This is a genomic window from Affinirhizobium lemnae (assembly GCF_022968395.1).
Taxonomy (GTDB): domain Bacteria; phylum Pseudomonadota; class Alphaproteobacteria; order Rhizobiales; family Rhizobiaceae; genus Neorhizobium; species Neorhizobium lemnae.
Genome location: NZ_JALJQZ010000001.1, coordinates 1 through 115,343, shown reverse-complemented (window position 1 = coordinate 115,343; position 115,343 = coordinate 1). Strand labels below are relative to the sequence as shown.

Genomic DNA, 115,343 nt, shown 5'->3' with positions numbered 1-115,343 from the left:
GGACATGCTGTATGTGGCCGCCACGAAGATGATGGTGGTAATCCTCCTCTCGACCGGAATTCTTGCGGCAGCCGACTTCTTCTGGACGCGGCACCACTGGTACAGCGAACTGAAGATGTCGCAACAGGAAATCAAGGACGAGCACAAGCAATCTCAGGGTGACCCGATGGTCAAGGGACGTCAGCGCGCCGTCATGCGCAGCCGCGCCCGCCAGCGCATGATCAACAATGTGCCGCGCGCAACCCTCGTGATTGCAAACCCGACGCATTACGCTGTGGCACTACGATATGTTCGCGAGGAGAATGATGCGCCGGTGGTTGTTGCGAAGGGAAGCGATCTCATTGCCCTGAAGATCCGCGAAATCGCAGAGCAGAATAACATTCCCGTTTTTGAGGATCCACCGCTCGCTCGCTCCATGTTTGCGCAAGTCTCGGTAGATAGTGTCATTCCACCAGCCTTTTACAAGGCAGTGGCCGAACTGATTCATCGAGTCTATGCCTCGCGATCGCCTCAAAAACGGATACGCTGAAAGCCATGAAAAAATGCAACTATTCGCTTGAACGTGAAAAAATTCTGGCTCAGGCGATCAGCCCAGTTGCAACAGAGTTACGAATGCTGGATGCGGCAGACCTGATTGCGCTGCTCCGCCTTGAATGCTACGGCAGCATCGCCGATCTCGTTTCTTCGGCTGCCGAACTGTACTTCCATCCTGGCACCGTCAGTTTCGGTTCCGGGGGCGACTACAAGTTGGAATGGGACGGTCGACCGGAAGTCATCCTGGATCTCGAAATCAAGCCCCAGGGCCTTTCCGTCTATGCAAGACTGATGCTGACGGACAAGACGGCCGGAATCGAGATCGACCACATTTCCTTCCAGAACCCTTCGGACGATCCGGAGGAAAATACGCGTTTCCTATCGCGCAGCCTGCATGCGGCGCGGTTTGTCAGAACGCCGACCGCCTTGGCTGGCTGAACCCTCGTTCCCGGCATATCTCAGTGGATGAAGCCAAGGCGAATGGCCTTGGCGATGGCCTGTATCCGGTTCACCGCATCTAGCTTGATTGTAGCAGAACCGAGATAGGCGTTAACCGTGTGAACGGAGAGACCAAGCCTCTCGGCAATTTCTTCGCTGATCTGCCCATCGCCTGCGAGTTGGAGGCAGGCCACCTCTCTTTCACTCAGTGATTCGGCAGGGATGGACCGCCGCTCATCCATGGCCAGCAGATCCATCATGACATGGCAACTGCGCACATGTTGGTCAATGACAAGGTCGTTGGACAGATCCATTGCCGATCCGGCAAAGGCGACATAACCATTGCCTATTGCGCCCAGCCGAACCGGGAAGGCGATCCCTTCGAAGGAAAGCTGCTGGCCGTCCAGCATGACGGTCATGCCAGAACCCTTGACCGACAATATGGTCTCTGCGTGCCCTCTGGACTTCCACACCATGGGGAGAAGTGACAACTCAATGTGATTCAGCAGACGTTCGCTATAGGCTTGCAGAAACGCGCCGCAATGCTCAGCGGCGGAGACGCCCCAGTTCTCCATCTCGCATACCAGCTTGCGCTTGTTGGGCAGGCCGGAGCCGGAAACGCGAAACACGGCAAAGTTCCGGGCATTCAGCGCCCGCTGCATGTTGATGAGCTTTGGGAAAATATCCGAGCGGCTCGATACGCGCTGACCGATTGTCAAGAGAACTCCCGTTTTTATTCCGCCCGATAACGTACTGAGGATCTTTCGTGCTTCCTAAACCAGATTATTGCGAACAGCGTAAGCGATCGCCTCCGATCTGGTTTTGGTTGCCGTCTTGCGCATCACGCTCGTGATGTAGTTATTGATGGTGTTGCGGGATATGCCGAGAATGACGGCAATCTCGTCGCTGGTCTTGCCCTCAGCGATCCAGAAAAGGCATTCGAGTTCCCGGTCGGTCAATTCGAAGTCTCGCTCCGTCCGCAGTTCTCGCGTGTCGCCTAGGCTCAGGACGTAGGCAGCAAGAAGCGCTACCTCACGTAGACGATCCTGCGATAGGATGAGCCCTTCGGAAAACAGGAGCATAACAGAAAAACGAGTTCGCCCGACACAGAATGTTAGTGAGCAGTATTGCTGGCTGACAGGCCTTGGCAGGCTCAAATCGTCGGGAAGAAGTGCGAACTGCGGCGTCAGCAGGCTCAGACACTTCTCGATCTCCGTCGACCGACCGTAGCTACGCGCCAGGTCTGCCCCAATGCGCCGGACGAGATCGAAGGGCCAATTGGAGGCGACGATGAAATCGAGGCCATTTTCCTGAATCAAGTCATAGCGAGCCAAGAGGTAATGCGAAGCGCCGACATATTCCGTCAAAAGCGCCATCGCGCTCTGAATCTGGCCGGATGAACCGCTGGCTGAGAGCTTCGCGAGAAATTGCTCACGGCTAAAGGTTGTGGAGGTCAGCACATCGGGCTGCACCATATTACCCGCAAACTGTTCCGGGACTCGCAACTCCATTCCGCCTTTCTCCTTCCGGAAAGATCATCTCTCCGGTCAACAGTGGTCGATCAGTCGTCGGTCGGGGCGATCTCCTTATCCGTTTCCCGCATCGGCATGTCGAATCATCTACATTGTAGGCGGGGATCGTAGAATTGCCATAACCTTGAGCACATTTCGAATTCCCTTTTTCTTATACACATAAGTCCTGACGCCTGACAGAAGTATATTGTGGACCCGTAAGTATGGAACACGAGGCAGGAGGAATGTTTCGGAATAGGGCTTTTGGTATGATTCCAAATGTCGACGATAGGAGTCTAAAGAAGAGAGGAGATTGCGAAAGGGCCGATATTTTCCGACCCTTTCGCAATTTGGTTTATCGTGATCCCTGGATCAGGCTGCACGATCCACGGCCCATTTGCGCAGGATCTTGGCAGCGCGTTCTTCGCTTATTTCCACCATGCGGGCCAGGCGTTTTTCCGGGCCTTCCTTGACACGTCGGTTGAAGCCGCCGTTCGGATCGTCTTCGGCACCGAAGAGATCGTTCGAGCTGTCGAACCCGAAATCCGAACCGAAATCCGCCCCGAAGCCTTCTGCAAGTGCGGGGTTGGCACCGGCAGGTGAAAAGTCAGGCAGTTCCAGGCCTGCAGCTTCGCCAGCTGTCTCTGTGCTAACAGCGGTGCCGGTGACGCTACGGACGACGGGGCGCAAGCCAAACCAAACGACCAGGAAGGCGACCAGAACGAAAGCCGCGGAGTTGATGATGCCGCCCATGTTTCGCGTTAACATTTCAGCAAAACCCGGACCACTTGCAGCAGACTGATCAAGCAATTGGTTTTCCAGGAAATCCATTGCCGTGACCGTGACGATATCGCCCCTATCGGCACTGATACCAGCAGCCGTCGAAACGATCTGCTTCATCTTTTCCAGATAGGCATCGATCTTCTGCTGGTCGACCGGCTCGCCAACCATCTGTGCAATCCGGCCCCGATTGACAACGACCGCGATAGAAAGTTTTTCGAGACGATAACCGTTCCTTGTCGTTGCGGTCGTCTTCGAATTAATTTCGTAGTTGGTCTGCTCCTCCTTTTTGTCCGACTGGTCAGACGATTCAGGGCCACCTGCACCACCAGGCTGGGGCGCGGCTTGTGGAATATTCTGCTCGACAGTTGTCGCAGAGTCGGATTGCTTCTGCTGGGATTTCTGCGCTTCCTTTGTGATCTTCACCGAGCGTTCGACACGCGATTCAGGATCGAATACGGTTTCCTGGATCTGCTGAGTATCTGTATTCAGGACGACAGTCGCGCTGGAACGGAAATTATCCATACCGAGGAAGGGTGCAAGCGCCTTGTCGATGTTGCTCTCAAGTTCCTGCTGGACCGACTGGACGGCGTTCATGGAGCGAGACAGACTGCTATTGCCACTTTCGTCGCCAGAGGCCAACAACTGGCCGGTCGAATCAAGAATTGTCACGTCATCGACTTCCAGCCCGGGAACGGCAGAGGCGACAAGGTGGCGAATGGAGGAAGCGGCCTTGCGACCAGCTTCGGTGCTGGCGCGGATCATGACGGAGGCGGTCGGCTTTTGGCCGGCGCGGCGGAAGTTGCCGACGTCGGGCATGACAATGTGCACGCGCGCAGCAGCGACGCCACTGATCTGCTGAATCGAGCGGGCGATCTCCCCCTCGAGCGCCCGTACCCGGGTGACTTCCTGCATGAAGGAGGTCAGGCCGAGTGAACCGACCTTGTCGAACAGTTCATACCCAGCGTTGCTGCTGTTTGGCAGTCCACGCTCTGCAAGCAGGAGACGCGCACGGCTGGTCATTCCAACCGGAACCTGGATACTGGAACCGTCCTGGCCGACTGCAAAGTTGATGCCTGCTTCGGCCAGCGCAACGCTGACCTTGTTCAGGTCTGCCTGCTCCAGTCCCACATAAAGTGTTTCGAAGGCCGGTTTATTAACATAGAGGGCGGCAGCGATGACGATCGCCATGGATACGAGACCAACCCCTGCCAATGTCAGCAGTTTTGTTTGGCCTAACGACCCGAAATTCTTCATTATTTGATTGAATTGAGCTAACAGATTCATTCTGTTCCCGCACCGTCTAATAGGTCATGGAGGCCTTTGCCCTCACACAACCTACGCGGCGAAGCTTGTGCGAGCGTTTCGCAAAGCCCCATCAAGACGGTGGAGACGCGTATAAATTAGAAGAAATCAAAATCTCCTGCTGCCTTGGAAAGAGGCTGTGAATGACCATGACGCATGCCGCTGCTCAACGCCTTGTGCATTTCCGCCAGCTTGACGAGACTCAAGGCAGTCGTGAGGTCGACTGTCCATGTGTCAGGAATATCCGCCGTGATCGTGTCGATGAACTCGGCAAGTCCTCGTGCTTTCTGAACAGCCAGATCAATCCCCTGCAGCACCTTCATACTATCGGGTGACTGCAGGACGGATGCGCCACCAAGCTCAAGGAGTTGAGGCTCGATACGCTCGATAAGGTAGGCAACGTCGTGCAGTTCGGTTACGACGCGCATCAGAACATCCGGGAGCTTCTCGTCCTCGGAGAGCGATGGCTGAATATGAATATCGGTCATTGCTTCTCCGATCAGAAGAATTCGATTGAACTTTCCACTGGCTTTGCGGGGCGCGCTGGGCGCTGTTCCTGGGCCACGGTTTTCTGTGTTTCCGCGCCGGTCAGAGGGTAGGTTCGAGCGCGACCGCTGACAGGCCAGTACTCGAGCTTACGCCCGAATTCTCCGCCTGTTGACGACCCCACGATCGCTATGCCTTCATCGCGCAGGAATTGTGTAGCGAAGGTCGCATTCTGCTCTCCGACGTTGGAGAAGCTCGCTATCGTCTTGGCACCACCAAAGATCTTGGCTTCCAGCCTGTCGCGCCGCCCGCCGCGCTTCAGGATGCCGTTGATCAACAACTCCATGAGATGAACGCCGTAGCGAGACATATCCCCCCCGGACATGCCTCCCGGACCGTTTCCTGGAAGAAGAAAGTGATTCATTCCCCCTACTCCGGCCACGGGGTCCCTGAGGCACGCAGCCACGCAAGAACCCAGGATCGTCGTGATTACGGCGTTGGGGTCATCCGTCACTTTGAATTCGCCTTGGATGATATTCATCCGCTTGGCTGCGGCCAGTTGGTTCATTTAAGGGCTCCGAATACCGCCTCGATGGCAGCTTTCATTTTTTCGATTGTAAATGGCTTTGCGAGTACGTTATTGGCACCCAGCTGGGCAGCCTTCTGGACCAGCGCGCGGTCGCCCTGCGCGGTCAGAATTATGAATGCCGCCTTCTTGGTGTTTGGGTTGGTCCGCACGGCCTGCAGCAGACCAAGACCATCCATCTTCGGCATGTTGAAATCCGAAATGACGAGATGGTGTGGCTGCTCGGACATGATCTTCATGCCTTGCTCGCCATCGCCGGCTGCAGTGATCTGCTTGAAGCCAAGCTGTGTCAGGGCGTCGCTGAGAAGCAAACGGCTCGTTACCTGATCATCGACGATCAGAACTTTGATTTTTTCAGCGAGAGACATTTATTCGGTACCTTCTTTTCGGGCAGCAGTTAATTTCAGAATTTCCTCACCGATAGCGCCGAGCGGCAATTGCTGCTCAACGGCACCGATGTCGTGCGCAACACGAGGCATGCCGTAAACGACACAGGTTCTCTCGTTCTGCCCAAGAGTGCGTGCGCCAGCATTGCGCATCTTGAGCAGGCCAGAAGCTCCATCCCTTCCCATTCCGGTGAGGATGACGCCAACGGCATTACGCCCCGCCAGCTCAGCTACCGAATCGAAGAGAACATCCACCGAAGGCCTATGGCCATTGACCGGTTCGCGTTCGACGAGACGACAGCTCGGGGCTGACGGATTGACGACCTGCAAATGCCGGTCACCACCGGGAGCCAGATAGATCTTGCCGATCTCCAATCTCGCACCGTCGGTAGCTTCCTGCACAACAGGGGCACAGATACGATTAAGCCGTTCTGCAAAACTTTTGGTAAACGTCGGCGGCATATGCTGCGTTATTACCGTCGGCGGGCAATTTTGCGGGAATTTTTGCAACACCGTGATCAGCGCCTCGACCCCACCAGTCGACGAACCTATTGCTACGATCTTGCGCCCTACCCTGTACTCTGCAGCCGGAGACACGGGAGGTGCTGCCATGGTCTGCACCCGCCCGCGATTGGAGCGAGCCGCTGCCTTGACCTTTTCGGCCAGATCGCCAAACGGACGGACGTCTCCGGGTACCGGTTTGGAGACACAATCGAAAGCCCCGATTTCCAGCGCCGCCAGCGTTGCATTCGCACCCTGATGGGTCATGGTCGATACCATGATCACAGGCATCGGACGCAGACGCATTATCTTTTCAAGAAACTCCAGCCCATTCATGTTGGGCATCTCGATATCCAGCGTCACGACGTCCGGATTCAGTTGCTTGATTGCAGCGCGTGCCTCATGCGCATCACCAGCCTGACCGATGACGCTTACGTCCGGGTCCTTGTTCAGCACGGCCGTGATGAGACCGCGCATCGTGGGACTATCGTCAACGACAAGAACTCTTGCTGGCATGCTCATCCTTTTCTACCCCCGCTTTTGCCAGTGTAGCGGTAGGTGGTTATTCCAATGTTATCGAAGAGATTTTTTGCATCTCCCGTCACACGCTCTGAATGTCCGATGTAAAGATGGCCGCCAACGGGCAGGAGTTCGGAGAAGCGCGACCAGATTTTCATCTGGGTTGGCTCATCGAAATAGATCACGACGTTCCGGCAGAAGATCACATCGAACTGCCCCTTGAATGGCCACTGCGCCATCAGGTTCAATTCATTATAGGTAATGAGTTTCTTGACCTTGTCGTCGATCTGGAATTTGCGTCGGCCATCAATGGTGACTTCACGGAAATACTGCTTGCGCATGGCAGGCGTAACAGTTTCCAGTGAGTTTTCATCGTAGGCACCGGCGCGGGCCAATGCCAGAATCTTCGGGTCGATATCGGTTGCCAGAATTCGAAAATCGTAGTCGGCCGCATTCGGTAGGAGCGACATCACTGTCAGAGCGATCGAATACGGCTCCTGGCCGTCAGATGATGCTGCCGACCATATGCGGACACGGCCGCCGCTTTTCGCACGAGCAATCAAGCCGGGAAGCACTTCGTCACGAAGGTGTTCGAAATGATGGTTTTCGCGGAAGAACCGGGTGAAGTTCGTTGTCAGATGCGACAGCATTTCGCGCCTAACCGGCGCTCCCTCCGGTGAAGCCACAAGCGCACAGTACTCCGGAAAGCCGCTCAGGCCGAGATTCCGGATGTGCTTGGACAGACGCGAATAGACGAGCGAGGCCTTCGTGTCGTTCAGGAAGATTCCTGCATCCGCATAAATCATGGCCGCGATGTCGGACAAGTCCCGGCGTGTCAGCGGATATTCTCCGCTTGCCAGAACTTCATCCGGCGATTGCCGGCTATCGCTGAGACCAGTGGCTCTCATGCAGCTTCGCTTTCAGTATCAGGGAAAAGGGCATCGAGTTCGATAAGACAGATCATTCGCTTGTCGATCGCCAGGATGCCTCTGGCATACTGCTTTTCGAGATCGGACGAGACCTCAGGCACCGGTTGGATGTTCTCGTCCGTTACTGTCAGGATGTCCGAAACCGCCTCGACCAGCATGCCCACCACGCGGCTTTTTACCTGGGCGACAATAATGACATGACGAGGGGTCGGCTCTGCCCTGCGCATGCCCAGCCGCGCCGAGAGATCGACGATCGGCAGGACAGCGCCACGCAGATTGATAACACCCATGACGTAAGACGGGGAATGTGGAAGGGACGTTGCTTTCGTCCACCCGCGGATTTCCCGCACCGACATGATATTAACGCAAAATTCCTGATCGCCGATGCGGAAAGCGATCAGCTCCCGGTTACCTTGAACAAGATTTTTCACGGCGTACGACATACACTTAACCCGTTGCTGCCAAAGACATATCAGACTTCAGGGCACCATCGCCGCGCAGCGACTGGCCGCGGGAAGCCGCCACCACTGCATCAACGTCGAGAATGAGCGCCACGCGTCCGTCACCCAGAATGGTGGCGGCGGCGATGCCCGGAACATGGGTGTAGTTTGCTTCAAGGGACTTGATGACGACCTGGCGTTGACCCTGGATCGCATCCACCATCAGTGCCCGCTGGCCTCCGCCTTCGGACTCCACCAGAAGAGCGACGCCTTCAACAGGGTTTGCCTGCATCGAACGGAAGTTCAGGATCCGGCCCACATCCACCAACGGGCAGAAGGAGTTGCGGATCGAGATCAGACGCTGGTTCGCACCGAAGGAATGAATTGAAGCCGCTTCCGGCTGGAGCGTCTCTACAATGGCCGTTAGAGGCACGACGAGCGTCTGTCCTGCCACGGTGACGACCATGCCATCCAGAACAGCGAGGGTAAGCGGCAAGCTCATGGTAAAGGTCGAACCCTGACCTGGCCGTGAGCTGATGGAAATGCGCCCACCGAGAGCCTGAATGGACCGCTTGACCACGTCCATACCGACACCGCGGCCGGAAATGTCTGAGATCTTGTCGGCGGTGGAGAAGCCGGGCATAAAAATCAGGTTGTCGATTTCTTCGTCAGTCAGATTGGCATCTGCCGGAATGAGATCGTTGTCGATAGCCTTCTGGCGAACGCGCTCGCGATTGATACCTGCGCCGTCGTCCTGCAGTTCGATCAGGATGCGGCCGGACCGGTGTTTTGCAGTCAGCTTGACCGTGCCTTCTGGGTTCTTGCCCGCTGCTTCACGCTTTTCGGGTGTCTCAATACCATGATCGACTGCGTTACGGATCATGTGAGTCAGCGGCTCGGCCAGCTTGTCGATAACGGTCTTGTCGACTTCGGTGTTTTCACCTTCGGTGATAAGGCGGATGGACTTTCCGACCATATCGGCGACTTCGCGAACGATACGGGACATGCGCTGGAAGACCGGCTTCACCGGCTGTGCGCGGATCGCCATAACCGAATCCTGGATCTCGCGCGTAAGCTGCTGAAGCTCTTCCAGTCCCATGTTGATGGACGATGTTCCCGTCGTATCGTTTTCGATGACGCTCTGGGAAAGCATGGCTTGGTTGATGACAAGCTCGCCGACGAGGTTGATCAGGCGATCGACACGATCGAGATCAACGCGGATCGTCTGTCCGGCACCTGCGGCAGCGTTCGCGGCATTGGCGCTTGCTGCGGCGGCAGCTGCGGCTGCAGCGGACTGGCTTTCTTTTTTCTCCACGCGGGCGGCAGCGGCAGCCAACTTGCTGACATTGCTTGCCGTTTCGGCGGCTGCGACAGCAGCTGCCTGCTCGGAGGAGTGATTTTCGACGGCAGACTCGTCTTCGGCGCTATCGTCATTGAGAAAATCGAGATCGAACGGTACCGGGATCATCGGCAGGTCTTCGTCCGTGCTTTCGGCAAGCCTGACGTCGAGATCGCAATCCCATTCCGCGAATTCGAAGACAGAACGGATATCCTGCTCGGATTTCGTGGTCTTTACGTTGATGGTCCAGCTGAAATAGGCGGCTTCAGGATCCATCTTTTCGAAGAGGGGAAGGCTGTCGATATCGCAGTTGATGCTCATCTCACCAACGCGGGAGAGATCACGCAGAAGAAGGGCTGCTTCGTTGCCCTTGCTGTACAACTCGCGCCGCGGCTTGAAGATCACCTCGAACGAGGACGGCGCGATTGTCGCCTCTTCATCCCCGAATTCGTCGAATGTGAATGGGATGGGCTGGAAGCCGCTGTCATCTGTTGGGGCGGGCGCCGCGGTCGGAGCCACTGCTGCCGGGGCCGGGGCAGGTTTTGCCTGCGGCTTGGGTGCATCCGAAGCGCCGCCGCTTGGCAGTTCGCCTCGAGCCAGGGCTTCAAGTTCCTTGACAAGACCCCTGCTTCGTCCCTCGTCCACACCACCGCCATCGCGGGCGGCGGTCACAAGGTCTGCCAGCACATCGGCTGACTTCAGCATGACTTTCAAGACATCCTGCGATGGTTCGAGCTTGTTCGAACGAACGCAATCGAGCGTCGTTTCAAACACGTGTGCGAACGAAACCAGGTCATCAAGGCCAAACGCGCCTGCACCACCCTTGATCGAGTGAACCGCGCGGAAGACGGCATTTACCGTTTCCGGGTCTCGGTCGCCATCATTCAGCTTGAGAAGACCAGATTCCAGTTCGGCGAGCTGCTCCTCGCACTCCTGGAAGAAGATCTCTTTGATTTCGTTCATATCCATCGCAGGAATTCCCGGTTCAGGCGGTTACACGCTCAATCGCATCAATCAATTTCGCGGGATCAAAAGGCTTGACGATCCAGCCGGTCGCTCCGGCCTGTCGTGCACGGTTCTTCTTTTCCGCGTCACTTTCCGTGGTCAGCACCAGGATCGGCACCGCACGATAACGTTCGTTCCGGCGCACACCCTCGATGAAGCCGAAGCCATCCAGACGGGGCATGTTGATATCGGTGACGATGACGTCTGGATTGCATTCTTCAAGGACTTCAAGGCCTTCCACACCGTCTTCGGCCTGAATGGTTTCGAAGCCCGCATTGTTCAGAGTCACCAGAAGCATGTTCCGGATCGTCCGCGAGTCATCCACGGTAAGTACTTTCTTTTTCACTGCCGAATCTCCTTCGCGAGCAGGTGATCTATGTTGATGCCGATGAGTTGCATGGTCTTGCGAAAAGCATCGGAAACCTTGTCGATGACGAGGCTCTTGCTATCTCTTTCCCAGGCATTGGCCGCAGCCAGCAGGACCTGTACACATTGAACACCGACACGTTCGACGCCGGATGCGTCGATTGCGACATCTTTGCCGCGTAGGGAGATCAATGTACCGTGCAGATTGGACGCCTCATTGAGGTCCAGAACCTTTGCCAGCTTAAGCGTCTCGGCCGATTTGTTATTAACTGCCATTCCAGGACCCTCGTCTCTCGAAACTTCTTGCGGAGCGCGATTTCGCGCTGAAATTCTATTGTCCGGCCTGCGCCGGTCTCCTTTCAACCTGTCAATCCGATTGCCTGGGACGACAGGAATGCCATCATTCCGCCCGAAGAAATCTCGGTCTCATCGATCATCTCTTCCGTCGTCGGTACAGTTTTTCTGGCTTCCCAGATGCGGCTCTTGTCCGAACTGCGTTCAATCCGGAACTCCCGCACCGTCCGCCCCAGTTCCACGATGACCGTCTTGAGTTCATCGCCTTCCTGGCCCAGAGCGCGGGCACGCTCGGCGCTGCGGGCCAGACGCTGATCCAGCACCTCGACATCAAGGCTCATCTTCTCAAGCGCGCGAACCTGTTCGTCTGTTGCACGAGCAAGACCGGAAACCGTTTCGTTGATTCCGGAAACCTGCTGGACGAGACCACCAATCGCATTCTGCGTCTGGTGCACCATCTTCACGCCCGCCTCGACCTGAGATTTAGTACCGCTCACGAGCTGCTTGATTTCACGGGCCGCATCAGCGGAACGCTGCGCAAGAGCCCGAACTTCCTGAGCCACCACGGCAAAGCCTCGGCCAGAATCTCCGGCGCGAGCCGCTTCTATGCCGGCATTCAGCGCAAGAAGGTTCGTCTGGAACGCAATCTCATCGATCACGCCAATAATTTGCCCGATCTTTTCCGCCGACTGCTCGATATCCGACATGGCATTGATCGCCCGCCCGACAACCTTGCCGCTTTCTTCGGCCGCGCGGCGTGCCTCGGACGTCGCCTTTTCCGCCACCGCTGACTCAGCAGCGCTGTCGCGCACCTTCTGTGTCAGATGCGAGATTTCCTTAAACGCTGCAGAGAGCGCCCCAGCCTGCGCATCAACCTCTGTCGCGATTTCGAGCGTCTGGCCAGCAATTGATCCGGCAAGCGTTTCGGCCCGGAGCAGCTTGTCGGAGGCCAATTTTAGCGAGCTGCACATGGCATCCTGTGCCTGATCCAACAGCGAGGAAAGCTCGGCATAGATTTCAGGACGATCTTCAACGACCCGGATGGTCAGATCCTTGTTTGCAAGCGCGGTTGCAACAGGTCCGAACAAATCGTTTGCCTGTGCCTGGTCGCGTTCCCTCTGGTTTGCCAGGGCACGTTGGTGCTTCTGGCGGATTTCATTGATCCGGAGCGATACTGCAATCTCGACATCGACCATCACGACGCGGATAACCGCCTGAACGGCGTCAGTGATTTCTTTCTCGCGCCTACGGGCGGCGGAAAGTAAGGACTTTCCGACGACCTGTTCGAGCAGACCGCCAATCAGAGCCTCCAGCATCACGCCGTGCCCGGCAATATGCCAGCGAGGATCCAGACCCATCCGTCCCTCGGCATCGGAAAGCACCTTCACCCGCTCCGCATAGAGCGCATCGAAACGTGCATCCGTCAGAACGCTCCAGTGGGAAGCCTGCAGGTCATGCAATCTTTCCAGCTGCAGATCGCTCTCGAAATGACGCATCGCATCCGGCGAGGACTGCAGGCGTTGCAGGAAATCGCGAAGGCCTTGCTTCAGGCATCCTTCCAGCGTCGGACGGAACCGGCGCAGAAGCTCGCAGCTTTCTGCATCCAGGCCGGCAAAGGCAAGCCGTTCGCGCAAGCTGCCTGCTTGTGCCTTCCTTGCCTGATCCGTTGCCGTTTCCTGAGCCAAAGCCCGTCCCCAACTGCCGTCCAAAGAGGATCAGCGAAAATTGTTACCGAACCCTCTGCATACAGAGGTTAAAAACATTTTCTGCCCTTCTTGAAAAAGGATACAGACTTCCAGGTTCCATCCGATCGCTGATTTTCATGGGCCACGAACCGGGTTAGGCTCGCGGCGGTTGCCAGAGGGTCCTGGTGAAAATCACTGCTTGATGAAAAGGATACCGGACCAAAACCGGTACGTCGGCGCGGCATCATGCCAGGAAGGAGCGGGTATAGGCCCATCACACTTCGCCTTGTAGAACTAGTTGTATGGTTAATTCCTTGCCTGAAGGTTAATAGCCGAGAGCCTTCAAAGCTTTTCCAAAGTGCTGAAATAGCCTACGCCGTAAGGCTTTGGTGCCAAGTCGATGAAGAGGCGAGATAAAAACTGTTGCGCCTTACCGAATATAATAGTTTTCCAAGGTTCCTCGCGATTACCGTGCAACGGGCTTTGGCGACAATCAATGATAATGTCTTGGATTCTGGCTGCAGTGATCTACACCAATTGGAACAGTTTACTCGTATTTTAACTGATTAATTCATACAAATGCGTAGCCGGGGCGGATAAGGGCAGCGGAATGGAGACATGTCTTCGTACAATCTCAATCTGTGCCTGATAGATCGATCCGGCGCAAAGGCTGCGCGCTGTGTCCAGCGCCGCACTTTTGACCAAATTGACGCGAGAGGAATGTAGTTAAAGAAGCTCTAATTTGCACAAGGCTGAGGTTTCAGTCTCGAAACCTGGGTTCGGAGGTTCAGGCTCCGTCCGTGTGCGACAAGCGCTGCTGTGATCAAGAAACGCATTGCCAGGTATACCGATGGAAAGCCAGGACATACACAATCCCACTACACCACAAGGCAGCCGAATAACCGCCTTCTTTGCGCGTTTCCGGTTCTATCTCACCTGGTTGGCCATGCTCATCGTCTTCGCGATGATGGCCGTCGCTGTCTACAAACTGACAAATGAAGTTCGCTATGACGAAGTCGTTGATGCGCTGGCAGACACGGCCTGGTCGGACATCCTGCTTGCAGCAGTCTTCACGGCACTCAGTTTCGTCTCTCTGATCTATTACGACCTCAATGCACTGGAATACATCGGCAGGAAACTGCGGATCGCGCCCGTGGCTGCGACAGCGTTCACAGCCTATGCGATCGGTAACACAGCTGGCTTCGGGGCTTTGAGCGGCGGCGCAATTCGCTTCAGATCCTACAGCAGGCTCGGGCTGACACCAGAGGATGTGGCGCGGGTCATTGCCTTTGTGACCTTTGCATTCGGCCTTGGATTGCTGGCGGTCAGTTCGCTGACCGCATTGGTCACCGCACCTCGCCTGTCGGCAATCTTGGGCTTCGACCCTGTGTATGTCCGTGTAGGAGCCGTGATTGTTCTGCTGATGCTGGCGTCACTCTTGTTTGTCGGACGAAATGGTCGCCGCGTTCAAATCGTCGGCATCAGGCTTCGTCTGCCCGATACTCTGACCTCATCGCGACAATTCCTGATCACGGCTTTCGATCTCGCGGTATCCGCCTCTGCGCTCTATGTGTTGTTGCCGCCAACCACTATCGGCTGGCCATCCTTCTTTGCGATCTACTCCACGGCGGTTGGTCTTGGCGTTCTCAGCCACGTGCCGGCGGGTCTCGGTGTTTTCGAGGCGGTCATCATTGGAGCACTTGGAAGCTCCATCAGCCTAGATCAGTTGTTGGGGAGTCTTGTCCTCTATCGAATGGTCTATCACGTCCTGCCGTTGACGATCGCAATCGTGATGGTCGTCTTCTCGGAGGCTCGCGCATTCGCGAAGCATCCCGTAGCGGGAGAAATCGGCAATGTGGCCGCCCGACTATCGCCGCCTCTTCTGTCGGCATTCGCCCTGCTCCTGGGCACGATGCTGATCTTCTCCAGCGTCACGCCGACCCCCGATTCGGATCTGGAATTCCTGAAGAAACTGGTTCCTCTACCGGTGGTAGAGGCCGCGCACTTCATCTCGAGCTTGCTGGGCCTCGCCCTCGTCATCACATCCCGTGGACTTGCGCAGAGGCTGGATGGCGCCTGGTGGGTCGCGCTGGTGGCGGGAACGATCGCCTTCCTGTTCTCCTTCGTCCGGGCTCTGGCCTTAGGAGAAGCAACATTTCTCGCGATCTTCATCATCGCAATGCTTCTGAACGGAAAGCGCTTTACGCGGCCCGCATCACTATTCAATCAGGTTCTGAGTACGCCCTGGATCGTGACGCTCGGCATCATTCTGGCCGGTGCGACGACAATTCTGTTCTTCGTTTATCGAGACGTGGATTACAGCAACCAGCTATGGTGGCAGTTCGAATTCTTCAGCGAGGCGCCGCGTGGTCTGCGCGCGCTTCTCGGCGTCAGTATCCTTTCCGGTGCAATTGCCATTTTCAGCCTTCTGCGACCCGCATTCGACAGGCCGGACGAAGTCACCGCGGACGAAATCAGCAAGGCGGTCAGCATTGTTCAGGCACAGGACAGTGCCGATGCGAACCTTGTGCGCATGGGCGACAAGCACGTGATGTTCTCGGAGAGCGGGCGCAGCTTCATCATGTACGGCATCCAGGGCCGATCTTGGATAGCCTTGGGTGACCCGGTTGGAGACAAGGAAGAAACCGCCGAAATGATCTGGCGTTTCGTTGAGCGCGCACGCGATGCGGGCGGACGGGCTGTTCTTTATCAGGTATCGCCAACTCTGCTTTCCTTTTGCGCCGATGCGGGTCTGCGCGCTTTCAAGCTCGGTGAGATGGCATTAGTCAACATGTCCGCCTTTGACCTCAAGGGAGGTCGGCTTGCGGGCCTCAGACAGGCTCTGAACAAAGGCAAGCGCGAGGGCATGGAATTCTCAATCGTCGAGGTCGAGGGTGTGGCCGCACTCATGCCGGAGCTGAGAGCCGTTTCGGACTCCTGGCTGTCGCACCATCAAACGCGCGAAAAGGGCTTCTCTCTCGGTGCGTTTGACGAGGACTACGTCTCCTCAATGCCCGTCGCCATCATTCGCATGAACGACAAGATCATAGCCTTTGCGACCGTATTTCTCACCCAGACGAAATCGGAAGCGAGCGTCGATCTCATGCGGTTCGCGCCCGAGGCTCCTAGAGGCGCCATGGACTTTTTGTTTGTCAGCTTGATCGAGCATCTGAAAATTGCCGAATATCAGTGGTTCAATCTTGGTATGGCGCCGCTGTCTGGCATGTCGCGACGAGAAGTCGCTCCGGTTTGGGACCGGATTGGCAGTACGCTTTTTGAACACGGTGAACGTTTCTACAACTTCAAAGGGTTGAGGGCTTTCAAATCGAAATTTCATCCCCGTTGGGAGCCTCGCTATTTCGCTGTGGCTGGGGGCACGGGAGCCGTACTGGCTCTGATGGACGTTACGCTGCTCATCAGCGGGGGAGTAAGAGGCGTGGTCGGAAAATGAGATCTATCCTGAAGACGGTTGCCATGGGCACTTTCCTCTTGGCACAGGGACTAGCCGTCCCCGCAATGGCACAAAGGTTTGATGTCAACAAGTTCGATACCGGTATGATTCCCTCCCCTCACATTCTGATGCCCCAGGGAGAGGTGAAGGCCAGCATCTTTCTGCTGTCGGATGAGAATGGCTGGAATGCCGACGAAGACAAGCAGGCGGAAGCCCTCACCGAAAAGGGCGCCATCGTCATCGGGATCGATCTTCCGACCTACATCACATCCCTGGGACAGGATCCGGAAGATTGCATCTACATGATCTCCGACATCGAATCGCTGGCACAGCAGGTGCAGCGCTCGCTGGGGAATGGCAGCTACAAGACGCCCATCATTGCCGGCATTGGCACCGGCGCAACCTATGTTCTGGGAATGATGTCGCAGAGCCCTCCGGCCACGATCGGTGAGGCCGTTGCCGTCGATCCGGGTTCTGCGATTGCGCTGCCCAAGGTTCTCTGCACGCCAGCGGAGAAGACAACCATGGCGGGCGGCATCCAGTATGGAATGTCGGATGGAGCCCTCCCCGCACCGACAAGCATATTCCTCACCAAATCGGCGACAGCAGACGGGACGGCCCATGCGCAGTCGCTGAAGAAAGAACAACCGGATATCGATATCGAGCAATCCGACCGATCTGCACAAGAGACTTTGATCCAGGCGCTTTCGGACCGGATCGATGCAGCAAGCCAGGATAATTCTCCGCTCGGATTGCCGCTCACGATCCTCGATACGAAACCGACACTCAATACGATGGCCATCATCATATCAGGAGACGGCGGATGGCGCGACATCGACGCCGATCTTGGCGATGCCCTTCAGGAAGATGGAATTCCAGTCGTTGGCCTTGATTCTCTGCGTTACTTCTGGAGCAAGAAGGATGCGGCCTCTACCGCTGCGGACCTGAGCCGGATTATCCGCGCCTATCGGAAGCAGTGGGGGGTTCAGAACGTCCTCTTGATTGGATATTCCTTCGGGGCAGATCTTTTGCCTTCGACCTACAACCAGCTTCCTGAAGCAGACCGCAGCCGTGTAGTCATGCTGAGCCTGCTTGCCCTTTCCAATTCAGCGGAATTCGAAATCTCCGTTTCAGGCTGGCTTGGGGCATCAGGCAGTGGCGAGGGCGGAAACCCGACGGTTGACCTTGAGAAGATTGATCCCAAGAAGGTTCAGTGCGTCTATGGCACGGAGGATGACGAAGATGCCTGCAAGGCTCTTGCCTCGCGTGGCATCGAAACCATTGGCATTGCAGGCGGTCATCACTTCGACGAGGATTATGAAGCGCTCGCCAAGAAGATTGTGGCATCCCTCAAGAAACGCATCAATTCATGATGAGAACGCATCTTCCCCGCTGATTTTCATGCCGCGCGGCAGTTAACACTTGCCTTGCGGCGGAAAATCTTATGTAGCCAATCATCAAGAGTGATTAGGCGCGCACGCCGGGGGGCAGGTGCGCGATAAGGGACAAAGCGTCATGGAAATCTTTACCGCCGCTGGCCTGGCTGCCTTATTCCAGGTCATTGCGATCGATCTGGTGCTTGCGGGCGACAATGCTATCGTCATCGGGCTGGCTGCTGCTGGACTTCCGACCCACCAGCGCAACAAGGCCATTCTGGTCGGCATCATCGCGGCAACCGTGCTGCGTATCGGCTTCGCAACCATCACGGCCTACCTGCTGGGAATCGTTGGTCTTCAACTGCTGGGTGGGCTGCTGCTCGCCTGGGTCTGCTGGAAAATGTGGGTTGAGCTACGCTCTGCCGATCACAATGCCGAAGACGCAATGACGGATGCGGATGCCGAGAAGACGAAGGTCGACAAGACGTTCGCGCAGGCAGCGACCCAGATCGTTATCGCCGATGTTTCCATGTCGCTGGACAACGTGCTTGCCGTTGCAGGCGCGGCCCAGGACCACACAACTGTTCTGATCATCGGCCTGGTGGTTTCCATTGCTCTCATGGGCCTGGCGGCAAATCTGGTCGCGCGCATTCTCCACCGCTATCGCTGGATCGCCTATCTTGGCCTTGCCGTCATTGTCTATGTCACGGCAAACATGATCTATCATGGCAGCGTCGAAGTCTGGCCCTACATCCAGCAGTGGCTTGCCTGACCAACCTTGAAAGCGGGAAGCTATACGGCTCCCCTCCAGGATGAGAATGTCAGAAACTGCGCGGCAAAGCGACGTCATCATCGTAGGCGGTGGCCCGGCAGGCCTCATGGCCGCGGAGGTACTCAGCCTCCGTGGCATCACTGTTTCGGTCTACGATTCCATGCCTACGTTTGCGCGCAAATTTCTGCTGGCAGGAAAATCCGGTCTCAACATCACGCATTCCGAGGACTACACCGTCTTCAGGCGCCGCTTCGGAACATCAACTGAACGCCTTTCCGCTGCACTCGACGCACTGACGCCGACAGATCTGAGAGCATGGTGCGACGGCCTAGGAACGAAGACTTTCGTGGGAAGCTCGGGCCGGGTCTTTCCGGTCGCGATGAAAGCTTCCCCCTTGCTCAGATCGTGGCTCGCACGCTTGCAGATGCAGGGCGTTCGCTTCCACAGCCGGCATAGATTGATATCACTTGAGGGGCGGACTGCAGTCTTCGATACGCCCAGCGGTGAAGTGCGAACATCCGGCCGCACAATGCTTCTTGCCATGGGCGGGGCAAGCTGGCCCAGGCTTGGATCGGATGCCGCCTGGGTGCCCATGCTTGCCTCTCTGGGCGTTGAAATTTCGAAACTGCGCCCGGCCAATTGCGGTTTCGACGTGGCGTTCTCCGATTTCTTCCTGGCCAAGTTCGCGGGAGAGCCACTCAAATCCGTCAGCATCACATCCCGTGCAGGCACGACGCAGGGTGAATTCGTGATTTCCCGCCATGGCGTGGAAGGAAGCCTTGTCTACGCCCATGCTCAGGCTCTGCGGGACGATTTCTTGTCCATCGATCGCGCGGCAATCGTTGTGGATCTCGCACCTGGCCGTAGCGAGGCGCAACTGACCACAGCCCTGGAGAGGCAGCCGACGACGCAGAGCCTTTCAAACCGGCTCAGAAAGGCGGCAGGACTGTCTCCGGTAAAGATCGCTCTGTTGAGAGAGTGTGCGTCCACCGATGCCTTCTCCAGCGCTGCGTCGCTGTCCCGGCAGATCAAAAGCCTGCATATTCCGCTTGTTCGCCCGCGCCCGATTGAAGAGGCGATCTCTTCGGCAGGCGGAATTTCCTGGGCGGAGCTGGACGAGAATTTCATGCTGACGAAACAGCCTGGCCTGTTTGCCGCTGGCGAGATGATCGACTGGGAGGCTCCGACAGGCGGTTATCTGCTCACGGCCTGCCTGGCGACGGGCAAAGCGGCGGCGAACGGAATTCTGGATTATCTGAAGCCGGTACTCTGAAGCCGATACTCTGGCCGGCGTCACATCTTGCAAATCTGTCGGTGTTACTGCCACAGCCAGATTGCCAGAACGAACGGTACGACTTCGCTTGCCAAAGCGGCAATCGTCAACAGGAACAGTCCTATGTTGGAAAGCCGTCGCTTTCGTTGCTGCGCGGGCGTTTCCTCGTCAGGCAGCGGCTCCACGTGACCGGGTGGATAAATCTCCACTTTTCCCCGTTCATCGTCCACCTGCATTCTCCAACCGCCGAATATATCCGCTACCTATCATGCCAGATCCGGCAGAACAACGAAGCGCGACGGGCATCGGCTACACGTACCAGATTCCGTCTTTGATATCTGCGCTGACATTGGCAACGTTTTCGACGCTCTCGGAGAAATCCGCCAGAACGGACGCCTTGGTCGTACCGGCTTGCAACTGACCAACCCAATAGGCCATGCCAGCCGCTTCGCCTGCCCGATGCAAAACATTCTGGTAGAGCTTGGCGATGTAATCATTGTTGGAAACGGTGCTGCCATAGACCGACGCAAACTCGGCCGATATCAGAAAGCCCACCGCCGCATCCTTCAAGGTCTTGCCGCCGTCCAGCAGTTGGATCCAATAACCTAGACCAGTCATATCCGGCTTTCGATCAAAGGCCGCCTGATAAAGCCGATAGGCCTGTCCGGCATTGCCTTCCGCATCCAGCGCAAGAGTGCCATCTGTGAAGGATAGACGCTCAACGGCGATCAACTGGTCACGCCCGGTGCCGCTGGCGCTCAGCATCCATGCGCCGCCATCCTGAACAAGAGACACATCAGCACGTTTCAGTGCATAAACGGTCGTATCGACGCCTGCTCCACCATTGAAGACGTCATTGCCACTACCGGCAACAAAGCGGTTCGCCTTGTCGAGGTTATCGACGAAGCTATCCGGCGTGTCGTATCCGGCGAACTGTCGAAGATAATCCACCAGTGTCGTCCCGTTTGCATCGCTGGAGGTAACAACGCCCCCGGACTTAACGAAATCGATAAGCTTCTGCGTGCCCAGAAGATGGGTTGCGGCAATCATCCCGGTTTTGGTCAGCGCAATACCGTTCAACGTCTGACCGGCGTAGAACTCTAGATCAAAATAGCGCACACGGCTCCAAAGCAGCGTGAACCAGGCACCTGCCGCCTTATCCTGCTCTGCAGGACTGCGCAGAAACTCGGTGAGCGAGTCGATGCCGTTCTTACCGAGGAAACCTTTGCTGTAGACGTTATCATAGACGTTTGAATCGCGGGGCGCGTAACCCAGGTCGATCAGCGCGGCCTCGCCGAATTGATAAGCACCTGCATATCCAAAACGGTTGACGACGGAATAGTCGCCGCCGGATTCCCGCGCGCGCAGAGCCGCAAAAAAATCGCTGTAGGAGCCTCTACTTGCCATGACTTCACTCTGGGACGGTACACTTGCCCGGAGAGTATCTGCAGGTCATCAACATGCAGTTAGCCGCGCAAAATAAAAGCGACCACTAGCCAACCATCTATCCAAATGATGAAAAAATGGTGCCCGGAGGCGGATTTGAACCACCGACACGCGGATTTTCAATCCGCTGCTCTACCAACTGAGCTATCCGGGCATCTTGGTTTTTTTACAAACCTTCAGGCTTCTCTTGAAGCCTCCGGGCGTTTCCCCCGGGAGCGAGCGGGGTTATAACATCTTGTTCGGACATGGCAAGCGGCTTTGCCAACTTTTTTGAACCTTCTGTGAAAAATAGTCCTTCGCCAGTTCAAGAAATTGATTTCACTGGGTAATTCTGCCGCAACTTCTCGCAGTCAGCGCTCTTCACCATCCGCCTTTGCTTCATCATCGGCCACAGGAATGGCATAGGAACCGTTCAGCCAACGCGAGAGGTCGAGCGTGCGGCAGCGGTCCGAGCAGAAGGGGTAATGATCGCGAACCGATGGCTTGCCGCATTCCGGACAAGGGCGCGCCTTGCGCAAGGGCTCAACCTTTGCGCCTGTCATTTTCGAGGTATCGGTCATTTCAGTTCTCCGGCCACAATCCAGCCAGTTCATAGCCTTCGCCATTCAGCAGCAAGGCTGTTTCGTAAAGCGGCAAGCCAACGACATTCGTATAGGAACCGACGAGTTTCTGGACAAAACTGCCGGCTATGCCCTGGATGGCATAGGCTCCAGCCTTGCCGCGCCACTGATCGGACGCGAGGTAGGCTTCAATTTCACGGGTCGACAACCGCTTGAAGCGCACCTTCGTCTCGACAACCTTTTGCCGGAACTGGCCACCGGGCGTCACCAGGCAAATGCCTGTGTAAACCCAGTGCCCGCGGCCAGAGAGAAGATGGAGAGCCGCAGAAGCCTCATCCATGTATTCTGTCTTGCCGAGAATGCGGCGGCCAACAGCCACGACCGTATCGGCTGATAGGATATAGCTTTGCCGCCAGGCCAGATCATCCTTCACGGCTGCAAATGCCGCCTCCGCTTTTTCCAGCGACAGGCGGCGAGCAAGCGAACGCGGATGCTCCGACTTCTTGGGCGTCTCATCAATATCCATCGGCATCAGCCGGGATGGCTTGATCCCCACCTGGTTGAGAAGATCAAGGCGCCTGGGAGAACCCGAGGCGAGAATGAACTTTTGATCCAGCGGCATGGAGATCCTCGGACTAGCCTTCCGGGTAGAGACCCAGAGGTTCGCTCTTTACTTGAAGCGATAGGTGATGCGACCCTTGGTCAGGTCGTAGGGGGTCATTTCCACCAGCACCTTGTCACCGGCCAGAACGCGGATACGGTTCTTGCGCATACGACCTGCCGTATGCGCGATGATCTCATGCTCGTTTTCCAGCTTCACGCGGAATGTCGCGTTCGGCAGCAATTCGGTTACGATGCCCGGAAATTCGAGAACTTCTTCTTTCGCCATGGAGAGCTTTTCTTCCTGTGTTGTCCTGGATGTGCAGCCACAGTTTGGCCGCAGCTTTAAAATTGCGCGGAAACTACACGTTCGCCGCACGTTTGTGAACCTCGAAGGTAGGCGAATCTCGCAGCTTGTAAGATCTTATGTCAGATGCCGTTCAGATTGTCTGGTGCCCCTGCAGCAGTGGCAGGGCGAAACGCGCCTCGATCCGTTTCAAAAGCTCATCGCGCACCCCGCGATAGGCATCCAGAATGCGCTCACGGGTGCCGGTCTCAAGCGTCGGATCCGCCGTCTGCCAATATTCAACATCAATTGCCTGGGCTCGTGTCGCTTCAAGGGCACGATGATGGGCTTCCGGTGACAGAGTCACGATGATGTCGAAATAATCGTCTTCAAGCTCATCCAGCGTCTGCGGCGGATGTTTGGGCCGCGATAGGCCAATCTCATCCAGAACGACATCGACGAACGGATCGGCCTCGCCTGCCTTTACGCCAGCCGATCTGACATAGATATCGGGAGGCAAGAGACGTTTTGCAATAGCCTCCGCCATGGGAGATCGGATCGCATTCATGCCGCACATGAACAGAATGGCGCCTGGACGTATGAGTTGGCTCGATCCTGCGGTGGTCTCCATGCTTACCCCCGCCAATAGAGTACACAGACCAGCGTGAACAGACGCCGCGACGTGTCGAAATCCAAGAGGATCTTACCCTTCAGTCTGTCCTGCAGGATTTCAGAGCCTTCGTTGTGAATGCCCCGTCTTCCCATATCGATGGCTTCGATCTGTGACGGCGTGGAGCTTCGGATGGCTTCATAATAGCTTTCGCAGATCATGAAGTAGTCCTTGATGATCCGTCGCAGCGGCGTCAGCGAAAGGATATGCGTGGCAACCGCCTCCCCGCTTTCAGTCGAGATTGAAAAAACCAGTTTGGAATCTACCAGCGAGAGTTGAAGGCGATAGGGCCCGCCAGCATGGCCTACGGGCTCGAAGCGGTTTTCCTCGATCAGGTCAAAGATGGCGACGGCTCGTTCATGTTCGACATCCGGCGTCGATCGGCCGATGCTGTCGTCCAGCACCACGTCGAACAGCCGAAAGTCCCCATTTGCCATCAATCATCACCCCTGGTTCAGGCGAATAGAAACCGAACGGGCGTGCGCATCAAGCCCCTCTGATTGAGCAAGCGTGATGGCGGCCGGTCCAAGCTCTCGCAACTGTTCGGGACCCAGCCGAAGGATGGAGGTCCTTTTCACGAAATCCAGGACGGACAGGCCGGAGGAAAAGCGCGCAGAACGCGCAGTCGGCAGAACATGGTTCGAGCCGCCCACATAGTCGCCAATGACTTCCGGCGTGTGGCGGCCGACGAAAATAGCGCCTGCATTGCGGATGCCGGCAAGCAGCCTGTCCGGATCGGCCACAGCTAGTTCCAGATGTTCAGCAGCGATGCGGTTGGCAAGCGGCAGCGCCACCTGAAGATCCGGCACGAGAATGATGGCGCCAAAATCGCGCCAGCTCAGGGCCGCTGTTTCGGAGCGGGAAAGCGTCTTCAACTGACGCTCGACGGCCTGCTCGACAGCAAGACCGAGCGACTTGTCATTGGTGATGAGAATCGCCTGAGCGCCCGCGTCATGCTCTGCCTGGGCCAGAAGATCGGCCGCCAGCCAGTCCGGATTGTTTTCGCCATCGGCAATCACCAGAACCTCCGAAGGTCCGGCAATCATATCGATACCGACCGTGCCGAAGACCTGCCGCTTTGCCGCAGCGACATAGGCATTGCCGGGACCGACGATCTTGTAGACCGGCGCGATGGATTGCGTTCCATAGGCAAGCGCTGCCACGGCCTGCGCACCGCCAATGCGATAGATCTCCGAGACACCGGCAATCCTGGCGGCCACCAGAACGGCAGGATTGATCTCTCCGCCGGAGGCAGGGCAGACCATGACGACACGCTCGACACCGGCCACGCGCGCGGGAACCGCATTCATGAGAACCGAACTCGGATAGCTTGCCGTACCACCTGGAACGTAGAGACCTACCGCTTCGATGGCGGTCCAGCGCGACCCCAGCCCAACGCCGAGAGCATCCTCGTAGATGTCGTCCTTCGGCATCTGGCGGGCGTGATGTTTCTCGATCCGATGGGCGGCAAGTTTCAGAGCCTCGATGACGGTATCATCGACTGCAGCGAAAGCGGCTTCAATCTCCGCGTCCGTTACCCGCAAGCCGACCTGCTTCAGATCGACGCGATCAAAGCGGGTGGAATAGTCGATCAGGGCCTCATCGCCACGAATGCGGACATCATCCACAATCGCGCGCACGGTCGCATTCACATCTTCCGAAACTTCGCGCTTCGTCGTCAAGAATGCCGCGAACCGCGCTTCAAAGTCCCCTGCCGTCTGATCCAGCCAGATTGCCACCGTTTCATCCCTCTATCATTCAGAACGAAAATGGCGAGGCTGCCGTCAGGCGTCGTGCTTCGGCCGGTTTTCCGTTCCCCAGACGCCACCGGTATCTGCCAGTTGCGCCTCAATACATTCCACATCCAGGCTGATCGCAGAGCCACCCGCCAAGGTCAACTCGATCGTGCCATCCGGCCCCTCATCCTTTCGAGAGAACCGTATCGCCAGAAGGGAGTAGACAGCCTGGTCGTCCCGCCGATCAATACCCAAAGTGCGCACCGCTTGCACGCGCTTGAAGCTCAGGGCAGCCTTGCGCCGCTCGTAACCTTCGCTCGCCCGTGCCGCCTTTTCCCACACAAAGCGGTTCACCACCAGAGAGAAATGGCCGCGCTTTCCGTGCCATTCGAGATCCGATGCCTTGAACACGCTATCCTGCATATGGGCCGAGATGATTTGCAAATCTTCATCATCCAGCGCAAGCAGTTTCAGTTCTGTTATCTCTGCCATTGAGAGCCTCTTCATCGCGCCGAAACCGGCTTGTTCATCTGGCTCTGGAGATAGGATGAGCGGCGACAGGAAACAACCCGTCACCGCTGCAAGCTGTCACTCGCTGACGCGCTCCACGACCGCGCCGCAGCGGGTGAGTTTCTCTTCCAACCGCTCGAAGCCGCGGTCCAGATGATAGACGCGGTTGACGATGGTTTCACCTTCGGCTGCCAGACCCGCGATGACAAGCGAGACGGAAGCGCGCAGATCCGTTGCCATGACCGGAGCGCCCTTCAGGCGCTGAACGCCTTCTACGCGCGCCATCTGACCGGAGAGCGAAATACGGGCCCCCAGACGTGCCAGTTCCTGCACATGCATGAAACGATTTTCGAAAATCGTTTCCGTAATGTGGGAAACGCCGCTGGAGCGCGTCATCAGCGCCATGAACTGCGCTTGCAGATCCGTCGGGAAGCCGGGGAAAGGTTCGGTCACGATATCGACGGGGTGAATGCCGTGGCCATTTCGTACCACGCGCAGGCCTGTTTCAGTTGCCGTGATTTCAGCCCCCGTCTGGCGCAGAACATCCAGCGCATTCTCCAGCAAGGCGGCGCTGGTGCCTTCAAGCGTCACATCACCGCCCGTCATGGCAACGGCCATGGCGTAGGTTCCGGTTTCGATGCGGTCGGGCAGCACGCGGTGACGGGCGCCGGAGAGGTTCGTCACACCTTCGACCGTGATGGTCCGGGTGCCTGCGCCGGTAATTCTTGCCCCCATGGCATTGAGGCAGTTCGCAAGATCCTCAACCTCTGGCTCACGCGCAGCATTATCGATAATCGTCGTTCCCTTGGCCAGGGTCGCCGCCATCATCATGACGTGGGTTGCGCCGACAGAGACCTTGGGGAAGGTGTACTTTGCACCGACGAGCCCACCGGACGGCGCTGTCGCATTGACATAGCCACCGTCGATTTCGATGTTGGCGCCAAGTGCCTGCAAGCCTTCGAGGAAGAGATCGACGGGGCGCGTTCCGATAGCGCAGCCACCCGGCAACGAAACGCGAGCCTTGCCTTCACGCGCAAGAAGCGGCCCTATGACCCAGAAGCTGGCGCGCATCTTCGACACGAGTTCGTAAGGTGCCGTGGTATCTGCAATTGTGCGGCAAGTGAAGTGGATGGTGCGGGAATAGCCATCCTCCTGCCGCTCGCGGCGACCGTTTACGGCAATATCGACACCATGATTACCAAGAATGCGCATTAATCCCTCGACATCGGCCAGATGCGGCACGTTTTCGAGCGTCAGCGTATCGCTTGTGAGCAACGATGCGATCATCAACGGCAGAGCCGCATTCTTAGCGCCCGAAATGGGAATGATTCCACGCAGCCGATTGCCACCCGAAATTCTGATGCGATCCATTCAATCTTTACGGACAGCGAGGTCCGCCTTTCCTGTTGCGGGGTTTGGCTATAGCCGCCTTTTGGGCCATACCGCCAATCCAAACCAAATCATCTTGCTTGCAGGCCGCGGCTCAGGCCACTCTCCTGATCCGGTCCGGCTGGATGAATATCCAGTCATAGAAGTGGGGCGTGCATAAACGAAATCGAGAAATCCTTCAATTCTTCGCTCGTCCTGGCACAGCCCGCCGCAATCAATCGTCTGATTGCTGCAGTTTTGCGGCAGGCAGTCCATCTGTCAGGTCAGCCTCTCCATCGCGCCGAGCGCGGGCCTGCTGTTTGCGACGTTGCAGATTTTCGCGCAGCTTCTGGGCTGCACGCGCACGCCGCAACTCCGCCTCGGTAGGCTGGCGGCGCTGCACGATTGAAGGGTCCGATTCGTTATTGTCGCTCATGCAGAGTTCCATAGCCGATCGCGAGGGATTGCTGAAGAGGAACAGGTTTTGATGAGTTTTGGCAAATTTGTAGAAGTTGCGGCTTGCACTGCCGGCCAAGCTATGGCAATAGGCCGCTCACTTGCAGCGCGGCAACCCATCGACGCGCTCCTGCTGCAGTAGCTCAGTGGTAGAGCACTCCCTTGGTAAGGGAGAGGTCGGGAGTTCAATCCTCCTCTGCAGCACCATTTATTGCACGCAACGTTGTTCATGTGATCTTCGGTGCCTTGAATGGTTAATCCTTCGCTGTTTTCCCCTTTCAGAAATTAGCAAAGCATCAAGGTTCTCAAGCAATAATCCGTGGAATACGCGATTTGATTCGGTTGGGACCTAGACAGGTTGAGGTTGAGCCTGCAGCGGGGACAAGTCCGGATCGGTCATGCATCATTCCAAGGGGTTGACGTCATGAATACGGTACAGATGAGCGGCGAAGAAGTGCTCGAAATCATTGCGTTTCGTCTACACTCACAAGAATTTTGCGTGCGCACCACCTCTATCCGCGAGATTCGCGGCTGGGCGCCGGTGACGCCGCTTCCCCATTCGCCTTACGAAGTCATCGGCGTGATGAACCTTCGCGGCACGGTCATCCCGATCGTCGATTTGGCCGTCAAGCTCGGCATGCACAATACCGAGGTCAATGAACGTAGCGCCATCGTTGTTGCCGATATCAAGGGCATGACTGTCGGTCTGCTGGTCGACCGCGTGTCGGACATCATGACGATCCCATCTAGCCGCCTTCAGCCGGTTCCGGCTGCGGCGGGGTCCAGCGGCGCCTTTTCCGATGGGCTGATCGCCCATGACAGTGGCATGATCTGCTTCCTCAACTTGGAGCGAATGTTCGACGCAGGAGATGACGATTGGGGCATGGTGGCCTGAGCCGAATTTCGGCTCCACATCAAAAGTTTGCCACAAGCTTGCGGTGGATCGCCGCAAGATCGCCCTCTCGTTTTGCCCAGAGATTGGATTCCCATTCGAGTGCAGTCATGACAATACGGTCCAGCGAATTGAGTTTCGGCTTCCAACCGAGCAAACGCCGGGCGAGCGTGGAATCCGCGATCACCGCAGCCGAATCTCCCGGGCGGCGAGGACAAAAGCGAACCGGAAAATCGGTTCCATGTACACGCTTCACCGATTCGATGACCTGCAAAACTGAATAGCCTGCGCCATATCCGCAATTGGCTGTAATTGGATCTCCGCCACGCCGCAGGTAGGACAAGGCATTGAGATGCGCCTCCACAAGATCGCTGACGTGGATGTAGTCACGAACACCCGTACCATCCGGCGTCGAATAGTCGGTCCCGTAAACATCAATGGAAGACCGCCGACCAAGGGCCGCTTCACACGCCAACTTGATGAGATGCGTTGCCCCTTCCGTCGAGAGACCCGTACGTCCCTTCGGATCGGCTCCGGCGACGTTGAAATAACGAAGCACTACATAGCGGAAATCATGCGCGCGCGCTGCATCCCGCAACATCATCTCCGACATCAGCTTCGATTGCCCGTAGGGGTTCTTCGGCACGGTGGGATTTGTTTCCCGCACCAACCCCTCGCCAGCCTCATCGCCATAGACAGCTGCCGTAGATGAAAAGACAAAGTGCTTGATGCCAGCCTCGATGGCCGCAGCAGCCAGAACGCCTGTCTTCGAGGTGTTGTTCTCGTAATATTCAAGCGGATGGGCGACAGACTGAGGTACAACGATGGAGCCCGCAAAATGCAGGATCGCATCGATGCTGTTTTCGGCAAAGACCCGTTTCAGGGTTTCGCGGTCACCGACATCCCCGAAATAAAAGCGCGCCGCATCCGGCACCGCCCAGCGGAAACCGCTGGACAGGCGATCGAGAACGACAACCTCTTCGCCAGCATCCAGCAATGCCCAAACCATATGGCTACCAATGTAGCCCGCTCCACCTGTCACCAGAACAGCCATGTCCGATGCTCCTGCCAATTTTGTTCTGGCAGCATGGAAACATGTTCCGCTTCAGGAGACCTTACCGCGGAGCTTGACGATAAGGTATTGTTCTGGCTGTAGAAAACGAAACGTCTATAGTTTTGCTACAATTTTATCCAACTGCGCCATGAAGGCACTCAGAGCTTGGCGATATACTCCGCCAGACGTCCCGCTGCCTCGGTAATCTGCCTTGGATCTCGCAGGAAGCAGGCGCGTAAAAACGCACCTCCCCCAGGACCAAAGGCGGTTCCCGGCGCAAGCCCCACAAGCGTCTTGTCCACGATGTCGAAGGCTGCGGCACGAGGGTCGTCGATGCCGTCGATCTTCAAAAAAGCATACAGTGCACCATCGGGTTTGCGGGTCTGCACGCGGTTTGTTGCGATCAGCGCGTCGCACAGGATATCCCGCGACGTGCAGGCGCGTTCGATGTTCGAGCGCACGAAATCATCCCCCTCTTCCAGCGCTGCAATGGCTCCGCGTTGCATGAACGGTGTCAGCCCTGAGCTGGAATACTGGATCAGATTTTCGAATACCTGACCGATTTCAGGCGGTGCAACGATCCAGCCGACACGCCAGCCGGTCATCGACCAGTTCTTGGAAAAGGAATTGGCGTAGAGAATGCGATCGTCAGGCTCTTGGATATCCATGAAGGACGGCGCGCGAGGACCATGGTAGTAATAAAGGGCGTAGATCTCATCCGCGATGATCCAGAGCCCATGCTTCCGGGCAAGCGCTAGAATTTCCTGCAGATCCTCCTGCGTTGCGGTCCAGCCCGTCGGATTAGACGGTGTATTGATGAAGAGCGCCCTCGTGCGCGACGTGATTGCCTTTTCGATCTTTGTCACGTCCAGCGACCAGCCACCGTTGACATAGTCCACCTCGACCGGCACCGGCTTAGCCCCTGAAATGCCAACAGCGGCCACGATGTTCGGCCAGCTCGGCGTCAGATAGACGATCTCATCGCCTGGCGAGGCAACGGCCTGGACGCACAGGTTGATGGCGTGCATGCCTGAACTGGTGGCGAAGAAATGTTCGAAGGGCCGCTCAACGCCAAAATGACGCTGGTAGTAGCGCGAGAGAGCCTGGCGCAGTTCCGGCAGGCCACGCTGCCAGGTGTAGAAGGTTTCCCCGGCGTCCAGCGCGTCTTTGGTGGCACGATTGATGAAATCGGGGCTTGGCAGATCGCCTTCACCTGCCCAGAGCGGGATAAGGCCCTGACGTCCTCGTGCATAGTTCACCAGTTCAACGATACCGCTTTGCGGCGCGGCGAGCGCACGGGCGCTCAGGCTTTCCTTCAAGGTCATGCAATCGATCTCCAAACGGTTGCATGTTCATAAAGGAAAGCGCGAGCAAAATCCCATTCGTTTCAGTGTACGAACATTCGATTGATTTGATGGATCGCGATCAGGCGCGGGTCTTGAGGAGATCGCGGATCTCGGTCAGCAGTTGCACATCGGCTGGTGGCGGCGCCGGGATCGCGTCCGCCGGCTTCTTTTCCTCCGCTGCACGGATGCGGTTCACGCCCTTGACCATCAGGAAGATGATCCAAGCCAGAATGAGGAAGTTGATGATCACGGTCAGGAACTTGCCGTAGGCAAAGACCGGCCCCTGCGCCTTCGCGGCCTCAAGGGTCGGCGCCGTAACGGTCGAGCTCAGGGCGAAGAAATAATCGGAGAAATCGATGCCTCCGATGACCACGCCCACGACGGGCATGACGACATCATTGACCAGCGAATTGACGATGCCGGTAAAGGCACCGCCGATGATAATACCGACGGCAAGATCCACAACATTGCCCTTGGCGATGAAAGATCGGAATTCGCTAACCATAGACATGACTGTTCCCCTCAGTTTTCAATGACATGCGCTGTTTCTACTATAGCGACGACTTGTGCCTTGGGAAGGTGCAATGGACGATGAGAATCTCCGGTCTAGTACTTTTTGCCAAGGTCGCATTCATTTCCAAGCCGTCTCTTTTGGCCTAGTATCGTCGCTCAAGAGGTTGGCGTCATGCCAAGGCGGAGGTGCAATGCTGCCCGGCTGGATCATCGTTCTGTCCGCATGCGGCTATATTCTCCTGCTGTTCGCCGTAGCCAGTTACGGTGACCGCAGGAGCAGGCGCTTGGGTGCCCGGACCGGCGGACGGCCCGCGGTCTACGCGTTGAGTCTCGCTGTCTATTGCACATCCTGGACCTATTTCGGCGGCGTTGGACTGGCAGCACAGAAGGGCCTCGAATTCACCGGCATCTATATCGGCCCCATCATCGCCTTTACGCTTCTGATGCCACTCATTCGCCGTATCGTTGAACTGGCTAAAGCGGAGAAGTTGACATCGGTCGCGGACTTCATCGCCGCACGTTACGGGAAGAATTCCGGAGTCGCACTTCTTGTCGCCATCATCTCGCTGATTGGGGCAATTCCCTACATCGCCCTTCAGCTCAAGGCGGTGTCGAGCTCGGTTGCCGCCATGGTGGATCCTTCCGCCTTCGGCCTTGGCAGCGGCAATCTCCATTTCATTGACTTGGCGCTTGTCGTAACGCTTTTGATGGCCATTTTCGCGGTGATGTTCGGCACACGCCATACCGATGCGACGGAACATCAAGACGGCTTGATCTTGGCTGTCGCCATGGAATCCGTGGTGAAACTCATTGCATTCCTGACTATCGGTCTGGCGGTGATTTTCCTGATCTTCGATGGGCCGTTGGATCTTTGGCACAAGGCGTCCGAAAGCATGCTGGTGGAAGCGGCGCTCCAGTATGAGACGCCGCTGTCGCGCTGGCTTCTCCTGATTGGACTTTCCGCCTTCGCCATCATCATGCTGCCGCGGCAGTTCCATGTCACTGTGGTCGAAAACCGTACCGCTGGTGAAATGCGGCGCGCCAGCTGGCTGCTGCCGCTCTATCTGATCGCGATCAATATCTTCGTTCTGCCTGTGGCCATCGGCGGTCTCATTACTTTCGGCGGCATGGGCAATATGGACCTTTATGTCCTGCAATTGCCGCTCTCAAACCATCTGCCGGTGATTACGCTGATTGCCTTCATCGGAGGCTTCAGCGCCGCAACTGCCATGGTAATCGTGGAATCGGTCGCGCTATCGATCATGATCTCCAACGATATCGTCATGCCGATCTTCCTGCGGCGAAAGCTCATGCTTTCAAGCGATGATCGGGCAGATTTCGCCAAACCGCTGTTGCGTATTCGCCGGACCGCTATCTTCGCCGTCCTTCTACTGGGTTATGCCTATTATCGCGCGGGAGACAGCGAGACGGGTCTGGCTTCCATCGGTCTGCTGGCCTTTGCCGCTACGGCACAGATTGCGCCTTCCCTGCTTGGCGGCCTGTTCTGGCGACGAGCAAATGCACGGGGTGCGATCGTTGGAATGTCACTGGGCTTCCTGGCCTGGGCCTACCTCCTGTTCCTGCCGAGCCTAGGAGGAACGGACAACTCGCAGCTTGCGGCCACCATCCTCAATTTTCTTGTCCCTGGCACCAACCTTTTCTCCGGCGCGCATTCCGATCCGCTGGTCAATGGCGTCGTACTCAGCCTGCTGATCAACTGTCTTGCCTTTGTCGTCGGTTCCTTGTCGCGCAATCCAAGACCCGTCGAGCGGATCCAGGCGGGCATCTTTGTCAAGCGTCAGTCCCGCTCGCAATTCGCGACACGGGGCTGGAAGACACGCGTCAGCGTGGGAGACCTGAAGGCTGCTATTGCGCGCTATCTGGGTAACGAGCGTATGCGGCGCTCATTTGCCAATTACGAAAATACGCTTGGGCGCAAGCTATCGGACGACACGGCTGCCGATATGGCCTTGATCCATTTTTCGGAGCAGCTTCTGGGAAGCGCGATCGGCTCCTCTTCCGCAAGACTGGTGCTTTCCATTCTGATGCAGAAGGCGGAGGATGCCAATGCCGATACGGCATGGCTGCTGGATCAGGCGTCCGAAGCGCTGCAATACAATCAGGATATTCTTCAGACTGCGCTCTCGCAGATGGATCAAGGGGTTGCCGTCTTCGACAGTTCCGACAAGCTTGCCATCTGGAATCGCCGCTTCCGGATTCTGCTGGACCTGCCGGAACAGGTGGGACAGGTGGGATATCCTCTGCGCGATATCATCGATATTCTGGCGGAGCGTGGCCATATCGTCGGCAGCGATGTCGATACGGTGATTGCACGGATCAAGACGCTCGACATGCCGTTCTCGCTGGTCCTGCGAGGCGGAGAGCGCATTATCGAAGTGCGCTCGAACACGATGCCCGACCACGGAATAGTCGCAACCTTCACAGATATGACGGAACGGGTTGCCGCAGCACAGGCCCTAAAGCAGGCAAATGAAACGCTGGAGCAGCGCGTCGAGGAGCGTACTGCAGAACTTACACGCGTAAACCGCGCGCTGGCCGAGGCCAGAGCAGCCGCCGACGAAGCCAATCTCGGCAAAACGCGCTTCTTTGCAGCGGCTGGCCACGACATTCTACAGCCACTAAATGCTGCGCGTCTTTACTCCTCCTCGCTCGTCGAGAGACTGGGCGATTCGGAAAACAGTCAGATGGTTCGAAACATCGACTCCGCGCTGGAGTCCGTCGAAAGTATTCTTGGCGCTGTCCTCGACATCTCGAGACTGGATACGGGTGCCATGAAACCGCGAATGGCGACGGTTGCTCTTGGCGAGCTTTTCCAGAAAATCGAAACGGATTTCGCGCCGATCGCGCACGAGAAGAACCTGAAGTTCAAGGTCTTGCCGACAAGCCTCTCGGTACGAACCGATCCAAACCTTTTGCGGCGCCTCGTCCAGAACCTCGTTTCCAATGCCATCAAATACACTGTCAGCGGCAAGGTCCTGGTGGGGGCCCGTCGGCGCGGAAACGAGGTCGTCATCGATGTCGTCGATTCCGGTATCGGCATTCCCTCGTCAAAATTCAAGACCGTTTTCAAGGAGTTCACACGGTTAGACGAAGGTGCAAGAACAGCGACTGGCCTTGGTCTTGGGCTTTCCATCGTGGATCGAATTTCTCGTGTGCTGTCACATCCGGTTGAGCTGGCATCGACACCTGGGCGCGGCACAATCTTCCGTGTCCGGATGCCGCGCGAACTGATGGCCATGGCAAAGACCCGTAAAGACACAGCGTCGCGGGTCGCGGCCCAACCGCTATCTGGTCTGCGCGTAATCTGCATCGACAACGAACCTCGCATCCTTGAGGGAATGCAGCTGCTGCTATCCGGTTGGGGTTGTACGGTGCTGACCGCCAAAAGCGCTTCGGATCTGGACGTACTTTATCTGGATAGAACGTCGCCTCCCGATATCGTGATTGCGGATTATCATCTCGATGAGGAAACAGGAATCGATGCGATCCTCGCCCTGCGGAAGCTTGTGGGAGCTGCCGTTCCAGGACTGGTTATCACTGCGGACAGGACGCCGGAAGTCCGTGGAGAGGCTGAAAAATATGGTCTCGGCCTGCAGCACAAGCCCGTAAAACCCGCTGCCCTTCGCGCCTATATCACACAGATCGCAGGCTTGCGCAGAGCTGCAGCAGAGTGAACGCGACATTCAATCACGTTTTATGACACACTTGTGACAATCTCCAAATCACAATAGACGCCGTGCCGGGGAACCGCTCCGCCGAGTGTGCGTTAAGAGCCTCATCATCCAACCCGACGAGGCCTATCGGACCGATCGCGCATGTGATCGTATTGCCCAAGGAGAATGCGAACGATGAAACGCTACGATCTCATCGATGGAATGCGGGGATATTTCCTCGTCTTCATGCTGCTCAATCACCTCGTATTCGCTGGCGGCTATTGGCTGGTGAACATCAACCACAACCAGCTAGCCTTCGTGGAAGACGCGCAAGGCTTCGTCTTTCTGTCTGGTCTTCTGATCGGCATGGTCTATGTACGCAAGATGGCCAAGAATGGTTATGCAGCCGGACGGCAAGCGATCTATTCACGCGCTTTCGAGCTCTATTGGTATGCGATGGGAATCGTACTCTGCGTGCTGGCAGCACAAATGTTTCTGCCCGGTGCCTACTATGTCTGGTATAATTGGCTCGGCTACACGACATTCGACGACCCGCTACGCCTTGCAGCGATCGCCACCTTCGTGTTCCAGCCCACCTTCATGGATATTCTGCCGCAATATATCATTTACATGCTGTTTGCGCCGGTTCTGGTGAAGCTCGTGATCGACGGCAAGTGGGCGCATGTAATGGCCGGTTCGCTGATCTTATGGATGGCTGGCCAACTGGGCCTGCAAAAGCTGTTGACGGCCCCTATCAACGAGTTTTTCATGCGCCCTGACGAGCAGGGTATTCGTGCGTCTTTCAACCTGTTCGGCTGGCAAATCGTTTTCTATTCGGGTCTCGTTCTGGGCGCCATGACGTCTCTCAACAAAATCAACTGGTCCGGTATATTCTCGCCGAAGAATACGTTCATCCCAACGATCTGCGTGCTGATCTGCGCCTTCTTCCTGCCGCTTCGCATCATGACGGCGCATGGGTTGATGCCGGGCGATCTTGTGGCAAAGTTCGCGACGATGGAGATCCGCGCCGATTTCGGCCCGGTCTATCTGATTAACTTTATCGCTGCTGCCACTCTTATGACATGGATGATCATCGCTGGCCCTAAGCATCCGACACTTTGGGTGCGCCGTATCGCGAATGGTATAATCTGGGTTCTGTCGTTAAAGTTCCTGCAGCTACTCGGCCGTCACTCGCTCTATGTCTACGTCTGGCACGTGGGAATCGTATATTCTGTCTACTATTTCGACGGCCGCACACCAGAACTGTCTGAATTGACGAAAACAGCGATCGCATTCTCATGCATCGGGCTTCTGGCCATACCGGCTCTTTGGCGCGAGCGGGACAAATGGCTTCCGATGGGCATTTCTGCGGAGCCGGTAAAAGTTACGGCGGGCAAAAAAGCCTGATAACCTCTCAAAGTCAGAAAATACGTTAAGGCGGTGAAAGCCGCCTTTTCCTGTTATGAAACCAGCGTCGAATTTCGGCGCATCGGAAAAACCGCTCGCAGACCGTCGGATCGATACTCGAAGGAACAGGGTGCACCAAAACCCGTGGCGAGCCTTCGTACCAGATCCGTGCCGAAGCCGCTACGGGTGGGAGCCTCAACGCCGATGGCACCGTGCTCTTCCCATATCAGTTGCAACCAACTCTCGTCACGATCTGCCTCGTCAGGAGCACCGCAGAATTCCCATCTGACTTTGATCGATCCTCGGTCCTGCGCAAGCGCGCCATATTTAAAAGCGTTCGTGCCTAGTTCATGCAGGATGAGGCTTAGCGAGATAATGGAAGAGGCATTGAGCTTAAGGGTTGGTCCCTCCAGGGATAGTCGATCGCCGGATGTCAGACCAAGCGGCTCCAAGGCAGACAGAATCGTATCTCGCATCGATGTTGCCTCACCGGACAAAGAACCGCGCAGCAATGAGATCGAGTGACCCATTGCCTGTATCCGGTTCCGTAACTGGGTCCCAAGTTCCTGCGGAGTGGCGGCATAGCGTTGCGAAAGAGTGATGAGGCCACTCGTTGTGGCGAGCAGGTTCTTGAGCCGATGATCAACTTCATCGGAAATCAACTGCTGCATCTGCAGGTGCCGGGTCAGATCCTCCTTGGCTCGCTGCTGTTCAGCATAGGCCGAAAGCAGAAGCATCAGGAGGCCGAGATCTATAGCAATAACGAAAAAGAAAAATGCCAGGGCTGTGAACGACTGAGCATTCAGATCGAAGCTTTGAGCAGGCGGAATGAACCAGTACCAGGCAACTATGGCTGAAATACACGCGTTCAGGATTGCTGGTCGCATCCCGAAGACGAATCCCGTCAGGATCACCGCGGGAAAAAAAGTAAGGTACGGAAATCCCGCAGGCAGATAGGGATCGACGGCGAAACGAGCCCAGATGGCCAGCGCCTCAATAGTAAGAGACGCCAGGAAGGCAACCCCCACCTCGGTCGGTTCGGGCTTTTTCACGGTCGATCGAAATGCAGGCAAGCGTGAGAGCAACCGAACAAGGCGACCATCCCTGGCAGCAAATCGTCGATTGGGGTCGTCCGTTACAGGAGAGGGCGATGGGTTCGATCCATGCTGCTCGTCGGCAAGATTACTCATTTACGCTTCCTGCTGTCACCCCAGAGCGGAGTTCAACCTGATTGAATCATTCTGCTGCAATGGATTTTCGTCAGGATCCAGGATTTTGCCGACGGGTATATCTGAATATACGTCCAAGGCGAAAACCGAAGGTCATGGCGAAAATACATGCCGCCCACAGGACACGCTCACATCTCCTTGCGGAACGAACCGGTTTGGGCCAACAGAATTGATCCAAGATCGAATTCCGCTCTAAGTCATCTATCTGATTTTTAAAATGGGCGTAAGCGGCCTCACAAACAAAACCCCTCCGCCGTGAGGCAGAGGGGCCAAACTTCTATACGAGCTCGATCGTCGATTACTTGGCTGGCTTCAGCGAAGAAATGATACCGATCAGATCCTGCGCATGCTTTTCCTGCTCGCCCTTGGTGCCCCAGTAGGTGATAAGAAGAACCTTGTTTGCAGACGGCGCGAGAACGGACAGACCGATGTTGACCGGACCATCCTTGTCCTTGCCAGACCAATCGAAGTTCATCATCTTCATGCCGTTGATGGTGTCTTCGGACTGCTTCTGGGTGGATTCATCGACCTTGACGCCGTTCTTGTCCAGGAACTTGATGGCCTCATCGACCAACTTGCCTGCATCTGCCGCGTCCGCTACGTCGATTGCGAGATAGATTGCTTCGTCCGAAGAGGTTGCCTGGATACCGGTGTCTGTTTCTTCCGGGTTCCAGTTATCAGGAATGGTAATGCTGGCAACCGGCTTATCGCTTGGGAAAGCGAGCGTCTCGGCGAACGAAACAGCAGGGAACAACAAAGCGGCCACAGCGGCAGCAGCGAAAAGCTTCTTCACGGGATGGTTCCTTCGTGGAAATATAACTGGCGGGGACGAGCACCTCTTGGTGCCGATGATGCTCGTTCGTCTTATTGCTATAACATCGATGCTGTCAGCAAGATGAACAATTTCTTCAAGATCAATAAATATCCATAGAAACGCTGTTTGCGATTAAGTATCAATTTTAATCTCGAACGAGTTATTCGACGTAACTATAACCTTGGCAAAAAAATAGGCCCCACGAGGGGGCCTATTCGCAAGACGGCTATTGTCAGTATTACGCAGCCTTTTGTTCGGTGCCATAAGGGTTGAAGCGGGTGTAGAAGGTCTCGCCCTTGGCGGCCATATCGAGCAGCAACGGCGTTGGCTTGAAGTGATCGCCATATTGAGCGGCAAGCTTCTCGCAGAGAGCAACGAAAGTCTTCACGCCCATACCGTCGATATAGGACAGGGTACCGCCGGTATAGGGGGCAAATCCGAAGCCGAGAATGGAGCCGACATCGGCCTCACGCGGATCCGTGACAATTCCCTCTTCCACCGTGCGCGCGGCTTCAAGCGCGATGGTTACCAGCAGGCGCTGCTTCAGCACATTTACATCCACTTCGGATGCGTGCTTTTGGCTGTAGAGATCCTTGAGGCCCGGCCAAAGGAACTTCTTCGCAGGCTTGGCAGGATATTCGTAAAAGCCTTTGCCATTTTTGCGACCGCGACGATCCAGTTCATCCACTAGTTTGTTGACCAGCGCCATATGCTCCGGCTTCACCGAGGCTTCGCCCAGATCTGCAATCGAAGCCTTCATGATCTTCTGACTAAGATCGACAGCCACTTCGTCGTTGAGAGACAGCGGGCCAACCGGCATGCCAGCCATCTTGGCGGCGTTTTCGATCATCGTTGCTGGAACACCCTCGATCAGCATGTCATAGGCTTCGTTGATGTAGCGGAAGACGCAGCGGTTGACGTAGAAGCCACGCGTATCGTTGACAACGATGGGCGTCTTCTTGATCTGCGATACGTAATCCAGAGCAACAGCAAGCGCCTCGTCACCGGTTTCTTCCCCGACGATGACTTCCGTCAGCATCATCTTTTCGACCGGCGAGAAGAAGTGGACGCCGATGAACTGCTTCGGACGCTTCGAATTCTTCGCCAGACCCGTGATCGGCAGTGTCGACGTATTCGAGGCGAAGATTGCCGTTTCCGGCAGCACGGCCTCAACCTTCTCGATCACATCCTTCTTGACCTGACGATCTTCGAACACCGCCTCTACGACAAGCGAGACATCCGACAGCGTGGAATAATCAGCCGTTGGCGTAATGAGGGAGAGCAGCTTTTCGCCGTCTTCCTTCGACATACGGCCCTTGGCGACGCTATCGGCCACCAGCTTTTCTGAAACGGCCTTGCCCTTGGCTGCTGCCTCGTCATCGCGGTCGATCAGCGAGACGGCAATACCAGCCGCAGCCGACACATAGGCGATGGAAGCGCCCATGAAGCCAGCGCCGACGACGCCGATCTTTTCGAGCTTCTTCTTTTCCACGCCTGCCGGACGACGGGCACCCTTGCCCAGTTCCTGCATGGAAATGAACAGCGAGCGGATCATCGAGAAGGCTTCAGTCGAGCGCAGCACCTGCGTGAAATAGCGCTGTTCGATCTTCAGGCCCGTGTCGAAGGGAACCTGAAGGCCTTCATAAACGCACTTCAGGATGGCGAGAGCACCCGGATAGTTGCCCGCAGTTTCGCGACGCAGGATCGCCGGAGCAGCGGGCCAGAGCTGGGCTGCGGCAGGCGTCCAGATGCCACCGCCGGGAACCTTGAAGCCCTTTTCATCCCAAGGGGCAACCGGCTTCAGGCCATCCTTGATCATCTGCTTGGCCGCCGGAATCAGCTGATCGGGCTCTACCACCTGATGCACGAGGTTCATGGCCTTGGCGCGGGCAGGCGTCAAAGTCTGGCCGGTCGTCATCATCTGAAGCGCATCCTGCGTGTTGGCAAGACGCGCAACGCGCTGCGTGCCACCGGCACCGGGGAAGATGCCGACCTTGACTTCCGGCAGTGCGAGCTTGACCGACTTGGCGTTGGACACCACGCGGCCATGGCAGGCCAGAGACAGTTCGAGTGCACCACCCATGCAGACGCCATTGATGGCCGAGACCCATGGTTTTCCGCAGGTTTCGATCTTGCGCCACAGCCAGTTCATGCGGCCTGCAACGTCGAACAGCTTCTGCATCGCCGTGTCCGGGTTCTTTGCCTGTTCCTCCTGAAGCAGGCTGAACATGCTGCGGATCATGGTGAGATCCGCGCCGCCTGAGAAGGTCGACTTGCCGGACGTGAAGACAACGCCCTTGACTGCGGCATCGGTAACCACCTGATCGACGATGGCATCAATTTCGTTCATCACCTCTTCGGTGAAGACGTTCATGCTCTTGTCCAGCATGTCCCAGGTGACGAGGGCAATGCCATCTGAATCGGTTTCGATCGTGAAATTCTTGTAGGTGCTCATGTTGGGATTCCTCTTCCCTGAAATTCGTGCCGATATCGCCGCCGCTCCGTAGCCGGTGCGATCTGACGGGGTTAAGCCCCTCCCCCTTGTGGGGAGGGTTAGAACCCATCAAACCCTCTCGATCACCGTTGCCGTACCCATGCCTGCACCGATGCAGAGGGTGACCAGCGCGGTATTCAGATCGCGTCTTTCCAGCTCATCCAGAACCGTGCCGAGGATCATCGCACCAGTCGCGCCCAGCGGATGACCCATGGCGATCGCACCGCCATTGACGTTCATCTTGGCGTTATCGATCTCGAAAGCTTGAAGATAACGCAGCACAACAGCGGCAAAGGCTTCGTTCAGCTCGAACAGGTCGATATCGGAAATCGACATGCCGGTCTTTTTCAGAAGCTTCTCGGTCACATCGACCGGACCGGTCAGCATGAGGGCCGGATCGGAACCGATATTTGCGAAGGCACGGATACGCGCGCGCGGCTTCAAGCCCATCGTCTGGCCACCAGCCTTCGAGCCGACGAGAACGGCGGCGGCGCCATCGACGATACCGGAAGAGTTGCCCGCATGATGAACGTAATTGATCCGCTCGACTTCGGGGTGGGCCTGCAGACCAACCGCCTCGAAGCCACCCATTTCACCGGGCATCTGGAAGGATGCGTTCAGCGAAGCCAGCGCCTGCATATCGGTGCCGGGACGCATGTGCTCGTCACGATCCAGAATGATAAGGCCGTTCTGATCCTTCACGGGGATGACGGAATTCTTGAAATAGCCCTGCTCCCAGGCGTGCGCGGCGCGCTTCTGGCTTTCCACCGCATAGGCATCCACGTCATCGCGGGAGAAGCCGTATTTGGTGGCGATCAGATCGGCAGATACGCCCTGCGGCATGAAATAGCCGGGAAAATTGACGGAGGGGTCCATATACCAGCTACCGCCGGACATGCCCATACCAACGCGCGACATGCTTTCAACGCCACCGGCGATCACGATGTCATCCGAGCCTGCGGCCACCTTCCCGGCGGCAAAGTTCACAGCATCGAGACCGGACGCGCAAAAGCGCGAGATCTGCATGCCGGGAGCCTTGGTCGAGTAACCGGCTTCGAATGCGGCAGCCTTCGGGATAACGGCGCCAGCATCCATGACCGGATCGACGCAACCCATGATGATGTCGTCAACATTGGCAGTGTCCAGGCCGTTTCGGTCCCGAATGGCTTCCAGTGTCTTGGCTGCCAGACGGACGGACGGCACTTCGTGCAGCGAACCGTCCTTCTTGCCACGGCCACGCGGGGTGCGCACATGGTCATAGATATAGACTTCGGTCATTGTCTCTCTCCCTCGGCGCTTAAGCGCCTCAATATCCCTATGCCACGCCGAAGTATCGGAACCTACGGAGTGCAATTTTCAGGTCAACCCTCCCGTTTCTGGGAGGGAGCCCGTCAGTAGAAATCAAAACGCTTCGGCGGCCAGTTCCATCAGCGTGTCGCTGCCTGTTTCGATACGAACCTTGCGCAGCGCTGTTTCCGGCATGATCTTGTCCATGTAGAACCGGGCGGTGACGAGCTTGGCGTTGAGGAAATCCGTGCGCTCATCACCCGCTGCCAGAAGGTCCTGCGCAGACTTGGCCATCTTCGCCCACATATAGCCCAGCATCACCAGACCGAAGAGGTGCATGTAGTCCGTCGATCCGGCACCCGCGTTATCGGGCTTTGCCATGGCGTTCTGCATGAACCACATGGTGGAGGCCTGCAGGTCGTTCAAGCCCTTTTTTAGGGCCTTGGTGTAGGGCGCCATCGCCTCGTTCGAGCGGTTTTCCTCGCAGAAATCACCGATTTCCTTGAAGGCTGCCATCACAGCGCGACCACCATTCAGGGCGAGCTTGCGGCCAACCAGATCGAGCGCCTGGATGCCGTTGGCGCCCTCGTAGATCATGGCGATACGGGCGTCGCGCACATACTGGCTCATGCCCCATTCTTCGATGTAGCCATGGCCACCATAGACCTGCTGCGCCATTACGGCGTGATCGAAGCCCTTGTCGGTCAGTACGCCCTTCAGGATCGGCGTGGCAAGACCCAGCAGATCGTCTGCATCCTGACGCTCCTTGGCGTCAGACGAACGATGGGCGATGTCTGACTTCAGAGCGGTCCAGAGCATGAAGGCACGACCGGCCTCGTTGAATGACTTGATGGTCATCAGGGTCCGGCGAATATCCGGATGCACGATGATCGGATCGGCAGCCTTTTCCGGGGCCTTGGGGCCGGATAGGGAACGTCCCTGAATTCGGTCCTTGGCATAAGCGACGGCGTTCTGATAGGCGATTTCGGAAATCGCCAGCCCCTGAAGACCGACGCCCAGACGCGCCTCGTTCATCATCACGAACATGGCGTTGAGGCCCTTGTTCTCCGCCCCGATGAGATAGCCGGTCGCCTCGTCATAATTCATGACGCAGGTGGCGTTGCCGTGAATACCCATCTTGTGCTCGATGGCACCGCAGACGACCTTGTTGCGCTCGCCGAGCGAGCCATCGTCCTTGACGATGTACTTCGGCACGATGAACAGCGAAATACCCTTGGTGCCGGCAGGCGCGCCCTCGATACGAGCAAGCACCAGATGGACGATATTGTCCGTCATGTCGTGTTCGCCAGCGGAGATGAAAATCTTCTGGCCGGAAATCCTGTAGGTACCATCGCCGTTCGGAACGGCCTTGGTGCGCAGCAGACCGAGATCGGTGCCGCAATGGGGTTCGGTCAGGTTCATGGTGCCGGACCATTTGCCCTCCACCATCTTCGGCAGATAGGTCTGCTTCTGCTCGTCGTTGCCGTGAACGAGGATCGCGGCAATCGCGCCTTGCGTCAGGCCCGGATACATCATGAGCGACATGTTGGCAGCGGAGGTATATTCGCCAACCGCCGCATGCAGCGTGTAAGGCAGGCCCTGACCGCCGAACTCTTCCGGCACGGCCAGACCGATCCAGCCACCTTCGCAATAGGCGTCATAGGCCTGCTTGAAGCCCTTCGGCGCCTTGACACTGCCGTCTTCAGCGCGAACACAGCCTTCCTGGTCGCCCGAGTAGTTGACCGGAAAGAGAACTTCTTCAGAGAGCTTGGCTGCTTCGCTCGCAATGGCGTCGATCATTTCCGGGGTCGCATCGGCAAAACCCGGAAGATTATTGTAGCGCTCGATGCCGAGCACATCATTCAGGATAAACAGTGTATCGGCGACAGGGGCCTTGAAGACTGGCATTCGCGAACTCCTCCAGATCAGCGGCCGGACTTGACCGGCATTTGTGCTCCTAAAATATTGACGTGCGCGTAAACGTCAATCCGGCAATGTGACTATGCGCGATAAAATCTTCGACAAAGGTTTGCACATATCGGCCGCTCCGGCGATTCCGCTGGCTCCCAAGCCGCATCCTGCGCATTCTGACTGATTCGCGGCAGACGAGCGCTCGCGATCATCCCGTGCAAAGATGAAGGACCGGTGAGTAAATGTATTATATCAGGCACATATTCTGCCCGTTGTTTTCCGGCTCCGCCCTTGCAAAATCACACACTTGCTCGCCGCATGCGACTGTTTGTTAACACAGTATTAACCACGTTTCGCGAAAGGTGAAACCGAACCGAAGATCCAGCGCTTCGGTCTACGGCGCAATGCAGTTTCGCGCACGGGCAAGCCCTGAACAAGGTTCGGTGGCTAAAGCCCTAGAATGTGCGCGAAGTCTATCGTCAGCCGATCAAGATGCTGGACGTGAGGATCAGCAGACCTGACGGAACGTTGCGCAGCGGAAAGCGAGCGAGCTAGACATGAACGGATCACGCCTGAATCAAAATCCGCGCGGGGAACGCTCGCTCGATGCGCTGAACAAGACCATCGACAATCTCGAAGCGCGGATTGAAGGCCTGCTCAAGGCCTCGGGTCGCGAACCAAGAATCGACAAGGAACTCCTGAGCGAAATCCGTCAACGCCAGCGCTCACTCGGCAATACTGAGCGCCCAAGCGAGCGCATACGTGATCCACGACGCGATCAGCCTGCGCAAGAACAACCTGGCCAGCAAAAGGATGAGCGCGATCACCGCGATCAACCACGCAGGCAAGACCATGCACGCGCTGAGGAAGGACTTCGGCAAGAACAAAGAACAGCAGCGGACCGGGCGCCCCACGTATCTCTGCAAGCAAACAGTAAGGCCTATTCGCCACTGTCGGACCGACCTGCGCCCCGCCCGGCCATGCAAGCTCAGCGCCAGCCGGAAACCCCGGTTATGCGCAGCCCCGCAAGATCTGTCAGCGCACGCGCCAGCGATCCTGATTATACAGCGCAGGCTTACCGCGAAGCTCCCTCCGAGCAGCGGCACCGCGAGCAGCAGCGGACCGAGGAACGCCGTTCTGAGGCTCACCACCCGGAAGAGCGCCGTCGCCAACGTGCGGCGCCTGCACCGGAGTATAGCGTGGGCGATCTAGTCGGTGCGCTGCAAATGCTGCGTCAGGATTTGAAGCAGGACATCTCCGAGGGAATTTCCCGCGAGATGGAGCATGTCCGACATGAGATCCACGCGATCCGCGATCTCTCCACCGATCGGCGCCTTCCCGATGAACTGCGCAGCGAACTGGCCCGTCTGGCCCAGATCGTAGAGGACATGCATCATCAGGCGCCGGAAGGTTCACAGCGCCTTCAAGGCGAACTCTATGAGCTTCGCGCGATGATGGATGGGCTGGCGCGCGAAGAAAGCGTACACCGGATGGAAGTCCGCTGGAACGAGCTTGAGGATCGTATCCAGGACATCGACACGCAAGGTATCCAGAAAGAGCTGATCGCGCTCGCTTACCGTATCGACGGTATCAAAGCCGAGCTTGGCACAATGTCGGACAGCCCTGCCCTGCGCGCGTTGGAAGACAAAGTGCTGATGCTGGCGGCGGTGATCGAGGATCTCGGCACGCGCTCGCCGCTGCCGGAAACGGTCTATGATCATTTTTCGCAGGTAGACCAGCGCCTGGACGAAATCAGCCGTGCCGTCGCCAGCAATAGCCGAGTGCGCGATAGCGTTGAAGAACAGGCTGCGTTCCGCCGTCTCGAAGAACGCCTGAGCTATCTGACGGAAAAATTCGACAGTCTTTCGCAGGTTCAGGAAACCCAGCGGATCGAGGAGAAGCTGGAAGAAGTCGTCGCCAGCCTGGGCCGCAATAACCAGACAGAACTGACCGGCTATCTGGCTGACCTTTCCCGCCGCATCGATGCGATGCATGAGCAGCCAGCTGATCAGCTGGTTGCACGCCTTGACGATCTGGCTGCCCGCATAGACCATCTGCATCGCACCCAATCCGGCAACCGGAGCCTGCTGAATGACGGTAACTCCATCGAGCGGCTGGAACAGCGTCTTGACGAAATCGCGGAGCGTCTGAGCGAGACCGCGCGCAGTCCCGCCGGAGACATGCAGGGTCTTACCCATCTTGAACAGCAGATCGCCGATCTGACCAGCATGATGCAGAAGGCTCCCCGTGAGCAGACGGGTTTGCCTGCCGATCTCGATCAGCGCATGGCCTCCATCGAGAATTATCTGGCAACCAGCGACGAATACATTCTTGAGGCTGCCCGCCAGGCTGCGGAAACCGTGGTTGAAGCCTATCGCAAGAACCCTGTCGGAACCGCGACAGGAGGTACTGCGTCAGACCCGTCACAACTCCTGGGGCTGGCAGAGGATCTGCGACATCTGGAGCAGCTTGCCCGCGCCTCGGATGAACGGACGCAAACTACGTTTGACAGCCTACACCGCACCCTGGTTCAGATCGCAGGCCGTCTGGACAAAATGGATGACCACTTCTCTGCGCGCACGGCGTCATCCTACCCGTCGCCGGGAGCCTTCGAACCGCAGTCCGCTATTCGTGCGCCAATGGCTGCGCCATCCTCGGTGGAACATGAGCCGAGAGTTCTTGCGCGCAATACGGAAGAGCTGATGCGCGAAACCGCGCCGGTTTATCATGAGCCCGAGGCTGACGACCTCTTGGAGCCGGTGGAAACAGACGGCAAAGCGAAAGGCAATTCTGGCTTTCTCTCCAGTCTTTCAAAGCGCCTGAAGCCTGCTTCCAAAACTGAGCGCAAGCGCTCTGCCCAGCCGGAACGCACCTTCGTTGAACCCGCGCCCTCTATTGATCCGGTCGATGTCGTACCTCAGGAACACGAGAATGATCTTCTTGAGCCGGGCTCCGGCAAGCCGGACGTCCGCAAGATCCTTGAGCGGGTGCGCGCAAGCCAGGCTGTCAATACGGCGTCGTCCGGCGGCGACAACGAAAGAATCGATTACATCGCGGCCGCGCGACGTGCGGCAAAAGCCGCTGCGCAGGAAACCGATCCTGCCAAGGCGGGTCAATCGAAGTCGAAGACGGCTCAGGCAGGACGAGGCAAGTCTTCAACTCCCGCACCGGCCGCAGGCGGGAGCCTACGCAGCACCTTCAACCGTCATCGCCGCCCGATTCTGATGGCTATCGGTGCAGTTCTGCTCGTCCTGATGACCGTTCCGTTGATCAATACCCTCACCCGCGGGGACAAGGTCATTACGCCACCGCCTCCAGTTACGAAAACATCGCCTTCGACACAGATGAGCCTGCCACTTTCCAGCAGCAATACAGTCACTTCGTCCGATAGTGGATCGAGCGTAGGCACCGCGGTCGACAGCACGGCGCTTCAGCAAAACTCGCCGACGTCTTTACCACCGTTGACGGAACCGGTCCCGGCGCAAGCACAAGCGGTGCCCACCACACCGGTCGAGGCAGTTCCGGCCTCACCGGTTGCGCCAGCCCCGTCTGCTGCGAAATCGACAGCCTCGATCGAAGTGCCGACCGTCATTACACAGAAGCCTCTGGCCGAAGCGGCCGCGTCTGGCGATCCGCAGGCTCTGTTCGAGATCGCTGCCCGCTACACCGAGGGCCGCAATGGCGTCCCGCAGGACCCGAAGGAAGCGGCGCGCTGGTACCAGATGGCGGCCGAGCGTGACTTTGCGCCTGCGGAATACCGTCTCGGCAGTCTTTACGAAAAAGGCACCGGCGTCGAGCGCGATCTGGCGAAGGCGATGAGCCTGTACCAGAAGGCTGCCAACGCCGGAAATGCAAGCTCCATGCACAATCTAGCCGTTCTCTATGCGTCGGGCGCAACCGGAACCGCTGACTACAAGGCAGCCGTCAACTGGTTCACGAAGGCAGCCGATCTCGGTATCGCAGACAGCCAGTTCAACCTCGCCATTCTTTTTGCGCGCGGCAACGGCACGTCCCAGAACCTGGAGGAAAGCTACAAGTGGTTTGCCGTGGCGGCCAAAGCTGGAGACAAGGATGCTGCGGACAAGCGCGAAGAAGTCGGTCGGGCACTGAAGCCGGATCAGCTTGCAAAGGCCAAAGCCGCTGCCGATAGCTGGACGGTCAAGCCTCTCGACCAGCGCGCCAATAGCGTGAACATCCCCACCGAATGGTCTGGTGGCGCACAGACTTCGACCGGCTCCATCGATATGGGCAAGGCTATCCGCAACATTCAGGCTATCTTGAATAAGAATGGCTATGATGCGGGACAGCCGGATGGCCTTATGGGCAAGAAGACGATTGCCGCCATCAAGTCGTTCCAGAAGAGCAACGGCATGTCTGACGACGGCAATATTACCGAGGAACTTGTTCGCAAGCTGCTGGAACAGCATCAGGCAAAGGTCAGCGGATCGACCGGTTAAGGACAAATCGACAAATCTCAGTTTTTTGAGTTGTTTGATTTGACTTGCTACCCGGCAGGACGCATGACGAACAAGGCTAGCGGCGCCCAGATCGTGCCGCAGGCCACTTGGACTTTTCGCTACGCCGCAGCGGGCGCTCCACTTTCTGTTTGTGAAGCATAATCTTGTCGATCCTCGTTCACTCCGGTCGGATTATGCTTTAACGCGAAGCCGCCCGCGACGGCGGAGCTTTTTCGTTTTCAGGGGCGTTCCAGTGACAGTCTACCTGCCAATCGCAGAGCTTTCGGTGAATATCTTCATCATCCTCGGCATGGGCGCAGCTGTGGGTTTTCTGTCCGGCATGTTCGGTGTGGGCGGAGGCTTCCTGATCACCCCGCTTCTGATCTTCTACAATATCCCCCCGGTCGTCGCTGTCGCTACCGGCGCAAACCAGGTCGTCGCCTCTTCGATCTCCGGGGCAATCAGCCATTTCCGGCGTGGAACGCTGGATGTGAAGCTCGGCAGCGTGCTCTTGATCGGCGGTCTGGCGGGTGCGACCGTCGGCGTCTGGATTTTTTCATGGCTCAGGCGACTCGGCCAGTTGGACCTCATCATCTCGCTTCTCTATGTCGTCTTTCTGGGGACCATCGGCAGCCTGATGCTGATGGAAAGCCTTCGAGCCATGCGTCGGGCGGCGAAGAACCAGCCAGTGACCTTGAAGCGACCGGGCCAGCACAACTGGGTGCACAGACTGCCGCTGAAAATGCGGTTCAAGAAATCCAAGCTCTACCTCTCCGCGATCCCGGTTATTGGCCTGGGCTTCGGCATTGGCATCCTGACCTCAGTGATGGGTGTGGGCGGCGGCTTCATCATGGTTCCGGCCATGATCTATCTGCTGCGCATTCCAACCAATGTGGTCGTGGGTACGTCGCTTTTTCAGATCATCTTCGTGACCGCCTACACGACCATCGTGCAGGCTGCGACGAACTATTCCGTCGATATCGTGCTGGCGACCATTCTGATGGTGGCGGGCGTCATCGGTGCACAATACGGTGTTCGCGTGGGCCAGAAGCTGCGCGGCGAGCAATTGCGCGCCCTCCTTGCCCTTCTCGTTCTGGCGGTCGGCGTGCGCCTCGCAATCGATCTCATCATAACCCCAGCCGATCTCTATTCGCTGCAGATAGGCGGAGGCCGCGGATGAGACAGTTCCTCCTTCCGCTCGTCCGACACCTGTTGATGGCTGGCCTGCTGGCTATGCCCGTGACAACAGCAGAAGCCCAGGGTTTGCCCGGCGTACTGCCTCCGGTGAAAGAGGGGCTGGAAATTGGAACCTCCACAACGGAAATTGCCATCACATCGGATTTTCGAGGCGCAGACCTTACCGTTTTCGGCGCCCTTAACAATGCCGACGAGCTTTTTCTTGCCATCGGGCAGTATGACGTGGTGGTAACGCTTGAGGGACCGCGGGACTATGCCACTGTCCGGCGAAAGGAGCGCGTCTTTGGTATCTGGATGAACACCCAATCCATGACCTTCGAGCAGACGCCTGAGTCCTATTCGATCGCCAGCACGAAACCGCTGACAGACATTCAACCTGTCGCACAGCTCAACCGTCTTGGTCTAGGCATCAACCATATGACGCTTTCACCAACCGGCTATCTCGGCAATGCAGCACAGCTGACGGATTTTCGCGAAGCCTATCGACGCCTGAAAGTTGGCGGAGGGCTTTACCAGAACGACACGACGGGTGTTCGCTTCGTAAGCTCCAGTCTTTTCCGTGCTTCGCTGCGGCTGCCTGCCAATGTACCGGACGGCGTCCATCTGGTGCATGCATATCTATTCAAGAGCGGCGTGCTGATCGCGCAGAAGGATCTTCCTCTTCGCGTGGTCAAGACTGGTCTCGAACAGGCCATTACCGATGCGGCGCATGAGAAGCCGCTGGCCTATGGCCTGTTCTGCGTCATGGTCGCGGTCGTTACAGGCTGGGGGGCCAGCCTGTTGTTCCGCAAGGACTGACGGCAAGCATTACATGGCAGGCATGAAGGTGATGTCGCGGATCATGCCCTTGGTCCCGGTGACTTCTGCCGTCTTCATCGCCTTGCCGGTTTCAAGATCGACTGTGTGCAGCACATTGTCTGCGACCAGCCAGGCCGTGTTATTTCCTTCTGCGGAGGTGTGAACATCGAAGGCATAGCTTGCCGCCTTCTTTTCGGCGCCCAGTTTGCCGACGGCCTTCAGCGTTCCATCATTCGGCTTCGTCTGCTGGATCAGCCCGCCAATGGTGGCATCGATGTTGTACATGGCCGTTTTTTCGGGCTTGCCGAATGAATTCGTATAGGCAGCACCGACAATGTTCGGCTTTTCGCCCTTGTGCATATCGCCCTCTTCGAAGGCAAGGCTGCCATCCACGGTCACAGCGCCGGTATCCGGATGGACGCGATGATTGGTCGTGCCGGTCATATAGCGCAGACGATCGGCGGCGGGATTGAAGTCCACGACAACTGGCGTCTCGCCCATCATCAGCGGCTTGTCCATCTTGGCAACTTCGGTTGCCTTGCCGGTGGCCGGGTCAATGGTGACGATGACGTTCTCGGAGGTAACGCCAACCAGCATCTTGTTCGACGGGCGAAGATCGATGCCCGCAAGCTTCGTCACGCCCTGAACTTCCACCGTCTTGGAAACAGCGGGCTTCTCCGTATCGAACATGACCAGCGTTTTGTCTCCGACAAGGCCTACAGCCTGCGCCGCGAGAGATGGTGCAGCCGACGCGCCGAGAAGTGCAGTCGCTGCCATCAGTGTCTTGAACATTGTCATCTCGTTCTCCCATTCAACGGTTGGGGAAGACGCTTCGCTTTGCGCTTCCTGACCATGAGACACGGGAGGTGAGGGCTTTGGATGCAGACCCAAAAAATATTTTTCAAATTTTTGTCCTCTCGCATCCAAATCTTCAGCAGAACCATATTAGGATACAAATAGATTAGGAGTACGAACACCTTGGCGGATATGACGGCAGATCCTTTGGGGACAGAGCTTGGCGCATGTGCGCGCGGCGACCGGCAGGCCTTGAAGCGTATCTTCGACGCGGAAGCAGGCCGCCTCGTTGCCATTGCCCAGAGAATCGTGAAGCGACGCGACCTCGCAGAAGAAGTTGTCCAGGACGGTTTCATTGCGATCTGGACCAAGGCGCATCAGTATGCGCCGGATCGCGGCAGCGCACGCGGGTGGATCCATGCCATTATTCGCAACCGCGCCCTCAACATGCTGAGAGACGGAAGCCGGGAGGATCTCCTCAGCGAAGACGCGATCCAGAGCCTGCAGGAAGCCGACCAACCTGAAAGCGTTCTGACCGCCTGGGCAGCGCTTGATCGTACGTCGCGGCTGCGCTCCTGCCTCGAGGGTCTTGGTGAGCAAAAGCGCAAGAGCATTCTGATGGCCTATGTCGGCGGCTACAGCCATGGCGAAATTGCCGGGCGGCTTTCACTCCCGCTCGGCACGACAAAGAGCTGGATACGCCGAGGGCTCGCCTCCCTTCGGGAGTGCATGGCATGATTGATCTGACCAAGCCGGATGCTGTTGCCGACGACTATGTTCTGGGACTGCTTGAGCCTGCTGACATGAAGACCGTGGAGGCCGAGCTGGAGCGCAACGTCGCTCTGCGGCGAGCCGTGGCACAATCGCGCGAGCGTTTTCTTCCGCTGGATATGACAGCCGAACCTGCAGAGGTTTCGCACGATCTTTGGACAAGGATCGAGAGAGATCTTCAACAACGGGTGCCGTCGGAGCAGACAACCGAGGTTGAGCCCGATATCGCGAACGACAATCGCTCGATCCAGAATGAAGGTTTCTGGCGTGTCACAAGTTTTGCAGGCCTCGCTGCCAGCCTGGTTCTGGCGGTTGCCCTTGGCTGGAACCTGACACGAACAGCCGAGCCGCTGGTCGTCGCAGTGCTGGTGAATGAAACAGGCGAGGTTCAGGCCGTTGTCGAAGATTTCGGCACCGAGCGAGCCGTGGTGCGCCTTCTGGCGGATGTTTCCGTGCCAGGAGACCGGACGATGCAGGTCTGGACGCTCCCGAGCAAGGAGACCGGACCCGTTTCCATGGGGTTACTGCCCCAGGCCCGGTCTGCAAGGCTTGTTCCGCCAAGCCTCCCGGCGCCCAAGGATGCGCAGTTGTACGAGATCACGCTTGAGCCGGCAGGCGGATCGCCGACCGGTCGACCCACAGGCCCAATTCTCGCCAAGGGCTTTGCGAAAGTAACGCGGTAATCAGCCGATGAGATTACCGAAACGGACCGAGTAGATGCGATCGCGTCCCAAGAGGTGTGCGATCAGTGCCGCATGATCGAACAGGCCGTGCATGGCACGGTGCTTGAGATCCAGCCCGCCTGTGAGCACGCCGAAGGCAGGCATGACGAGACGCGCGCCGTCGGTGGCAAAGCATGCGCGGCGGACATATTTGCCGCGACGCGCGACGGTGGCGGAAGGGTGCAGGTGGCCAGCGACTTCGCCCCGTCCTGCAATCAGGCTTGGCTCGTGCCGGAAAACAAGCCCGGACAACAAAAGCTCGTCCAGGGACTGGCCGGGCAGATCGAAAATGCCGTCCGGATCATGGTTGCCATTGATCCAGATCCAGTCACGTCCGCGGGCGAGCACGCCGATCGTTTCGCGGAATGCTGCGGGCATGAGTTCCGAGCCACGCCTGTCGTGAAAATTATCCCCCAGCGAAATCACTGTTTTGGGATCATATCTAGCAATGACGGCGGAGAGCAGATTGAGAGTTGCCAGCGTATCATAAGGCGGCAGCATCATGCCGCGACGCGCGAAGGCAGCGCCCTTCTCCAGATGCAGATCCGAGACGACAAGGCAGGATAGATCCGGCAGATACAGCGCGCCCAGCGGGTCGCAATGCGCGGCGACGCCATTGATCATGATTTCCGCACTGGCCACCGGACCGGCTGTCTGTGACGCGGCGAGCGCCATTCTGTAATTCATCATTCTCATCTACCCGTGAGGGCTGCCTCACGCCATGGCCTCGGCAATCAGGTCATCCGCCGCCTCTTCCAGCACGTAGTCCTGCGCCTCGCCGGCAACCGGCTCGCGGCCGATTTCCAGCATCACCGGAATGGCGAGCGGGGATACGCGCTCCAGCGGGCGGTGAATCACATGCCCCTTGATTCGTGCCAGCATAGCGCCAAGACGCCCGATATCCAAAAGACCCGATGCGGCATCGCGCCGCGTCGCTTCCAGCAGAATGTGATCCGGCTCATGGCTGCGCAAAACATCATAGATGAGATCGGTCGAAACGGTGACCTGCCGCCCCGTCTTTTCCTTGCCCGGATGCCGGCGCTCGATCAGGCCTGAAATCACTGCGCATTGCCGGAACGTGCGCTTCAGCATGAAGCTCTCGTCCAGCCATGCCTCCAGATCATCGCCCAGCATGTCCTCGTCGAACAAATCACCGAGCGAGAGGCGACGGCTCTCGATCATGCCGCCCATATCGTTCAACGACCAGATGGCCAGCGCATAGTCATTCGCCACGAAGCCGAGCGGCCTTGCTCCTGCCCGCTCCAGCCGCCGTGTCAAAAGCATGCCCAGCGTCTGGTGCGCAAGCCGACCCTCGAAGCAGTAGGCGACCATGAAGAAGCGGTTTCCGCGTGGGAAGGTCTCGATCAGAAGCTCGTCACGCGCCGGAAGCATGGATTTGTCGCGCTGGATTGCCAGCCAGTCCCGCACCTGATCAGGAAGCACATGCCAGCGGGACGGATCAGCCAGCATGGCCCGCACCTGATCGGCAAGATAGGTGGACAAGGGGAACCTGCCGCCCGCATAGGCCGGGATCTTGGGATCCAGCGAAAAGGCATTGGTGACAAGGCATTCGTTCTCCCGAATACCCTCGAAACGCAGTACCTTGCCCGCAAACAGGAAGGTATCGCCCTGCACCAATTGCTCCAGAAAATATTCCTCGACCTTGCCAAGCGACATACCGCCGCGCCCGACTGAACCCAACTGGTTGCGCTTGACGAGGCGCACGTTCAACTCTGTTGCCTCCACAATCGTACCGAGGTTCATCCGATACTGCTGGGCGACCTGCGGATTGGAAACGCGCCAGCGGCCCTCCTTTGTCTTGCGGATCTTGGCATAGCGTTCATAGGTGCGCAGCGCATAGCCGCCGGTCGCCACGAAATCAACGATACGCTCGAACAGCTCCCAGGTGAGCCCAGAATAGGGTGAAGCGCTGGTGATTTCGTCGTAGAGCTCCAAGGCATCGAAGGGTTCGGCGCAGGCCATGCCAAGAACGTGCTGGGCCAAAACATCAAGCGCGCCTTCCCCAACGGGCGGCGTATCCTGTGCACCGATATAATTGGCATCGAGCGCGGCCTGACATTCCATGACCTCGAAACGATTGGCAGGCACAAGGATCGCTTTTGACGGCTCGTCCATCCGGTGGTTTGAACGACCGATGCGCTGCGCCAGACGGGATGCACCCTTTGGCGCGCCGACATGCACCACCAGATCCACATCGCCCCAATCAAGTCCCATGTCTAGCGTCGAGGTCGCCACCACCGCGCGCAGTCTGTTCGCGCTCATGGCAGCTTCCACCTTGCGCCTCTGTCCCGCATCGAGAGAGCCATGATGCAACGCGATCGGCAAATTATCTTCGTTGATGGTCCAAAGCTCCTGAAACAGGAGCTCAGCCTGAAAGCGCGTATTGACGAAAATCAGCGTCGTCTTGTGCTTCCGGATTTCTTCATAGACGGCCGGAATGGCATAGGTCGCAACGTGTCCAGACCAGGGTATGCGGTCCTCCGTCGTCATGATGGTGATGTCCGGTGCCGCGCCGCCCGTCACATGCACAAGACCGGCCGGTGCTTCCGGCCCATCATCCTGCGGCGTAGTCTGCGGGACAAGCCAACGCCTCAGATCCATGGGATCGGAAACCGTGGCCGAGAGCCCGATGGTGCGAAGACCGGGCGCGTGTCGCCTCAACCGGGCCAGACCAAGCGACAGCAGGTGGCCGCGCTTCGATGTCACCAGCGAGTGCAGTTCATCAAGAACCACATATTTCAGATCCTTGAAGAAGCGCTCCGCTTCCTTGTTGGCGAGAAGCAAGGCCAGTTGCTCGGGGGTCGTCAGCAAAATATCCGGCGGGTTCGTCTTCTGACGCTGGCGCTTGGCCTGCGGCGTATCTCCCGTACGGTTCTCGATAGACACCGGAAGCCCCATTTCGGAAACCGGCTTCATGAGGTTGCGCTCGATATCGACCGCCAGCGCCTTCAGCGGCGAGATGTAGAGGGTGTGGACACCCACAAAGGGCGACCCCGGCGGGAGTTGGCCACGCCGGGTCAAGTCGGTCAGCGAGGGTAGAAATCCGGCAAGCGTCTTACCTGCACCAGTTGGTGCAATCAGCAACATATTCTCGCCCGACACCGAACGTGCAAGCAATTCCAGCTGATGCGCACGCGGCGACCATCCTTTCTCGCCGAACCATTTCAGGAAGGGACGAGGCAGGAGGTCCGGCAGGGCGTTCTGATAATCGGCCAAGGTCTTTTCCACGCGGTCAGAAGTAATGATTTCCGCGTGAAAAAGAAGGGGTCAGAGCAATTCCAGCAAAGTGAGAGGCGGTTTTGCGTCCGGAATTGCGGAAAACAAAGGATAGAGCGTTTCAGCCGGGAACGCTCTATCGGACTATATACCGGTCGGTGCGGTGATTGATGGCAAGCGTCAGGTTCAATGTCACCGCCGCAAGGATCGAGCACAGGATGACGAAGGGTGTGGCAACCAGAAAGGCCAGCGCCAGAACGGCAAGATCGAGCCCCAATTGCACGAAGCCAGCACGCCAGCCAAGCCGGTCCTGTAGGTAAAGCGCGAGAATGCCGAAACCGCCGAGGCTTGCACGATGGCGAAACAAAGCGAGCATGCCGGTTCCGATGAGAAGTCCGCCGAACAGCGCGGCAACGAGCGGATCGATGCCAGCGATCGGAATGAGAGAAGGCAGCACTTCCGTCAACACGGAGGTCAGGGCGACGGCCGCGAAGGTCTTGATCGTAAAGGCAAAGCCCAGACGCTTGTAAGCCAGCCAGTAGAAGGGAAGGTTAAGCGCGAAGAAGACCACGCCAAAGCTGAAGCCCGTGGAGTATCGAAGCAGGAAGCCCAGACCCGCTGTGCCTCCGATCAGCAAATGGGCAGCCGAGAGAAGTGTTACGCCCAGTGCTGCGAGCATGGACCCGGCAACGACGCCCTGCATATCCTCGATGATGGAATGGCGATCCGTGCTGGATGCCCAGAACCCGACCGGAGTCTTGCCTTCGCTTACATTCACCATCAGCGTACCACGATATAGCGATCCGACCGGTGATTGATCGCCAGAAACAGATTGAGAACCACCGCGCCGACAATGGACCAGAGAACAATGCCCGGTTCAAGCAGCAGAAAGGCCGCCGCCATGACGCAGGCATCGAATGCCAGCTGAATGAGGCCCGCCTGGATGCCGAAACGCTCCTGAATATATATTGCCAGAATGCCAACGCCACCAAGGCTTGCGCGATGGCGATAAAGAGCCAGCAAGCCGAAACCAAGCAAAAGACCGCCCATTAGCGCGCCCCAGAAGGGATGCAGATATCCTATCAACAGATAGCGTTGCTCAAGCTCGGTCATGATCGACACCAGCCCGATGGCAATGAAGGTCTTAGCAGAAAAGGCAAAGCCCAATCGCTTGAAGCACAGCCAGTAGAAGGGAAGATTGACGATGAAGAACAGAAGGCCGAACGAGATGTTGAGTACGTAGTGAAGCAGAAAAGCAACGCCCGCCGTTCCGCCTGTGAGCAGGCCGACACGATTCAACAGGTAAAACCCGAGCGCAGAAATCAATGCACCGCAAATGAGACCCTGGCTATCTTCCGCAAGTGTGTGACGCGCCGGATCCGTGCTGTAGAAACCCAATGCCATCTTCTGCGCCATCCCGAAGTCCCCGTCTATCTGCCCCGACGCTTCGATTGTGCGCCGCAGCATTTACGAAATCAAGATAGGACAGCACTCCTGACGCAAAAGACAAGAATCGCACAAATCAGGCGCGTTTGCGCGCAAGAAAAAGGATGCCGTGCACCGGTTTTCCGGCATCCATTCGAATATCCGTACGAGACAAGGCCACGAGATCAAAACCATGGCTTGCCAGAAGTGTCTCGATGTAGCTTTGCGTATGCGCGTAGCGGAGTGATTGCTGCAGGACGAAGCCGTCCGTAGAACTGCCAGCATCTTCGACGGAAAAAGCGAAAAGACCGCGAGGTTTCAGCAGTTCATCAGCCAGCGCGAACGGGACATCCAGATTTCCAAGATACATCAACACATCGGCCGCCGAGACGAGATCGGCACGATGGCGTGGCCGGTCCTCGCTGAAGAGCGATGTATCCGCATCCGTGCGAGAGAGATCTGCCTGGCCGAGATGGCGGTAGATGCCCTTTTCCTCGGCCTTTGCCAGCATATTGGCTGAAAGGTCGAAACCTTCGAGCCTGGCCGTGCCTGATGCGATTTCGACACCAAAGAGACCGGTGCCGCAACCGAGATCGACAGTCAAATCGAACGGTCCATGGGATTGGACAAGTGCAAACAGCTTGGCTGGCACCGAATAATTCAGCTTCTCGACCAGCGACATCTCGAAGCGATCGGCGTAGTCGTCAAACAGCCCCTCGACATAGGCGGAGGGCGGTGCGTCCGGCGCGGGCGTGGCGCCAAGCGCTGCGAGTTTCAGACTTGCGCCGAACAGGCCTTGCGCGTCCCTTTTCATCACCTGCTCGAATGCAGCGATTGCCGCTTCGCGCGCACCAGCTTTCTGATGAGCTTCTCCGGCCAACAGCCAGCCCGCTGTCCAATCGGGTGCGATTTCGAGAGCCTGCTCGAAGAGTTCGGCGGCTGCGGCATGATCGCCGCTTTCCGCCAGCATCCGGGCATAATCGGCGCGCCGATCGGCAATAACATCACCGGAAGAAAACTGGTTGGCGCTCATGACTTGAAACCGGCTCGTTGCATTTGCGGCATCTGAACCAAGCCACAAAAAAACTCAAGTTCTATCGGATGGGCTGCCTCGAAACTTGCGGCTGGACATGTGCGAAACTATGTCTGCTGGGTCCATACATGCTTAGAGGGCCAGGAATGTCTGATCAGATGAACCGAATGCTGGGCGATTCGCCTGCCCGCACAGTCGTAAAACTGATTGTCGTGTCTCTCGTCGTGGGCTTTGTCATGGCGATGTTCGATCTCCATCCATGGGACATTGTTTATGGCATCCGAAATCTGGTTCTGGACCTCTGGTATCGCGGATTCCATGCGCTGGGCGCCGTTGGTGATTACCTGATCGCCGGTGCGGTCATCGTCATACCAGCCTTCATTCTCCTGCGTATTTTCAGCTACAGACGCTAATGACACCGAATCTCGTATCAAATTCCCGCCGTGGATTCCTGCTGCTTTCCGGCAGTGCGCTTCTCGTGACAGCCGGATGCGTAACGACCACCGGCCCAGCAAAAGTCGATGGCGCGACGGACGATACCAGGGCCGCGCTGCCACTGGTCAATGAGTTGCGAAAGAAGCATGGCCTTTCGCCCCTGTCTGCAAGCGTGCCCACGGGACGGGCGGCGGCAGAGCAGGCTGTGCGCATGGCGAAAGCCAACCAGATGAGCCATCTCATTGGCTTTGGGGATGATTATGGCGCGCGGATGAAGCGCAATGACGTGCCCTTGCCCGCCGCCGAAAACATTGCAAGCGGTCAAACCACGGTCACGGAAGCTGTGCAGGCCTGGATCGATTCACCCAAGCACTTTCAAAACATGCTCGGCAGTTACAGTCGTGTCGGTGTCGCCGTGGCACGCTCGCCATCCACAAATCGCACATACTGGGCGATGGTCCTGTCTGCCTGACTTGAAACAGCCTTCATGGCCTGACGTCGATCTAGAGCTCATCGCGATCTTTAAGATTCGCTCCTGACGCTCTAACTCTTTGTTTTGACGCATGTCGTTATCGCAAAACCGCTGCACACTTTTGAGCGACATGCTTTGGCTTCGGGCTCAAGCGCCCGGAGCGACCATCCAGATCCCGATACGCAGACCGATTGCACACAAGAGGAGGCAACCGAATGTGAGTGCGGGCAAGTTGAGATGTATGTTCATCTTCCCATCCTCGTTCAATGTTACAGACGGTAACATAGAGTGAGGATATCACCAAATGCTCAAGATTAACTGAACAATTTAGTGAATGTGGCGAAAAGCCGCCGTTTGGCTTGCCGCGAGTCAGAGAGGTCTGGATGCCCAGGCATCAAGACTGGTATCGCGCAATTCCGTGATGGACCTGACATCCAGACGATCGAGTTCCGCGCCAAGTCCCCTCACGATATCGGCAGCGAGCCCCGGTCCACGATAAACCATGCAGGAATAAAGCTGCACGAGATCGGCACCGGCCCGGATTTTTTCGAGCGCCGTCTTTGCCGAAGATACACCGCCAACGCCGATGATTGGCAGTTTCGGACCAACGCGCTTGCGCATCTTTGCCAGGACCGTGGTTGAGCGGGAAAACAGCGGCTTGCCGGAAAGGCCTCCCGTTTCCATGGATTGTGCCTCATCGCGCAAGCCATCACGGGAAAGCGTGGTGTTGGAAACGATCAAACCGTCCAGCGGATGTGCCAGCGCTTCGGCGGCGATATCGTCCATTCCTTCCTCGGTCAGGTCCGGCGCGATCTTCAGGAAAACCGGAACGGTTTTCCCCGCTCGGACTGCTTCCTCATCGCGGGCTGCCAACACTGCGCTCAAGAGTGCCGAAAGGCTTTCGCGGGCCTGAAGGTCGCGCAGGCCAGGCGTATTGGGCGAGGAGATATTGGCGGTAAAGTAGCGGGCGACATCATAGAAGCGGCGAATGCCGAGCACATAGTCGCCAATGCGGTCTTCACTATCCTTGTTGGCACCGATGTTGACGCCGACGATACCCTGGATTTTCGTCGCCAGCAGTCGAGCGAGTGCCGCCTCATGACCTTCATTATTGAAGCCGAGCCGGTTGATCATCGCCTCATCCCTGGTCAGGCGGAAAATGCGCGGTTTCGGATTTCCATCCTGCGGTTTCGGCGTGACAGTGCCGACTTCGGTAAAGCCGAAGCCGAGACGAAGGATTGCCCCCGGCACCTCGGCGTTCTTGTCATAGCCTGCGGCAAGGCCCACGGGATTGGGAAACTCCAGACCGCCCAAGGACACCCGCAAGCGCGGATCGGGCGGCAGATGAACCGATGGAAGAAGCCCGGATCTCAAAGCTGCGATTGAAGCCACATGCGCGGTTTCAGGATCGAGGAGAAAGAGAGCATTGCGGGCGAGATCGAAAATCGGCATCAGACAAGCTCCTCTGGAAATACATGCGATCCATCTGGTCCCACAGGCAGGGGGCGCTTCCAGATGACCGTATCGAGCATCAGGTTCGCATAGAGATGGGGAAAGAGATCGCCACCGCGAGAGGGCTCATATTTCAACTGCCCACCCAGACGATCGGCATCGATGGCGACCAGCAGCAGACCAGTCTGTCCCTTGAAGTGGCGGGCTACGGTTTCGCGCACCTGGCTTGCGGTGGAGAAATGAATAAAGCCATCCGTCAGATCGACAGGCGCGCCCTCGAAACGGCCGGATTGTTCGGCGCTTACCCAAAGGGGTTCTGGCACGATCTTATAGATGACATGACTCATTGCGATGATCCGGCTGTGTCCTAGCTTATACCCTGCGCTTTGCCGCAAACGGGCGCACTTGTCCATCGCATCGGTCGCATTACTCGCAAATGCGATATTGGGAGGAAATAGCAATGTCGGCTCGCGCCATCTTTACCACCACCGTTCTGCTTCTCTCCAGCGGTGCCGTCCTGGCGCAAAGTGCTGCGGATCCTGCACGCTTTCAACTGGAGCGGACAGAGAAGGGCTTCATCCGCCTCGACAAGCAAACCGGCGACGTCAGCTTCTGCCGGGAGGAGGCTTCGGGACTGACATGCCGTCTGGCTGCCGACGAGCGAAAGGCCTTCGAGCAGGAACTCGATGCGCTCGACAAGCGCGTCACCCAGTTGGAAACCAAAAGCGCATCCCGCACATCGGGGCTCCCGAGCGACGAGGAGGTCGAAAAATCACTTTCGATCATGGAACGGTTCTTCCAGAGGTTCATGGATATTATCGGCGAACGGCGCGACGAACAGGATTACGATCCCAACCGGACCTGAAACCGCTGGACCCCAAGACCTGCCCCCCTTAAACTTGGGCTTGTTTGATGCTTTTCAGAACGCTAAAATTCGTAACCTGGAAGGCTGGCATGCTCTTGGGAGGGGGTATGGATATGCAAGAACTCACCATCATCATTGCGGATGATCACCCGCTGTTTCGCGGCGCGCTTCGCCAGGCCCTCAATACGGTGGCCGAGCAGCCCCACATCATTGAGGCCGGAACCTTCGAGGACGCTCGAAAGGCAGTGCGAAGTCAGCTGGAAGCGGATCTTATGTTGTTGGATCTTGCCATGCCGGGTGTTAGCGGCTTCTCAGGGCTGATGTCCATGCGGGCAGAGTTCAGCAGCCTGCCTATCGTAATTGTCTCGGCGACGGATGACGGCGCGACGGTGCGGCGCGCCATGGAACTCGGCGCGTCGGGCTTCATTTCCAAATCTTCAGGACTGGAGGATATTCGCAGCGCCATCGAAGCCGTTCTGGCCGGCGACGTCTGGTTCCCATCACAGGGTGAGCGGGATACCGAAGAAGATCCGGCCGTCGTGGAACTGATCGAGCGATTGAAGACCCTGACACCACAGCAGACGCGCGTGCTATCCATGCTCGCCGAAGGGCTGCTCAACAAACAGATCGCCTACGAACTCGGCGTTTCCGAAGCAACGATCAAGGCACATGTTTCAGCTATCCTTTTGAAGCTCAACGTCGATAGCCGAACCCAGGCGGTGATCAAGCTTGGCAAGGTCAACATGGCGATGGTTGCTTGAGTGCTTTTTAAGAAAAGGATTTTATTCCTTTTTTTCTTTACGTCCGACGAAATATTGGCTAAAGCTCCATGAAACTTCCGGGCGTGGAAGTGTTTAATCGTGTGCGGGGCGGTGACGCCCTGAGACGAGAACACCTCCAGATTGCGCGGAGCTTCAGCCCTATGCTGCGTCACCGAATGTACTCTGTTTCGGGATCCGTAGCATTGATCGGAACTGTTTTATCCAGTTGTTGGAATACAGGCGAACTGCCACGGGGCATTCGACCGGATCGCACGAAAGAGGCGGATATGAGTGAGACAAGTCGCGAAGCCATTTCCATCTTGCAGGCCGTCCAGACTGAGCAGGTTGGCAAGGCAAGCGCTTTGTCCCGGTCCGCCCTGTCACATGGCGGGATATGGCAGGCAATCGATACGCTTGCCGAGAAGCACAAACTTTCGGCATCGGGCCTTGCCCGTCGGGCGGGACTTGATCCCACATCTTTCAACAAGTCGAAGCGCCTGGGTCCGGATGGACGGGAGCGCTGGCCATCCACGGAATCCATTTCCAAGGTTTTGGAAGCCACAGGCGCATCTCTGGATGAATTCCTGGGCTATCTGGCGCCGACTGGTACTCCACGTATGCCTGACGGAGTTTTTCTGCCGCAAATGAGCTCCATCCCCCTGCTCGGCTTTGCCCAGGCTGGAGCCGGAGGTTTCTTTGACGATGGGGGCTTTCCTGCCGGTCAAGGGTGGGATGTGGTGGAGTTTCCCGCCGCTGTTTCGAAGCACAACAATGTCTATGCTCTCGAAGTTCAGGGCGATTCCATGCTGCCACTCTATCGAGACGGTGATCGGCTGATCGTAGAGCCCGGTGCGCAGGTTCGGAAGGGAGACCGGGTTGTCGTCAAGACACGCGAAGGTGAGGTGATGGCGAAGGTTCTTGCACGGCAGAGTGCGCGCTCAATTGAGCTTTCCTCGCTTAATCCCGACCATCCTAACCGCAGTTTTGCAGTCGAGGATGTCGATTGGATCGCCCGTATCATCTGGGCCAGCCAGTGAGGCGAGCCGCTCAATGAAAAGATAAGCGTCTCAATAGAAGCCATTGGGGAAGTAGCGAAGATAGATTTCCTGCAGGCGCCCTTTTGCTGCCAGTTGCGCCAGAGCATAGTCGACGGCGGCCGTCAGTTGGACCGCATTTCCCTTGCGAAGCATGACCGCGAACCCCTCGCCCAGATAATGCTGAGACAGGTAGGGGCCATCCAGCAGAACGCAGCACTTTTCTGCGGCCGGACTGGCGACCCAGAAGGGGACTCTCACGCCATCTGCGAGGATTGCATCGACTTTGCCTTCCTTGAGTGAAGAGAACAATTCTTCCTGTCCGTTCACAGGTACGGCTACGAGTTTTGGGAAAAATGTTCCAAGCATTTTCTCGTGCGCAGTATTGGCGATAACGCCAACTTTCCGTCCTGCCAAAGCTTCTCCTGCCCGGCCAGACAAACCGAGTTTGCCTTGCACAGCGAACCGGGCTGGCAGAAACAAATACGGCCTGGAGAAAGAAAACTTCTGCCGCAAGCCGGACGTTATCGCAATTCCAGACATTATGGCTTCACCGTTTCCGGCCTCCAGCGCCCCCTCCAGATCTGTGTAGGGCAAAGCCTGAACCTGACATTTTGCCTCTATGTTCAGCTCTCTACACACCTCCCTGATCACATCTACGTGATAACCGGCTAGTCGTCCGGTCTGATCGACGAAGTTGAACGGGGGAAAATCAGACGTCGTTAATACGCGAAAACGAGCCAGGTTTGACAAATTGGGCTTGGTTAAACGTTCATTCGGGTCCGATAGGACAGGTACGCCACCCGAGCTCTCCGCCGCCTGGGCTACTTGAACATAAAGTATTGAAATAATTGATAAAATAAGAAAAAATGCAACTCTAAATCCAGGCTTTATTTCTTGAATAAAACTCATTAGTTGCAATCCTGTGATCCATAACGAAGTATCGGCAACGGCCTATCGCGGTGTACCAGCTTGACCGTTTCGGGGGAATATCCAGAGGACATTCTTGACTGCAGGATAGCTGGGGGCTCGCAACATGAGCCTTCGCCCGCACGCAAGAGAGAACTGCTGCCGGACGACCTAGATGAGGCAGGGGCTCTTCGGCTGCTGGGTGTTTCTCGTACACTTATCAGCAGGCTGTCACGACAGGCGGCGATAAATCAATCCTCGCTTGAGGAGGAGTTGCTGGCGACCCGGCATGTTGACGAAGAACGGCATTTCGCAGCCATGGCTGAAATGCTCGGACTGCCGTTTACGGCGAAGATCAACGGAGACAATGTTCAGGATCTCCCGCGACTGGACAGTCAGCTTCAATACCCCACTCAAGTGCGGGTTATCGAACGGCATCGCGCCCCTAAGGTTGCTATCGTTCCGCAGGCTGCGAGGCTCGGCGCCACTGCGGAACTCCTCAGAAAACTTCCGGATCTTCGTCAGACCTTGATCGTCACCACGCCGTCCGCCATTCGCAAGGCGGTCTGGACATGCGGAGCAGAACGGCGCGTGCGCTCTGTTGTTTTCCACCTTTTCGAAACTGCGCCTGATGCATCAGCCCGCATTGTCGCTTCCGGCAAACAGGGCTTTCTTGGTGGCGGGATCCTTGCAGCCTTGCTGTTGATCCTGTTGCATGCCCCGGCACTCATGCTGCCGCTGATCCACGTCATTCTTTCTGTCTCCTATCTATTTGCAATCATTCTGCGCATCATGGCTTTGATCCTTTTAAGGAAACAGCCGCCGCCACCACGCCTTATCGACCTCCCCCCTGCCCTTCCTCGCTATTGCGTCATGGTCGCTCTTTACAAAGAGGCAGAAGTCGCAGCACAACTTATCCGCAGTTTGGAGCGGCTTGAATGGCCAAGCTCCCGGCTGGATATCAAGCTCGTTTGTGAGGCTGACGATCTCGACACGCTCACCGCCCTCAAGCAATTCCGGCTGCCGCCGAATTTCGAGATCGTTGAAGTACCACCCTGTGCTCCCCGAACAAAGCCGAAAGCGCTGAGTTATGCCTTGGCTGGAGTTCGCTGTGAATACCTGACCATCTACGATGCGGAAGACAGACCGCACCCCAAGCAATTGCTTGAGGCATATACCCGGTTTCTTGCGGCACCTCCCGACGTCGCCTGCCTCCAATCGCCTCTCGTTATCGGCAATCCGGAGAAGAGCTCTGTCAGTGCCTTGTTTGCACTCGAATATGCTGCTCTTTTCCGCGGTCTTCTGCCCATGCTGGCCCGGTTCAGACTGCCGCTGCCACTTGGGGGGACATCCAATCATTTCAAAACCGATGTCCTACGCGAGGTTGGAGCCTGGGACCCCTTCAACGTGACAGAAGATGCGGATCTCGGAATGCGGCTGTTTCGCCACGGATATCGGGCTGAAACCCTGCGTTATCAGACTGTCGAGGATGCGCCCGTGAATTACAATATCTGGCTCGGCCAACGTGTTCGCTGGTTCAAGGGATGGTTCCAAACCTGGCTCGTGATCATGCGCAACCCGGGCAAGGCGACACACGAGTTGGGTTTTCCAGCCATGCTGACATTCCAGCTCATGATTGGCGGCATGCTGCTCTCAGCCTTGATGCACCCCCTCACGCCTGTTCTCCTCATAACGATCCTCTACAGGGTCTTTATCGATGTTGACGGCAGTTCGAGCTTCACAACTCGTGCTCTGGTCGTGCTGGATCTCTTCAATGTCTTTGGCAGCTACGCCGTGTTCCTCCTGCTTGGGCTGAAGTGCATGGTCGCAGAAGAAAAGCGGAGGGTGGGATGGCGGTGGCTGGCTCTTCCCTACTATTGGCTGATGGTGTCGAGGGCCGCCTGGCGCGCCGCGAATGAACTGCGGACCCGCCCATTCTTCTGGCACAAGACGCCTCACAGGCCACGTGATGATACCACAATGCCGGATGGATGATTGCGTCGGCTGGATTTGGAGCGGGTGAAGGGAATCGAACCCTCGTATTCAGCTTGGGAAGCTGCTGCTCTACCATTGAGCTACACCCGCATTCTGGATTCGAGAACTAGCATCGGCGTCTTGCGCCATCAAGCAAAAATGCGTCTTTGTGCCAGCCCGCTTCGCCCTGAAGCCTATAGCTTGAAATGCTTGGAGAGCTTGAGACCCTGCGCCTGATAGTTGGAACCGAGACCGGTGCCGTAAAGGCCTTGCGGCCGTTCGAGCATGTGCTCGTACACCAGACGTCCGACAATCTGCCCATGCTCCAGAATGAACGGAACCTCGTGGCTGCGCACTTCCAGGACTGCACGACTGCCTGAGCCACCTGCAGCAGCATGGCCAAACCCCGGATCGAAGAAACCGGCATAATGCACGCGAAACTCTCCCACGAGCGGATCGTAAGGAGTCATCTCGGCAGCATATGCGGGCGGAACATGAACTGCCTCGCGCGAAACCAGGATATAGAACTCATCCGGATCGAGAATCAGTTCGTTGCGTCCTCGGCTGTAGATCGGCTCCCAGAAATCCAGAACCTCGTGCTGAGCTTTTCTGTCGACATCGATGACAGAGGTGTGATGTTTGCCTCTATAGCCAATCAAGCCTTCGGGACCGGTTCCCTTCAAATCGATGGAGAGCGCAATGCCGCCGCCGGAGACATTGGGTGTTTCGCTTGCGACTAGCGTTTCGGCCGCGTGCAGTTCCAGAAGATCCGCCTCGCTCAACAGCGCATTGCCCACTCTGAAGCGGATCTGCGAAAGCCGTGAGCCACGGCGGACAATGACAGGGAAAGTGCGCGGCGAGATCTCCAGATAGAGAGGGCCACTGTAACCGGCGGGAATCTTGTCGAATTCCTGGGCGTGATCGACCATCACGCGCGTGAAGATATCGAGCCTTCCCGTCGAGCTTTTCGGATTGGTGGACGCAGACAGTTCCGCAGGCAGATCAAGGCTTTCCATCAGCGGCACGATGTAGACGCAGCCTGTCTCAAGCACAGCGCCATGTTCCAGATCGATCTCATGCAGTGTCAGCCGGTCGAGCTTGCTTGCAACCGTGCTGCTGCGGCCCGGCATGAAGCTGGCGCGCACCCGCAGGGCCTTGGAGCCCAGTCGAAGATCGAGGCTTGCCGGCTGGATCTGGTCACCATCCAGTGGCGCCTCGGATTTCAATTGACCCTCGGCGAAGAGTGCCTTGATCGCACGATCTGCCAGAATACCCGCTGTACGTTCCATAAACTCTATCCTTCAATCGCGCGACAAAAGCAAAAGCAGGGAATTGACGCAAGCTCTGCTTGGGCGTAAGGCATGCTTATCCCGTGGTGATTTGGCCGGTCGGCTTGCAGCCACGTTAAACAAGTGGCTAAAGGACCGGGTGCGAACCGGTCTCATTGCGACCGGTTTTTTTGTTTTGAAGTGGTAACACGACATGAGCAAGACCTGGCGCCCAGCAACGAAGCTCGTCCATGAAGGCACGTTGCGCTCCCCTTACGGCGAAACTTCCGAAGCGATTTTCCTGACTCAAGGCTTTGTATACGAGAGCTCCGCCTCCGCCGAAGCCCGGTTCAAAGGCGAGACCGACGGCTTCATCTACGCGCGCTACGGCAGCCCGACAAACGATATGTTCGAAAAGCGCATGATTGCGTTGGAAGGCGCAGAAGATGCTCGCGCCACCGCATCCGGCATGGCTGCCGTGGCCGCCGCCATTCTTTGTCAGGTGAAGGCTGGCGATCATATCGTCGCGGCACGCGCACTTTTCGGATCCTGCCGCTACATCGTCGAAACACTGGCACCAAAATACAATGTGGAGTGCACGCTGGTCGATGGCCGTGACATCAAGAACTGGGAGGCGGCAGTCCGCCCCAACACCAAGGTTTTCTTCCTCGAGAGCCCAACGAACCCAACGCTTGAAGTGGTGGACATTGCCGCGGTTGCCGCACTCGCCAACCAGATTGGCGTCAAGGTTGTCGTCGACAACGTATTCGCGACCCCCCTCTTTCAGAAGCCGCTGGAACTTGGCGCTCATATCGTCGTCTATTCGGCGACCAAACACATTGATGGTCAGGGCCGCTGCCTCGGCGGTATCGTGCTTTCCGACAAGCAGTGGATTGACGAAAACCTGCACGACTATTTCCGCCATACCGGTCCGGCCATGTCCCCCTTCAACGCCTGGACATTGTTGAAGGGCCTCGAAACCTTGCCGCTGCGCGTGAAGCAGCAGACGGAAAATGCCGCCAAGATTGCCGATTTCCTGGCGGACCAGACCAAGGTTGCCAAGGTCATCTATCCAGGACGCAAGGACCATCCGCAGGCGGATATCATCGCCAAGCAGATGATGGGCGGCTCAACGCTGGTCTGCTTCGAACTGAAGGGCGGCAAGGAGGCGGCATTCGCGCTTCAGGATGCCCTGAAGGTCGTTCGTATCTCGAACAACCTCGGCGACGCGAAAAGCCTGATTACCCATCCTGCAACAACGACGCACAAAAACCTTTCGGAAGAAGGCCGTGCGGAGGCGGGTATCACCGGCGGCACCTTGCGGCTTTCCTGCGGTATCGAGGATGCCGAGGATCTGATCGACGATCTGTCTCAGGCGATTGCCAAGATCGGCGGCTGACCAGCTACTCGACAGACACAGCGGACTGCAATGCTGTTTCATGCAGATCCGCTGTGTTTAGCCGGTCCATCAAAGAGCCTTAAATCGATGTTTACCTTGACAATTAGCATTAACCGCTGAAACTCCATGTTTTTGCTGGAAGATTTCCGCGGCTTTCTTGACCCTGCCCGCAAGCTGTACGATATCCGTACATCGAGGCAGTGAGGTGTCGCCCCTATGTATCGCGCACGGACGAAGGATATCGAAGTCGAAGTGGAGCCCTACTATCTGGAGGAGCAATCCGATCCGGAAGATGGCCGCTACGTCTGGGGATACCGTATCGTTATTGCCAATCATTCGGATACGACGGTCCAGCTAATCCATCGCTACTGGCACATCACGGATGAAAACGGGCTCGTGGATGAAGTAGAAGGCGCTGGAGTGGTCGGCGAACAGCCGCGCCTGGAACCCGGCGATACCTATGAATATTGTTCCGGCTGCCCGCTCGATACGCCATCCGGCATCATGTTTGGTCACTATCAGATGCAGACGGATGACGGCCGCACCTTCATCGTAGACATTCCAGCATTCTCTCTGGATTCGCCGGGCCTGCTGCGCATACTGAACTGACCGCAAGTGGATAGGAAGACGGCATTGATCACCGTCTTCCTTCTCAGCGTCAGTCAGCCGGTTTGATCTCGGCTATCGGATACCGATATGTCGTCGAGCAGAACTCACAAGTCACGGCGATCTCGCCATTATCCTGACTTGCCTCGACTTCCTCCGCAGAAAATCCTGCCAAGACATCCTTGATCTTGTCACGCGAACAGCTGCAGCGATCCAGAACCGACTGCGGCTCATAGATCCTCACGCCACGTTCGTGAAACAACCGGTACAACAGGCGCTCTATACCGACCTGCGGATCCGTCAGTTCATCGGTATCAACAGTCGAAACCAGCATGCTGGCTTCCGACCAGGCATCATCCTCAGCCAGGTCGTACTCACGCTCGTCCCCGTCGCCGCCATGGAGATCCGGCTGGCGCATCCGCTCTGGAGCATCCGGCAGAAACTGCGCCAGCACGCCGCCAGCACGCCAGTTATGGCGAGGTTTACCGCTTTCGTCCCGATCAAAGAGCTCGGCTACGCCCAGTCGCACTTTTGTCGGAATCTGCTCGGACTGACGGAAATAGACGCCCGCAATCTCTTCGAGCGAAGAACCATCGAGCGGCACGATGCCCTGGTAAGGCTGCATTCCGCGGCCCTGGTCGATCGTGAAAGCCAGTACGCCCTCACCCAGCAACTCAGGCGGGGATATCCGCCCTGCCTTGACTGACACCGCCAGCGCATCCTCATCGAAACGTGCATAGGCGCGCATGTTCTGCGGGCTCGTGAAATCCGCGACCAGCAGATCGACCGGACCGCTACCCTTTGTCTGGACCGTGAAGCGGCCTTCGAACTTCAGCGAGGTGCCGATCAGCGCCGTCAGAACGATGGCTTCCGCCAGCAATCTTGCAACGGGAGCCGGATAGTCATGGCGTCCAAGAATCTGATTGAGTATAGGTCCCAACTGAACCGCCCGGCCACGGACATCCAGCCCTTCAACCTGAAAGGGCACGACCTTGTCGTCTCCTGCGAAATGCAGTTCATTCAAATCGACGGTGGCTTCAGCCATAAGTCACTCCTTCGCGCCGGAGCCATCCATTTCGCACATAACCCGGTCAAGCGGAACCGCTGAACCGGGGGAAACAGGCCGACGATGTTGTGTTGTTACACCTGCGCATAAGGCAGATGCCCATTGGAAAGCCGAGAGATGGGGATGACGTTCCTTCAAGTCAAGCCGACCAGGAGAGCCGGGTTGAACCGTCGTAAATCCCGTCCAGACCGAAGGTCGCTCAGAGAGCACCCAGGCACCAGGCTAGAATGGACTTCTGCGCATGGAGGCGGTTTTCCGCTTCGTCGAAAACAACGGACTGCGGACCGTCGATAACCTCGTCCGTCACCTCCTCGCCGCGGTGGGCCGGAAGGCAATGCATGAAGAGGGCGTCGCTTTTCGCCTTCGACATCAACTGTTCGTTGACCTGGAACGGCTGGAAAATGTTGTGACCACGCGCCTTGTGTTCCTGGTTCATGGACACCCAGGTGTCGGTCACGACCATGTCTGCGCCGCTTACCGCACGCTCTGCCTCATGGCAGAGCATGATCTCGCCGCCATTGTTGCGCGCCCAGTTCAAGTACTTATCCAGCGGCTCAGAGCCCAGTGGAACCGCCATATTCATGCGATATCCAAAGCGGGCAGCTCCCTCGACGAAGGAATGCAGCACGTTGTTACCATCGCCGGTCCAGGCAAATGTCTTGCCGGTGACAGGCCCGCGATGCTCTTCGAAGGTCAAGAGGTCGGCCATGATCTGGCAGGGATGCGTTTCATCCGTCAGGCCGTTGATGACCGGAACAGTGGCATGCTCCGCCAATTCCAGCAAGCGCTTGTGATCTGTCGTGCGGATCATGATCGCATCGACGTAGCGCGAAAGAACCTTTGCGGTGTCGCCGATGGTTTCCGCGCGCCCCAGCTGCATTTCGGTACCGGACAGGAAAAGCGTTTCGCCGCCAAGCTGGCGCATTCCGACATCAAAAGAGACGCGTGTGCGCGTGGACGGCTTTTCAAAGATCATGGCGAGCATCTTGCCCGCGAGCGGCTTGTCCGCAGTTCCTGCCTTCGTCGCCTGTTTGCGCGTGCGTGCATCATCCAGGATAGAACGCAGTTCGTTGGAGGAAACGGCCGAGAAATCGAGAAAATGCTTTGCCATGATGCGATCAATCCATCGGGGCGCCATCCGGCGGCCCTTTTCGTTTCAAAAACCCAGTTTCAAGCTGACTTCTTCAACTGGTCGTGTTGCAGCTTTTCAGCGGCGCGCTCGATACGGGCAATACCTTCCCGCGCCTCTTCGGCTGTTACAACGAGCGGCGGCAGAAGGCGAATGACGTTGTCGCCTGCCGGTACTCCCAGAAGGTGCTCGTCACGCATGGCAGCCGCAAGTTCCCCAGCTGGAACGACGGCCTTGATGCCCAGCATAAGGCCTTCGCCGCGGATCTCTTCGATCACACCCGGAAAGCGATCTTTCAGCGCAGCCAGACCCTGTCGGAAGACAAGGGCAACGTCACGAACGTTCTGCAGGAAGCCTTCCTCCAGGACGACATCAAGCACGGCATTGCCAACTGCCATGGCAAGTGGATTGCCGCCATAGGTCGTTCCATGCACGCCAGGCTTCATGCCGGACGCCGCTTCAGCCGTTGCAAGGCAGGCGCCGAAAGGAAAACCGCCGCCAATGCCCTTGGCGACTGCCATGATGTCTGGCGTCACGCCAGACCACTCATAGGCGAAGAACTTGCCGGTACGCCCGACACCTGTCTGGACTTCATCAAACATGAGCAGGAGACCGTGCTCATCGCACAGATCGCGCAACGTCTTCAGGAACTCCTTCTCGACGACACGAATACCGCCTTCACCCTGAATCGGCTCAATTAGGATGGCGGCAGTGTTCTCGGTAATCGCAGCCTTGAGTGCGTCCAGATTGCCGAAGGGAACCTGGTCGAAGCCCGGCGCCTTTGGTCCAAATCCTTCCAGATACTTTTCCTGACCACCTGCGGCGATGGTCGCAATCGTACGCCCATGGAATGCGCCCTCGAAGGTGATGATGTGGAATTTCTCCGCCTGTCCCTTTGAGTAGTGATAGCGACGTGCGGTCTTGATGGCGCATTCGAGCGCTTCAGCACCCGAGTTGGTGAAGAACACCTTGTCAGCAAAGGTCGCATCAACCAGACGGCGCGCGAGACGCTCCTGATCCGGAATCTCGTACAGGTTCGACAGATGCCAAACCTTCTCGGCTTGGGACTTGAGCGTCTCAACCAGATGCGGGTTGGAATGACCGCACGATGTGACGGCAACGCCTGCGCCGAAATCGAGATATCGCTCGCCCGTTTCCGTCACGAGCCAGACGCCCTCACCGCGCACGAAGCGCAACGGAGCCCTTGCAAACGTGTCGAAAAGCGCGGCTTCAGCCATGGCGACGTCACTCCTTGCGGCAATTAATCCAACCGGCAGCGGCACTCGCCACCAAAAATCAAAATGCCGCCCCAGCGGACGGCGTGCGCACTATCCGCATTTAGCCGCCCCCTGTCAACAAAAGGCTTGATTCACAGCGCAAAATGGCGGCAAAAGCCGCTTGACTGACGCTAAACTCTCTGTGGCAAAAATGACTCGCCTTTCAAGCAAGTTGGGGAAAACCCGGAAATCGATTCGCAGCGATTCCGCCGACTCTTGTCAGCGAGTCCGGCGCCCATTAGGTTAATCATCAATTACTAGACTGCATGCGGCGGAACTAGTCACCAAAAGTATAGATATAGTATGCGCGGCGAATTACTTTCGCCGTAACGGTGAGAGATTCTGTCTTCTAATGCGTGCTCAAGGCGGAGAGACTGCATGAACTGGACAGACGAACGCGTCGAGAAGTTGAAACGGCTATGGGCCGAAGGCCTGAGCGCGAGCCAGATTGCCGCACAGCTGGGTGGCGTCAGCCGCAATGCCGTGATCGGCAAGGTCCACCGCCTCAATCTTCCTGGTCGTGTGAAGGCAGGCGGACCGACCACCCAGACCCGCGCTCCAAAGCGCCCCGCAGTACCGCCGGCAGCGCGGCCCGCCACATTTACTGCACGGCCAGCGTCTACTCCCGCAGCGGCAAACCGCTCAGTTTCGCGTCCGGCCAACATCATTTCCTCGACGGACAACAGGGACATCACCGTCCTTGAGCCGACCGAACTGGTGCCGGTCAACGATCGTGCAATGCCCGAGGCGCGTCGCCTGGTCCTGACCGAGTTGACCGAACGCACCTGCAAGTGGCCGGTTGGCGACCCGCTGAAGGACGACTTCCATTTCTGCGGCGCAGAAGCTTGCGATGGCTCGCCCTACTGCAAGTACCATGCGCGCATGGCCTACCAGCCAGTTAACGAGCGTCGCAAGGCAGCCAATGCCGTTTCCCGTGGCTGATCGCCAAACATAATCCGGGCTTCCGAAGAACGGGCCGCGCGCCCGTTTTTTTTGTACCTTGTCCTTGGGCCACAAACAACCCGGCTTTCGCCGGGCCTGTTCGTCTCGATCCTGGAGAGCCTATCAGGATTCCATAGAGTAGCCGGCACCGCGAACCGTGCGAATGACATCCTGCATATTCGAGAAATTCAGGGCCTTGCGCAGGCGCCCGACATGCACATCCACTGTTCTCTCATCCACATAGATGTCATGACCCCAGACGCCGTCAAGCAACTGCGATCGTGAAAAGACACGTCCCGGCGAGGCCATCAGGAATTCCAGCAGGCGAAACTCCGTCGGACCCAACCGCACTTCTCGGCTCTTGCGGTGAACGCGATGCGTCTCCCGATCCAGTTCGATATCACCGCATTTCAGGACGCTGGACAAGACTTCAGGCTTTGCGCGGCGCAGCATGGCTTTGACGCGGGCCATGAGTTCCGGCGTCGAAAAGGGCTTCACGACGTAATCGTCGGCACCGGTTGCGAGGCCACGCACGCGCTCGTTTTCCTCGCCGCGCGCCGTCAGCATGATGATCGGCAGGCGTTCGGTTTCGGCCCGCATGCGCAGCCGGCGGCAGAGCTCGATACCGGACACGCCAGGAAGCATCCAATCCAGGATCAAAAGGTCCGGAACACGTTCTTGCAAACGGATTTCGGCTTCGTCACCCCGCAGGATGGTTTCGACCTCATAGCCCTCAGACTCAAGATTGTAGCGAAGGAGAACGCTGAGCGCCTCCTCGTCTTCGACAACCGCAACTTTCGGCTGCATGGCAAATCACTCCGTTCCGGCTTACTCGACGACAGCGCCCAATGTGTTGGAGCTATCATCCTTGGGACGTTCTCCCTGTGGCTGTGCACCGGTCGCGATGTAATAGATCGTTTCGGCGATGTTGGTCGCATGGTCGCCAATGCGCTCAATGTTCTTCGCGCAGAACAGAAGATGCGTGCAGGTGGTAATGTTGCGGGGATCTTCCATCATATAGGTCAAAAGCTCGCGAAATAGCGAGGTGTACATGGCATCGATCTCTTCGTCGCGCTGACGGATCGCTTCAGCCTTTTGCGCTGAACGGTTGGCAAACACATCCAGAACTTCCTTGAGTTGAACCAGCGACAGTTCGGAAAGATGCTCCAGCCCGCGCGCCAGCTTACGTGGAACGCCAGTGCCCTGAACGGCAATCACACGCTTGGCGTTGTTCTTGCCAAGGTCGCCGACGCGCTCAAGATCAGCCGCGATCCGAAGCGTACCGATGATTTCACGCAGGTCCGCCGCCATCGGCTGGCGCTTGGCAATCGTGACGATGGCCTTTTCCTGAATTTCGCGCTCGGCATTGTCCAGGATTACGTCGTCGGAAATGACCTTCTGAGCGAGCGCACTATCGCCGTTCACCAAAGCGTGCACGGCATCGGCGCACATTTGTTCGGCCAACCCGCCCATTTCCGAAATGCGTCGATTCAGATACTTCAGCTCTTCATCAAAGGCTGACATGATATGCGATGACATGGAATTTTCCTCGGATCTGGAGTGTCAGGGACGAACAGGATCTGGTGGGCTCAGCCGAAGCGGCCCATGATGTAGTCCTGCGTGCGCTGGTCATCCGGGTTGGTGAACATCTTGTCGGTATCATTTTCCTCCACAAGCTGCCCGAGGTGGAACATGGCGGTACGCTGTGATACGCGCGCCGCCTGCTGCATCGAATGCGTCACGATGACGATCGTATAATTGCTGCGCAACTCGTGGATCAGTTCTTCCACCTTGGCCGTGGCAATCGGGTCGAGTGCCGAGCATGGCTCGTCCATCAGGATCACTTCAGGCGATACGGCAATGGCACGGGCAATGCAAAGGCGCTGCTGCTGGCCGCCGGAAAGTCCGGTGCCGGATTCCTGCAGGCGATCCTTCACTTCGTTCCACAAGCCGGCGCGCTGGAGGCTCGCCTCAACGATCTGGTCCATATCGGCTTTTGACCGGGCAAGGCCATGGATCCGAGGACCGTAGGAAATGTTTTCGTAGATCGATTTCGGGAACGGGTTCGGCTTCTGGAACACCATGCCGACGCGTGCGCGCAATTCCACCACATCGATCGAGGGGTCATAGATATCATCGCCATCCAGCGTAATCCGGCCCGTCACCCGGCAGTTATCGATCGTGTCATTCATGCGGTTCAGTGTCCGCAGGAAAGTCGACTTGCCACATCCCGACGGTCCGATCAGCGCCGTTACCGTGTTCTGCCGCACATTCAGGTTCACGTCGAACAGGGCCCGCTTTTCCCCGTAATAGACGGAGACGTCCTTGCCGATCATCTTGTAGGAAAGGTCATTCATTCTCTGATCCAGCGCCTTTTCAACTGCTGCTTCGGTCATCATGTTCATAGAACCGTCTCCTTGGCTACCAGCGCCGCTCGAACCGGCGCCGCAAGAGGATCGCGCCGACATTCATGACAATGAGGAAGAGGAGCAGAATGATGATTGCTCCGGATGTGCGTTCGACAAAGGCGCGTTCCGCCTCGTTCGCCCACATGTAGATCTGCACCGGCAGCGCCGTCGAGGGATCCATCGGGGTCGTCGGGAAGTTGGCCACGAAGGCGACCATACCGATCAGAAGCAGAGGCGCAGTCTCACCCAGGGCATGCGCCAGGCCGATGATCGTACCTGTCAGGATGCCCGGCATGGCAAGCGGCAAGACATGGTGGAAAATGGTCTGCATCTTGGAAGCGCCAAGGCCGAGTGCCGCTGCACGGATCGAGGGCGGGACCGCCTTCAGCGCAGCACGGGTCGCAATGATGATGGTCGGAAGCGTCATCAATGTCAGAACGAAACCACCAACCAGCGAGGCCGAACGCGGCAGGCCCATGAAGTTGATGAATACCGCAAGGCCCAGCAGACCGTAGACGATGGATGGCACCGCTGCGAGATTGTTGATGTTCACCTCGATCAGGTCCGTGAAGCGGTTCTTGGGCGCGAACTCTTCAAGATAGATGGAGGCCGCAACGCCGATGGGCAGCGAGAGCACCAGCACGATCAGCATCATGTAGAACGAGCCGATGAGCGCCACACCGACACCCGCTGCCTCCGGACGGCTCGATGCACCGTTGAAGAAGATGCCGGTATTGAAGTGCTTCGCCAGAGCCCCTGCTTCCGCGAGCTTGTTCATCCAGCCGACCTGCTGGTCTGAGACTTTGCGATTTTCCTGCGGGACGGACAGATTGATCTGGCCCTTGAAGGCGGAGTCAATGTCACCGGCCGCGAGCAGCGTGACAGTCTTGGTCTTGCCGATGATCGATGGATCCGCGACGACCATGTCACGCAACTGGCTGCGCACGCCGTCCGACAGCATCTGGCCCAGTTCCTTCTGCTTGGCTCTGTCGTTCTGGGCGACACCAAGAGCGTTGGCCAGAGCATTGCGGGCCAGGACAGGATAATTGGCGGTCAGCAGGACCTGCGGATTGCTGGCGCGCTGGTTCTGAGGATCGATGATCTTTTCCGAAAATTCGACTGCGAGCGTGACACCTGTCTGTTGAAAGGCGGTGTAGCCCTTGGAAACAACCGACCACAACAGGACGAAGAGGAAGATCAGGCCGAAGGACAGCGCGGCAATGCCATAGGCGCGGAACCGACGCTCAGCTGCATAGCGCTTCTTCAGTCCAATATCGCGACGCGGTGTGCGTGCCCCTGGAACAGTGGCCGTGGGTGTGACGACCTGGCTCATTCATACTGCTCCCGATATTTGCGCACGATGTAGAGCGCGTAGATGTTGAGGCATAGCGTGATGATAAACAGCGTGATGCCGAGTGCGAAGGCGACGAGCGTTTGCGGCGAGGTGAATTCCAGGTCTCCCGTCAGCTGGCTCACGATCTTGACGGTCACAGTTGTCATCGGCTCGAACGGGTTCAACTGGATCCGGGCAGCGACACCGGCGGCGAGGACCACGATCATGGTTTCACCGATGGCGCGCGATGCCGTCATCAAAATGGCGCCGACGATACCGGGCAGCGCTGCGGGCAGCACGACACGCTTAATCGTTTCAGACCGTGTCGCACCCAGACCGAGAGAACCGTCCCGGAGTGCGCGTGGCACGGCTGTGATGATGTCGTCGGACAGGGAAGAAACGTAGGGAATCAACATGATGCCCATGACAAAACCGGCTGTCAGGACACTTTGCGCCTGGATGAAGTTCGAATAGTCGCCCGTTGCAAGCCCGTGGATTTGCGAGGAAATATCACGCAGAAAAGGTCCGACAGTCGTCAACGCGAAGAAGCCGTAGACGATGGTCGGGATACCGGCCAGCACTTCCAGGAGCGGCTTGGTGATGGAGCGAACGCGCTGCGAGGCATATTCCGACATGTAGATTGCCGCGAACAGGCCGATCGGCACTGCAAACAACATGGCGACGAAACCGATATAGAGCGTGCCGAGCAGAAGTGGGATCAGGCCGAACTGGCCTTCCGATGCCGTCGCGCCCGCTGCTGCGAAGCGGGGATCCCAGACCGTTCCGAAGAAGAACTCATGAGCCGGAACGCGGGCAAAAAAGTGTGTGGCCTCCGTCAGCATCGATGCAATGATGCCGACGGTTGTCAGGATCGCGATGGATGAGGCGACAACGAGGCTGGCCAGGATAACGGACTCGACACGGTTGCGGGCGCGGAACCTTGGCGCAATGAGCCGATAGGCTAGTGCAGCACCGCCAACTGCGACAAGCAAAACAGCTATGTTGCGCAGCAGATTGCTCCGCGCATTCATTGTGTTCAGATCGTTCGCGGCCTTGATCATGTAGGCTTCCGGGTCGCCTGCAATGGCAACACCACGCGCACCCATGAGATTGCGCAGATCTGCCGGATTGCGCTCGGCCTGGGCCGCTTCTTCGGCAGACAGCGCGCGCATTCCCCGCGCAATGCCTTCGATCATGCCGAAGGACAGACCCTGGCTTGCCTGCGACTGGGCCTTGACCTCAGCCGGGAACTCACTGCGAATACTGGAATTGATGATGGCTGGCGCGGCAACAAGCCAAACGCCAAGCAGCAGAGCCGCCGGAAGTGCGGACCAGATGGCGACAAAACTGCCATAGTAGCCGGGCCGCGAATGCATGCTGGAGGAACGTCCGCCTGAGAGCGAAAGCGCACGACGGCTTCCGGCCAGATAGCCGATCATTGCAATTGCCGCTGTTATCAACAGAAGCGTGGAAGTTGTCATAAGATCCCCCGGCTTGCGCCCCAGCGGCTACAGCTCAGTCGAGCGCCGCGCGCCTCACGTTGAGAGGCCGTACAGAATTCCGGTTAACAGGATACTGAGCCTTCAGAAAAGCCCGTCCGAAGAAATGGAGCCAGTCCCGCCATGAAAGCTGGCTGGCAGAGGGCTGGCGGTCGATCCGCCAGCCCCCGTGACCTGATTACATGGTTTTGCCGGCAGCGAAATCCTTGCGTACCTGCTCGCGCTGCGCATCAGGAGCGGCAACGAGGCCGTATTCTGCCAGCGGGGAATCAGGGCCGACCATTGCGTCGGAGGTGAAGAACTCAACATATTCCTTAAGGCCCGGGATCACGCCCAGATGCGCCTTTTTGACGTAGAAGAACAGCGGACGGGATACCGGATATTTGCCGGAGGAGATGGTTTCAGTCGACGGAACAACCCCCTCAACCGTTGCAACCTTTAGCTTGTCCATGTTGTTTTCATAGAATGCGAGACCGAATACGCCGAGGCCGGTCTTGTTGGCCGAGATACGGGCCAGCGTTTCCGTGTAGTCGCCGTCGATATCAACAGCCACGCCGTCCTTGCGGATTGCCACGCACTTGGCAGCTGCCTGCTTGGCATCGGTGATTGCAGCCTTGATGACATCGGCAGCGCCAGCTTTCTTGCAGCCTTCAGCCATGATCTTCTCTTCGAAGACTTCGCGCGTGCCGTGCTTGGAGCCCGGAATGTAAGCGGCGATCGGGCCCTTCGGCAGCGTCGGGTTGATGTCGGACCAGTTCTTGTAAGGATTGGCGACGAGCTTGCCATCGACCACGACTTCCGCTGCGAGAGCCTTGTAGAGGTCCTTCGGCTCGATCTTCATGTCGCCATTGCCGGAGTCGGCTGCGAATACGATGCCATCGTAACCGATGCGAACTTCCTGAATTTCGGTAACGCCAGCGGCCTTGCAGGCTTCAACTTCGCTCTTGTTGATCGGACGCGAAGAGTTCGCGATGTCGATTGTCGCTTCACCAACGCCCTTGCAGAATTCCTTGAGGCCGGCACCCGAACCGCCAGACTCGACGACAGGCGTCTTGAAGTTGGTGAAGGTTTCGCCAAAGGTCTCGGCAACAATCTTGGCGTAGGGAAGAACAGTGGAGGAGCCAGCGATCTGGATCTGGTCGCGCGCGGAGGCTGCACCGGCGAATGCAACGGAAGCAACCAAAGCAGCTGCGGTAAGTTTCAGAACGGTCATAATCATCTCCCGATAGGGGCCCGATAGGGGGTTTGAATGGACGCTGCCTTCTGCTGGCTCTTACTTGGCCAGCACTTCGGCGTGCCTCTCTTAGCTGCCGGAGCACAATCCTTTTATGTCAGTTCAATGAAACATTTATGACAGATTAAGTATATGAATTTTATATATTTTTTTATCCAATGACCTGAGGTATCATGAAAGCATCGTCAAAATCGGACGGTAAACTCAGTCCCCTTGCCCAGTTCCGACCTGACGATCAGACGAGCACGATGTCGGGTAAGGATGTGCTTGACGATTGCGAGACCAAGGCCCGTGCCTTTTTTGGATCGGCTGTCGGCGACGCTCACGCGGTAAAAACGCTCCGTCAAGCGAGGAACATGCTCCGCCGGAATACCGGGCCCGCGGTCGATTACACCGAATTCGACGCGTTCGTTCTCGTCTCGCCGCAGATAGACATCAATGATCTTCCCGTCCTGACCGTATTTGCAGGCATTTTCCACAAGGTTCTCGATGACCTGTACGAGTTCGTCGCGATCGCCCGTCACTTCCACGTTTCCATCAGGGATCTCGAGACGCATCTCTACGCCGAGATCCTCCGCAAGTGGCGCCAGCGTATCACAAACATGTTTGACCAAGGGTACTAAATCGATGCACTTTTCCGGAGCGATGTGGGATTTTACTTCCAGTCGAGAGAGCGAAAGCAGATCGTCAACAAGGCGGCTCATGCGCGTTGCCTGATCCAGCATGATGGCAAGAAAGCGCTCATGCGCTGCCGCGTCACCCTTCGCCGGTCCCTGAAGGGTTTCGATGAAGCCGCGCAAGGATGCCAGAGGCGTGCGCAGTTCGTGGCTCGCATTCGCCACGAAATCCGACCGCATCCGATCAAGGCTCCTGAGATCCGAGACATCCCGGAAGGACAAGGCGTAAAGCCGTCCTGGCAAAGCTTCGATTGCAGGGATCGGCGCGATCCGCGCGATGTAGACGCGCTCGGAGGGAAGACGCTCTGAATGCTCAATCTGGTTCGGAAGGTTCGTGCGCATCGTCTCGCGAACCATGTCCAGAATGCCCGGAGAGCGCAGACGTGCCGAGAGGTGCTGACCACGCGCCAGATCGCCAAAGGCTTTTGATGCTGCCGCGTTAATATACAGGATGTTGCCATCGGCACCGAGCAGGATCACCGGCATGTCGATGGCCTCGAACATGCTTCCAAGTTCAATCGGTGACGGTAGCGCAGGCGTTTCGGAAAGCGCGACAGTCGGTAATTCGACCGGTCTGCTGTCTGCACCCGGAAGTGTGAGAACCGCAAAGAAGAGAAGGATCCAGCTTGTCAGGACAAGTCCGGTCGATACGTGTGCGAGCAGAGCGACAGTTGCCAGAAGCGTTGCCACGGCGATGACGATCCAGCCCTGTCGTAAGCGCTTGCCGATTTCCTCCATCCAGCTCTGCGCCTCCCCGCTCGATCCTATCTCTACCATCAGTCACCTCCCCCGCAACCCGATTGCTGGAGATAGCCGATCCGTATGACAGATATACATTTATACATTGCTGGTTGGCGCGATAAGGAAAAAATTGTTCTAGGACTTGCAAAGCGGATCAAAGAGACAAGACTTCCGTTGAATGTTGGTGTCAGCAATCTGGAGGACAGGCATGGTCGATTCTGAGGGAAGCCGCGCAGTAGAACTGGATATCGGAGGGAAGTTGCGTGTTTTCGATATCGATGATCCAAAACTGCCCGACTGGATCGATGAAGCTGCGCTGACATCCGGCAACTTCCCCTACAAGAAGAAGCTGAAAAGCGAAGACTACGACGATGAGTTGACGGCGTTGCAGATCGAGCTCGTGAAGGCGCAGATCTCCATGCGGCAGACCGGGCAGCGGATCATGGCGCTCTTCGAAGGACGCGATGCGGCCGGCAAAGGTGGCTCGATCTTTTCAATCCACAGTGCGCTCAACCCTCGCTATGCGCGTGTCGTCGCTCTGACCAAGCCTACGGAGACGGAAGCCGGTCAGTGGTATTTCCAGCGCTACGTCACGCATTTCCCGACAAAGGGCGAAATGGTTCTGTTCGACCGATCCTGGTATAACCGGGCTGGCGTCGAGCCGGTCATGGGTTTCTGCTCTCCGGAAGAGCACAAGCATTTTCTGAGAGTGGTTCCGAGCTTCGAGCAACTGATCGTGGACGACAAGATCCACTTCTTCAAATTCTGGCTGAACATCGGGCGGGAAATGCAGCTGAAGCGCTTCCACGACCGCAGGCATAATCCGCTGAAGACCTGGAAACTTTCGCCGATGGATATCGCGGCCCTGACCAAGTGGAAAGACTACACGCAGATGCGCGATCTGATGATCGAGAAAACGCATACCAAATTTGCACCCTGGACCGTTGTCAGAGCCAACGATAAGCGCCGCGCGCGCCTCAACATTATCCGGCATATTCTATTGACGATCGAATATGATGGCAAAGACAAGAAAGCGATTGGCGAAATCGACAACAAGATTCTCAGCTTCGGGGCCGAGGACCTATAGATGCGACCTTAACTATTGGCCTGGAAGCACCCGGATCGAATAGACGACGATCGGCTGGCGGGAGCCAAGAATATCGCTATTGATCAGGATGCGACCGGGTTGCGTTGGAGCCAACGTCTTGTCAAATGTCACGCGAAACAGCGTATCGGAACGTTCCTGCGTCGCCATCACCCGGTGGCGGCTGCAGTTCCCCAGACTCGAGAATTCGCACCGTACAGCAAGCTGCACCGATTGGTCGGCTCCTGCCTGCAGGGTCAGCGCGATTGTCGAGGTCTTGCCCGCCAATTCACGCAGGACTTCGACCGGTACTTCGATCCCGACATCTCCTGCGGCATCCGGCGATGCCGACGTTATGCGCAAAGCCGGTCCATCGGCCATAGCGATGGTTTCTGCCTTGGCCTGCGTTCCAGACGTCACCTTGCCCTTCAGCGTATTACCGTAGATTTCAAGCCAGTCTGCGGAAAACCCCTGCTTCGGGTCCATGGCGTTGGATGGAGCACCAGAGAAATCCTCCTCCCGAACCGATGCCGGAGGATTGGGTACGCTGGTGTCGCGCTCGGCTGCCGTCATGAACAGGCCCGCCGTATAGGCCCACCAGCCCCCCATTGCGATGAAGGTGGAGAAAATGAGATAGATGAAAAGGCGCGATATCAGCCCCCTTTTGCGGCGCTTGCGCTGCTCCCCTGGAACGAGGGGCGCTGTGTCTAAAACAGGCGCAGCCGGCGCAACGGGTCGGCGTTTGCGCTTGAACAATCCCTGTTTCTGTTGCCGGGGCGCAGCCGCCGCGGGGTTGGGTGCGAGCCTGTCTTGGCTCGGCTCAGCGCGCATTGCAGAGAAATCTTCATCTACCTTTTGCGAAACCGAAGGCGATGTCGCCCGATCACGCGTCTGACCGCCAAGGGAGGTTGCTTCCGCCGAATTGGGCGAAGGCATCGGAGCGCCCGGGGCTATATCGAGATAGGGCTCGGCCAGCAGATCGGGAATTGCTTGCGTACTCCTTGCCTCTTCCTCGCTTTCGATCTGGAGGATCAGTTCCTCAAGCCGCGCCTGTTGAGCAACGATGACCTCGGCATCGGTAATGTCCTGCCTTTTAAGGCCAGCATCAAGCGCCTGCCGGGCAGATTGATAAATGCGTGCACGGGTGCTGGGATCGTTGCGATCTGAGCGCGAGAGCGCATTCCGGATTGCCGTTTCCAAACCGCTCACGAAATTTCCTTCTTATCTATCGCACTGGCCTTGCTTTACCTTTCGGTAACCTCTTGCCGCGGGAACTGCAAGCGTCGCCCACCATTCGAATGGTGACTGAGGGCAGGAGCCTTCCGCGGATGATCACCCCACAGCGAAAAAGATACTAGATGATGCTTGAAATCTGTTTTCATTCGCTGTATCAGCCGCTTCACACAGCGAACGGACAGTTCGCCGGGCCGCTTTAGCTCAGTCGGTAGAGCACGTCATTCGTAATGACGGGGTCACGTGTTCGAGTCACGTAAGCGGCACCATTACTCTCCTTTTCCAGAACCACGTGTACCTGCACGGAAATGTGATCAGCGTTGAGCTGGCCGAGATATTTGCAATTTCAGGCTGAGAATCGCTAAATCACCCATCCTAAATACAAACTAGGCGCGGTCAGGACTTGCATTCCAAGTCAAAAGAGCCTTGGCTAGCTGAAAGTTCATAACTTTCTGGCACCGTTGTCTGTGTGTGGTCAGAAATCGACAGGATTGATGAAGAAAGACGTGTTTCAGGTAAAGTTCTGGGGAACGCGAGGCAGCGTTCCGGTCTCAGGACCAGACTTCATCGAATATGGTGGGAACACAGCCTGCGTGGAGGTCCGCTGCGGGACGCACAGGCTGATCTTCGATGCCGGCTCTGGCATCCGCGAAGCGGGCCTTGATATGCTGGCCGAGAATACACCGGAAGTGGATCTGTTTTTCACCCATGCCCACTATGACCACATCATTGGCCTGCCTTTTTTCAAGCCGATGTACCTGCCAAGCACCATCGTCAACATGTGGTCCGGGCATCTGCACGGCGTGATGACGACGGAGGAGATGATCAAGCAGTTCATCAGTCCTCCCTTCTTCCCCATCAAGCTGGATATCTGCAAGGCCTCGCTGGCATTCAGGGATTTCACTCCCGGCAATGTCCTGACGCCGCGCCCCGGTATCACGCTCAGAACCTTTTCCCTCAACCATCCAGGTGGTTGCGTCGGTTATCGCGTTGAATGGGAGGGACGGGCGGTGGCTCTCGTCTTCGATCTTGAACATGTGCCTGGCAAGCTGGATCCCGTTGCTCTCGAAATGATGCAAGGGGCAGACCTCGCCATATACGATTCGGCATTTACCGATGCCGAAATGCAGCGCTATTGCGGCTTCGGACACTCCAGTTGGGAGCAGGCGGTCAAGTTGGCCGATCTGGCCAAGACGAAAAAACTTGCTCTTTTTCACCACGCGCCTTCACGTACTGACAATGAAATGGCTTTGATGGAACGTCTGGCGCAGGAATATTTTACCAACACCTTCGCCGCCCGCGACGGAATGGTCATCTCACTTTAGGTCAAAACCCAATCAGTTTTCGCCCCCAATCCCGCCACCCTTTCGACGGAATTACCAAAGACAAGTAAAATCCATTGATGTGGTCGCAGGCCCGGACGTTTACACCGGACCGCAAAGCTGCCATTTCAGCATCGAGTATGGACCGACGAGTCGAGGATGCATGGCCGCTGGGGCGATACGATCAATAGTGACGGAGCGCCAGTTGCGGCGCGCACGCCTCCTGTCGGGCCTGATCATCTTCACCTTCCTCGCAATGCATATGACCAACCATGTGTTCGGTCTGATCTCGGTCGAGATGGCAGATTACGCCCGCCGCTGGTTCTTGCCGATCTGGCGCAACAAGATCGGCTCGACCCTCCTCTACGGCTCCTTCATCGTTCACATCATTCTCGTGCTCGGTTCGCTTTACATGCGCCGTAGCCTTGCGATGCCATGGTCGGAGGCAGCGCAGATAACGCTTGGTCTTCTTGTACCGGTCCTCTTGATCGATCATATCGTCGCAACCCGCCTCTCATCATCCCTGTTTTACTTGCGGGACAGCTACGAGACGGTCGTCCATACCCTTTGGAGCAAGTCGCCCTTCAACGGTGCAAAGCAGTCCGTGGCGCTGGTCGTCATCTGGCTGCACGGTTGTATCGGCATCCATTTCTGGCTGCGATACCGGCCCTGGTATTCTGCAATCTGGCCGGGTGTTCTAACGATTGGCATTCTTCTACCGACGCTCTCCCTGCTAGGTTTTGTGCAGATGGGACGGACCATGGCAACGCCTGTCTACCTGCTGAGCGGCTATCCCGGCGGCTACTACGACCCGACCTCGCTCCCGGCAGATGCGAATGCCACCCTGATGCGGATTCGCTTCGCCATGCATGGAACCTTCCTGGCCTCAGTGCTTGGCGTCTTTGCGCTTCGTGCCTGGCGGTGGCTGAGAGAGCGGGCTCACCTTATTACCATCCGGTATCCGGGTGGCGAGGCCATCAGTGTCCCGCGAGGATATACCGTTCTGGAGGCAAGCCGAATGGCAGGCCGTCCTCACTATGCAGTGTGCGGGGGCAAGGGTCGCTGTTCGACATGTCGCGTTCAGGTCATCGAGGGAGAAGACAATCTTCCAGCCTGCGATCCGCAGGAAGAGCGGACACTCTCCCGTATCAAGGCCGGCAAAGGCGTACGTCTTGCCTGTCAACTGCGCCCGACGGGACCCGTTACCGTAACCCCCTTGCTGATGGCCAAGACGCCATCGGATGAAGCGCCGGACAGTTACGAGGCCATTCCCGGACGCGAGCGTGAAATCGCGGTTCTCTTTTGCGATATCCGCAACTTCACGACGCTGACCGAAAGCCGGCTGCCGTTCGATATCGTTTTTCTCCTGAACCGCTATTTCAACGTTGTCGGGCAGGCCGTGGAACAGGCGGGCGGCCGCATGGACAAGTTCATCGGCGATGGGGCCATGGCGCTGTTCGGCATAACCGGTTCCGAAGAGCTTGCCTGTCGACAGGCGCTGGACGCCGCGCGCCGCATCATCGAGGGGATCGAAAACCTGAACGAGCAGCTTTCGGGCGAGCTTCCTGACCCGCTTCGCATTGCAATCGGCATTCATACGGGTCCGGCAGTGGTCGGAACTCTGGGTTATGGCAATGCTCGTACGCTGACAGCCATTGGTGATACGGTGAACGTTGCGAGCCGTCTGGAAGCCGTTGCCAAGGATCTGGATACGAAGCTCGTAATGTCCGCTCCCGTTGCCGATCTGGCAGGTCTCGACTTCTCCTCCATCCCCAGTCGCGAAATCAGCGTTCGTGGAAGAACCGAACCGCTCAAGGTCTATGTGTTTGAGAAGGGCGTCCGGAAGGCGCTTGAGGGTCTCGATCTGGATCCAGGTTCAGCGTGATGAACAAGAGAATGCGCGTGCGCCCACCAAGGGTTCATGTTAGCCTCTTTTCATGCAATCCGAGAGCAACGCTTTTTTCTATTCCGCCCTTCCCGTTCTGACGCGGTTCGAAGGCGTGACGGATGCGGAAAACTACACCCCTCTTCCCAACGACTGGTTCCTCGCGCTTGCCGATATCGTCGGTTCGACAGGGGCGATTGCCGAGGGACGATACAAGGACGTGAACATGGCGGGCGCCAGCGTCATATCAGCAATCCTCAACGTGTTGGACGAGACGGATTACCCGTTTGTCTTCGGCGGAGACGGCGCCCTTGTCGCCATTCCGCCCACGAAACGGCTGGATGCACGTCAGGCACTTGCTTCGGTTTGTCGTTGGGTCCAAGAGGAATTACGCCTCGATATGCGCGTTGCTCTCGTTCCAATGACGGACGTGCGCAAGGCCGGATGCGATGTGGGCGTTGCGCGGTTTGCGGCAAGTCCCTCGGTATCGTATGCTATGTTCAACGGAGGCGGTGCCAGCTGGGCCGAACAGCAGATGAAGGCGGGACACTTTCTCGTCGAGGAGGAGAGCGCCGCCCAGCCGGATCTGACCGGATTATCCTGCCGCTGGGACGCGATCCCAAGTCAGCGAGGTCAGATCGTCTCACTCATCGTCAGCCCGACGTCGCCGTCGACGATGCGCGAGTTCCGGGATCTGATGATGAGGTTGATATCAATCACCAGCCAATCCTCCCGGGAGAGCCATCCCGTGCCGGAAGAAGGCCCGCCTCTGCGCTACAATGAGCAAAGCATTGAGCGGGAAGCACACGCAACGGCGACATCGGACAAGAGAGGAGCGCGAAAGTGGGCCATCCGGATGCAGATCTGGCTGACGATCCTGCTCTATCGTTTCAATCTGTCGCTGGGGCGCTTCAACGCGCGTCAGTACGCCCGGGACGTGGCCCAGAATTCGGACTTTCGCAAATTCGACGATGGCCTCAAAATGACGCTTGACGTGGATGCCCATCAGTTGGCGCAAATCCGAGCCCTGCTGGAGACCGGTAAGGGCAATGGTATCTGTGACTATGGGCTGCACAGTCAGGAAAGCGCGCTAATGACCTGCCTCGTTTTCAATCCGCTTTCCCACAATCATGTCCATTTCATCGATGGAGCAAACGGCGGATATGCACTGGCAGCCAGCCAGCTTGCGAACCGGCCCAAACCGACGATCCCGTAAAGTTCGATCACATTTTTCGCTCGACCGACGGAAAATGAACCGGACTTCGTAAAACCTTCAAGATGGGCTTGTTTGAAAAATGGTCCATACCGATCTGATGAACGTATTCGATTATACTGATATCGAGCTAACCCCGAAGCGTGTCGCGAGGCTGTAGTTCGTTTCAATGCTTTATGCGTTGCTTTGCAAGCGGCACGCTTTTGAGCGATATGCTCGAGATTATGCGATTCCGGATCGCCGGGCTCGCAAGACCTGCACGACAGTGCCTCAAACGCAGGCACGGATCATCTCAAGGCATTGCTATGACGACAGCTCATGTTTCCTCGATCTTTATGGACAAGGTTGCCGACTGGTTGACCCGAACGGCTCTTTCCGGGGCCTCACTCGAGCAGATCGTCCGCGGCTTCTGCGAGCGCATCGCCGCAGCGGGGCTACCCGTCATTCGGGTGCATCTTTCCTTTGCGATGCTGCATCCACTTTACGATGCCCTTGGCTTCACTTGGCGGCAGCAAAGCGGACTGGAAATCGAGGGATACCGCCACGACAACGGCAACAACGACGTTTTCCTGAAAAGCCCGTACTTCCAGCTCCTGAGCAATGGACTGGATTATCTGCGCCGCAAGATCCCGGCCGATGGACCGGTGGAATTCCCAGTCTTCGAGGATCTGCGGCGTGAAAACGTAACGGACTATATCGCTTTCATGCAGCCCTTCGGCGATGATTCCGTGCAAGGAATGATGGGCTCCTGGTCGACGGACGCACCTGGCGGTTTCACCGAGGAAATGGTCGGCGCCCTCATGCGTCTACAAAACTATCTGGCTGTCGCAGCGAAGATGGCGGTGCTGGATAAGCTCGCCAGCAACATGTTGACCACCTATCTGGGCATGGATGCCGGACAGCGGGTTCTGAAAGGGCAGGTTCGTCGCGGCGACGGTGAAACGATCCGGGCCGCACTTGTGATGGGCGATATGCGGGAATCGACGTCTTTGGCAGACAAGGAAAGCCGTCAGGATTACATCGACACGCTGAACGCATTCTTCGACGCTCTGGCTGCTCCCTTCAATCGCAATGGCGGCCAGATCCTGAGCTTCCTGGGGGATGGTTTTCTTGCTGTTTATCCCTGTGACAGACATCGCGAGCCTTCCCGCGAGGCAGCACAAGCCGCAATGTCGGCGGTCCGACAGGCGCAGATCCGGATGGAGGATCTCAATGCCGGGCGTCGAAAGACAGGCCTCCACCCGATTTCGTTCGGTCTTGGGCTGCACATCGGCAATGTCATGTTTGGCAATGTGGGTCTTCGCGATCGCCTGACTTTCTCCGCCTTCGGCTCCGCCGTCAATGAAGTCGTCCGCCTTCAGGAGCTGACGAAGAAGCATGAGTGCGACGTGATCGCCAGCGAAGCCTTTGCGGACTATTGCGAGAGTGAGTGGATCAACCTCGGGGACCGCAAGCTGCGCGGCGTGCGCCAGAAAGTGACGATCATGAAGCCAGCGCCTGCAACAGAGGCCTTGAGACGGGATGATGTGGTCGCCGATCTTCGGCACCAGGCACTTTCCGAAGCCGAACGGCTTATCCTGCTGCACCGCGACGCGGCGGCGGGGAAGCCGGACAAGCGAGCCCCGCGCCTCCTCGACAAGTTTCTGCAATAGGCCTGCAGTCACGTTTTGAACATCTGCTTGATGGTCTGCCCTTGGAAGGCGCCACAAAACTGCTAGTTTCTCCAGACGGCTGGCTTATATCCGCGCAAGGCCGATGTGATGGAGCGACGATGAAGCAGGTCACCTGTCGATGAGGATGGAAAAGGGACTGGCGCGGTACATCTGGCGCAACACCTCCCGGCAGCAATTGTGGATTCTCGCGATCGTTGCCCTGTCGATGATCCCTTACTTCCTGTCTTTCGACCTGCCAAAGCAGATCGTCAACGGACCGATCCAGGGCCAGGGTTTCGAGGATGTCGATGCCACCCGTACGTTCATGGAACTGTCTCCGACGCTTCCGCTGATCGGTGAAGTCCATCTGTTCAGCGGTTTCGAGCTTGATCGACTGCAGACTTTGCTGGCGCTCAGCTTCGTGTTCCTGGGCCTTGTCGTCCTAAACGGTCTCTTCAAATTCTACATCAATACCTATAAGGGACGACTTGGCGAACGGATGCTGAGGCGTATCCGCTTCGACCTGATAGACCGTGTCCTGCGCTTCCCGCCAAACCAGTTCAAGAAGATAAAATCCGCCGAGATCGCCACAATGATCAAGGACGAGGTCGAGCCTCTTGGCGGTTTCACAGGAGATGCCTTCGTTCAGCCGGCGCTTCTGGGCGGTCAGGCCATCACCGCGCTCACCTTCATTATTCTTCAGAATTTCTGGCTGGGCATGATTGCGGCGAGCATCGTTTGCGTTCAGGCCGTCATCATTCCCCGTATGAGGCGGCGCCTGCTCGAACTGGGACGTCAGCGCCAGTTGACGGCGCGACAACTATCCGGACGTGTGAGCGAGATCGTTGACGGAATTCACTCCATCCACGCGCATGATACCTCTAACCTGGAACGTGCAGACATTGCTCAGAGGCTGGGCCTCATCTTCACCATTCGATACGACCTTTATCAGTGGAAGTTCCTCGTCAAGTTCATCAATAACTTTCTGGCGCAGGTCACGCCTTTCCTGTTCTACGTCATCGGTGGCTATCTGGTCCTGCAGGGTCGTCTGGATGTAGGGCAGCTGGTAGCGGTCATCGCGGCCTACAAGGATCTTCCGGGGCCCTTGAAGGAATTGATCGACTGGGATCAGGCACGCCAGGATGTTCAGGTAAAATATGCTCAGGTGGTCGAGCAGTTCGACATCGAACATCTCGTCCCCGCCGAGGTGCAGACGGTGATGCGGGAGCCTGTCGAGAGGCTGGCTGCTCCGCTGGTCGCATCCAATCTTCTTGTGACCGATGACAGCGGAGCCCCCATTCTAAACCGGGTATCGATTGAGATCCAGCCGAACGAGACAATCGCGATCCTTGGGCAAAACGGCGCAGGCGGCGAGGCCGTAGCCGAAGCATTCGGTCGCGTCGTGTGGCCCGATAGCGGCAAGATCACGATTGGCGGGCAGGATATACTGGAAATGCCGGAATCGGTAACCGGTCGCCGTATCAGCTTTGCCTCTTCTGACGCGCATTTCTTTCAGGGCACCTTGCGTGACAATCTGTTCTACGGCCTGAAGCATGCGCCCCTGACGGAAACGACCTACAAGGGAAGCGAGGCGAGGCAATTCAAGCGGAACCTTTTGGAAGCGCAGCGATCGGGAAATCCATCGTTCGACCTCAACAGCGACTGGATCGATTATGACGCGGCTGGCGCCACAGGCCCTGACGACCTCCTCAAGGTCATTCGTCCCGTGCTGGATGCGGTGATGATTTCACAGGATATCTTCGATCTGGCACTGCGGTCCAAGGTCGATCTTGCCGCTCATCCGGCCATGAGCGAGGTAATTGTCGAGGTTCGCGCAGCGTTGCAAAGACGTCTTGCAGAGGAAGATCTCGCAGGCACTGTGGTGCCATTCCAGCCGGACAACTACAACGATCAGGCAACCGTTGGCGAAAATCTTCTGTTTGGAACCATGAGGCAGTCGATGCTGACGCCCGCCACACTCGCCGCACATCCCTATTTCAAGCAAATCATGCGGGAAACGGGGCTGAGCAACGATCTCTACGCCATGGGTCTCGAGATTGCCGAGACTGCCGTCGAACTTTTCCGCGATTTGCCTCCAGACAATCCGTTCTTCCAGCAGCTTACCTTCATGTCCGCCGAAGACATTCCGGCCTATGAGGAGCTTCTGCAATCGCTCAAAGGAACGACGGCTGAAGAGGCATCTTCCGAAGACCGTATTAACATCATCCGCCTGAGCTTTGCCTATATCGAGCCCCGGCACCGCTTCGGCCTCCTTACACCCGAGTTGCGTGAGAAGATCGTCCAGGCGCGCCAAAGATTCTATGCCGATTTGCCGGAAGACCTGGCGACAATGATAGAGCGGCACGATCCAGCCAAGTTTTCGGAATCAGCCTCTCTCATCGACAATGTGCTTTTCGGCCGGATCGCCTATAGTGAAGCGGATGCTTCGGACCGCATCAAGCGCATCGCTCGCGATATTTTTGCCGAGATGGATCTGGAACATAACGTCCTGTCGATCGGGCTGGATTTCGATGTGGGTACGCAAGGTCGGCGTCTGACGAATGTGCAGCGGCAGAAGCTCAATCTCGCCCGGGTACTGCTGAAGCGATCAGACTACTTCATCTTCAACCGGCCACTCCCAGCACTGGACCAGAGGGCGCAGGACCAGATCGTAAACAACATCATGCGTGACCTGCACAGGGATGGCTATCGACCAGCAATCATCTGGGTTCTGCCTACCGCCGATGTTGCGCAACTTTTCGATCGTATTCTGGTTTTCGAGGGCGGGAACCTTGTCGAAAACGGCGCCTATGATGAAGTTTTCGATAAAAACGGTATGTTCAAGCAATTGGTCTCATAATATCGTATTGCTGGAGGAACAGGGGTAGGTGTGCGGATGCTGCTGAAAGATGAAGTCGAAATGCTGCGGCGCGTGCCGCTGTTTTCGAAGATCGCTCCGGCGAAACTGAAGCTGCTGGCTTTTGCTTCCGAACGTCTGAATTGTCGGGAGGGGCAAAATCTGTTCCGTCAGGGCGATCCCGGCGATGCCGCCTATGTGGTGCTTTCGGGCACGGCGGACGTTCTGGTCAATTCGAATGGCGATGAAGTAAAAGTTGCTGATGTCGAGCAAAACTCGATCGTGGGCGAGATCGCCATCCTGTGCGATGTTTCGCGCACCGCGACCGTCCGGGCAACCTCACGCCTTGAGGTCCTGAAGATCAGCAAGGAAAATTTTCTAGGGCTGATGAATGATTTTCCGGATATGGCAGTTGAGATCATGCGCGTCCTTGCAGACCGCCTGAACCACACGACCTCCGAATTGACTGCTGCGCGCGCCCGGGAACAGCGCGCGACAACCTGATACAAATCAGGACCCTTTCGGGTCCTGATCGGGATGGTTACATCCAGTATGGCGGGACGCCATAGTAATCGTAGATCGTCCGATCTTTTTCACGATACCAGGTATCATCATTCAGATCGCTGTATCGGGGTGCGCCCGTGATTTGGTCCTTCGTTAGGTCAATGCGGTAACCATCTAGCTGCTCGTCATAGCGAAGCTTCTCCCAAGGCAGCGGATAGTAGTCATCGCCGATGCCGAGGAAACCGCCAAAGCTTAGTACGGCATAGGCAACGCGTCCGCCGCGCTTTTCCAGCATAATGCGTTGTATGGAACCGATCTTCTTGCCGTCGGCCCCGTAAACGCTCGTGCCCTCCACCTTGTCGCTGGCGATGAGAGCACGTGTGTCCTTCGCATATGGATCCTGTCCGCGGGTCGTTTCCTGATGCAACATTGTGCACCTCCTCTTGCTGAAGTTCTGATGATCTAACCCTTCACGAAGAGACAGGTTCCGCAAAAATCCGTTCAAGACTGTCGTTGAATAATTGACGCTTACGTCAAAGTTATTTAGCGTTGGAATAAATCGGGTGTAAGATCCGTATACAACAGTATCGGAGAGGCAGGATGGGAGTGGAGGCTCGCCCGTCTCTCGGCTTGAGGAGGAGAACGCCGCCAATGAACGAAATGTCTCAAACAGCCCTGCACCCGGCGGCCAAGAAGATCTGGCTTGCCTCTTACCCGCCAACAGTACCTGCCGAACTGCCGCCGCTGGCCCATCGCTCGATCGGACAGTTGTTCGACGAAAGCTGCGCACGCTTTGCCGACCGGACGGCCTATTCCAGCATGGACAAGGCGCTTACGTTTCGCGAACTTGAACAGGAAAGCCGGAAAGTGGGCGCCTGGCTGCAGGCACGCGGCCTCGCAAAAGGCGACCGCGTTGCTGTGATGATGCCGAACATTCTGCAAAACCCGGTCGTCGTCTTCGGCATTCTTCGTGCCGGGTTCGTGGTCGTGAACGTCAATCCGCTCTATACGCCGCGCGAACTGGAGCATCAGTTGAACGATGCCGGAGCGAAGGCGATCTTCGTGCTGGAGAACTTTGCGCATACGGTTCAGCAGGTTCTATCAAAGACCTCGGTCAAGCATGTTGTCGTCACAAAGATGGGCGACATGCTGGGACTGAAAGGGCACATCGTCAACTTCGTCGTGCGCAAGGTGAAGAAGCTTGTCCCTGCATGGAGCATACCGACTGCCATTTCGTTCAAGACTGTTCTTGGCGACGGCGCGAAAGCCACGCTGACCCCCGCTGACGCGAACCTCGATGATCTTGCATTTCTGCAATATACCGGGGGAACGACCGGCGTCTCCAAGGGTGCCATGCTCACGCATCGCAATCTCTTGTCGAACAAGGACCAGATGGCCTACTGGCTGGAAACAGCTTTCATCCGCAGTGACAGACCTGCCGTGATGACCTTCCTGTGCGCGCTGCCGCTCTATCACATCTTTGCACTGACGGTAAATTCCCTGATGGGTGTCGCAATCGGTGCGCACAATGTTCTCATTGCCAACCCGCGCGACCTGCCGAGCCTGGTGAAGGATATTCAGAAGCACAAGATCCATATCTTTCCGGGTCTCAACACGCTCTTCAACGCCCTGCTGAACAATGCTGAATTCCAGAAGCTGGACCATTCATCCCTGTTGATGGTCTTCGGCGGCGGCATGGCCGTTCAACGCCCTGTTGCGGAACGTTGGCACAAGATGACGGGCTGCCCGATCACTGAAGGCTATGGCCTTTCCGAAACGTCCCCGGTCGCGACCGTCAACCGCATCGATATTCCCGAGTTTACCGGAACCATCGGCTTGCCCGTCCCTTCGACCGAGGTCAGCATCCGTGACGAGGATGGTAACCCCCTCGTCTTTGGCGAGGTTGGCGAAATCTGCATTCGCGGACCGCAGGTCATGGCTGGCTACTGGAACCGTCTGGACGAGACGGAGAAGGTGATGACGCCTGACGGGTTCTTCCGGACAGGTGACATGGGGTATATGGACGAACGCGGTTACACCAAGATCGTGGATCGCAAGAAGGACATGATTCTTGTGTCCGGCTTCAATGTCTATCCGAATGAGGTCGAAGAGGTTGCGGCCAGCCATCCGGGCGTTCTTGAATGCGCAGCCGTTGGCGTGCCTGACGAGAACTCCGGCGAGGCGGTGAAACTCTTCGTGGTGAAGCGCGATCCGAGCCTGACGGAAGCAGACCTGAAGGCGCATTGTGCAAGTAGCCTCACGAACTACAAGCGGCCCAAATTCATCGAGTTTCGTACGGAATTGCCGAAGACGCCGGTTGGAAAGATTCTCCGGCGCGAACTTCGCCCGAAGTAAAGAGCCGCACCAGGTGCACTTGCGTCAGATGTAAACTGGACGCAAACTTAACCCTTGGTTAAACCCTTAAGAGGCCGCTCATAACGGGCGGCCTTTCGTGTTTCTGATGGTGTGGATCGTGATCGTCCAAATTCCAAGTTCGAAGCGGCTCGCCGTCACCCTGTTCATCGGCCTTCTGCTGGGTTCCTGCGCAGGCCGCCCTGAAGGCGTTCTCGTGCCGGTGAAAGAAACTTCCGCGAACGCATCGAAAGTGGATGTCCTGGTGGCAACGACCCGCAAGGCATCACCAGCGCCTGGCGTTTTGTTTTCCGGTGAGCGGGGAAGAGAACCGCAATTGACGGAAATCGAGATTTCCATTCCACCGGATTCGAAGCGCAGCATAGGTCAGGTTCAATGGCCGACACGCCTGCCCGCCGATCCATCGAAGGATTTTGCGACACTTTCCGTCAATGAGATGACCCCCGAAAAGGCACAAGGCTGGGTGCGCGAGCATCTGCCCAAAAGCCGTCGCGTGCTGATCTTCGTCCACGGCTTTAACAATCGGTACGAAGATGCAGTTTATCGCTTTGCGCAGATCGTGCATGACAGCCGCGCAGATGTCGCGCCCATTCTGTTCACCTGGCCATCACGCGGCAGTATTTTTGCCTATAACTACGACAAGGAAAGCACGAACTTCTCTCGCGATGCACTCGAATCCATGTTGCGCCGGGTCTCGAAAGATCCCAAGGTCGGAGAAGTCACGATCATGGCTCATTCGATGGGCTCCTGGTTGACCGTGGAAGCGCTTCGGCAGATGGCCATTCGAGACGGGCGCGTCAATTCAAAAATCCAGAACGTGATCCTCGCCTCCCCTGACCTCGATGTGGATGTGTTTGGCAGGCAGATGGATGAAATCGGGCCAAAGCGACCGAAGTTTACGCTGTTCGTCTCTCAGGACGACCGAGCCCTCGCCCTGTCGAAGCGGATCTCAGGCAATGTCGATCGCCTCGGCCAGATTGATCCTCGTCAGGAGCCCTATCGCACCAGGCTGGAGGAAGCCGGCATCACCGTTCTTGATCTGACCGCGCTGCAGGTCGGCGACAGGCTCAACCACGGGAAATTTGCCGAAAGTCCGGAAGTGGTCAAACTGCTTGGTAACCGCCTCATCGCGGGTCAGACGGTGACCGATTCCCAGGTCGGGCTCGGCGAAGGACTGGGGGCCATAGCTATTGGAACGGCGCAAACTGTAGGAACCGCGGCCAGTGTTGCCGTTAGCACCCCGATCGCCATCTTCGATCCAAACACTCGGAGAAGTTATGGGGATCAAGTCGGCAGGCTTGGGGAATCGCTGGGCGGCACAGTCCAGACGGTTGTCGGCCAATAAAACTAAATCGATTGAATTCGACTTGATTTGCGCTACAAAGCGAATAGGTTCCCACTCATCTCAAGGAGCATGAGGAAGTACCATGCAAGCTATTGTCGATGCGCTGAAAGCGACCATAACCCGCACGAATGCAACAGACCTGCAAGCCTCTTTCGCGAGAGACGCAGGGCGTTTCAGCTCCTTCAGCGCACGTTTCGATGATCTGCTGATGGATTTCTCGAAATGCGCTGTGAATGATGAGATCATGGCGCTGCTTGAAAAGCTGTTCACAGAGGGCGCGGTTGCGGAAAAGCGGGAAGAGATGTTTGCCGGAAAGGCCATCAATTTCACCGAGAACCGCGCCGTACTCCATACTGCGCTTCGCAATCGCTCCAACACGCCGGTTCTTGTGGACGGCAAGGATGTAATGCCGGACGTGAATGCGGTTCTGGATGCCATGGGCAAGTTCGCAGATGGCGTCCGCTCCGGCACCCTGAACGGCGCGACCGGGAAAAAGATCACGGATGTCGTGAACATCGGCATTGGCGGCTCGGATCTTGGACCCGTGATGGCGACGCTTGCGCTTGCCCCGTTCCATGATGGGCCTCGCGCACATTTCGTCTCAAACGTGGATGGCGCGCATATTGCTGATACCCTGAAGTTGCTCGATGCCGAGACGACGCTCTTCATCGTCGCATCGAAGACCTTCACCACAATCGAGACGATGACCAATGCAGCGACAGCGCGTGCCTTCATTGCCGACAAACTTGGGGAAGAGGCTGTGAAGTGCCACTTTGCCGCTGTCTCGACCGCACTGGAAAAGGTCGCAGCCTTCGGTATCGAAAGCGACCGCATCTTCGGTTTCTGGGACTGGGTGGGCGGGCGCTATTCGATCTGGTCCGCCATCGGCCTGCCGTTGATGCTGGCCATCGGTCCGGAGAATTTCGGTGGCTTCCTGGATGGCGCCCATGCCATGGACAAGCATTTCCGGAAGGCGCCTGTGCGCGAGAACCTTCCGGCTCTGCTTGGTCTCATCGGCTTCTACCATCGCAATGTGCTGGACTATCCGTCTCGCGCCATTCTTCCCTACGATCAGCGGCTTTCCCGCTTTCCGGCCTATCTGCAGCAACTGGATATGGAATCGAACGGCAAGGGCGTCACCATCGACGGTACGCCGGTCGAAGGGCAGTCCGGTCCGGTGGTTTGGGGCGAGCCCGGCACCAATGGGCAACATGCATTCTATCAGCTCATCCATCAGGGAACGAGCGTGATCCCGGCAGAATTCATGGTGGCGGCAAAGGGTTTCGAGCCCAATCTGCGCCACCAGCACGAGCTCCTGATCGCCAATTGCCTGGCGCAATCAGCGGCACTGATGAAAGGGCGCACGCTTGAGGAAGCCAAGGCGCAGCTTCTTAAATCCGGAATGGACGAAGCGAAAGCCGATCACATTGCGCCGCATCGCGTCTTTTCCGGCAATCGGCCTTCGATCACCTTCGTCTATGATCAGCTGACGCCGTTCGCGCTCGGTCGCCTGATCGCGCTCTACGAACATCGCGTCTTCGTCGAGGGCGTTCTCTTCCGGATCAACTCCTTCGACCAGTGGGGCGTTGAACTCGGCAAGGAACTGGCAACCGGCCTCCTGCCAGTCGTTCAGGGTAAACAGGGCACGGATGGACAGGATGCGTCCACAGCGGGCCTCGTGAAGGCGCTGCTCGGCTGATACGAAACTACATTCCAAATGTAAGGGGCAGCGACCATTGGTACCGCCCCTTGCTCGTTTTGATCACTGAAAAAATCAGAGACCAATCTCATGCGCATAGGGCGGGTTGGCACCGGCGCGCGACACGGTTACGGCTGCGGCCTTGGCGCCGAGCGCCAGCGCGTCTCGCACTGCCTGTTCCGAAAGATTGGCAACCTTTTCCTTGGTCAGCAAATTCTGCCGCTTCAGAGAGGCAAGAATGCCAGCATCGAAGGTATCGCCCGCACCAACCGTATCGACAACGGTAACGCGCTCTGCCGGGACAGCAACCTTGAAGGAGGCCGTGTAACCCACTGCACCCTCTGCACCGCGCGTGATGACAATCAGCTTGGCACCCTGGTCGAGCCAGTACTTCGCAAGTTCATCGTGATCGCCTTCCATGCCGAACCATTCCAGATCCTCGTCGGAGAATTTGATGATGTCGGACATGGCCGCCATACGCGCCACACGACCGTGATGCTTCTCTCGGTCCTTGATGAAGCCTGGCCGAATATTGGGATCAAAGGAAATGACGCGCTTCTGATATTCGCGTGCCATCAGGGTCTCATAGGTTTCTCCGCAAGGCTCCGGGATAAGGCTGATTGCACCGAAATGCATGGCCTCAATCTCATCGCTCAACTCAGGCAGATCATCGCGCAATAGCATCCGGCCTGCGGTACCTTCATCGTAGAAGGCATAAGTTGCATGCCCGTTGACCAGCTTCACGAAGGCAATCGTGGTGGGGCGCGAAGAGGTTGCACAAAGGCGATAGTCCACATGGCTCTGCTTCAGGGTATCTCGCAGGATGTCCCCCATCATGTCGTCGGAAAGCCCGGTGAAAAAGGCGGCTGGCTGGCCGAGACGACCAAGCGCGATGGCCGTATTGAAAATCGCACCACCAGCGTAGGGCGCGAAGCCGTTTTCTCCTCGCGTCGTTTCCCGCGGCAGCATGTCGATAAGCGCCTCACCACAGCACAAGATCATCGTAACCCTCCCATCGGGTCGGCAGGACCCATTCAATCGATTAAATCAATCCATCGGAGAAATCCAGTACAATTAGACAATTGCCCTGGATTTGAGCTTTTATTCATTATTTCTTGGGCAAGCCAAGCTCGGCCACGCCGCCGTTGCGCGCAGACCAGGCGAGGGGTTGGTCAAGGAAGCTTTCGACCTCTCCAAGCGTCGCTTCACTGAAAAGCTGCTGCTGCTTTGCGACGGCAAGAACCTCGCGCCAGGTGGCAATATGGTGCAACTGCACCTTGCCTGCTGCAAACCGTGCTTCGGCCTCCGGGAAGAAGCCGTAGTAGAACAATGCGATCGCGTGATCGACAACGCCACCCGCAGCACGAATGGCGTCGATAAACTGAAACATGCTGCCGCCGACGGTGGTCAGGTCCTCAATCACCAGAACCCGTGCGCCTTCCGGCATATTTCCCTCGATCTGCGCATTGCGCCCGTGTCCTTTGGGCTGTTTGCGCACATAGATCATCGGCAAGGCCAAACGTTCCGCCAGCAGAGCGGCGAATGGAATGCCAGCGGTCTCCCCACCGGCGACGCAGTCGAACTGCTCGAAGCCGGCTCCGCGGGTGACGACAGAGGCAGCAAAATCCATGATCGTGGAGCGAATGCGCGGGAAGGACAGCAGCTTTCGGCAATCGATATAGACTGGGCTCGCCATGCCGGAAGCCAGTTTGTAGGGCTGTTCCGGACGGAAGTGAACAGCACCGATTTCCCAGAGCATCCGCGCCATCAATTCAGCCATAACGGCGCGGTCTGGATAGGTAATCTGTATCATCTGCGATCTCCTTGCCCGGTTTTATGCGCCATAGCAGCAACAGGGCGTGGAAACCAGCGGGACATCGGGACTCAGATGTTAAAAGCTCCGGCAATACGAGTTTTCCACGGACCTCGTCACGCCAGCGAACGGCTCTCTGGCATTTGAGCCATCAGGTCAGGTTTCGCCAGTTCAATACGATTACGCCCAGCCCGCTTGGCCTGATAGAGTGCCAGATCGGCAAGCCTCAATATCGTATCGAAGTCACTGCCCTCGCTGCGTCCATAGGCAATGCCCGCGCTTACTGTTGCCCGGATCGTATCATTCAGGACCCGGATCTCACGATCGGCGAAATTACGCCTGACGCGTTCTGCCAACCATTCGGCATAGCCCGGTGCAGCTGTGCGAATAACGGCGGCAAACTCTTCGCCGCCCAGGCGCGAAACCATGGTCAAGCCAACACAATCCCGCAGTTCATCCGCCATAAGGCGTATAGTCGCATCACCCGCCGCATGACCGAATTGATCGTTGATACTTTTGAAGCGATCGATATCGAAAACGACGACCGCCATTTCATGCGTAAAGCTTTTCCTTTCATAAGCTTCAAAAAGAGCGCGTCGGTTCGGAAGGCCTGTCAGCGCATCTGTCAGGGACTCCTTGCGATGGAATTCCGTCAATCGTGCCTGATGGACCATCAGTGACATGGCTCCGATTCCAGTCATTCCGGCAATGCAGACGCCGATATTCAGATTTTCAGCCCAATTGTCGGGCGCCTGCCCGAGAACCCATTGCCCTTGAAAGGCGATTGCCGCAGCACACAGAACGAAGGAAATCGCTGTTGCCGTATAGAGGCATGTCATACCCAGAAGCGGCCCGGGAGCTTCCGCCCGTGCCATCCAATACTCGTAGGCCGTGGCAAACAAAATGATCGCAGCAGCAACATTCAGGCCGACAAAGCCCAGCCCGTCCAGCCCAAAGAGAATAGGCGTGACCGTTACAGCACCTGCAAGAACGGAACAACGAACCGCATCGCGCACCGGTGAACACCCAAGTCGGAACTGTCGGGAAGCGCCGTAAATAGTGGCAAACCCCATCAACATCAGCGAACAACACAGGATCGCGACGGGTTGAAGCGGTACTTCGGTATAGTAGCTATAGGAAAAAATGCCAGGCACCAGAAATGCAAGACCGGTAACGCAGGTCAGCAGGAAACCATCCTGCCGCCGCGCCATCCACGTTCCGAGAAACGTCAGGAGAAGACACAGGGTCGAAACCCCCAACGAGATCAGAAGTGTTTGATAATCCAGCATCATGCCCGCTCCGAACAACGTCATCATACGTTTCTTCGCTGCGCAGGTTAGGGCGCAATTCTATCGGAAAACTTACCATTTCCTAATATTTACAACCTTATGCGATTGCATTGCGTACAGCCCAATGTAGCGGAAATTGCGGATCGAACACCGTAATCGGACCCGCATCAGTCTCTATCTTTGCGGGATAGGTCTGCGGCTCGTCGCGCTTTTCCAGCACCATGATCTCTTCATTGGGTGCAAGGCCGTACCATGCCGGTCCATGCAGTGAGGTGAAGGCTTCGAGCTTATCCAAAGCGCGCTCCTCCTCGAACACATGGGCAAGACAGCTCATGGTATTGATGGATGTATAGATACCGGCGCAGCCACAGGCACATTCTTTCATGCCGTCCACATGGGGTGCAGAATCAGTGCCGAGGAAGAAACGGGGGTCACCGGATGTTGCGGCCTTCCGCAGGGCCTGGCGGTCCGTTTCGCGCTTGGCAATGGGCAGGCAATAGTAATGGGGACGAATACCGCCAACCAGGATTGTGTTGCGGTTGATGATCAGGTGATGCGTGGTGATGGATCCTGCAAGATTTCGGTCACTTGCAAGGATGTAATCCACGCCGACCTTGCTGGTCACATGTTCCATCGTGACCTTCAACTCCGGAATACGACGCCGGATGACATCGAGCTTCTCTTCGATGAAGACCGCTTCACGATCGAAGATATCGACTTCCGGCGTTGTGACTTCTCCATGAACGCACAGGTTCAACCCGACTTTTGCCATGCGCTCAAGCACCGGCATGACCTTGTCGATGTTGTGCACGCCGCCATGTGAATTCGTCGTTGCCCCGGCAGGATAAAGCTTTACGGCCGTGATGAGACCGCTCTTCTTGCCCTCTTCGACGTCATCCGCATCGGTATGCTCCGTCAGATAAAGCGTCATCAGCGGATCAAAGCGGTGGCCCGCCGGAACGGCCGCAACAATGCGCTCCCGATAGGCCTTTGCGTCTGTCGTTGTCACGACCGGCGGCACCAGGTTCGGCATGATGATGGCACGGGCGAAATGCCGCGATGTATCACCGATGACGCCTGCAAGCACGGCGCCATCGCGCAGGTGAAGGTGCCAATCATCCGGGCGACGAATGCTGATCGTGTTCATGGGTGCTGTTCCGCTGTTCTGAGTTGCCATCGCAATAGCACCGACCAGCAAAATCCGACAACTGTCTCTTTCGGTTTTTTGGTACGCCTGCGACACAATCGATCAACGGCAATCAGCAAGACGTGATCCTGAAGGGGCTTAAGGAACCGTTACGCAAGTACAGCGTTCGTTAATCAACCAAGTCAAGAGACAAGATCAAGGGCCGGAGAGAAGAATGACAATGCGTTCTTCCAGTATCAAGAAATTAAGCCTCGCATTTGCAAGCAGCGCCATCGCTTTGGGTGGCCTGACCCTCAATCTGAATGCCGAGCAGCAGGTTCCGGGCGCAATTTCGCTCGCCATGCAGGAACAATGCGACCAAATGGCGGGCAGCCCTTATGATCGCAGCCGGAACCAAGCGTATCAGCCTGTCAGCATTGAGCAGATCGACACCAATGCGGTCAATGCCTGCTCGGTAGCCTTCAAAGAGACCGGCAATCCCCGTTTTGCATTCCAGCTTGGTCGTGCTCTGAACAAGACGGAACAGGCGGATGCGGCGATGGCGGCCTATGAAACCGCTGTAAAGGCCGACTATTCTGCCGCGAAGGTCAATCTTGGCATGCTTCTGGGCCGAATCGGTGATCAGGCCTCTGAATTCCGGATGTATTCGCAGGCCGCCGAAGCAGGCAATGTGCTTGCAGCCTACAATCTAGGCGTCGCCTACCGCGATGGTCTCGGGACGGAAGCGAATGCCGCAAAGGCAATCCACTGGTTCGAGTTTGCCGCTGCGAACGGTGACGATACTGCAGCCTTCAATCTTGGCGCCATCTACGACGAAGGACAGATGGTGCCGGAAGATAACCAGATGGCAATCGCCTGGTACGACCTCGCTGCAAAGCGAGGCAACAAGGATGCCATGATCAACCTTGGCATCATGTTCGAATCTGGCGAAGGCATTGCTGCCAATCCGCAGAAGGCCGCTGAACTGTACGCTCAGGCCGCATCGCTTGGCGATAAATTCGGCGCACAGAAGCTCGCAGAAATGCAGGCGGCCGGAGTGGCTTCCCAGCCATCCCCGGACGTTTCCTCAACGGGCAGCGGCTTTGACATGCTGGTGCTCGGTCCCGGCGATGTGACCGTACCGTCCTCGCTGGTCGACATTTAGGTTATCAATCCAGAATATCGCCAGCCGACGGACCCCAGACATCTGTCATCGCGAACCCACGCGACAATGGATCGAACGGGTCGAGGGCCACAGTCTGCTGACCGAATGTGAAGCCTCGCCCGCTGATTGTCGGGATGATGGCCGGTCTTCCGGCCACCGTCGTCTCGGCCTTCAACCCTACACGGAATTCCGAACTGATAATGGAACGCGAGATCAGTGTATCACCTACCTTGACCTTTCCGCGCGCATGAAGCGTTGCAAGATTCGCGGAATTGCCCGTACCGCACGGTGAGCGGTCCGCCCTGCCTGGCCACATCGTCGTGCAGGTACGAATAACTCCATCAGGATCGGTGTCGCGGAACATGACATAGGCAATACCGGAAACGGCCGGAATTTCCGGATGCGCCACTGGGAAGGCAGCGTTCACGAGAGCCTTGAGCTCCATGCCCGCAGACACGAGGGCGGCTGCGTTTTTCTTCTCAATAGTCAGCCCAAGCTGTTGCACATCGACAAGCGTGTAGAAAACGCCGCCATAGGAGATGTCCAGCGAAATTCGTCCCCACTTCGTATCGAGGCTGACATCCAGTTCGTGAACGAAGGAAGGCACCATGGTGAGTTCCACGCGCTCACATCGTCCATCACGGCAGGTGGCTTTTGCCCGAACGACGCCAGCTGCCGTTTCCAGAACCACGATAGTTTCCGGCTCATGCATCTCCACGATGCCAGCCTCTAGCAGCGCTGTCGTGACGCATATGGAATTCGACCCGGAACTGGCATGCGCCTGATCAGGCTGGAGGATGATGAATGCGGCATCGGCATCCGGATGGGTTGGCGGCAACAGGAGGTTGACGGAGCCGATCGGATTTCCGCGCGGCTCAAGACACAGGAACCGCCTGAGCTCTTGCCCCTTGGGATCGGCATTCAACCACGCCAGCTTGTCGGCGATCGTCGCGCCCGGAAGCTTCGGCACACCCCCGATCGCGACCTTGCCGATTTCCCCCTCGGCATGAACGTCGAGAAGCTGCATTGTTCGTTTCCAGCGCATGGCCGCTCACTCCTGATATATCTGACGGGACGACATTAATCCGAAGTCGAAGCGAGCGAAATCGCAGACTGACGCCTTTCAGTAATTTTCCGATTATACTCCAAGCAACTTCAGCATTGCATTCCGTACCAAGGTGCCGCATTCCAGAGGTATGACTGATTTCGAAACGCAACTTCTGGCCCTGTTCGAGACCGCCGCTTTGCGAGCCGGACGGATCATCCTCGATATTTATGAACGCGGCTGCGGCGTGGAGACGAAAGAGGATTCCTCGCCTGTCACGGAAGCGGATATAGCCGCGGAAGCGGAAATCCTGGCGGTTCTTGCGCCTGCTCTTGTCGATATTCCTGTGATCGCCGAGGAGCAGATGTCGCAAGGCATTCAGCCGGACATCAGCGGCGGGCGGTTCCTGCTGATCGATCCGCTGGATGGGACGCGGGAATTCATCAGCCGCAATGGAGAATTTACCGTCAACATTGCCCTGATTGAACATGGGGTGCCGGTGGCGGGTATCGTTTACGCTCCGGTTCTGGCGACGGCCTATGTCGGCGGAGCGTCAGCCGCATGGAAGCTTGCGATTGGTGGGAACGATGAGGTTATCGAGCGGAGACAAATCCGTGTCCGCTCGCGACAGACGCCGCCGGTTGCACTAACCAGTCGCTCACATCGCGACGCCTTTATTGGCCCATATCTGGATTCGCTTGGCGTAAAAGATTGCCGTATTGTAGGCTCATCCCTGAAATTCGGTGTTCTGGCGGAAGGCGCGGCAGATCTTTACGCGCGATACAATCGAACCATGGAGTGGGACACTGCAGCAGGGGATGCAGTTCTACGTGCCGCCGGCGGCATGACTCTGACCGCCGACGGCACCCCCCTGAAATACGGAAAGACCGGCCAGACTGGCGATGCCGATTTTGCCAATCCGGGCTTTTTCGCCTGGGGCCAGCCCCCTTTAGACAGCACCCCTTCAAACAGCAACTGAGTGGCGCGCGGCGTTTCGCCCGAAGTATTGATCGAAGCCTGCGGCAATCGTGCGAACGAACACCCGACCCGCCTCCTTCACCTCGAACCGGTCTCCATCAAAGCTGATGAACCCATCCTGATCCTGCTGTTGAAGACGGGCGGCATCGGCCAACAGAACATCCGCTGCAGCGCCATATTCACGGCGAAGATCGCGTATGGAGAAGCCGTAAGAGCACATCAACTGCTCGATGGCGCTTCCGACGACACGATCAGTCACCGTCAGTTCGATGCCTTTTCCAATGGGAAGCCGGCCTTCGCTGACCGCACGCATATATTCGCCAGTCGCCACGATGTTCTGTGCGTAGCCCGCCTGCACCTTGCCGATGGCGGAAGCACCCAGACCAATCAGGCTCGGCGCGCTATCTGTGGTGTAACCCTGAAAATTACGCTTTACTTCGCCTGCGTCGAGCGCGACAGCGAGACTGTCCCCTGGCTTGGCGAAATGATCGATCCCGACCGCGAGATAGCCTTCAGCCGTTACCATGTCGCTGATGAGTTGCTGCATGGCGAAGCGCTCCTCGACACCCGCCAGCGCTTTCTCGTCAATCAAGGTCTGGTGCTTCTTCATCCACGGCACATGGGCATAGCCAAAGATCGCAAACCGTTCCGGCTGCATGGATAGTGCCATTGTGAGCGTTTTCTCCAGACTGGAGCGTGTCTGATGCGGCAGGCCATAGACGACGTCGAGATTGATGCCGCCGATCTCCAACTCTCTCAGAAGCGAAACAATCCTATGCGTCTGCTCGAAAGACTGAGGACGGTTGATGGCGGCCTGAACCTTCGGATCGAAGTCCTGCACTCCAACACTCGCGCGCGTCACACCAAAGGCTCGCCAGCCCTCCAGCTTCTCGCGATCCACGAAACCGGGATCGATCTCGACGCTGATTTTGGCCACCTCCTCTACGTCGAAATTTCGGTCCAACGCGTCTCTGATCCGCATGAGATCCGGGATCGAGAGGATCGTCGGTGAGCCGCCGCCAAAATGAATGCTGCCAACCTTACGCCGCTTTGGCAGATGGCGAGCGACCAATTCGATCTCTGCCAGCAGAGCATCCATATATCCGGCCACCGGCTCGTAGCGCTTGGTCTGCTTGGTATGGCAGCCGCAGTACCAACAGAGCCGATCACAAAACGGGATATGCAGGTAGAGCGAAAGGCCTGTTTCTCCGTCTTCGCTTGCAAGCCAATCAGCATAGGTCTCGCCGTTCACGCCCGCATGGAAATGGGGCGCAGTCGGATAACTGGTGTAACGGGGAACCGCGATGGCATAGCGACGGATAAGTTCTGGCTGCATGGGATGTTCCTTTTGCAGCGACATTAGAAGCTCGCAGCCGCCATTCCTTGATCAAGATCAAGTGGAATGGAAGCCTCCTCAAGAAGCCGCTATAACAGGCGCGCCATGGATATTTCACGCCTCGACATTCACAACTCAGACACCCCCGAACTCTGCAAGAGCTGCGAGGTTCGCCACAAGGGCATGTGTGGCGCCTTGAACGGCATGGAACTGACATTGCTCTCGAAGCATACGAGGCAAGTCAGCCAGCCCGCCGGTGAGGAACTCGTCGGTGAAAGCACCGATATCGATGCCTATGACAACATTATGCGGGGCGTGGTAAAGCTCTCGAAGACGCTTGAGGATGGCCGGCAGCAGATCGTGGGACTACAGTTTGCCCCGGATCTCGTTGGCAGGCTCTATGCCAGCGAAAGCCCGATGACTGCCGAAGCCGCATCGGATGTGGATGTCTGCCGTGTACCGCGTCGCATTCTGGAAAGACTGATCGACGGAAACCCGGAACTGCGCAAAAGACTGATGGATCAATCCCTGCGCGAACTGGATGAGGCACGCGACTGGATGGTAACGCTCGGTCGCAAGACCGCTTCAGAAAAAGTTGCCAGCCTGCTTCTGCTGATTGCCACGCATCTGGATCCGGACGCAGAAGGCGAGAGACGCGTGTTTGACCTCCCCGTCTCCCGGCTGGATATTGCAGATTATCTTGGCCTGACAATCGAAACTGTCTCCCGCCAGCTTTCAAAGCTCAAGGGCGAAAAGGTCATCTCGATTACCGCAAACCGGCATATCGAGGTTCTGAATTTCACGAAGCTGCGCGTCCGCGCCGGATAAAATACGGCGCCCGACACTTTGCCTACCAATTGATCAAGATCAAAATATAAGCAGGGCACCGCTCATCAGGTGCTCGGGAGGACGGCTGCCTGTCTAACGGATAGGCATTTTTTGACCATTTGATAAATTTTCTAAACCTCCAGAAATCAACGCTCTGAATTTGTTGCATTAATCAGCTTGGCACGCCGTTTGCTACCTCTGTCTCAGCTGGTCTCCGGACCGAAAACGACTGAAAGGAGCAACTTCATGGAAATCGGTGTCTTCATTCCAATCGGCAATAATGGCTGGCTGCTTTCGGAAAATGCGCCGCAGTACAAGCCGAGCTTCGAGCTGAACAAGGAGATAACGCTCCGGGCGGAGAAGTACGGCTTCGACTTTGCGCTCTCAATGATCAAGCTGCGTGGCTTTGGCGGAAAGACGGAGTTCTGGGACTATAATCTGGAAAGCTTTACGCTCATGGCGGGTCTTGCCGCCGTCACCTCCAGGATCAAGCTCTTCGGCACGGCCGCTACGCTCATCATGCCACCGGCCATCGTCGCACGCATGGCCACAACGATTGATTCCATTTCGGGCGGACGCTTTGGCGTCAACCTCGTCACCGGCTGGCAGCGACCGGAATACAGCCAGATGGGCCTGTGGCCGGGAGATGACTATTTCTCAGACCGGTACGAGTATCTGAGCGAATACACGACCGTACTGAAGGACCTGCTTACCACCGGCCAATCCGACCTGAAGGGCAAGTATTTCCAGATGGATGATTGCCGCATGAAGCCGGTGCCGCAGGGCGATGTGAAGCTCATCTGCGCCGGTTCCTCGAATTCAGGCATGGCGTTCTCGGCACAGTTTGCCGACTACAGCTTCTGCTTCGGCGTTGGCGTCAACACGCCCAAGGCCTTTGCACCGACCAATGAGCGGCTTCTAGCCGCCACGGAAAAGACCGGTCGTGAAGTGCGCTCCTTCGTACTGACTATGGTGATCGCGGAAGAAACGACAGATGCCGCCTTCGCCAAATGGGAACACTACAAGGCAGGTGCGGATGAAGAAGCCATAAAGTGGCTTGGCCTGCAGAGTGCCGCCGACACCAAATCCGGCTCCGATACCAATGTGCGCCACATGTCCAACCCGGTTTCCGCCGTCAACATCAACATGGGCACCTTGATCGGCTCCTATGCGGAAGTGGCAGCCATGCTGGATGAGATGAGCGAAGTGCCCGGCACCGGCGGCGTGATGCTGACCTTCGACGACTTTTTGGAGGGCATCGAAAAGTTCGGCCGGTTCGTACAGCCATTGATGAAGAGCCGCGTCCACATCCAGCCCATGCTGGAGGCCGCAGAATGAGCGAGACCGTTGTTGCAGGCTATCAGCCTCGCCCGGAACTGGCAAAGAGCGTGACGCTTCCGGCTCGACCCGAACCGATTTCACTGAAGCCGTCTGAAACTGCCGTTGTAGTGGTGGACATGCAGAACGCCTACTCCACCGAAGGCGGTTATGTGGATCTCGCGGGCTTCGATATCTCAGGCGCCAAGGGGACGATTTCCAACATCAAGAAAACGCTGGATGCGGCGCGCGCGGCAGGCGTTCTGATTGTTTATTTCCAAAACGGCTGGGACAAGGACTACGTGGAGGCTGGCGGCCCCGGCTCGCCGAACTGGCACAAATCCAACGCGCTGAAGACCATGCGGGCACGCCCCGAACTTCATGGCCAGTTATTGGCCAAGGGTGGCTGGGATTACGCCATCGTGGATGAGCTTCAGCCGCAGCCCGGCGACATACTGGTGCCGAAGACGCGCTATTCCGGCTTCTTCAACACCAATATGGACAGCGTGCTGCGCGCCCGCGGCATCCGTAATCTCGTCTTTGTCGGCATTGCCACCAATGTCTGCGTGGAAAGCTCACTGCGCGACGCCTTTCACCTCGAATATTTCGGCGTGATGCTGGAAGACGCAACCCACCATCTCGGGCCAGACTTCATCCAGCAGGCCGCCGTCTACAACGTCGAGAAATTCTTTGGCTGGGTTTCCACCGTCAATGATTTCTGCGGCGCGATCGGTCAGGCAGCTCCCGCCGAAGCCGCTGAATAACATTTTTATATCAGGAGAGAGATCATGCCGAAGACCATCATCGTTCCCGAAGGCACGCAGAAGCCGATCGCGCCCTACTCCCCCGGCACGCTCGCCGATGGCATGGTTTACGTTTCGGGCACACTTCCCTTCGACAAGAACAACGACGTCGTGCACGTGGGCGATGCGGCGGCGCAGACCCGCCATGTACTCGAAACCATCAAATCCATTATCGAGACGGCGGGCGGCACGATGGAAGATGTCACCATGAACCACATCTTCCTCACCGATTGGTCGAACTATCAGGCGATCAACAAGGTCTATGCCGAATATTTTCCCGGCGACAAGCCGGCTCGTTACTGCGTGCAGTGCGGGCTGGTGAAGCCGGACGCTCTGGTGGAAATCGCCACCGTCGCACATATCGGCACGAAATAAACCGATGGCCTCCCCCTCGCGCCTAGGCGTCGGGGAGGCTCCCTGCCCACTTCAGCCAAGAGCAGCCCATGCATTACGAGATCCACGGCCTGACCGAACCAGATGCGCCGACCATTCTTCTTTCCTCTGGACTCGGCGGTTCAGGTGCCTATTGGGCGCCACAGATCCCGGCGCTCTCGAAGCATTTCCGTGTCATTACCTACGATCATCGTGGGTGCGGAAAAACAGGCGGCGAGGTTCCAGTGACAGGCGGCATCGCGGCTATGGCCAATGATGTGCTGGAAATCGTTGAGGTTGTTGGCCTCAAGAACCTTCATTTCATGGGTCATGCGCTGGGTGGGCTGATCGGGCTCGACATCGCTCTTCGCAAGCCTGGCCTTATCGACAAACTCATTCTGATCAATGCCTGGAGCAAGGCCGACCCGCATTCCGGCCGATGCTTCGATATCCGCCTCGAATTGTTGGAGAAGTCCGGTGTGCCTGCCTTCGTGAAGGCACAGCCTCTGTTTCTATACCCTTCCTGGTGGATGAGCGAAAACGCCGAACGGCTTGCACGGGATGATGAGCATGGCGTGCTGCACTTTCAGGGCAAAGAAAACGTAACGCGGCGCATTGCAGCACTTCGCACCTTCGATGTGGATGCCGTACTCGAGCGCATCTCCTGCAAGACCTTCGTCATGGCAACGAAAGACGACCTGCTGGTGCCATACACCCGGTCCGTACGACTTGATGAAGGATTGACCCATTCGACCCTGTCTGTCTGGGACCATGGAGGGCATGCCATGAACATCACCCTGCCAGATCGCTTCAATGCCGAGGTTCGGGAATTTCTTTCATCTTAAACACGCCATGACACTTTGAGAGCCACGCCGTTGAACCTTAGCGCTGCTTCCTCCGTAACGTCCAAGACGATCGCCCCTCTGGAGACATCTAAAATGTCCGCTTCGCCTCAACTTCTCTCCGCCACCGAGACTGACATGCGCCAGATTTTTCGAGATGCCATGGCGCGTCTGGCTGCTGCGGTCACCATCGTGACCACGGATGGGGATGGTGGCCGGGCGGGTTTTGCGGCAACCGCCGTATGTTCTGTCTCCGATTCTCCTCCCATGCTTCTCGTCTGCCTTAACAAGGGGTCTTCCGCTTACCCGGTGGTTGCAGCTAATCGCGCAATCTGCGTCAACATTCTGGCCAGCGAACATGAAAGCCTCAGCCGCCTTTTTGGCGGCAAGACTCCGGTAGACGAACGGTTCGCGGCGGCGACCTGGTACCGGACGGAGACCGGCTGCCTGCGTCTGGAGGGAGCGCTTGCGAGTTTCGACTGCACGATCTCCTCCGTCGCCGATGGCGGAACTCATGACGTCCTTTTCTGCTCTGTTGAGACGATCGATATCCGGAGCGAGGGCCAAGGGCTGATCTATTTCGACCGCGCTTACAGGACAGTGTGAGCAATCACGGCATGAACGGCAGCTAAATGGCGTCTTCAGACGCCATTCCGCATCAGCAATTTAAAAAGAAAGCGTTCAATGGCGGAACGATCCGCACAAGGAGACGCTTTCATGATCCGCAAAACTCTCATCGCTCTTGCAGCCCTGACCAGCCTCACTGCTACTGTGCCGGCCTTGGCCAACGATGTCCGGATCGATCAATACGGATGGTCCAATTCCGCTGGCGGCGCGCAGCATGGATCCTGGAACCGCATACGGTCTTACCAGAACGGCTATGGCAACTCATCGGCCTCTCATCAGCGCGGTTACGACAACCTCTCCGTCACGGGCCAGGACGGCAACCGCAATTCCGCCAGCACCTATCAGACCGGAAGCCGCAACAGCGCAGGTGTCGGCCAGTTCGGCTCCGATCATCAGACGATCCTGACCCAGGATGGCAATGGCAATATCGCTGCCGGTGTTCAGGCGGGCCGTGGCTGTAGCGCCAATGTAGCGCAAGCCGGCAGCGGCAATATCGCGGCCTTCGTCCAGTCCTGCGACTGACGCTGTAACTCTTTGTTTTATCGCATGTCTTTATCGCAACACCGCTGCACACTTAGCTACGACATGCTTTGACCCAAACCTGTTCAAACGCTTCCCGCCCACGCATGCCAGTTTGTTTGGAGAATGGCCATGTTCATCAATACCAATGCAAAGAGCACCGTGATCGTCGCCCTCCTGCTCGCAGCAGTGGGCGGAACGGCAGGGCTTGCCATCGCGGGCTCAAGCAAGGGTCCGCTACGCTGCGAGCTTCGCGTCACGAATTCCGGCGGCAACGTCACACTGGAAGCTCTTGCGTTCTCGGAGAAAAGCGTAGAGGGTACCTACCGACTTATGGTGGATGGATCGGGCCAAGGCGGCAACAGCGTGATCCAGCAAGGTGGCCCCTTTAATGTGGCGCCCGCGAAAGCCAGGTCTCTCGGCTTGGTATCACTCGGCATAGGTTCGAGCTACGATGCCCGACTGGAAGTCAAGGCTGGCGGAACAAGCGTCAAATGCACGGAAACGGTCGGCGCAGGCATATGAACTCCTGCCAACGGAATATTGTTGATGCGGCTTTCAGGAGCCCGATTTTCATTTTGTATTCATTGGCAGATCGGCACTTTCTACGGCGACCGAACTTGGCCCTACATGAAGTTAAACGAGAGTTAAACATCGGGTTCCGCAGCCATTCAGCCATGGCATGGCAAGCTCTCTTCAAGCTCAGATCAAGAGGAGACCGACGATGAACCGCCTGCTGAAGACACCCGTAGCCGCTCTTGCTTTGACAGCCCTTTCCCTGTCGCTTGGCACGCAAACGCCCGCCTATGCAGAGGGGTCGGTCTCCTTCACGCTCAACCCTTCGCGGAATCAGGGTGGAGACCTGCTTTCGACCGGCATACGCCTGTACTCCATGTATCGAGGATCGAAGCAAGGAGAGATCCGGCAGGATGGTTCACACAATGAAGCTGGCGTCGTCCAGAACGGGAGAGACAATGTGGGGTTCATCCGGCAGCGCGGCAGCGACCACTCCGCGACACTGCGCCAGAACGGCGACGACAATGCCTACGGCATATTTCAGTACGGTCGCGGTGTGGCGACAGACGTAGAGCAACATGGCCAGGAAAGCGGCCTGACGTTCAGCTACGGATGGCAGTGATCCGCTCACGTTCTATCAATGTCGTTGGAAGAGGAATGGCGCACCTTGAGGTGGATGTTTCGAACGAATTGTTCGACACTTTAGCCGAATGGAACGCCTATCTTGAGCACCGGAAGTCGCAAGACCGTCCGGTGCCGCCATGCCCCTGATTGAGACTTTCAACCTTTCCGCTTCCAACCAAGACACGCCGAAACCGCGAAAGAAGCGGCTTCCGCCCTTCTCGATACGACTGTCACCGGAGGAACGCGCCCGCCTGGCTGTTGAGGCCGCGGGCGCTCCGCTCGGTGCCTATATCAAGGCGAAGGTTCTGGGGACGGCGCTGCCCGTCCGCGTCCGCCGGGCGGGTCTGGCGGTGGAAGACCGGACGGCGCTGGCACAGGCACTCGCTCTTCTGGGACGCTCGCGCCTGTCCAGCAACCTGAACCAACTCGCCCATCTCGCCAATATCGGCGCATTGCCGATGACACCGGAAACCGAAGCCGCCCTTCGGGATACGCTGGCGGACGTGCGCTATGTCCGCCGCCTGCTGATGACCGCGCTCGGCCTCAAGCCGGAGGATCGCCCATGATCCTCAAGGGAAGCCAGCGCGGATCGGGTCAGAACCTCGCCGCCCATCTGCTCAAAATGGAAGACAACGAACATGTCAGCCTGCACGAGCTTCGCGGGTTTGCGTCCCAAGATTTGCACGGCGCGTTCAAGGAAATCGAAGCCGTCAGTTTGGGAACGCGCTGCCGGAATTATCTTTTCTCCCTGTCGCTAGGTCGTGGTGATGATTTAAGGATTGGGATTCCCAAAAGAGCGCAAATCGGATTCAAAGCTGATTTTGGAGATCG

General features: G+C 57.2%; 105 protein-coding genes, 4 tRNA genes, 1 pseudogene and 1 riboswitch (1 of these 111 running past the window's edge). Of the genes and pseudogenes, 48 read left to right on the top strand and 62 right to left on the bottom strand.

The genetic code is table 11. The annotated features are described in order from the left end of the window. A protein-coding gene (gene flhB / locus MUU53_RS00550; protein ID WP_247259111.1) for a flagellar biosynthesis protein FlhB crosses the window boundary here: on the top strand, positions 1-529 show its 3' portion. Its footprint begins 548 nt before the window's first position; only the last 529 of its 1,077 coding nucleotides appear in the window; its start codon lies off the left edge, out of view; it ends in the stop codon at positions 527-529. A gap of 5 nt (positions 530-534) precedes the next feature. After that, positions 535-972 (top strand): hypothetical protein, encoded by a 438-nt coding sequence (locus MUU53_RS00545; RefSeq protein WP_247259110.1) that lies wholly within the window; start codon positions 535-537, stop codon positions 970-972. 20 nt (positions 973-992) lie between these two features. Here the strand turns inward: MUU53_RS00545 and visR are convergent, their stop codons facing one another. The 13 genes from visR to MUU53_RS00480 form a co-directional block, all read right to left on the bottom strand. After that, complete coding sequence (visR, locus tag MUU53_RS00540; RefSeq protein WP_247259242.1) at positions 993-1,634, bottom strand: transcriptional regulator VisR; 642 nt, start codon at positions 1,632-1,634, stop codon at positions 993-995. 111 nt (positions 1,635-1,745) lie between these two features. Beyond that, a complete protein-coding gene (gene visN, locus MUU53_RS00535; RefSeq protein ID WP_377307261.1) occupies positions 1,746-2,483 on the bottom strand; it encodes a transcriptional regulator VisN in 738 nt (245 codons plus the stop codon). 372 nt (positions 2,484-2,855) lie between these two features. Then, complete coding sequence (gene fliF / locus MUU53_RS00530) at positions 2,856-4,550, bottom strand: flagellar basal-body MS-ring/collar protein FliF (protein ID WP_247259109.1); 1,695 nt, start codon at positions 4,548-4,550, stop codon at positions 2,856-2,858. Positions 4,551-4,666: 116 nt separating this feature from the next. After that, on the bottom strand, positions 4,667-5,056 hold the full coding sequence (cheT, locus tag MUU53_RS00525; RefSeq protein ID WP_247259108.1) for a chemotaxis protein CheT: 390 nt from the start codon (positions 5,054-5,056) through the stop codon (positions 4,667-4,669). Positions 5,057-5,067: 11 nt separating this feature from the next. Continuing rightward, positions 5,068-5,622 (bottom strand): chemoreceptor glutamine deamidase CheD, encoded by a 555-nt coding sequence (gene cheD, locus MUU53_RS00520; RefSeq protein WP_247259107.1) that lies wholly within the window; start codon positions 5,620-5,622, stop codon positions 5,068-5,070. Next, positions 5,619-6,008, bottom strand: a complete 390-nt coding sequence (locus MUU53_RS00515; RefSeq protein ID WP_137135722.1) for a response regulator — start codon at positions 6,006-6,008, stop codon at positions 5,619-5,621. Before MUU53_RS00515 ends, cheD begins: the two co-directional genes overlap by 4 nt. After that, positions 6,009-7,049 (bottom strand): protein-glutamate O-methylesterase CheB, encoded by a 1,041-nt coding sequence (gene cheB / locus MUU53_RS00510; protein ID WP_247259106.1) that lies wholly within the window; start codon positions 7,047-7,049, stop codon positions 6,009-6,011. Continuing rightward, the gene (cheR, locus tag MUU53_RS00505; protein ID WP_247259105.1) at positions 7,046-7,954 is read right to left on the bottom strand and encodes a protein-glutamate O-methyltransferase; all 909 of its coding nucleotides are present in this window, start codon (positions 7,952-7,954) and stop codon (positions 7,046-7,048) included. The genes cheB and cheR overlap by 4 nt, the downstream gene beginning before the upstream one ends. Next, positions 7,951-8,418, bottom strand: coding sequence for a chemotaxis protein CheW (locus MUU53_RS00500; RefSeq protein ID WP_247259104.1), 468 nt, complete (start codon positions 8,416-8,418; stop codon positions 7,951-7,953). The genes cheR and MUU53_RS00500 overlap by 4 nt, the downstream gene beginning before the upstream one ends. 4 nt (positions 8,419-8,422) lie before the next feature. Beyond that, positions 8,423-10,723: a chemotaxis protein CheA gene (locus MUU53_RS00495; RefSeq protein ID WP_247259103.1), complete on the bottom strand. Its 2,301-nt coding sequence runs from the start codon at positions 10,721-10,723 to the stop codon at positions 8,423-8,425. 16 nt (positions 10,724-10,739) lie between these two features. Beyond that, on the bottom strand, positions 10,740-11,105 hold the full coding sequence (cheY1, locus tag MUU53_RS00490; protein WP_062555331.1) for a chemotaxis response regulator CheY1: 366 nt from the start codon (positions 11,103-11,105) through the stop codon (positions 10,740-10,742). Beyond that, positions 11,102-11,401 (bottom strand): STAS domain-containing protein, encoded by a 300-nt coding sequence (locus tag MUU53_RS00485; protein ID WP_247259102.1) that lies wholly within the window; start codon positions 11,399-11,401, stop codon positions 11,102-11,104. Before MUU53_RS00485 ends, cheY1 begins: the two co-directional genes overlap by 4 nt. Before the next feature lie 83 nt (positions 11,402-11,484). Then, complete coding sequence (locus MUU53_RS00480; RefSeq protein ID WP_247259101.1) at positions 11,485-13,104, bottom strand: globin-coupled sensor protein; 1,620 nt, start codon at positions 13,102-13,104, stop codon at positions 11,485-11,487. Between the two features lie 850 nt (positions 13,105-13,954). On the opposite strand from MUU53_RS00480, the gene mprF reads away from it, so the two are divergent. The 4 genes from mprF to MUU53_RS00460 all read left to right on the top strand — a co-directional run bounded on the left by mprF (position 13,955) and on the right by MUU53_RS00460 (position 19,976). After that, on the top strand, positions 13,955-16,555 hold the full coding sequence (gene mprF / locus MUU53_RS00475) for a bifunctional lysylphosphatidylglycerol flippase/synthetase MprF (RefSeq protein ID WP_247259100.1): 2,601 nt from the start codon (positions 13,955-13,957) through the stop codon (positions 16,553-16,555). Next, a complete protein-coding gene (locus tag MUU53_RS00470) occupies positions 16,552-17,928 on the top strand; it encodes a virulence factor family protein (RefSeq protein ID WP_247259099.1) in 1,377 nt (458 codons plus the stop codon). The genes mprF and MUU53_RS00470 overlap by 4 nt, the downstream gene beginning before the upstream one ends. Positions 17,929-18,070: 142 nt before the next feature. Next, on the top strand, positions 18,071-18,703 hold the full coding sequence (locus tag MUU53_RS00465) for a TerC family protein (protein ID WP_247259098.1): 633 nt from the start codon (positions 18,071-18,073) through the stop codon (positions 18,701-18,703). A 46-nt stretch (positions 18,704-18,749) separates the two neighbouring features. After that, positions 18,750-19,976 carry a TIGR03862 family flavoprotein gene (locus tag MUU53_RS00460; RefSeq protein WP_247259097.1) on the top strand — a complete coding sequence of 409 codons (1,227 nt, stop codon included), beginning with the start codon at positions 18,750-18,752 and terminating at the stop codon, positions 19,974-19,976. Positions 19,977-20,020: 44 nt separating this feature from the next. Here MUU53_RS00460 and MUU53_RS00455 read toward each other — a convergent pair whose 3' ends face one another. The 12 genes from MUU53_RS00455 to MUU53_RS00400 form a co-directional block, all read right to left on the bottom strand. Continuing rightward, complete coding sequence (locus MUU53_RS00455) at positions 20,021-20,206, bottom strand: hypothetical protein (RefSeq protein ID WP_062555325.1); 186 nt, start codon at positions 20,204-20,206, stop codon at positions 20,021-20,023. Between the two features lie 79 nt (positions 20,207-20,285). Then, positions 20,286-21,383: a DUF4214 domain-containing protein gene (locus tag MUU53_RS00450; protein ID WP_247259096.1), complete on the bottom strand. Its 1,098-nt coding sequence runs from the start codon at positions 21,381-21,383 to the stop codon at positions 20,286-20,288. Between the two features lie 117 nt (positions 21,384-21,500). Then, positions 21,501-21,576 (bottom strand) — tRNA-Phe (locus MUU53_RS00445). Positions 21,577-21,772: 196 nt separating this feature from the next. Further along, positions 21,773-21,982, bottom strand: a complete 210-nt coding sequence (yacG, locus tag MUU53_RS00440; RefSeq protein WP_247259095.1) for a DNA gyrase inhibitor YacG — start codon at positions 21,980-21,982, stop codon at positions 21,773-21,775. 1 nt (position 21,983) lies between these two features. Further along, positions 21,984-22,604, bottom strand: coding sequence for a Maf-like protein (locus MUU53_RS00435; RefSeq protein ID WP_062555322.1), 621 nt, complete (start codon positions 22,602-22,604; stop codon positions 21,984-21,986). 48 nt (positions 22,605-22,652) lie between these two features. Continuing rightward, positions 22,653-22,871, bottom strand: a complete 219-nt coding sequence (infA, locus tag MUU53_RS00430; protein WP_007759621.1) for a translation initiation factor IF-1 — start codon at positions 22,869-22,871, stop codon at positions 22,653-22,655. A 151-nt stretch (positions 22,872-23,022) separates the two neighbouring features. After that, positions 23,023-23,499: an arsenate-mycothiol transferase ArsC gene (locus tag MUU53_RS00425; RefSeq protein WP_247259094.1), complete on the bottom strand. Its 477-nt coding sequence runs from the start codon at positions 23,497-23,499 to the stop codon at positions 23,023-23,025. Between the two features lie 2 nt (positions 23,500-23,501). Beyond that, entirely contained in the window at positions 23,502-23,975 is a 474-nt protein-coding gene (locus MUU53_RS00420; RefSeq protein WP_247259093.1) for a UPF0262 family protein, read from the bottom strand. A 6-nt stretch (positions 23,976-23,981) separates the two neighbouring features. Further along, entirely contained in the window at positions 23,982-25,277 is a 1,296-nt protein-coding gene (hisD, locus tag MUU53_RS00415; RefSeq protein WP_247259092.1) for a histidinol dehydrogenase, read from the bottom strand. Between the two features lie 45 nt (positions 25,278-25,322). Then, the gene (locus MUU53_RS00410) at positions 25,323-25,757 is read right to left on the bottom strand and encodes a DUF2948 family protein (RefSeq protein WP_062555493.1); all 435 of its coding nucleotides are present in this window, start codon (positions 25,755-25,757) and stop codon (positions 25,323-25,325) included. 105 nt (positions 25,758-25,862) lie between these two features. Beyond that, positions 25,863-27,155, bottom strand: coding sequence for a UDP-N-acetylglucosamine 1-carboxyvinyltransferase (murA, locus tag MUU53_RS00405; RefSeq protein ID WP_247259091.1), 1,293 nt, complete (start codon positions 27,153-27,155; stop codon positions 25,863-25,865). A gap of 232 nt (positions 27,156-27,387) precedes the next feature. After that, positions 27,388-27,588, bottom strand: a complete 201-nt coding sequence (locus tag MUU53_RS00400) for a hypothetical protein (protein WP_247259090.1) — start codon at positions 27,586-27,588, stop codon at positions 27,388-27,390. A gap of 152 nt (positions 27,589-27,740) precedes the next feature. On the opposite strand from MUU53_RS00400, the gene MUU53_RS00395 reads away from it, so the two are divergent. Continuing rightward, a tRNA-Thr gene (locus MUU53_RS00395) sits at positions 27,741-27,815 on the top strand. Between the two features lie 217 nt (positions 27,816-28,032). After that, on the top strand, positions 28,033-28,503 hold the full coding sequence (locus tag MUU53_RS00390) for a chemotaxis protein CheW (RefSeq protein ID WP_247259089.1): 471 nt from the start codon (positions 28,033-28,035) through the stop codon (positions 28,501-28,503). Between the two features lie 19 nt (positions 28,504-28,522). On the opposite strand, the gene galE is transcribed toward MUU53_RS00390, so the two are convergent. From galE to mscL, 3 genes are all read right to left on the bottom strand, one after another. Continuing rightward, positions 28,523-29,554: a UDP-glucose 4-epimerase GalE gene (gene galE, locus MUU53_RS00385; RefSeq protein ID WP_247259088.1), complete on the bottom strand. Its 1,032-nt coding sequence runs from the start codon at positions 29,552-29,554 to the stop codon at positions 28,523-28,525. Between the two features lie 158 nt (positions 29,555-29,712). Further along, on the bottom strand, positions 29,713-30,879 hold the full coding sequence (locus tag MUU53_RS00380; protein WP_247259087.1) for a pyridoxal phosphate-dependent aminotransferase: 1,167 nt from the start codon (positions 30,877-30,879) through the stop codon (positions 29,713-29,715). A 100-nt stretch (positions 30,880-30,979) separates the two neighbouring features. Beyond that, positions 30,980-31,405, bottom strand: coding sequence for a large conductance mechanosensitive channel protein MscL (gene mscL, locus MUU53_RS00375; RefSeq protein ID WP_247259240.1), 426 nt, complete (start codon positions 31,403-31,405; stop codon positions 30,980-30,982). A gap of 199 nt (positions 31,406-31,604) precedes the next feature. On the opposite strand from mscL, the gene MUU53_RS00370 reads away from it, so the two are divergent. Next, the gene (locus MUU53_RS00370) at positions 31,605-35,108 is read left to right on the top strand and encodes a PAS domain-containing hybrid sensor histidine kinase/response regulator (protein ID WP_247259086.1); all 3,504 of its coding nucleotides are present in this window, start codon (positions 31,605-31,607) and stop codon (positions 35,106-35,108) included. Positions 35,109-35,282: 174 nt separating this feature from the next. Next, positions 35,283-36,494, top strand: coding sequence for an OpgC family protein (locus MUU53_RS00365; RefSeq protein ID WP_247259085.1), 1,212 nt, complete (start codon positions 35,283-35,285; stop codon positions 36,492-36,494). Positions 36,495-36,547: 53 nt separating this feature from the next. Here MUU53_RS00365 and MUU53_RS00360 read toward each other — a convergent pair whose 3' ends face one another. The 5 genes from MUU53_RS00360 to MUU53_RS00340 form a co-directional block, all read right to left on the bottom strand. Beyond that, on the bottom strand, positions 36,548-37,684 hold the full coding sequence (locus MUU53_RS00360; protein WP_247259084.1) for a sensor histidine kinase: 1,137 nt from the start codon (positions 37,682-37,684) through the stop codon (positions 36,548-36,550). A gap of 337 nt (positions 37,685-38,021) precedes the next feature. Continuing rightward, a complete protein-coding gene (locus tag MUU53_RS00355) occupies positions 38,022-38,516 on the bottom strand; it encodes a histidine kinase (RefSeq protein WP_247259083.1) in 495 nt (164 codons plus the stop codon). A gap of 259 nt (positions 38,517-38,775) precedes the next feature. Then, on the bottom strand, positions 38,776-40,992 hold the full coding sequence (locus tag MUU53_RS00350) for a 3-hydroxyacyl-CoA dehydrogenase NAD-binding domain-containing protein (RefSeq protein ID WP_247259082.1): 2,217 nt from the start codon (positions 40,990-40,992) through the stop codon (positions 38,776-38,778). A 108-nt stretch (positions 40,993-41,100) separates the two neighbouring features. Beyond that, positions 41,101-42,309 carry an acetyl-CoA C-acetyltransferase gene (locus tag MUU53_RS00345; protein WP_247259081.1) on the bottom strand — a complete coding sequence of 403 codons (1,209 nt, stop codon included), beginning with the start codon at positions 42,307-42,309 and terminating at the stop codon, positions 41,101-41,103. Positions 42,310-42,432: 123 nt separating this feature from the next. Further along, positions 42,433-44,226, bottom strand: coding sequence for an acyl-CoA dehydrogenase C-terminal domain-containing protein (locus tag MUU53_RS00340; RefSeq protein WP_247259080.1), 1,794 nt, complete (start codon positions 44,224-44,226; stop codon positions 42,433-42,435). Positions 44,227-44,786: 560 nt separating this feature from the next. Here MUU53_RS00340 and MUU53_RS00335 point away from each other — a divergent pair. From MUU53_RS00335 to MUU53_RS00325, 3 genes are all read left to right on the top strand, one after another. Then, the gene (locus tag MUU53_RS00335) at positions 44,787-48,686 is read left to right on the top strand and encodes a peptidoglycan-binding protein (protein ID WP_247259079.1); all 3,900 of its coding nucleotides are present in this window, start codon (positions 44,787-44,789) and stop codon (positions 48,684-48,686) included. A gap of 253 nt (positions 48,687-48,939) precedes the next feature. Further along, the gene (locus MUU53_RS00330) at positions 48,940-49,866 is read left to right on the top strand and encodes a sulfite exporter TauE/SafE family protein (RefSeq protein WP_137135947.1); all 927 of its coding nucleotides are present in this window, start codon (positions 48,940-48,942) and stop codon (positions 49,864-49,866) included. Then, complete coding sequence (locus tag MUU53_RS00325; RefSeq protein WP_281434937.1) at positions 49,863-50,681, top strand: TIGR02186 family protein; 819 nt, start codon at positions 49,863-49,865, stop codon at positions 50,679-50,681. The genes MUU53_RS00330 and MUU53_RS00325 overlap by 4 nt, the downstream gene beginning before the upstream one ends. Before the next feature lie 9 nt (positions 50,682-50,690). On the opposite strand, the gene MUU53_RS00320 is transcribed toward MUU53_RS00325, so the two are convergent. Further along, on the bottom strand, positions 50,691-51,479 hold the full coding sequence (locus MUU53_RS00320; RefSeq protein WP_247259078.1) for a DUF4394 domain-containing protein: 789 nt from the start codon (positions 51,477-51,479) through the stop codon (positions 50,691-50,693). A gap of 189 nt (positions 51,480-51,668) precedes the next feature. On the opposite strand from MUU53_RS00320, the gene MUU53_RS00315 reads away from it, so the two are divergent. Continuing rightward, positions 51,669-52,214 (top strand): sigma-70 family RNA polymerase sigma factor, encoded by a 546-nt coding sequence (locus MUU53_RS00315; RefSeq protein WP_247259238.1) that lies wholly within the window; start codon positions 51,669-51,671, stop codon positions 52,212-52,214. Beyond that, a complete protein-coding gene (locus MUU53_RS00310) occupies positions 52,211-52,930 on the top strand; it encodes an anti-sigma factor (RefSeq protein ID WP_247259077.1) in 720 nt (239 codons plus the stop codon). The genes MUU53_RS00315 and MUU53_RS00310 overlap by 4 nt, the downstream gene beginning before the upstream one ends. Here MUU53_RS00310 and pdeM read toward each other — a convergent pair whose 3' ends face one another. From pdeM to MUU53_RS00285, 5 genes are all read right to left on the bottom strand, one after another. Further along, complete coding sequence (gene pdeM / locus MUU53_RS00305) at positions 52,931-53,656, bottom strand: ligase-associated DNA damage response endonuclease PdeM (RefSeq protein WP_377307265.1); 726 nt, start codon at positions 53,654-53,656, stop codon at positions 52,931-52,933. Between the two features lie 27 nt (positions 53,657-53,683). After that, on the bottom strand, positions 53,684-56,206 hold the full coding sequence (locus MUU53_RS00300) for a ligase-associated DNA damage response DEXH box helicase (RefSeq protein WP_247259076.1): 2,523 nt from the start codon (positions 56,204-56,206) through the stop codon (positions 53,684-53,686). Positions 56,207-56,342: 136 nt separating this feature from the next. Next, positions 56,343-56,987 (bottom strand): YitT family protein, encoded by a 645-nt coding sequence (locus tag MUU53_RS00295; protein ID WP_247259075.1) that lies wholly within the window; start codon positions 56,985-56,987, stop codon positions 56,343-56,345. Further along, entirely contained in the window at positions 56,987-57,622 is a 636-nt protein-coding gene (locus tag MUU53_RS00290; RefSeq protein ID WP_247259074.1) for a YitT family protein, read from the bottom strand. Before MUU53_RS00290 ends, MUU53_RS00295 begins: the two co-directional genes overlap by 1 nt. A 106-nt stretch (positions 57,623-57,728) precedes the next feature. Then, positions 57,729-58,664 (bottom strand): class I SAM-dependent DNA methyltransferase, encoded by a 936-nt coding sequence (locus tag MUU53_RS00285; protein WP_247259073.1) that lies wholly within the window; start codon positions 58,662-58,664, stop codon positions 57,729-57,731. 146 nt (positions 58,665-58,810) lie between these two features. Here MUU53_RS00285 and MUU53_RS00280 point away from each other — a divergent pair, with 146 nt between their 5' ends. Together MUU53_RS00280 and MUU53_RS00275 are read left to right on the top strand one after the other, a co-directional pair. After that, a complete protein-coding gene (locus tag MUU53_RS00280) occupies positions 58,811-59,077 on the top strand; it encodes a DUF6460 domain-containing protein (protein WP_247259072.1) in 267 nt (88 codons plus the stop codon). Continuing rightward, entirely contained in the window at positions 59,077-59,571 is a 495-nt protein-coding gene (locus tag MUU53_RS00275; RefSeq protein WP_247259071.1) for a CAP domain-containing protein, read from the top strand. Before MUU53_RS00280 ends, MUU53_RS00275 begins: the two co-directional genes overlap by 1 nt. A 369-nt stretch (positions 59,572-59,940) precedes the next feature. Here the strand turns inward: MUU53_RS00275 and MUU53_RS00270 are convergent, their stop codons facing one another. Next, positions 59,941-61,023 (bottom strand): quinone-dependent dihydroorotate dehydrogenase, encoded by a 1,083-nt coding sequence (locus MUU53_RS00270; RefSeq protein WP_247259070.1) that lies wholly within the window; start codon positions 61,021-61,023, stop codon positions 59,941-59,943. Further along, complete coding sequence (locus MUU53_RS00265; RefSeq protein WP_247259069.1) at positions 61,023-61,370, bottom strand: DUF952 domain-containing protein; 348 nt, start codon at positions 61,368-61,370, stop codon at positions 61,023-61,025. Before MUU53_RS00265 ends, MUU53_RS00270 begins: the two co-directional genes overlap by 1 nt. Positions 61,371-61,483: 113 nt before the next feature. On the opposite strand from MUU53_RS00265, the gene MUU53_RS00260 reads away from it, so the two are divergent. The 3 genes from MUU53_RS00260 to MUU53_RS00250 all read left to right on the top strand — a co-directional run bounded on the left by MUU53_RS00260 (position 61,484) and on the right by MUU53_RS00250 (position 63,686). After that, entirely contained in the window at positions 61,484-61,888 is a 405-nt protein-coding gene (locus MUU53_RS00260) for a hypothetical protein (protein WP_247259068.1), read from the top strand. Positions 61,889-62,001: 113 nt separating this feature from the next. Beyond that, on the top strand, positions 62,002-62,649 hold the full coding sequence (locus MUU53_RS00255; protein WP_247259236.1) for a response regulator transcription factor: 648 nt from the start codon (positions 62,002-62,004) through the stop codon (positions 62,647-62,649). Between the two features lie 287 nt (positions 62,650-62,936). Further along, positions 62,937-63,686 carry a S24 family peptidase gene (locus MUU53_RS00250; protein WP_247259067.1) on the top strand — a complete coding sequence of 250 codons (750 nt, stop codon included), beginning with the start codon at positions 62,937-62,939 and terminating at the stop codon, positions 63,684-63,686. 30 nt (positions 63,687-63,716) lie between these two features. Here MUU53_RS00250 and MUU53_RS00245 read toward each other — a convergent pair whose 3' ends face one another. Beyond that, complete coding sequence (locus tag MUU53_RS00245) at positions 63,717-64,595, bottom strand: transporter substrate-binding domain-containing protein (protein ID WP_247259066.1); 879 nt, start codon at positions 64,593-64,595, stop codon at positions 63,717-63,719. Between the two features lie 270 nt (positions 64,596-64,865). Between MUU53_RS00245 and MUU53_RS00240 the strand changes: the two genes are divergently transcribed. Next, a complete protein-coding gene (locus MUU53_RS00240) occupies positions 64,866-66,587 on the top strand; it encodes a glycosyltransferase family 2 protein (protein ID WP_247259065.1) in 1,722 nt (573 codons plus the stop codon). 16 nt (positions 66,588-66,603) lie between these two features. On the opposite strand, the gene MUU53_RS00235 is transcribed toward MUU53_RS00240, so the two are convergent. Further along, positions 66,604-66,677 (bottom strand) — tRNA-Gly (locus tag MUU53_RS00235). 83 nt (positions 66,678-66,760) lie between these two features. Continuing rightward, positions 66,761-67,855 (bottom strand): 2'-deoxycytidine 5'-triphosphate deaminase, encoded by a 1,095-nt coding sequence (locus tag MUU53_RS00230; RefSeq protein ID WP_247259064.1) that lies wholly within the window; start codon positions 67,853-67,855, stop codon positions 66,761-66,763. A gap of 73 nt (positions 67,856-67,928) precedes the next feature. Next, positions 67,929-68,006, top strand: a riboswitch (SAM riboswitch). A gap of 42 nt (positions 68,007-68,048) precedes the next feature. Between MUU53_RS00230 and MUU53_RS00225 the strand changes: the two genes are divergently transcribed. Together MUU53_RS00225 and apaG are read left to right on the top strand one after the other, a co-directional pair. After that, positions 68,049-69,233, top strand: coding sequence for an O-succinylhomoserine sulfhydrylase (locus MUU53_RS00225; RefSeq protein WP_247259063.1), 1,185 nt, complete (start codon positions 68,049-68,051; stop codon positions 69,231-69,233). A gap of 216 nt (positions 69,234-69,449) precedes the next feature. After that, a complete protein-coding gene (apaG, locus tag MUU53_RS00220; protein WP_247259062.1) occupies positions 69,450-69,842 on the top strand; it encodes a Co2+/Mg2+ efflux protein ApaG in 393 nt (130 codons plus the stop codon). 49 nt (positions 69,843-69,891) lie between these two features. Here the strand turns inward: apaG and MUU53_RS00215 are convergent, their stop codons facing one another. From MUU53_RS00215 to MUU53_RS00205, 3 genes are all read right to left on the bottom strand, one after another. Continuing rightward, positions 69,892-70,884 carry an Hsp33 family molecular chaperone gene (locus MUU53_RS00215; protein WP_247259061.1) on the bottom strand — a complete coding sequence of 331 codons (993 nt, stop codon included), beginning with the start codon at positions 70,882-70,884 and terminating at the stop codon, positions 69,892-69,894. Positions 70,885-71,104: 220 nt separating this feature from the next. After that, a complete protein-coding gene (gene argF, locus MUU53_RS00210; protein ID WP_247259060.1) occupies positions 71,105-72,016 on the bottom strand; it encodes an ornithine carbamoyltransferase in 912 nt (303 codons plus the stop codon). Between the two features lie 59 nt (positions 72,017-72,075). Continuing rightward, positions 72,076-73,272, bottom strand: a complete 1,197-nt coding sequence (locus tag MUU53_RS00205; RefSeq protein WP_247259059.1) for an aspartate aminotransferase family protein — start codon at positions 73,270-73,272, stop codon at positions 72,076-72,078. Between the two features lie 417 nt (positions 73,273-73,689). Between MUU53_RS00205 and MUU53_RS00200 the strand changes: the two genes are divergently transcribed. Beyond that, on the top strand, positions 73,690-74,253 hold the full coding sequence (locus tag MUU53_RS00200) for a GcrA family cell cycle regulator (RefSeq protein ID WP_247259058.1): 564 nt from the start codon (positions 73,690-73,692) through the stop codon (positions 74,251-74,253). Between the two features lie 123 nt (positions 74,254-74,376). On the opposite strand, the gene phoB is transcribed toward MUU53_RS00200, so the two are convergent. The 7 genes from phoB to phoR form a co-directional block, all read right to left on the bottom strand. After that, the gene (gene phoB, locus MUU53_RS00195; RefSeq protein ID WP_062555262.1) at positions 74,377-75,060 is read right to left on the bottom strand and encodes a phosphate regulon transcriptional regulator PhoB; all 684 of its coding nucleotides are present in this window, start codon (positions 75,058-75,060) and stop codon (positions 74,377-74,379) included. 21 nt (positions 75,061-75,081) lie between these two features. Continuing rightward, the gene (phoU, locus tag MUU53_RS00190; protein ID WP_247259057.1) at positions 75,082-75,792 is read right to left on the bottom strand and encodes a phosphate signaling complex protein PhoU; all 711 of its coding nucleotides are present in this window, start codon (positions 75,790-75,792) and stop codon (positions 75,082-75,084) included. Between the two features lie 50 nt (positions 75,793-75,842). After that, positions 75,843-76,658, bottom strand: coding sequence for a phosphate ABC transporter ATP-binding protein PstB (pstB, locus tag MUU53_RS00185; RefSeq protein ID WP_247259056.1), 816 nt, complete (start codon positions 76,656-76,658; stop codon positions 75,843-75,845). A gap of 16 nt (positions 76,659-76,674) precedes the next feature. After that, positions 76,675-77,994, bottom strand: coding sequence for a phosphate ABC transporter permease PstA (gene pstA / locus MUU53_RS00180; RefSeq protein ID WP_247259055.1), 1,320 nt, complete (start codon positions 77,992-77,994; stop codon positions 76,675-76,677). After that, on the bottom strand, positions 77,991-79,475 hold the full coding sequence (gene pstC / locus MUU53_RS00175; protein WP_247259054.1) for a phosphate ABC transporter permease subunit PstC: 1,485 nt from the start codon (positions 79,473-79,475) through the stop codon (positions 77,991-77,993). The genes pstA and pstC overlap by 4 nt, the downstream gene beginning before the upstream one ends. A gap of 196 nt (positions 79,476-79,671) precedes the next feature. Next, the gene (locus MUU53_RS00170) at positions 79,672-80,706 is read right to left on the bottom strand and encodes a substrate-binding domain-containing protein (RefSeq protein WP_247259053.1); all 1,035 of its coding nucleotides are present in this window, start codon (positions 80,704-80,706) and stop codon (positions 79,672-79,674) included. A gap of 206 nt (positions 80,707-80,912) precedes the next feature. Then, a complete protein-coding gene (phoR, locus tag MUU53_RS00165; protein ID WP_247259052.1) occupies positions 80,913-82,181 on the bottom strand; it encodes a phosphate regulon sensor histidine kinase PhoR in 1,269 nt (422 codons plus the stop codon). 172 nt (positions 82,182-82,353) lie between these two features. Here phoR and ppk2 point away from each other — a divergent pair, with 172 nt between their 5' ends. Continuing rightward, positions 82,354-83,232: a polyphosphate kinase 2 gene (gene ppk2, locus MUU53_RS00160; RefSeq protein WP_247259051.1), complete on the top strand. Its 879-nt coding sequence runs from the start codon at positions 82,354-82,356 to the stop codon at positions 83,230-83,232. A 12-nt stretch (positions 83,233-83,244) separates the two neighbouring features. On the opposite strand, the gene MUU53_RS00155 is transcribed toward ppk2, so the two are convergent. Continuing rightward, the gene (locus tag MUU53_RS00155; protein WP_247259050.1) at positions 83,245-84,438 is read right to left on the bottom strand and encodes a hypothetical protein; all 1,194 of its coding nucleotides are present in this window, start codon (positions 84,436-84,438) and stop codon (positions 83,245-83,247) included. A gap of 217 nt (positions 84,439-84,655) precedes the next feature. On the opposite strand from MUU53_RS00155, the gene MUU53_RS00150 reads away from it, so the two are divergent. The 7 genes from MUU53_RS00150 (at position 84,656) to MUU53_RS00120 (ending at position 93,895) form a co-directional block, all read left to right on the top strand. Next, positions 84,656-84,731, top strand: a tRNA-Thr gene (locus tag MUU53_RS00150). Positions 84,732-84,956: 225 nt separating this feature from the next. Next, complete coding sequence (locus MUU53_RS00145; protein WP_247259049.1) at positions 84,957-85,787, top strand: MBL fold metallo-hydrolase; 831 nt, start codon at positions 84,957-84,959, stop codon at positions 85,785-85,787. Between the two features lie 160 nt (positions 85,788-85,947). Next, on the top strand, positions 85,948-87,669 hold the full coding sequence (locus MUU53_RS00140) for an adenylate/guanylate cyclase domain-containing protein (protein WP_247259048.1): 1,722 nt from the start codon (positions 85,948-85,950) through the stop codon (positions 87,667-87,669). A 52-nt stretch (positions 87,670-87,721) separates the two neighbouring features. Further along, positions 87,722-88,885, top strand: coding sequence for a DUF3095 domain-containing protein (locus MUU53_RS00135; protein WP_247259047.1), 1,164 nt, complete (start codon positions 87,722-87,724; stop codon positions 88,883-88,885). A gap of 296 nt (positions 88,886-89,181) precedes the next feature. Beyond that, positions 89,182-90,534, top strand: a complete 1,353-nt coding sequence (locus tag MUU53_RS00130; protein ID WP_377307266.1) for an adenylate/guanylate cyclase domain-containing protein — start codon at positions 89,182-89,184, stop codon at positions 90,532-90,534. A gap of 145 nt (positions 90,535-90,679) precedes the next feature. Then, the gene (locus MUU53_RS00125) at positions 90,680-93,394 is read left to right on the top strand and encodes an ABC transporter transmembrane domain-containing protein (RefSeq protein WP_247259235.1); all 2,715 of its coding nucleotides are present in this window, start codon (positions 90,680-90,682) and stop codon (positions 93,392-93,394) included. Between the two features lie 36 nt (positions 93,395-93,430). Next, entirely contained in the window at positions 93,431-93,895 is a 465-nt protein-coding gene (locus MUU53_RS00120; protein ID WP_165133112.1) for a cyclic nucleotide-binding domain-containing protein, read from the top strand. Between the two features lie 37 nt (positions 93,896-93,932). On the opposite strand, the gene MUU53_RS00115 is transcribed toward MUU53_RS00120, so the two are convergent. After that, positions 93,933-94,325, bottom strand: a complete 393-nt coding sequence (locus MUU53_RS00115; RefSeq protein ID WP_247259045.1) for a PRC-barrel domain-containing protein — start codon at positions 94,323-94,325, stop codon at positions 93,933-93,935. Between the two features lie 230 nt (positions 94,326-94,555). Here MUU53_RS00115 and MUU53_RS00110 point away from each other — a divergent pair, with 230 nt between their 5' ends. The 3 genes from MUU53_RS00110 to pgi all read left to right on the top strand — a co-directional run bounded on the left by MUU53_RS00110 (position 94,556) and on the right by pgi (position 99,312). Beyond that, entirely contained in the window at positions 94,556-96,250 is a 1,695-nt protein-coding gene (locus tag MUU53_RS00110) for a long-chain fatty acid--CoA ligase (RefSeq protein ID WP_247259234.1), read from the top strand. A gap of 106 nt (positions 96,251-96,356) precedes the next feature. Then, positions 96,357-97,613 carry an alpha/beta hydrolase gene (locus MUU53_RS00105; protein WP_247259233.1) on the top strand — a complete coding sequence of 419 codons (1,257 nt, stop codon included), beginning with the start codon at positions 96,357-96,359 and terminating at the stop codon, positions 97,611-97,613. A gap of 82 nt (positions 97,614-97,695) precedes the next feature. Next, positions 97,696-99,312: a glucose-6-phosphate isomerase gene (gene pgi, locus MUU53_RS00100; protein ID WP_247259044.1), complete on the top strand. Its 1,617-nt coding sequence runs from the start codon at positions 97,696-97,698 to the stop codon at positions 99,310-99,312. Between the two features lie 75 nt (positions 99,313-99,387). Here the strand turns inward: pgi and MUU53_RS00095 are convergent, their stop codons facing one another. The 4 genes from MUU53_RS00095 to pyrC form a co-directional block, all read right to left on the bottom strand. Next, the gene (locus tag MUU53_RS00095; protein ID WP_247259043.1) at positions 99,388-100,314 is read right to left on the bottom strand and encodes a carbohydrate kinase family protein; all 927 of its coding nucleotides are present in this window, start codon (positions 100,312-100,314) and stop codon (positions 99,388-99,390) included. A 106-nt stretch (positions 100,315-100,420) separates the two neighbouring features. Then, positions 100,421-101,125 carry an orotate phosphoribosyltransferase gene (locus tag MUU53_RS00090; protein ID WP_062555244.1) on the bottom strand — a complete coding sequence of 235 codons (705 nt, stop codon included), beginning with the start codon at positions 101,123-101,125 and terminating at the stop codon, positions 100,421-100,423. A 116-nt stretch (positions 101,126-101,241) separates the two neighbouring features. After that, positions 101,242-102,417: a GGDEF domain-containing protein gene (locus tag MUU53_RS00085; protein WP_247259232.1), complete on the bottom strand. Its 1,176-nt coding sequence runs from the start codon at positions 102,415-102,417 to the stop codon at positions 101,242-101,244. Between the two features lie 94 nt (positions 102,418-102,511). Continuing rightward, positions 102,512-103,561 (bottom strand): dihydroorotase, encoded by a 1,050-nt coding sequence (pyrC, locus tag MUU53_RS00080; protein WP_247259042.1) that lies wholly within the window; start codon positions 103,559-103,561, stop codon positions 102,512-102,514. Positions 103,562-103,775: 214 nt separating this feature from the next. On the opposite strand from pyrC, the gene MUU53_RS00075 reads away from it, so the two are divergent. Beyond that, on the top strand, positions 103,776-104,705 hold the full coding sequence (locus MUU53_RS00075) for a tetratricopeptide repeat protein (protein ID WP_247259041.1): 930 nt from the start codon (positions 103,776-103,778) through the stop codon (positions 104,703-104,705). Positions 104,706-104,709: 4 nt separating this feature from the next. Here the strand turns inward: MUU53_RS00075 and MUU53_RS00070 are convergent, their stop codons facing one another. Further along, positions 104,710-105,750: a proline racemase family protein gene (locus MUU53_RS00070; RefSeq protein ID WP_247259040.1), complete on the bottom strand. Its 1,041-nt coding sequence runs from the start codon at positions 105,748-105,750 to the stop codon at positions 104,710-104,712. Between the two features lie 151 nt (positions 105,751-105,901). Here MUU53_RS00070 and cysQ point away from each other — a divergent pair, with 151 nt between their 5' ends. Next, positions 105,902-106,729, top strand: a complete 828-nt coding sequence (cysQ, locus tag MUU53_RS00065) for a 3'(2'),5'-bisphosphate nucleotidase CysQ (protein ID WP_247259039.1) — start codon at positions 105,902-105,904, stop codon at positions 106,727-106,729. Here the strand turns inward: cysQ and hemN are convergent. Beyond that, a complete protein-coding gene (hemN, locus tag MUU53_RS00060; protein ID WP_247259038.1) occupies positions 106,715-108,064 on the bottom strand; it encodes an oxygen-independent coproporphyrinogen III oxidase in 1,350 nt (449 codons plus the stop codon). The two genes, cysQ and hemN, sit on opposite strands and share 15 nt — an antisense overlap. 105 nt (positions 108,065-108,169) lie before the next feature. Between hemN and MUU53_RS00055 the strand changes: the two genes are divergently transcribed. From MUU53_RS00055 to MUU53_RS00005, 11 genes and pseudogenes are all read left to right on the top strand, one after another. Next, positions 108,170-108,892 carry a Crp/Fnr family transcriptional regulator gene (locus tag MUU53_RS00055; protein WP_247259037.1) on the top strand — a complete coding sequence of 241 codons (723 nt, stop codon included), beginning with the start codon at positions 108,170-108,172 and terminating at the stop codon, positions 108,890-108,892. Positions 108,893-109,138: 246 nt separating this feature from the next. Beyond that, positions 109,139-110,230, top strand: a complete 1,092-nt coding sequence (gene rutA / locus MUU53_RS00050; protein ID WP_247259036.1) for a pyrimidine utilization protein A — start codon at positions 109,139-109,141, stop codon at positions 110,228-110,230. Then, positions 110,227-110,973: a pyrimidine utilization protein B gene (gene rutB / locus MUU53_RS00045; RefSeq protein ID WP_247259035.1), complete on the top strand. Its 747-nt coding sequence runs from the start codon at positions 110,227-110,229 to the stop codon at positions 110,971-110,973. The genes rutA and rutB overlap by 4 nt, the downstream gene beginning before the upstream one ends. 24 nt (positions 110,974-110,997) lie before the next feature. Continuing rightward, positions 110,998-111,387: a pyrimidine utilization protein C gene (gene rutC, locus MUU53_RS00040; RefSeq protein WP_247259034.1), complete on the top strand. Its 390-nt coding sequence runs from the start codon at positions 110,998-111,000 to the stop codon at positions 111,385-111,387. A 68-nt stretch (positions 111,388-111,455) separates the two neighbouring features. Beyond that, positions 111,456-112,229 carry a pyrimidine utilization protein D gene (gene rutD, locus MUU53_RS00035; RefSeq protein ID WP_247259033.1) on the top strand — a complete coding sequence of 258 codons (774 nt, stop codon included), beginning with the start codon at positions 111,456-111,458 and terminating at the stop codon, positions 112,227-112,229. Positions 112,230-112,322: 93 nt separating this feature from the next. Then, positions 112,323-112,832: a flavin reductase gene (locus MUU53_RS00030; RefSeq protein WP_247259032.1), complete on the top strand. Its 510-nt coding sequence runs from the start codon at positions 112,323-112,325 to the stop codon at positions 112,830-112,832. A 111-nt stretch (positions 112,833-112,943) separates the two neighbouring features. Continuing rightward, positions 112,944-113,375, top strand: coding sequence for a curlin (locus tag MUU53_RS00025; protein ID WP_247259031.1), 432 nt, complete (start codon positions 112,944-112,946; stop codon positions 113,373-113,375). Positions 113,376-113,504: 129 nt separating this feature from the next. After that, positions 113,505-113,897: a curli-like amyloid fiber formation chaperone CsgH gene (gene csgH / locus MUU53_RS00020; RefSeq protein WP_247259030.1), complete on the top strand. Its 393-nt coding sequence runs from the start codon at positions 113,505-113,507 to the stop codon at positions 113,895-113,897. Between the two features lie 199 nt (positions 113,898-114,096). Then, positions 114,097-114,510: a curlin gene (locus tag MUU53_RS00015; protein WP_247259029.1), complete on the top strand. Its 414-nt coding sequence runs from the start codon at positions 114,097-114,099 to the stop codon at positions 114,508-114,510. 139 nt (positions 114,511-114,649) lie between these two features. Beyond that, the gene (locus MUU53_RS00010) at positions 114,650-115,078 is read left to right on the top strand and encodes a hypothetical protein (protein ID WP_247259028.1); all 429 of its coding nucleotides are present in this window, start codon (positions 114,650-114,652) and stop codon (positions 115,076-115,078) included. Then, positions 115,075-115,343, top strand: a pseudogene (locus MUU53_RS00005) (hypothetical protein); the annotation flags it as partial. The gene MUU53_RS00010 and the pseudogene MUU53_RS00005, both read left to right, overlap by 4 nt.

What these genes read in the sequence shown, in the direction of transcription:
- argF (WP_247259060.1), bottom strand. Translation starts at nt 72,016, where the DNA reads ATGGCAAAGCATTTTCTCGATTTCTCGGCCGTTTCCTCCAACGAACTG.
- MUU53_RS00275 (WP_247259071.1), top strand. Translation starts at nt 59,077, where the DNA reads ATGACACCGAATCTCGTATCAAATTCCCGCCGTGGATTCCTGCTGCTT.
- csgH (WP_247259030.1), top strand. Translation starts at nt 113,505, where the DNA reads ATGTTCATCAATACCAATGCAAAGAGCACCGTGATCGTCGCCCTCCTG.
- MUU53_RS00105 (WP_247259233.1), top strand. Translation starts at nt 96,357, where the DNA reads ATGGTGTGGATCGTGATCGTCCAAATTCCAAGTTCGAAGCGGCTCGCC.
- MUU53_RS00460 (WP_247259097.1), top strand. Translation starts at nt 18,750, where the DNA reads ATGTCAGAAACTGCGCGGCAAAGCGACGTCATCATCGTAGGCGGTGGC.
- MUU53_RS00055 (WP_247259037.1), top strand. Translation starts at nt 108,170, where the DNA reads ATGGATATTTCACGCCTCGACATTCACAACTCAGACACCCCCGAACTC.
- MUU53_RS00320 (WP_247259078.1), bottom strand. Translation starts at nt 51,479, where the DNA reads ATGACAATGTTCAAGACACTGATGGCAGCGACTGCACTTCTCGGCGCG.
- pstC (WP_247259054.1), bottom strand. Translation starts at nt 79,475, where the DNA reads ATGACAACTTCCACGCTTCTGTTGATAACAGCGGCAATTGCAATGATC.
- mprF (WP_247259100.1), top strand. Translation starts at nt 13,955, where the DNA reads ATGGAAAGCCAGGACATACACAATCCCACTACACCACAAGGCAGCCGA.
- pgi (WP_247259044.1), top strand. Translation starts at nt 97,696, where the DNA reads ATGCAAGCTATTGTCGATGCGCTGAAAGCGACCATAACCCGCACGAAT.
- MUU53_RS00125 (WP_247259235.1), top strand. Translation starts at nt 90,680, where the DNA reads ATGGAAAAGGGACTGGCGCGGTACATCTGGCGCAACACCTCCCGGCAG.
- MUU53_RS00280 (WP_247259072.1), top strand. Translation starts at nt 58,811, where the DNA reads ATGTCTGATCAGATGAACCGAATGCTGGGCGATTCGCCTGCCCGCACA.
- MUU53_RS00225 (WP_247259063.1), top strand. Translation starts at nt 68,049, where the DNA reads ATGAGCAAGACCTGGCGCCCAGCAACGAAGCTCGTCCATGAAGGCACG.
- MUU53_RS00115 (WP_247259045.1), bottom strand. Translation starts at nt 94,325, where the DNA reads ATGTTGCATCAGGAAACGACCCGCGGACAGGATCCATATGCGAAGGAC.
- MUU53_RS00485 (WP_247259102.1), bottom strand. Translation starts at nt 11,401, where the DNA reads ATGGCAGTTAATAACAAATCGGCCGAGACGCTTAAGCTGGCAAAGGTT.
- infA (WP_007759621.1), bottom strand. Translation starts at nt 22,871, where the DNA reads ATGGCGAAAGAAGAAGTTCTCGAATTTCCGGGCATCGTAACCGAATTG.
- MUU53_RS00335 (WP_247259079.1), top strand. Translation starts at nt 44,787, where the DNA reads ATGAACGGATCACGCCTGAATCAAAATCCGCGCGGGGAACGCTCGCTC.
- phoR (WP_247259052.1), bottom strand. Translation starts at nt 82,181, where the DNA reads ATGGTAGAGATAGGATCGAGCGGGGAGGCGCAGAGCTGGATGGAGGAA.
- apaG (WP_247259062.1), top strand. Translation starts at nt 69,450, where the DNA reads ATGTATCGCGCACGGACGAAGGATATCGAAGTCGAAGTGGAGCCCTAC.
- visR (WP_247259242.1), bottom strand. Translation starts at nt 1,634, where the DNA reads ATGCAGCGGGCGCTGAATGCCCGGAACTTTGCCGTGTTTCGCGTTTCC.
- MUU53_RS00070 (WP_247259040.1), bottom strand. Translation starts at nt 105,750, where the DNA reads ATGCGCTGGAAACGAACAATGCAGCTTCTCGACGTTCATGCCGAGGGG.
- cheT (WP_247259108.1), bottom strand. Translation starts at nt 5,056, where the DNA reads ATGACCGATATTCATATTCAGCCATCGCTCTCCGAGGACGAGAAGCTC.
- MUU53_RS00290 (WP_247259074.1), bottom strand. Translation starts at nt 57,622, where the DNA reads ATGGCGCAGAAGATGGCATTGGGTTTCTACAGCACGGATCCGGCGCGT.
- pstA (WP_247259055.1), bottom strand. Translation starts at nt 77,994, where the DNA reads ATGAGCCAGGTCGTCACACCCACGGCCACTGTTCCAGGGGCACGCACA.
- pdeM (WP_377307265.1), bottom strand. Translation starts at nt 53,656, where the DNA reads ATGAATTACAGAATGGCGCTCGCCGCGTCACAGACAGCCGGTCCGGTG.
- MUU53_RS00205 (WP_247259059.1), bottom strand. Translation starts at nt 73,272, where the DNA reads ATGGCTGAAGCCGCGCTTTTCGACACGTTTGCAAGGGCTCCGTTGCGC.
- MUU53_RS00145 (WP_247259049.1), top strand. Translation starts at nt 84,957, where the DNA reads ATGAAGAAAGACGTGTTTCAGGTAAAGTTCTGGGGAACGCGAGGCAGC.
- MUU53_RS00250 (WP_247259067.1), top strand. Translation starts at nt 62,937, where the DNA reads ATGAGTGAGACAAGTCGCGAAGCCATTTCCATCTTGCAGGCCGTCCAG.
- MUU53_RS00270 (WP_247259070.1), bottom strand. Translation starts at nt 61,023, where the DNA reads ATGCCGATTTTCGATCTCGCCCGCAATGCTCTCTTTCTCCTCGATCCT.
- MUU53_RS00255 (WP_247259236.1), top strand. Translation starts at nt 62,002, where the DNA reads ATGCAAGAACTCACCATCATCATTGCGGATGATCACCCGCTGTTTCGC.
- rutD (WP_247259033.1), top strand. Translation starts at nt 111,456, where the DNA reads ATGCATTACGAGATCCACGGCCTGACCGAACCAGATGCGCCGACCATT.
- fliF (WP_247259109.1), bottom strand. Translation starts at nt 4,550, where the DNA reads ATGAATCTGTTAGCTCAATTCAATCAAATAATGAAGAATTTCGGGTCG.
- MUU53_RS00465 (WP_247259098.1), top strand. Translation starts at nt 18,071, where the DNA reads ATGGAAATCTTTACCGCCGCTGGCCTGGCTGCCTTATTCCAGGTCATT.
- MUU53_RS00215 (WP_247259061.1), bottom strand. Translation starts at nt 70,884, where the DNA reads ATGGCTGAAGCCACCGTCGATTTGAATGAACTGCATTTCGCAGGAGAC.
- pstB (WP_247259056.1), bottom strand. Translation starts at nt 76,658, where the DNA reads ATGAACATGATGACCGAAGCAGCAGTTGAAAAGGCGCTGGATCAGAGA.
- MUU53_RS00390 (WP_247259089.1), top strand. Translation starts at nt 28,033, where the DNA reads ATGAATACGGTACAGATGAGCGGCGAAGAAGTGCTCGAAATCATTGCG.
- MUU53_RS00090 (WP_062555244.1), bottom strand. Translation starts at nt 101,125, where the DNA reads ATGATACAGATTACCTATCCAGACCGCGCCGTTATGGCTGAATTGATG.
- MUU53_RS00260 (WP_247259068.1), top strand. Translation starts at nt 61,484, where the DNA reads ATGTCGGCTCGCGCCATCTTTACCACCACCGTTCTGCTTCTCTCCAGC.
- MUU53_RS00310 (WP_247259077.1), top strand. Translation starts at nt 52,211, where the DNA reads ATGATTGATCTGACCAAGCCGGATGCTGTTGCCGACGACTATGTTCTG.
- MUU53_RS00545 (WP_247259110.1), top strand. Translation starts at nt 535, where the DNA reads ATGAAAAAATGCAACTATTCGCTTGAACGTGAAAAAATTCTGGCTCAG.
- MUU53_RS00470 (WP_247259099.1), top strand. Translation starts at nt 16,552, where the DNA reads ATGAGATCTATCCTGAAGACGGTTGCCATGGGCACTTTCCTCTTGGCA.
- MUU53_RS00200 (WP_247259058.1), top strand. Translation starts at nt 73,690, where the DNA reads ATGAACTGGACAGACGAACGCGTCGAGAAGTTGAAACGGCTATGGGCC.
- MUU53_RS00230 (WP_247259064.1), bottom strand. Translation starts at nt 67,855, where the DNA reads ATGGAACGTACAGCGGGTATTCTGGCAGATCGTGCGATCAAGGCACTC.
- MUU53_RS00325 (WP_281434937.1), top strand. Translation starts at nt 49,863, where the DNA reads ATGAGACAGTTCCTCCTTCCGCTCGTCCGACACCTGTTGATGGCTGGC.
- visN (WP_377307261.1), bottom strand. Translation starts at nt 2,483, where the DNA reads ATGGAGTTGCGAGTCCCGGAACAGTTTGCGGGTAATATGGTGCAGCCC.
- MUU53_RS00245 (WP_247259066.1), bottom strand. Translation starts at nt 64,595, where the DNA reads ATGAGTTTTATTCAAGAAATAAAGCCTGGATTTAGAGTTGCATTTTTT.
- MUU53_RS00425 (WP_247259094.1), bottom strand. Translation starts at nt 23,499, where the DNA reads ATGGAGACCACCGCAGGATCGAGCCAACTCATACGTCCAGGCGCCATT.
- pyrC (WP_247259042.1), bottom strand. Translation starts at nt 103,561, where the DNA reads ATGAACACGATCAGCATTCGTCGCCCGGATGATTGGCACCTTCACCTG.
- cheD (WP_247259107.1), bottom strand. Translation starts at nt 5,622, where the DNA reads ATGAACCAACTGGCCGCAGCCAAGCGGATGAATATCATCCAAGGCGAA.
- MUU53_RS00075 (WP_247259041.1), top strand. Translation starts at nt 103,776, where the DNA reads ATGACAATGCGTTCTTCCAGTATCAAGAAATTAAGCCTCGCATTTGCA.
- cysQ (WP_247259039.1), top strand. Translation starts at nt 105,902, where the DNA reads ATGACTGATTTCGAAACGCAACTTCTGGCCCTGTTCGAGACCGCCGCT.
- murA (WP_247259091.1), bottom strand. Translation starts at nt 27,155, where the DNA reads ATGGATCGCATCAGAATTTCGGGTGGCAATCGGCTGCGTGGAATCATT.
- MUU53_RS00015 (WP_247259029.1), top strand. Translation starts at nt 114,097, where the DNA reads ATGAACCGCCTGCTGAAGACACCCGTAGCCGCTCTTGCTTTGACAGCC.
- MUU53_RS00500 (WP_247259104.1), bottom strand. Translation starts at nt 8,418, where the DNA reads ATGTCGTACGCCGTGAAAAATCTTGTTCAAGGTAACCGGGAGCTGATC.
- MUU53_RS00420 (WP_247259093.1), bottom strand. Translation starts at nt 23,975, where the DNA reads ATGGCAAATGGGGACTTTCGGCTGTTCGACGTGGTGCTGGACGACAGC.
- MUU53_RS00350 (WP_247259082.1), bottom strand. Translation starts at nt 40,992, where the DNA reads ATGAGCACCTACAAGAATTTCACGATCGAAACCGATTCAGATGGCATT.
- MUU53_RS00170 (WP_247259053.1), bottom strand. Translation starts at nt 80,706, where the DNA reads ATGACCGTTCTGAAACTTACCGCAGCTGCTTTGGTTGCTTCCGTTGCA.
- MUU53_RS00515 (WP_137135722.1), bottom strand. Translation starts at nt 6,008, where the DNA reads ATGTCTCTCGCTGAAAAAATCAAAGTTCTGATCGTCGATGATCAGGTA.
- MUU53_RS00365 (WP_247259085.1), top strand. Translation starts at nt 35,283, where the DNA reads ATGAAACGCTACGATCTCATCGATGGAATGCGGGGATATTTCCTCGTC.
- MUU53_RS00315 (WP_247259238.1), top strand. Translation starts at nt 51,669, where the DNA reads ATGACGGCAGATCCTTTGGGGACAGAGCTTGGCGCATGTGCGCGCGGC.
- ppk2 (WP_247259051.1), top strand. Translation starts at nt 82,354, where the DNA reads ATGGTCGATTCTGAGGGAAGCCGCGCAGTAGAACTGGATATCGGAGGG.
- rutB (WP_247259035.1), top strand. Translation starts at nt 110,227, where the DNA reads ATGAGCGAGACCGTTGTTGCAGGCTATCAGCCTCGCCCGGAACTGGCA.
- MUU53_RS00340 (WP_247259080.1), bottom strand. Translation starts at nt 44,226, where the DNA reads ATGCCAGTCTTCAAGGCCCCTGTCGCCGATACACTGTTTATCCTGAAT.
- yacG (WP_247259095.1), bottom strand. Translation starts at nt 21,982, where the DNA reads ATGACCGATACCTCGAAAATGACAGGCGCAAAGGTTGAGCCCTTGCGC.
- MUU53_RS00450 (WP_247259096.1), bottom strand. Translation starts at nt 21,383, where the DNA reads ATGGCAAGTAGAGGCTCCTACAGCGATTTTTTTGCGGCTCTGCGCGCG.
- mscL (WP_247259240.1), bottom strand. Translation starts at nt 31,405, where the DNA reads ATGGTTAGCGAATTCCGATCTTTCATCGCCAAGGGCAATGTTGTGGAT.
- rutC (WP_247259034.1), top strand. Translation starts at nt 110,998, where the DNA reads ATGCCGAAGACCATCATCGTTCCCGAAGGCACGCAGAAGCCGATCGCG.
- cheB (WP_247259106.1), bottom strand. Translation starts at nt 7,049, where the DNA reads ATGAGCATGCCAGCAAGAGTTCTTGTCGTTGACGATAGTCCCACGATG.
- galE (WP_247259088.1), bottom strand. Translation starts at nt 29,554, where the DNA reads ATGGCTGTTCTGGTGACAGGTGGAGCGGGCTACATTGGTAGCCATATG.
- MUU53_RS00295 (WP_247259075.1), bottom strand. Translation starts at nt 56,987, where the DNA reads ATGGTGAATGTAAGCGAAGGCAAGACTCCGGTCGGGTTCTGGGCATCC.
- MUU53_RS00120 (WP_165133112.1), top strand. Translation starts at nt 93,431, where the DNA reads ATGCTGCTGAAAGATGAAGTCGAAATGCTGCGGCGCGTGCCGCTGTTT.
- rutA (WP_247259036.1), top strand. Translation starts at nt 109,139, where the DNA reads ATGGAAATCGGTGTCTTCATTCCAATCGGCAATAATGGCTGGCTGCTT.
- MUU53_RS00495 (WP_247259103.1), bottom strand. Translation starts at nt 10,723, where the DNA reads ATGGATATGAACGAAATCAAAGAGATCTTCTTCCAGGAGTGCGAGGAG.
- MUU53_RS00400 (WP_247259090.1), bottom strand. Translation starts at nt 27,588, where the DNA reads ATGAGCGACAATAACGAATCGGACCCTTCAATCGTGCAGCGCCGCCAG.
- MUU53_RS00095 (WP_247259043.1), bottom strand. Translation starts at nt 100,314, where the DNA reads ATGATCTTGTGCTGTGGTGAGGCGCTTATCGACATGCTGCCGCGGGAA.
- hemN (WP_247259038.1), bottom strand. Translation starts at nt 108,064, where the DNA reads ATGCAGCCAGAACTTATCCGTCGCTATGCCATCGCGGTTCCCCGTTAC.
- MUU53_RS00370 (WP_247259086.1), top strand. Translation starts at nt 31,605, where the DNA reads ATGCTGCCCGGCTGGATCATCGTTCTGTCCGCATGCGGCTATATTCTC.
- cheR (WP_247259105.1), bottom strand. Translation starts at nt 7,954, where the DNA reads ATGAGAGCCACTGGTCTCAGCGATAGCCGGCAATCGCCGGATGAAGTT.
- MUU53_RS00025 (WP_247259031.1), top strand. Translation starts at nt 112,944, where the DNA reads ATGATCCGCAAAACTCTCATCGCTCTTGCAGCCCTGACCAGCCTCACT.
- MUU53_RS00380 (WP_247259087.1), bottom strand. Translation starts at nt 30,879, where the DNA reads ATGACCTTGAAGGAAAGCCTGAGCGCCCGTGCGCTCGCCGCGCCGCAA.
- MUU53_RS00140 (WP_247259048.1), top strand. Translation starts at nt 85,948, where the DNA reads ATGGCCGCTGGGGCGATACGATCAATAGTGACGGAGCGCCAGTTGCGG.
- MUU53_RS00360 (WP_247259084.1), bottom strand. Translation starts at nt 37,684, where the DNA reads ATGAGTAATCTTGCCGACGAGCAGCATGGATCGAACCCATCGCCCTCT.
- MUU53_RS00110 (WP_247259234.1), top strand. Translation starts at nt 94,556, where the DNA reads ATGTCTCAAACAGCCCTGCACCCGGCGGCCAAGAAGATCTGGCTTGCC.
- MUU53_RS00085 (WP_247259232.1), bottom strand. Translation starts at nt 102,417, where the DNA reads ATGATGCTGGATTATCAAACACTTCTGATCTCGTTGGGGGTTTCGACC.
- MUU53_RS00435 (WP_062555322.1), bottom strand. Translation starts at nt 22,604, where the DNA reads ATGCCGCTGGATCAAAAGTTCATTCTCGCCTCGGGTTCTCCCAGGCGC.
- MUU53_RS00345 (WP_247259081.1), bottom strand. Translation starts at nt 42,309, where the DNA reads ATGACCGAAGTCTATATCTATGACCATGTGCGCACCCCGCGTGGCCGT.
- MUU53_RS00135 (WP_247259047.1), top strand. Translation starts at nt 87,722, where the DNA reads ATGCAATCCGAGAGCAACGCTTTTTTCTATTCCGCCCTTCCCGTTCTG.
- phoB (WP_062555262.1), bottom strand. Translation starts at nt 75,060, where the DNA reads ATGCAGCCGAAAGTTGCGGTTGTCGAAGACGAGGAGGCGCTCAGCGTT.
- MUU53_RS00285 (WP_247259073.1), bottom strand. Translation starts at nt 58,664, where the DNA reads ATGAGCGCCAACCAGTTTTCTTCCGGTGATGTTATTGCCGATCGGCGC.
- phoU (WP_247259057.1), bottom strand. Translation starts at nt 75,792, where the DNA reads ATGTCATCGCATATCATGTCAGCCTTTGATGAAGAGCTGAAGTATCTG.
- MUU53_RS00265 (WP_247259069.1), bottom strand. Translation starts at nt 61,370, where the DNA reads ATGAGTCATGTCATCTATAAGATCGTGCCAGAACCCCTTTGGGTAAGC.
- MUU53_RS00010 (WP_247259028.1), top strand. Translation starts at nt 114,650, where the DNA reads ATGCCCCTGATTGAGACTTTCAACCTTTCCGCTTCCAACCAAGACACG.
- MUU53_RS00030 (WP_247259032.1), top strand. Translation starts at nt 112,323, where the DNA reads ATGTCCGCTTCGCCTCAACTTCTCTCCGCCACCGAGACTGACATGCGC.